The 109,917-nt window shown below is 66.7% G+C and carries 111 protein-coding genes and 1 tRNA gene (2 of these 112 only partly in view); 48 read left to right on the top strand and 64 right to left on the bottom strand.

Going from position 1 to position 109,917, the window contains the following annotated elements; all coding sequences use genetic code 11:
* From RZE77_RS25385 to RZE77_RS25370, 4 genes are all read right to left on the bottom strand, one after another.
* Positions 1-623: the 5' end (the start) of a sigma-54-dependent transcriptional regulator gene (locus RZE77_RS25385; protein WP_319439791.1), read on the bottom strand. It extends 733 nt beyond the left edge of the window; 623 of the gene's 1,356 nt are visible here — the first part of the coding sequence; it begins with the start codon at positions 621-623; its stop codon lies beyond the left edge, outside the window.
* Positions 608-2,068, bottom strand: coding sequence for a sensor histidine kinase (locus tag RZE77_RS25380; protein ID WP_319439790.1), 1,461 nt, complete (start codon positions 2,066-2,068; stop codon positions 608-610). Before RZE77_RS25380 ends, RZE77_RS25385 begins: the two co-directional genes overlap by 16 nt.
* A 23-nt stretch (positions 2,069-2,091) precedes the next feature.
* Positions 2,092-3,642: a class I adenylate-forming enzyme family protein gene (locus RZE77_RS25375; RefSeq protein WP_319442414.1), complete on the bottom strand. Its 1,551-nt coding sequence runs from the start codon at positions 3,640-3,642 to the stop codon at positions 2,092-2,094.
* A gap of 111 nt (positions 3,643-3,753) precedes the next feature.
* A complete protein-coding gene (locus RZE77_RS25370; RefSeq protein ID WP_319439789.1) occupies positions 3,754-4,662 on the bottom strand; it encodes a LysR family transcriptional regulator in 909 nt (302 codons plus the stop codon).
* A 117-nt stretch (positions 4,663-4,779) separates the two neighbouring features.
* Between RZE77_RS25370 and RZE77_RS25365 the strand changes: the two genes are divergently transcribed.
* Positions 4,780-6,339 carry an MFS transporter gene (locus tag RZE77_RS25365; RefSeq protein ID WP_319439788.1) on the top strand — a complete coding sequence of 520 codons (1,560 nt, stop codon included), beginning with the start codon at positions 4,780-4,782 and terminating at the stop codon, positions 6,337-6,339.
* Between the two features lie 21 nt (positions 6,340-6,360).
* Here RZE77_RS25365 and lipA read toward each other — a convergent pair whose 3' ends face one another.
* The 4 genes from lipA to RZE77_RS25345 are packed head-to-tail and all read right to left on the bottom strand — an operon-like array spanning position 6,361 to position 9,271.
* On the bottom strand, positions 6,361-7,344 hold the full coding sequence (gene lipA / locus RZE77_RS25360; protein WP_062364250.1) for a lipoyl synthase: 984 nt from the start codon (positions 7,342-7,344) through the stop codon (positions 6,361-6,363).
* 7 nt (positions 7,345-7,351) lie between these two features.
* Positions 7,352-8,032, bottom strand: a complete 681-nt coding sequence (gene lipB / locus RZE77_RS25355) for a lipoyl(octanoyl) transferase LipB (protein ID WP_319439787.1) — start codon at positions 8,030-8,032, stop codon at positions 7,352-7,354.
* Between the two features lie 19 nt (positions 8,033-8,051).
* On the bottom strand, positions 8,052-8,369 hold the full coding sequence (locus RZE77_RS25350; RefSeq protein ID WP_319439786.1) for a YbeD family protein: 318 nt from the start codon (positions 8,367-8,369) through the stop codon (positions 8,052-8,054).
* Positions 8,366-9,271, bottom strand: a complete 906-nt coding sequence (locus RZE77_RS25345; RefSeq protein WP_319439785.1) for a D-amino acid aminotransferase — start codon at positions 9,269-9,271, stop codon at positions 8,366-8,368. The genes RZE77_RS25350 and RZE77_RS25345 overlap by 4 nt, the downstream gene beginning before the upstream one ends.
* Positions 9,272-9,428: 157 nt before the next feature.
* Here RZE77_RS25345 and RZE77_RS25340 point away from each other — a divergent pair, with 157 nt between their 5' ends.
* The 17 genes from RZE77_RS25340 to RZE77_RS25260 all read left to right on the top strand — a co-directional run bounded on the left by RZE77_RS25340 (position 9,429) and on the right by RZE77_RS25260 (position 24,778).
* Positions 9,429-9,914 carry an ATP synthase subunit I gene (locus RZE77_RS25340; protein ID WP_319439784.1) on the top strand — a complete coding sequence of 162 codons (486 nt, stop codon included), beginning with the start codon at positions 9,429-9,431 and terminating at the stop codon, positions 9,912-9,914.
* A 4-nt stretch (positions 9,915-9,918) separates the two neighbouring features.
* A complete protein-coding gene (gene atpB, locus RZE77_RS25335; protein WP_319439783.1) occupies positions 9,919-10,788 on the top strand; it encodes a F0F1 ATP synthase subunit A in 870 nt (289 codons plus the stop codon).
* A gap of 59 nt (positions 10,789-10,847) precedes the next feature.
* A complete protein-coding gene (gene atpE / locus RZE77_RS25330; protein WP_007830191.1) occupies positions 10,848-11,111 on the top strand; it encodes a F0F1 ATP synthase subunit C in 264 nt (87 codons plus the stop codon).
* Between the two features lie 77 nt (positions 11,112-11,188).
* Complete coding sequence (locus RZE77_RS25325) at positions 11,189-11,659, top strand: F0F1 ATP synthase subunit B (protein ID WP_007830193.1); 471 nt, start codon at positions 11,189-11,191, stop codon at positions 11,657-11,659.
* An 8-nt stretch (positions 11,660-11,667) separates the two neighbouring features.
* A complete protein-coding gene (locus RZE77_RS25320) occupies positions 11,668-12,198 on the top strand; it encodes a F0F1 ATP synthase subunit delta (protein ID WP_319439782.1) in 531 nt (176 codons plus the stop codon).
* A gap of 48 nt (positions 12,199-12,246) precedes the next feature.
* Positions 12,247-13,800, top strand: a complete 1,554-nt coding sequence (gene atpA, locus RZE77_RS25315) for a F0F1 ATP synthase subunit alpha (protein ID WP_015867632.1) — start codon at positions 12,247-12,249, stop codon at positions 13,798-13,800.
* A gap of 21 nt (positions 13,801-13,821) precedes the next feature.
* Complete coding sequence (gene atpG, locus RZE77_RS25310; protein WP_015867631.1) at positions 13,822-14,697, top strand: F0F1 ATP synthase subunit gamma; 876 nt, start codon at positions 13,822-13,824, stop codon at positions 14,695-14,697.
* An 87-nt stretch (positions 14,698-14,784) separates the two neighbouring features.
* On the top strand, positions 14,785-15,174 hold the full coding sequence (locus RZE77_RS25305) for a hypothetical protein (RefSeq protein WP_319439781.1): 390 nt from the start codon (positions 14,785-14,787) through the stop codon (positions 15,172-15,174).
* A 127-nt stretch (positions 15,175-15,301) separates the two neighbouring features.
* Positions 15,302-16,702 (top strand): F0F1 ATP synthase subunit beta, encoded by a 1,401-nt coding sequence (gene atpD, locus RZE77_RS25300; RefSeq protein WP_015867629.1) that lies wholly within the window; start codon positions 15,302-15,304, stop codon positions 16,700-16,702.
* Between the two features lie 130 nt (positions 16,703-16,832).
* Complete coding sequence (locus RZE77_RS25295; RefSeq protein ID WP_093247250.1) at positions 16,833-17,252, top strand: F0F1 ATP synthase subunit epsilon; 420 nt, start codon at positions 16,833-16,835, stop codon at positions 17,250-17,252.
* A 235-nt stretch (positions 17,253-17,487) separates the two neighbouring features.
* Positions 17,488-18,657, top strand: a complete 1,170-nt coding sequence (locus RZE77_RS25290; protein WP_319442413.1) for an ROK family protein — start codon at positions 17,488-17,490, stop codon at positions 18,655-18,657.
* Entirely contained in the window at positions 18,654-20,192 is a 1,539-nt protein-coding gene (locus RZE77_RS25285) for a sugar ABC transporter ATP-binding protein (RefSeq protein WP_319439780.1), read from the top strand. The genes RZE77_RS25290 and RZE77_RS25285 overlap by 4 nt, the downstream gene beginning before the upstream one ends.
* Positions 20,179-21,180: an ABC transporter permease gene (locus RZE77_RS25280; protein WP_015867625.1), complete on the top strand. Its 1,002-nt coding sequence runs from the start codon at positions 20,179-20,181 to the stop codon at positions 21,178-21,180. Before RZE77_RS25285 ends, RZE77_RS25280 begins: the two co-directional genes overlap by 14 nt.
* Positions 21,181-21,228: 48 nt before the next feature.
* On the top strand, positions 21,229-22,191 hold the full coding sequence (locus RZE77_RS25275; RefSeq protein WP_319439779.1) for a substrate-binding domain-containing protein: 963 nt from the start codon (positions 21,229-21,231) through the stop codon (positions 22,189-22,191).
* A 58-nt stretch (positions 22,192-22,249) separates the two neighbouring features.
* On the top strand, positions 22,250-23,413 hold the full coding sequence (locus RZE77_RS25270) for a Gfo/Idh/MocA family protein (protein ID WP_319439778.1): 1,164 nt from the start codon (positions 22,250-22,252) through the stop codon (positions 23,411-23,413).
* Positions 23,414-23,462: 49 nt separating this feature from the next.
* Positions 23,463-24,170, top strand: a complete 708-nt coding sequence (locus RZE77_RS25265) for a phosphatase PAP2 family protein (RefSeq protein ID WP_319439777.1) — start codon at positions 23,463-23,465, stop codon at positions 24,168-24,170.
* A gap of 80 nt (positions 24,171-24,250) precedes the next feature.
* Positions 24,251-24,778, top strand: a complete 528-nt coding sequence (locus RZE77_RS25260) for a DUF3617 domain-containing protein (RefSeq protein ID WP_319439776.1) — start codon at positions 24,251-24,253, stop codon at positions 24,776-24,778.
* Here RZE77_RS25260 and hpxZ read toward each other — a convergent pair whose 3' ends face one another.
* The 8 genes from hpxZ to RZE77_RS25220 all read right to left on the bottom strand — a co-directional run bounded on the left by hpxZ (position 24,779) and on the right by RZE77_RS25220 (position 31,861).
* Complete coding sequence (gene hpxZ, locus RZE77_RS25255) at positions 24,779-25,168, bottom strand: oxalurate catabolism protein HpxZ (RefSeq protein WP_319427958.1); 390 nt, start codon at positions 25,166-25,168, stop codon at positions 24,779-24,781.
* A gap of 8 nt (positions 25,169-25,176) precedes the next feature.
* Complete coding sequence (locus RZE77_RS25250; RefSeq protein ID WP_319439775.1) at positions 25,177-25,953, bottom strand: ABC transporter permease; 777 nt, start codon at positions 25,951-25,953, stop codon at positions 25,177-25,179.
* The gene (locus RZE77_RS25245) at positions 25,950-26,783 is read right to left on the bottom strand and encodes an ABC transporter ATP-binding protein (protein WP_319439774.1); all 834 of its coding nucleotides are present in this window, start codon (positions 26,781-26,783) and stop codon (positions 25,950-25,952) included. Before RZE77_RS25245 ends, RZE77_RS25250 begins: the two co-directional genes overlap by 4 nt.
* A gap of 8 nt (positions 26,784-26,791) precedes the next feature.
* Positions 26,792-27,796 carry an ABC transporter substrate-binding protein gene (locus RZE77_RS25240; protein ID WP_319439773.1) on the bottom strand — a complete coding sequence of 335 codons (1,005 nt, stop codon included), beginning with the start codon at positions 27,794-27,796 and terminating at the stop codon, positions 26,792-26,794.
* Positions 27,797-27,835: 39 nt separating this feature from the next.
* On the bottom strand, positions 27,836-28,342 hold the full coding sequence (locus RZE77_RS25235) for a VOC family protein (RefSeq protein WP_319439772.1): 507 nt from the start codon (positions 28,340-28,342) through the stop codon (positions 27,836-27,838).
* Positions 28,339-29,685: an FAD-dependent oxidoreductase gene (locus RZE77_RS25230; RefSeq protein ID WP_319439771.1), complete on the bottom strand. Its 1,347-nt coding sequence runs from the start codon at positions 29,683-29,685 to the stop codon at positions 28,339-28,341. The genes RZE77_RS25235 and RZE77_RS25230 overlap by 4 nt, the downstream gene beginning before the upstream one ends.
* On the bottom strand, positions 29,682-30,854 hold the full coding sequence (gene atzD / locus RZE77_RS25225) for a cyanuric acid amidohydrolase (RefSeq protein WP_319439770.1): 1,173 nt from the start codon (positions 30,852-30,854) through the stop codon (positions 29,682-29,684). The genes RZE77_RS25230 and atzD overlap by 4 nt, the downstream gene beginning before the upstream one ends.
* 101 nt (positions 30,855-30,955) lie before the next feature.
* Positions 30,956-31,861 (bottom strand): LysR family transcriptional regulator, encoded by a 906-nt coding sequence (locus tag RZE77_RS25220; RefSeq protein WP_192328193.1) that lies wholly within the window; start codon positions 31,859-31,861, stop codon positions 30,956-30,958.
* A gap of 131 nt (positions 31,862-31,992) precedes the next feature.
* Between RZE77_RS25220 and RZE77_RS25215 the strand changes: the two genes are divergently transcribed.
* The 3 genes from RZE77_RS25215 to RZE77_RS25205 are packed head-to-tail and all read left to right on the top strand — an operon-like array spanning position 31,993 to position 37,336.
* Positions 31,993-33,066: a ligase-associated DNA damage response exonuclease gene (locus RZE77_RS25215; RefSeq protein ID WP_319439769.1), complete on the top strand. Its 1,074-nt coding sequence runs from the start codon at positions 31,993-31,995 to the stop codon at positions 33,064-33,066.
* Positions 33,063-34,718, top strand: coding sequence for an ATP-dependent DNA ligase (locus tag RZE77_RS25210; RefSeq protein WP_319439768.1), 1,656 nt, complete (start codon positions 33,063-33,065; stop codon positions 34,716-34,718). Before RZE77_RS25215 ends, RZE77_RS25210 begins: the two co-directional genes overlap by 4 nt.
* A complete protein-coding gene (locus RZE77_RS25205; RefSeq protein ID WP_319439767.1) occupies positions 34,715-37,336 on the top strand; it encodes a ligase-associated DNA damage response DEXH box helicase in 2,622 nt (873 codons plus the stop codon). Before RZE77_RS25210 ends, RZE77_RS25205 begins: the two co-directional genes overlap by 4 nt.
* A 10-nt stretch (positions 37,337-37,346) precedes the next feature.
* Here the strand turns inward: RZE77_RS25205 and trxC are convergent, their stop codons facing one another.
* Positions 37,347-37,799: a thioredoxin TrxC gene (gene trxC / locus RZE77_RS25200; RefSeq protein ID WP_319439766.1), complete on the bottom strand. Its 453-nt coding sequence runs from the start codon at positions 37,797-37,799 to the stop codon at positions 37,347-37,349.
* 76 nt (positions 37,800-37,875) lie between these two features.
* Between trxC and pdeM the strand changes: the two genes are divergently transcribed.
* Positions 37,876-38,559: a ligase-associated DNA damage response endonuclease PdeM gene (pdeM, locus tag RZE77_RS25195; RefSeq protein ID WP_319439765.1), complete on the top strand. Its 684-nt coding sequence runs from the start codon at positions 37,876-37,878 to the stop codon at positions 38,557-38,559.
* Between the two features lie 121 nt (positions 38,560-38,680).
* On the opposite strand, the gene RZE77_RS25190 is transcribed toward pdeM, so the two are convergent.
* From RZE77_RS25190 to RZE77_RS25180, 3 genes are read right to left on the bottom strand one after another with little or no spacing between them, the layout of a single operon-like run.
* Positions 38,681-39,205 (bottom strand): TPM domain-containing protein, encoded by a 525-nt coding sequence (locus RZE77_RS25190; RefSeq protein WP_319439764.1) that lies wholly within the window; start codon positions 39,203-39,205, stop codon positions 38,681-38,683.
* A gap of 2 nt (positions 39,206-39,207) precedes the next feature.
* Positions 39,208-40,140, bottom strand: a complete 933-nt coding sequence (locus RZE77_RS25185; protein WP_319439763.1) for a TPM domain-containing protein — start codon at positions 40,138-40,140, stop codon at positions 39,208-39,210.
* 16 nt (positions 40,141-40,156) lie between these two features.
* A complete protein-coding gene (locus tag RZE77_RS25180; protein WP_124958968.1) occupies positions 40,157-40,750 on the bottom strand; it encodes a LemA family protein in 594 nt (197 codons plus the stop codon).
* A gap of 56 nt (positions 40,751-40,806) precedes the next feature.
* Here RZE77_RS25180 and RZE77_RS25175 point away from each other — a divergent pair, with 56 nt between their 5' ends.
* Positions 40,807-41,562, top strand: a complete 756-nt coding sequence (locus RZE77_RS25175) for a hypothetical protein (protein WP_319439762.1) — start codon at positions 40,807-40,809, stop codon at positions 41,560-41,562.
* On the opposite strand, the gene RZE77_RS25170 is transcribed toward RZE77_RS25175, so the two are convergent.
* From RZE77_RS25170 to RZE77_RS25115, 12 genes are all read right to left on the bottom strand, one after another.
* Positions 41,559-42,377, bottom strand: a complete 819-nt coding sequence (locus RZE77_RS25170; RefSeq protein ID WP_319439761.1) for an ABC transporter permease — start codon at positions 42,375-42,377, stop codon at positions 41,559-41,561. The two genes, RZE77_RS25175 and RZE77_RS25170, sit on opposite strands and share 4 nt — an antisense overlap.
* Entirely contained in the window at positions 42,374-43,279 is a 906-nt protein-coding gene (locus RZE77_RS25165) for an ABC transporter permease (protein WP_319439760.1), read from the bottom strand. The genes RZE77_RS25170 and RZE77_RS25165 overlap by 4 nt, the downstream gene beginning before the upstream one ends.
* Entirely contained in the window at positions 43,276-44,391 is a 1,116-nt protein-coding gene (locus RZE77_RS25160) for an ABC transporter ATP-binding protein (RefSeq protein ID WP_319439759.1), read from the bottom strand. Before RZE77_RS25160 ends, RZE77_RS25165 begins: the two co-directional genes overlap by 4 nt.
* A complete protein-coding gene (locus tag RZE77_RS25155; protein ID WP_319439758.1) occupies positions 44,388-45,434 on the bottom strand; it encodes an ABC transporter substrate-binding protein in 1,047 nt (348 codons plus the stop codon). The genes RZE77_RS25160 and RZE77_RS25155 overlap by 4 nt, the downstream gene beginning before the upstream one ends.
* A gap of 40 nt (positions 45,435-45,474) precedes the next feature.
* Positions 45,475-46,449, bottom strand: coding sequence for an isopenicillin N synthase family dioxygenase (locus RZE77_RS25150; protein WP_319439757.1), 975 nt, complete (start codon positions 46,447-46,449; stop codon positions 45,475-45,477).
* Between the two features lie 6 nt (positions 46,450-46,455).
* Positions 46,456-47,160 carry a cysteine hydrolase family protein gene (locus RZE77_RS25145; RefSeq protein ID WP_319439756.1) on the bottom strand — a complete coding sequence of 235 codons (705 nt, stop codon included), beginning with the start codon at positions 47,158-47,160 and terminating at the stop codon, positions 46,456-46,458.
* A complete protein-coding gene (locus RZE77_RS25140) occupies positions 47,157-48,089 on the bottom strand; it encodes an ABC transporter permease (protein ID WP_319439755.1) in 933 nt (310 codons plus the stop codon). The genes RZE77_RS25145 and RZE77_RS25140 overlap by 4 nt, the downstream gene beginning before the upstream one ends.
* A complete protein-coding gene (locus RZE77_RS25135) occupies positions 48,086-49,237 on the bottom strand; it encodes an ABC transporter permease (protein WP_319439754.1) in 1,152 nt (383 codons plus the stop codon). The genes RZE77_RS25140 and RZE77_RS25135 overlap by 4 nt, the downstream gene beginning before the upstream one ends.
* On the bottom strand, positions 49,230-50,762 hold the full coding sequence (locus RZE77_RS25130; protein ID WP_319439753.1) for an ABC transporter ATP-binding protein: 1,533 nt from the start codon (positions 50,760-50,762) through the stop codon (positions 49,230-49,232). The genes RZE77_RS25135 and RZE77_RS25130 overlap by 8 nt, the downstream gene beginning before the upstream one ends.
* Before the next feature lie 25 nt (positions 50,763-50,787).
* Positions 50,788-51,903 (bottom strand): BMP family ABC transporter substrate-binding protein, encoded by a 1,116-nt coding sequence (locus RZE77_RS25125; protein WP_319439752.1) that lies wholly within the window; start codon positions 51,901-51,903, stop codon positions 50,788-50,790.
* 66 nt (positions 51,904-51,969) lie between these two features.
* Positions 51,970-52,356, bottom strand: coding sequence for a VOC family protein (locus RZE77_RS25120; protein WP_319427933.1), 387 nt, complete (start codon positions 52,354-52,356; stop codon positions 51,970-51,972).
* 334 nt (positions 52,357-52,690) lie between these two features.
* Positions 52,691-53,695 (bottom strand): isopenicillin N synthase family dioxygenase, encoded by a 1,005-nt coding sequence (locus RZE77_RS25115; protein ID WP_319439751.1) that lies wholly within the window; start codon positions 53,693-53,695, stop codon positions 52,691-52,693.
* Between the two features lie 202 nt (positions 53,696-53,897).
* Between RZE77_RS25115 and rutR the strand changes: the two genes are divergently transcribed.
* Positions 53,898-54,656, top strand: a complete 759-nt coding sequence (rutR, locus tag RZE77_RS25110) for an HTH-type transcriptional regulator RutR (protein WP_319439750.1) — start codon at positions 53,898-53,900, stop codon at positions 54,654-54,656.
* Between the two features lie 44 nt (positions 54,657-54,700).
* On the opposite strand, the gene rutF is transcribed toward rutR, so the two are convergent.
* The 6 genes from rutF to rutA are packed head-to-tail and all read right to left on the bottom strand — an operon-like array spanning position 54,701 to position 58,983.
* Positions 54,701-55,243 carry an NADH-dependent FMN reductase RutF gene (gene rutF, locus RZE77_RS25105; RefSeq protein ID WP_405546536.1) on the bottom strand — a complete coding sequence of 181 codons (543 nt, stop codon included), beginning with the start codon at positions 55,241-55,243 and terminating at the stop codon, positions 54,701-54,703.
* A gap of 27 nt (positions 55,244-55,270) precedes the next feature.
* Positions 55,271-55,870 (bottom strand): malonic semialdehyde reductase, encoded by a 600-nt coding sequence (locus RZE77_RS25100; RefSeq protein ID WP_319439749.1) that lies wholly within the window; start codon positions 55,868-55,870, stop codon positions 55,271-55,273.
* Positions 55,867-56,667, bottom strand: a complete 801-nt coding sequence (gene rutD, locus RZE77_RS25095) for a pyrimidine utilization protein D (protein WP_319439748.1) — start codon at positions 56,665-56,667, stop codon at positions 55,867-55,869. The genes RZE77_RS25100 and rutD overlap by 4 nt, the downstream gene beginning before the upstream one ends.
* Positions 56,668-56,669: 2 nt before the next feature.
* Positions 56,670-57,062, bottom strand: a complete 393-nt coding sequence (gene rutC, locus RZE77_RS25090) for a pyrimidine utilization protein C (protein ID WP_015867600.1) — start codon at positions 57,060-57,062, stop codon at positions 56,670-56,672.
* A gap of 33 nt (positions 57,063-57,095) precedes the next feature.
* Positions 57,096-57,854, bottom strand: a complete 759-nt coding sequence (gene rutB / locus RZE77_RS25085; RefSeq protein WP_319439747.1) for a pyrimidine utilization protein B — start codon at positions 57,852-57,854, stop codon at positions 57,096-57,098.
* 13 nt (positions 57,855-57,867) lie between these two features.
* Positions 57,868-58,983: a pyrimidine utilization protein A gene (gene rutA, locus RZE77_RS25080; RefSeq protein WP_319439746.1), complete on the bottom strand. Its 1,116-nt coding sequence runs from the start codon at positions 58,981-58,983 to the stop codon at positions 57,868-57,870.
* Between the two features lie 219 nt (positions 58,984-59,202).
* Here rutA and RZE77_RS25075 point away from each other — a divergent pair, with 219 nt between their 5' ends.
* From RZE77_RS25075 to RZE77_RS25065, 3 genes are read left to right on the top strand one after another with little or no spacing between them, the layout of a single operon-like run.
* Positions 59,203-59,655: a YybH family protein gene (locus RZE77_RS25075; protein ID WP_319439745.1), complete on the top strand. Its 453-nt coding sequence runs from the start codon at positions 59,203-59,205 to the stop codon at positions 59,653-59,655.
* Positions 59,656-59,706: 51 nt separating this feature from the next.
* Entirely contained in the window at positions 59,707-60,717 is a 1,011-nt protein-coding gene (locus tag RZE77_RS25070) for a YheT family hydrolase (protein ID WP_319442411.1), read from the top strand.
* A gap of 4 nt (positions 60,718-60,721) precedes the next feature.
* A complete protein-coding gene (locus tag RZE77_RS25065) occupies positions 60,722-61,273 on the top strand; it encodes a DUF2946 family protein (RefSeq protein WP_319439744.1) in 552 nt (183 codons plus the stop codon).
* 67 nt (positions 61,274-61,340) lie between these two features.
* Here RZE77_RS25065 and RZE77_RS25060 read toward each other — a convergent pair whose 3' ends face one another.
* The 4 genes from RZE77_RS25060 to RZE77_RS25045 form a co-directional block, all read right to left on the bottom strand.
* Positions 61,341-61,940, bottom strand: coding sequence for a c-type cytochrome (locus tag RZE77_RS25060; protein ID WP_319439743.1), 600 nt, complete (start codon positions 61,938-61,940; stop codon positions 61,341-61,343).
* 116 nt (positions 61,941-62,056) lie between these two features.
* On the bottom strand, positions 62,057-63,481 hold the full coding sequence (locus tag RZE77_RS25055; RefSeq protein ID WP_319439742.1) for an efflux transporter outer membrane subunit: 1,425 nt from the start codon (positions 63,479-63,481) through the stop codon (positions 62,057-62,059).
* Positions 63,474-66,638 carry an efflux RND transporter permease subunit gene (locus RZE77_RS25050; protein WP_319439741.1) on the bottom strand — a complete coding sequence of 1,055 codons (3,165 nt, stop codon included), beginning with the start codon at positions 66,636-66,638 and terminating at the stop codon, positions 63,474-63,476. Before RZE77_RS25050 ends, RZE77_RS25055 begins: the two co-directional genes overlap by 8 nt.
* 16 nt (positions 66,639-66,654) lie before the next feature.
* The gene (locus RZE77_RS25045; RefSeq protein ID WP_319439740.1) at positions 66,655-67,926 is read right to left on the bottom strand and encodes an efflux RND transporter periplasmic adaptor subunit; all 1,272 of its coding nucleotides are present in this window, start codon (positions 67,924-67,926) and stop codon (positions 66,655-66,657) included.
* A 179-nt stretch (positions 67,927-68,105) separates the two neighbouring features.
* Between RZE77_RS25045 and RZE77_RS25040 the strand changes: the two genes are divergently transcribed.
* The 6 genes from RZE77_RS25040 to RZE77_RS25015 all read left to right on the top strand — a co-directional run bounded on the left by RZE77_RS25040 (position 68,106) and on the right by RZE77_RS25015 (position 77,178).
* A complete protein-coding gene (locus tag RZE77_RS25040) occupies positions 68,106-68,786 on the top strand; it encodes a TetR family transcriptional regulator (protein ID WP_319439739.1) in 681 nt (226 codons plus the stop codon).
* A gap of 43 nt (positions 68,787-68,829) precedes the next feature.
* Positions 68,830-68,904, top strand: a tRNA-Arg gene (locus tag RZE77_RS25035).
* Between the two features lie 1,154 nt (positions 68,905-70,058).
* Complete coding sequence (locus RZE77_RS25030; RefSeq protein ID WP_319439738.1) at positions 70,059-72,785, top strand: DEAD/DEAH box helicase family protein; 2,727 nt, start codon at positions 70,059-70,061, stop codon at positions 72,783-72,785.
* Positions 72,782-73,999 carry an ATP-binding protein gene (locus RZE77_RS25025; protein ID WP_319439737.1) on the top strand — a complete coding sequence of 406 codons (1,218 nt, stop codon included), beginning with the start codon at positions 72,782-72,784 and terminating at the stop codon, positions 73,997-73,999. The genes RZE77_RS25030 and RZE77_RS25025 overlap by 4 nt, the downstream gene beginning before the upstream one ends.
* Positions 73,996-75,009 carry a ParA family protein gene (locus RZE77_RS25020; RefSeq protein ID WP_319439736.1) on the top strand — a complete coding sequence of 338 codons (1,014 nt, stop codon included), beginning with the start codon at positions 73,996-73,998 and terminating at the stop codon, positions 75,007-75,009. Before RZE77_RS25025 ends, RZE77_RS25020 begins: the two co-directional genes overlap by 4 nt.
* Positions 75,010-75,015: 6 nt before the next feature.
* The gene (locus tag RZE77_RS25015; RefSeq protein ID WP_319439735.1) at positions 75,016-77,178 is read left to right on the top strand and encodes a DNA methyltransferase; all 2,163 of its coding nucleotides are present in this window, start codon (positions 75,016-75,018) and stop codon (positions 77,176-77,178) included.
* A gap of 173 nt (positions 77,179-77,351) precedes the next feature.
* Here RZE77_RS25015 and RZE77_RS25010 read toward each other — a convergent pair whose 3' ends face one another.
* The 4 genes from RZE77_RS25010 to RZE77_RS24995 all read right to left on the bottom strand — a co-directional run bounded on the left by RZE77_RS25010 (position 77,352) and on the right by RZE77_RS24995 (position 81,708).
* Positions 77,352-78,929: an argonaute/piwi family protein gene (locus RZE77_RS25010; RefSeq protein ID WP_319439734.1), complete on the bottom strand. Its 1,578-nt coding sequence runs from the start codon at positions 78,927-78,929 to the stop codon at positions 77,352-77,354.
* Positions 78,926-80,758 (bottom strand): hypothetical protein, encoded by a 1,833-nt coding sequence (locus tag RZE77_RS25005; RefSeq protein ID WP_319439733.1) that lies wholly within the window; start codon positions 80,756-80,758, stop codon positions 78,926-78,928. The genes RZE77_RS25010 and RZE77_RS25005 overlap by 4 nt, the downstream gene beginning before the upstream one ends.
* A 120-nt stretch (positions 80,759-80,878) precedes the next feature.
* Positions 80,879-81,265, bottom strand: a complete 387-nt coding sequence (locus tag RZE77_RS25000; protein WP_319442410.1) for an SIS domain-containing protein — start codon at positions 81,263-81,265, stop codon at positions 80,879-80,881.
* Positions 81,266-81,333: 68 nt separating this feature from the next.
* Entirely contained in the window at positions 81,334-81,708 is a 375-nt protein-coding gene (locus RZE77_RS24995; RefSeq protein WP_319439732.1) for a helix-turn-helix domain-containing protein, read from the bottom strand.
* A 411-nt stretch (positions 81,709-82,119) separates the two neighbouring features.
* Here RZE77_RS24995 and RZE77_RS24990 point away from each other — a divergent pair, with 411 nt between their 5' ends.
* On the top strand, positions 82,120-82,722 hold the full coding sequence (locus RZE77_RS24990) for a hypothetical protein (RefSeq protein WP_319439731.1): 603 nt from the start codon (positions 82,120-82,122) through the stop codon (positions 82,720-82,722).
* Positions 82,723-82,736: 14 nt separating this feature from the next.
* On the opposite strand, the gene RZE77_RS24985 is transcribed toward RZE77_RS24990, so the two are convergent.
* Positions 82,737-83,411, bottom strand: coding sequence for a GntR family transcriptional regulator (locus tag RZE77_RS24985; protein ID WP_319439730.1), 675 nt, complete (start codon positions 83,409-83,411; stop codon positions 82,737-82,739).
* Between the two features lie 219 nt (positions 83,412-83,630).
* On the opposite strand from RZE77_RS24985, the gene RZE77_RS24980 reads away from it, so the two are divergent.
* From RZE77_RS24980 to RZE77_RS24960, 5 genes are all read left to right on the top strand, one after another.
* Complete coding sequence (locus tag RZE77_RS24980; RefSeq protein ID WP_319439729.1) at positions 83,631-84,497, top strand: NAD(P)-binding domain-containing protein; 867 nt, start codon at positions 83,631-83,633, stop codon at positions 84,495-84,497.
* A 94-nt stretch (positions 84,498-84,591) separates the two neighbouring features.
* Positions 84,592-85,230 carry a 4-carboxy-4-hydroxy-2-oxoadipate aldolase/oxaloacetate decarboxylase gene (locus RZE77_RS24975; protein WP_319439728.1) on the top strand — a complete coding sequence of 213 codons (639 nt, stop codon included), beginning with the start codon at positions 84,592-84,594 and terminating at the stop codon, positions 85,228-85,230.
* Between the two features lie 27 nt (positions 85,231-85,257).
* The gene (locus tag RZE77_RS24970; RefSeq protein ID WP_319439727.1) at positions 85,258-86,232 is read left to right on the top strand and encodes a Bug family tripartite tricarboxylate transporter substrate binding protein; all 975 of its coding nucleotides are present in this window, start codon (positions 85,258-85,260) and stop codon (positions 86,230-86,232) included.
* A gap of 21 nt (positions 86,233-86,253) precedes the next feature.
* Positions 86,254-87,207 carry a Bug family tripartite tricarboxylate transporter substrate binding protein gene (locus tag RZE77_RS24965; RefSeq protein ID WP_319439726.1) on the top strand — a complete coding sequence of 318 codons (954 nt, stop codon included), beginning with the start codon at positions 86,254-86,256 and terminating at the stop codon, positions 87,205-87,207.
* Positions 87,204-88,163: an amidohydrolase family protein gene (locus RZE77_RS24960; protein ID WP_319439725.1), complete on the top strand. Its 960-nt coding sequence runs from the start codon at positions 87,204-87,206 to the stop codon at positions 88,161-88,163. The genes RZE77_RS24965 and RZE77_RS24960 overlap by 4 nt, the downstream gene beginning before the upstream one ends.
* Here RZE77_RS24960 and RZE77_RS24955 read toward each other — a convergent pair.
* From RZE77_RS24955 to RZE77_RS24940, 4 genes are all read right to left on the bottom strand, one after another.
* Positions 88,130-88,666, bottom strand: coding sequence for a helix-turn-helix domain-containing protein (locus RZE77_RS24955; protein WP_319442409.1), 537 nt, complete (start codon positions 88,664-88,666; stop codon positions 88,130-88,132). The genes RZE77_RS24960 and RZE77_RS24955 overlap by 34 nt on opposite strands.
* A 195-nt stretch (positions 88,667-88,861) precedes the next feature.
* The gene (locus RZE77_RS24950; RefSeq protein WP_319439724.1) at positions 88,862-89,464 is read right to left on the bottom strand and encodes a hypothetical protein; all 603 of its coding nucleotides are present in this window, start codon (positions 89,462-89,464) and stop codon (positions 88,862-88,864) included.
* On the bottom strand, positions 89,461-89,796 hold the full coding sequence (locus RZE77_RS24945; protein WP_319439723.1) for a chorismate mutase family protein: 336 nt from the start codon (positions 89,794-89,796) through the stop codon (positions 89,461-89,463). Before RZE77_RS24945 ends, RZE77_RS24950 begins: the two co-directional genes overlap by 4 nt.
* Positions 89,797-89,802: 6 nt before the next feature.
* Positions 89,803-90,807 carry a Bug family tripartite tricarboxylate transporter substrate binding protein gene (locus RZE77_RS24940; protein ID WP_405547649.1) on the bottom strand — a complete coding sequence of 335 codons (1,005 nt, stop codon included), beginning with the start codon at positions 90,805-90,807 and terminating at the stop codon, positions 89,803-89,805.
* Between the two features lie 317 nt (positions 90,808-91,124).
* Between RZE77_RS24940 and RZE77_RS24935 the strand changes: the two genes are divergently transcribed.
* The gene (locus RZE77_RS24935) at positions 91,125-92,141 is read left to right on the top strand and encodes a Bug family tripartite tricarboxylate transporter substrate binding protein (protein WP_319439721.1); all 1,017 of its coding nucleotides are present in this window, start codon (positions 91,125-91,127) and stop codon (positions 92,139-92,141) included.
* A gap of 8 nt (positions 92,142-92,149) precedes the next feature.
* On the opposite strand, the gene aroQ is transcribed toward RZE77_RS24935, so the two are convergent.
* The 6 genes from aroQ to RZE77_RS24905 are packed head-to-tail and all read right to left on the bottom strand — an operon-like array spanning position 92,150 to position 96,468.
* Positions 92,150-92,587 (bottom strand): type II 3-dehydroquinate dehydratase, encoded by a 438-nt coding sequence (gene aroQ / locus RZE77_RS24930; protein WP_319439720.1) that lies wholly within the window; start codon positions 92,585-92,587, stop codon positions 92,150-92,152.
* Positions 92,588-92,611: 24 nt separating this feature from the next.
* A complete protein-coding gene (aroE, locus tag RZE77_RS24925; RefSeq protein ID WP_319439719.1) occupies positions 92,612-93,433 on the bottom strand; it encodes a shikimate dehydrogenase in 822 nt (273 codons plus the stop codon).
* Between the two features lie 17 nt (positions 93,434-93,450).
* The gene (locus RZE77_RS24920) at positions 93,451-94,674 is read right to left on the bottom strand and encodes a CaiB/BaiF CoA transferase family protein (RefSeq protein WP_319439718.1); all 1,224 of its coding nucleotides are present in this window, start codon (positions 94,672-94,674) and stop codon (positions 93,451-93,453) included.
* On the bottom strand, positions 94,671-95,126 hold the full coding sequence (locus tag RZE77_RS24915) for a MaoC family dehydratase (RefSeq protein ID WP_319439717.1): 456 nt from the start codon (positions 95,124-95,126) through the stop codon (positions 94,671-94,673). Before RZE77_RS24915 ends, RZE77_RS24920 begins: the two co-directional genes overlap by 4 nt.
* A gap of 25 nt (positions 95,127-95,151) precedes the next feature.
* On the bottom strand, positions 95,152-95,538 hold the full coding sequence (locus RZE77_RS24910) for a VOC family protein (RefSeq protein WP_319439716.1): 387 nt from the start codon (positions 95,536-95,538) through the stop codon (positions 95,152-95,154).
* Positions 95,539-96,468: a ketopantoate reductase family protein gene (locus tag RZE77_RS24905; RefSeq protein ID WP_319439715.1), complete on the bottom strand. Its 930-nt coding sequence runs from the start codon at positions 96,466-96,468 to the stop codon at positions 95,539-95,541.
* An 88-nt stretch (positions 96,469-96,556) separates the two neighbouring features.
* Between RZE77_RS24905 and RZE77_RS24900 the strand changes: the two genes are divergently transcribed.
* Positions 96,557-97,519, top strand: a complete 963-nt coding sequence (locus tag RZE77_RS24900; protein ID WP_319439714.1) for a LysR family transcriptional regulator — start codon at positions 96,557-96,559, stop codon at positions 97,517-97,519.
* Positions 97,520-97,531: 12 nt separating this feature from the next.
* Here the strand turns inward: RZE77_RS24900 and RZE77_RS24895 are convergent, their stop codons facing one another.
* A complete protein-coding gene (locus RZE77_RS24895) occupies positions 97,532-98,473 on the bottom strand; it encodes a MurR/RpiR family transcriptional regulator (RefSeq protein ID WP_319439713.1) in 942 nt (313 codons plus the stop codon).
* Between the two features lie 102 nt (positions 98,474-98,575).
* Between RZE77_RS24895 and RZE77_RS24890 the strand changes: the two genes are divergently transcribed.
* Both RZE77_RS24890 and RZE77_RS24885 read left to right on the top strand, forming a co-directional pair.
* Positions 98,576-99,745 (top strand): M20 family metallopeptidase, encoded by a 1,170-nt coding sequence (locus RZE77_RS24890; RefSeq protein ID WP_319439712.1) that lies wholly within the window; start codon positions 98,576-98,578, stop codon positions 99,743-99,745.
* Between the two features lie 25 nt (positions 99,746-99,770).
* The gene (locus tag RZE77_RS24885; RefSeq protein ID WP_319439711.1) at positions 99,771-100,772 is read left to right on the top strand and encodes a Bug family tripartite tricarboxylate transporter substrate binding protein; all 1,002 of its coding nucleotides are present in this window, start codon (positions 99,771-99,773) and stop codon (positions 100,770-100,772) included.
* A gap of 30 nt (positions 100,773-100,802) precedes the next feature.
* Here the strand turns inward: RZE77_RS24885 and RZE77_RS24880 are convergent, their stop codons facing one another.
* Positions 100,803-101,690: a LysR family transcriptional regulator gene (locus tag RZE77_RS24880; RefSeq protein WP_319439710.1), complete on the bottom strand. Its 888-nt coding sequence runs from the start codon at positions 101,688-101,690 to the stop codon at positions 100,803-100,805.
* A gap of 104 nt (positions 101,691-101,794) precedes the next feature.
* Between RZE77_RS24880 and RZE77_RS24875 the strand changes: the two genes are divergently transcribed.
* Together RZE77_RS24875 and RZE77_RS24870 are read left to right on the top strand one after the other, a co-directional pair.
* Positions 101,795-102,427 (top strand): FMN-dependent NADH-azoreductase, encoded by a 633-nt coding sequence (locus RZE77_RS24875; RefSeq protein WP_319439709.1) that lies wholly within the window; start codon positions 101,795-101,797, stop codon positions 102,425-102,427.
* 54 nt (positions 102,428-102,481) lie between these two features.
* Positions 102,482-103,213 carry a glutathione S-transferase gene (locus RZE77_RS24870; protein ID WP_319439708.1) on the top strand — a complete coding sequence of 244 codons (732 nt, stop codon included), beginning with the start codon at positions 102,482-102,484 and terminating at the stop codon, positions 103,211-103,213.
* A gap of 30 nt (positions 103,214-103,243) precedes the next feature.
* Here the strand turns inward: RZE77_RS24870 and RZE77_RS24865 are convergent, their stop codons facing one another.
* From RZE77_RS24865 to RZE77_RS24850, 4 genes are read right to left on the bottom strand one after another with little or no spacing between them, the layout of a single operon-like run.
* On the bottom strand, positions 103,244-104,065 hold the full coding sequence (locus RZE77_RS24865; RefSeq protein WP_319439707.1) for an SDR family NAD(P)-dependent oxidoreductase: 822 nt from the start codon (positions 104,063-104,065) through the stop codon (positions 103,244-103,246).
* Positions 104,062-104,847 (bottom strand): citryl-CoA lyase, encoded by a 786-nt coding sequence (locus tag RZE77_RS24860; protein ID WP_319439706.1) that lies wholly within the window; start codon positions 104,845-104,847, stop codon positions 104,062-104,064. The genes RZE77_RS24865 and RZE77_RS24860 overlap by 4 nt, the downstream gene beginning before the upstream one ends.
* A gap of 16 nt (positions 104,848-104,863) precedes the next feature.
* Positions 104,864-106,378 carry a class I adenylate-forming enzyme family protein gene (locus RZE77_RS24855; RefSeq protein WP_319439705.1) on the bottom strand — a complete coding sequence of 505 codons (1,515 nt, stop codon included), beginning with the start codon at positions 106,376-106,378 and terminating at the stop codon, positions 104,864-104,866.
* Positions 106,379-106,415: 37 nt separating this feature from the next.
* Positions 106,416-107,408, bottom strand: a complete 993-nt coding sequence (locus tag RZE77_RS24850) for a Bug family tripartite tricarboxylate transporter substrate binding protein (RefSeq protein WP_319439704.1) — start codon at positions 107,406-107,408, stop codon at positions 106,416-106,418.
* Positions 107,409-107,507: 99 nt separating this feature from the next.
* Between RZE77_RS24850 and RZE77_RS24845 the strand changes: the two genes are divergently transcribed.
* Positions 107,508-108,347 (top strand): IclR family transcriptional regulator, encoded by an 840-nt coding sequence (locus RZE77_RS24845; protein ID WP_319439703.1) that lies wholly within the window; start codon positions 107,508-107,510, stop codon positions 108,345-108,347.
* Between the two features lie 9 nt (positions 108,348-108,356).
* On the opposite strand, the gene rsmI is transcribed toward RZE77_RS24845, so the two are convergent.
* Positions 108,357-109,313 (bottom strand): 16S rRNA (cytidine(1402)-2'-O)-methyltransferase, encoded by a 957-nt coding sequence (gene rsmI / locus RZE77_RS24840; protein ID WP_319439702.1) that lies wholly within the window; start codon positions 109,311-109,313, stop codon positions 108,357-108,359.
* Between the two features lie 45 nt (positions 109,314-109,358).
* Between rsmI and RZE77_RS24835 the strand changes: the two genes are divergently transcribed.
* Positions 109,359-109,730, top strand: a complete 372-nt coding sequence (locus RZE77_RS24835; protein ID WP_015867579.1) for a YraN family protein — start codon at positions 109,359-109,361, stop codon at positions 109,728-109,730.
* 82 nt (positions 109,731-109,812) lie between these two features.
* A protein-coding gene (locus RZE77_RS24830; RefSeq protein ID WP_319439701.1) for an SIS domain-containing protein crosses the window boundary here: on the top strand, positions 109,813-109,917 show its 5' end (the start). Its footprint extends 540 nt past the window's final position; the window shows 105 of its 645 coding nt (coding positions 1-105); the start codon lies at positions 109,813-109,815; its stop codon lies off the right edge, out of view.

Raw genomic sequence — 109,917 nt, 5'->3', positions numbered from 1 at the left:
TCGCTCTCGAGCAGCTCCTTCGGAATGGCCGAACAGTTGACGGCCACGAAGGGCCGGTCGGCGCGCGCCGAGTGGCGATGCAGCGCACGCGCCACCATCTCCTTGCCGGTGCCCGTTTCGCCGAGCACCAGTACCGGCATCGAATTGGCCGCGGCCAGGCCGATGCGCTTGTGCACTTCGCGCATCGCGTGGCTCGGGCCGATCAGGTCGCTGCCCTCCTCATCCTCGTCCGCCGGCGTGGCGGATGGCGGCGCGGTGGTGCGCTGCTGCAGCGCGCGCTCCAGCACTTCGCGCACCGCCTCGCGGCTGATCGGCTTGGCGAGGTGGTCGAAGGCGCCCAGGCGCATCGCCTCGATGGTGTTGCCCGCGCTCGCGTAGGCGGTCAGCACGATCACCGGCGGCAGGTGCACCAGCCGCGCCTGCATGGCCGCCAGCGTCTGCAGGCCGTCCATGCCGGGCATGCGGTGGTCGAGGAAGACGGCGTCGAAGCGGCCGCGCGCGAGCATGTCCACCGCCGCGGCGCCGCCGGACGCGGCGGCCACGCCGTGGCCGAGGCCCTGCAGCGTCTCCGCCAGCGTGTCGCGAAAGGCGTCGTCGTCGTCGACGATCAGGAGCTGCGCCACGGGAACTCCAGTTCAAAGCGGGTGCCGGGCGAGAGCGGCACATGGCGCAGCTCGCCACCATGCGCCAGCGCCACTTCGCGCGCGAGCGCCAGCCCGAGCCCGGTGCCGTCGGCGCGGCCGGTGGCAAAGGGCTCGAACAGATGGGCTTGCAGCGATTCGGGCACGCCGGGGCCGTCGTCGTCGACGCGGATCGCCAACGTGCGCGCATCGGACTGCAATGCGGAGAGCCTGACACGGCCGGCGCGGGGCGCATGGCGCACGGCGTTGTCGAGCAGGTTGTCGATGGCGCGCGCCAGGTGCACGGGGTCGAAGACGGCCTTCGCGGGGCCTTCGTGCCGCAGCTCGACCTGCACCTCGCCGGCGGCCGCCTTCGCGGCGACGGCGGCCACGCGGTCCGCGAGCCAGAGGTGCAGTTCGACCTCCTGCGGCGCCAGCGTGACCGGCTGCACCAGCGCGAGCAGGCTCTGCACCAGGCCGTCGAGCCGGTCGATCTGGCCGACGATGGCGTGCAGCGCTTCGCCCTGGCGCTCGGGCGCCGCGGCCAGCGCGTTCTCGGCCTTCAGGCGCATCGTCGCGATCGGGTTGCGGATCTCGTGTGCAATGCCGCCCGTCATTCGGCCGAGCGCCGCCAGCCGCTGGTCGCGGCTGCGCTGCTGCGCGGCCGTGCGCAGGTTCGCGCGGGCTTCCTCGAAGCGCAGGCGGTAGCGGTTGAAGCCGTCGACGATGCGGTCGAGCTCGCGCACGCCGGTGCGCGGCAGCTCGGGCATCGCGCCGCCGCTCGCATCGCCCTGTGCCAGGGTGGTTTCAAGCCGCTCCACATGGCGCAGCCCGCGCCGCAGGATGAAGCCGAGCCACAGGCCCGAAGCCAGCACCACCAGCAGCAGCCCGGCCAGCCCGGCACGCAGGCTGCCCTGCGCGGCCAGCGCGCCGGCGTGGGTGCGCGTCATGGTCCAGGCCGCGAGATCCCCGGCCGGCGCGGCGAGCGGGCAGGCCGAGACGATCAGCGCTTCGCGGCTGCCGCGCACCACATCGGTCTGCGGCTGCTGGGTGCGCGCCGCCAGCTGCGAGAGTTCGATGATCAGGGGCCGCTCGGCGGCGGGCACGTCGCGCTTCACGCCGCTGCCTTCATAGGTGGGATAGGCATAGGCCAGCAGCCCGCCGCTGCCTTGCCACACGCCGCCTTCCACATGCGGCGCTTCGACCAGCACCAGCTGCAGCAGCACCTGCAGCAGGTCGACCTGCGGCTGCGCAGGCGCCGGGGTGCCGGCCGACCTGGCATAGCGCGCCGCGATCGCGCGGCACGACTGCTCGGTGGCCGCCTGTCCGGCCGCCATCTGGGCGCCCGCGCTGCTGCGGTACAGCGTGAGCATCACCGCGGCCAGCGCGGCACACACGCTGAACAACAGCACCCAGAAGAAGACGAGCTGGGCGCGGAGGGACTTCATGGGTGCTGTGGCGAACGGTCCCCTTATTCTGCCCGCGGCACCGCCGCCGGATTGTGCTTGGGCAGTTCACGTTTGAGCACCTTGCCGATCGCGCTGCGCGGCAGTTCGTCGATGAAGCTCAGTCGCGCCAGGCGCTGCGTCTTGCCGAGCTGCGCGTTGGCCCATCGCAGCAGCGCGTCGGCGGCGGTGCCGTCGCCCTCGCGGCGCACCACGAAGGCCACCGGCGTCTCGCCCCATTGCTCCGACGGCACGCCGACCACCGCCACGTCGGCCACGGCGGCATGGCCGCGCAGCACGGCTTCGAGATCGCTCGGATAGATGTTGAAGCCGCCGCTGATGATCATGTCCTTCTTGCGGTCGAACAGCGTGAGGAAGCCCTCGGCATCGAAGCGGCCGATGTCGCCGGTGCGGATGAAGCGCTTGCCGGTGGCGTCGAACCACTCGGCCTCGCGCGTCTTCTCGGGCTGGCGGTGGTAGCCGGTCATCATGCCGCCCGAATGACCCACCACCTCGCCGGCCAGTTCGATGTTGGCGCGCGGGATCTCGCGGCCGTCCTCGTCGATCAGGCGGATGTCGCTGCCTTCGGCCGGCTGGCCGACGGTGTGCAGCTTGTCGGGGTGCAGGTGGGCTTCGAGGATGCAGGTGCCGCCGCCTTCGGTCATGCCGTAGAACTCGATCAGCCCGCCGGGCCAGCGCTTGAGCACGTCGGCCTTGAGCGCGGCGTTGAAGGGCGCGCTGGTGCTGAACTTGAAGCGGAAGGACGAGAGGTCGTGCGCGTCGAAGCGCGGATGCGCCATCAGGCGCTGGTACTGCACCGGCACCAGCATCGTGTGCGTCACGCGGCGCTGCTCGGCCAATTGCAGGTAGCCGAGCGCGTCGAACTTGGGCATCAGCACCACGCAGCCGCCGAACGCGATGGTCGGAAAGAACACCACCAGCGTGGTGTTCGAATAGAGCGGCGTCGACAGCAGCGTGACGGTGTCGGGGCCGTAGTCGTATTTGGCGCCGCGCTGCACGTGGGCCCAGCGCATGCCGTGGCCCTGCACGATGCCCTTGGGCTCGCCGGTAGTGCCCGACGAATAGATGATGTTGAAGGGCCAGGAAGGCTGCGTCTCGACGGCGCGCGGCTGCGTGCCCACGGGCGCCAGCCAGCCCTCGAGGCCCTGCCCGGCGGCGGAGCCGTCGAGCGCCACGCGCGGGATGCCGCCTTCCTTCGCGGGGCCGACGACCTCGGCCGCGGAGGCGTCGGTGAAGAGGATGCGCGCGTCGGCGTCCTCGATCATGCGGGCCAGGCTGGCCGGCGTGGAGCCGGGCGCCAGCGGCGCGACCGCGACGCCTGCGCGCAAGGCGCCGAGGAACACCGCCGCATAGTTCACCGAGGACGCCGCGCAGACCGCGATGGCGTCGCCCGGCCCGAGGCCGTCGCGCTGCAGCGCGGCCGCGACGCGGTCCATCAGCGCGTCGAGCGCGCCGTAGTCCAGTGCCTGTTGGGCGTCCGCGAGCGCGGCGTGGTCGGGCGTGTGTTGCGCGTGGAGGCGAACCAGGTCGGCGATGGCGCCGAAGCCGCGCTCCATGGCAGCTTGAATGGCAGGGTGCGTTTGCAAAATTCGATCCTTCGTCTTGGCCAGACGGCAGGATAGCGAAGACCCCGGCCCGGCGGTGAGCCGCACGCGACGGGCGGGAGCCTACGCCGCCGCGCGCAGCGTGCGGCGCGGCCGCCGCGCGGGCTTGTCCCGGCGCGCCCACTCGGCCTGTTCGATCAGGCGGCCGAGCTCGGCCACGGCCGGGCTGCGCTCCCCCGCATCGCCTTCGCCGTAGGCCAGCGTGAAGTCCAGCATCGGCAGCGCGGGTAGGCCATGGCGCTCGTCCAGCGCCGCCATGCCCGGGCGCAGGTTGTCGCGCGTGAAGGTGGCCACCGCGAGGCCGCTCAGCGCGGCCGTGCGCAGGTCCTGCAGGCTGTGCGAGCTGAAGGCGCCGTGCCAGGGAATGCCGGCCTTGTTGAGCGCATCGATGCTGACCTGGCGGCATACGCAGGGCGACGGCGAATAGGCCAGCGGCAGCGAGGCGCCGTCCGCGCGTTCGAAACCCTCGGCCGCGGCCCACACCATCGGCAGGCGCCGCAGCAGCGTGCCCTCGACCTCGCCCGAGACCGACACCACCACCGCCAGGTCGAGCTCGCGCTCGCGCACCATCGTCGCCAGGTCGAGCGTCAGGCCCACGCTCACCTCCAGCCTCACGTTGGGACAGCTGCGCGCGAACTGTTGCAGGAGCTGCGGCAGGCCCTCGCTCATGAAGCTCTCGGGCACGCCGAAGCGCACCGTGCCTTCGATCGGCGAGCAGCGGAAGTGCCGCGCCAGCGCGTCCTGCGCCTGCAGGATGCGCTCGGCATGGCGCAGGAAATCCTCGCCGTCGGCGGTCAGGCTCAGGCGCCGCGTGGTGCGGTGGAACAGCGGGCGCCCGACCAGTTCCTCGAGCCGGCGGATCTGGTGGCTGACCGCCGACTGCGTCAGGTGCAGCTGTTCGGCGGCGCGCGTGAAGCCGTTGGCGCGGTGGACGGCGATGAAGGCCTGCAGCAGGCCGGTGTCGAAGCTCATGGCCGCCTAGATTAATGAAATTGCGTCTTGAATGGAGAGAAATTTAATCATTTGCCTAATGAAATAGGGGTCTTGAGAATGCCTCGGACCCCTTCTTTCCTTTCTCTTCAGGCTCCGATGTCCTCTTCCGCTCCCCGCCATCCCACCCTCGCGCTGGCCGCCATCTGCCTCGCTGCGCTGATGTTCGGCCTGGAGATTTCGAGCGTGCCGATCATCCTGCCGGTGCTGGAGGCGCGGCTGCATGCCGGCTTCCAGGACCTGCAATGGATCATGAACGCCTACACCATCGCCTGCACCACGGTACTGATGGCCACCGGCACGCTGGCCGACCGCTACGGGCGGCGCCGCGTGTTCGCGCTCACCGTGCTGGCCTTCGGCATCGCATCGCTGCTGTGCGGCCTGGCGCCCAGCACGGCGGTGCTGATCGCCGGCCGCTTCTTGCAGGGCATGGCGGGCGGCGCGATGTTCATCTGCTCGATTGCGATCCTGTCGCACCAGTTTCCGGACGGCCGGGCGCGCGGCCGCGCCTTCGCGATCTGGGGCGTGGTGGCCGGCATCGGCCTGGGGTTCGGTCCGGTGGTGGGCGGCGCGATCATTGCACTGGCCAGCTGGCACTGGGTCTTCCTGGTGCATGCGCCGCTATCGCTGCTCGGGCTGGCGCTGATCATGGCCGGCGTGGCGGAGTCGCGCGATCCGCTGGCCAGCCAGCAGAAGCTGGACCTCGCGGGCATCGTCACGCTGACCATCGCGGTGCTCGGGCTCACCTCGCTGATCACGCAGGGCGACAGCCTGGGCTGGACCAGCCCGGCCGCGCTGGGCCTGATGGCCGCCACCGCGGCGGGCCTTGCGGCCTTCGTCGCGGTCGAGCGCTTCCATCCGCACCCGATGTTCGACTTCTCGGTGTTCCGCATCCGCGACTTCTCGGGCGCCATCCTCGGCTGCATCGGCATGAACTGCAGCTACTGGCCGTTCATGATCTACCTGCCGCTGTATTTCTCCGCCGGCCTGGGCTACGGCACGACGGCCACCGGCCTGGCGCTGCTGGTCTACACGGTGCCTTTCCTGGTGATGCCGCCGATCGCGCAGTGGCTGCTGCTGCGCTACCAGGCGCGCTTCGTGATTCCCGCGGGCCTGTTCCTGATCGGTCTGGGTTTCATGGCGATGAAGTGGGGCAGCGGCCTCGCGCACCTGGGCGGCTGGACGGTGCTGCCCGGTGCGCTGGTCGCCGGCATCGGCCTGGGCCTGACCACCACGCCCGCGACCAACATGACCACCGCCTCGGTGCCCGCGCACCGCGCCGGCATGGCCTCGGGCATGGACGTCAGCGCGCGCCTCATCTCGCTGGCCATCAACATCGCGGTGATGGGCCTGGTACTGGTGGCGGGCATCCTGGCCGCGCTGCGGGGCTCGCTGGGGACGGTGCTCGATGCGGCGCGGCTGCGCGCATTGGCCGAGCAGCTCGCGGGCGGGGACGTGGCGGGGGCGCAGCAGGTGCTGGCCCTGCCGGAGGTTTCCGGTGCGGTGCTGCAGGCCGCCGTGACCCATGGCTTCGGATGGGTCATGCTGTATGGCGGGCTCGGTGCCTGGTTGACCGCGGCGCTCAGCTTCGCGGTGTTCGGCGGCCGGCAGGCTTCGTTCGCACGGGACGCGTCACCTGGGGTGGCGGGCGGGCGCTGACGCGCGCCGACCGCTTGTTTGTCAGACGCCCGCGGCGTGCGCCTGCTGGTCCGCGTGGTAGCTCGAACGCACCATCGCGCCCACGGCCGCGTGGCTGAAGCCCATCTTGTAGGCCTCTTCCTCGAACATCTTGAAGGTGTCGGGGTGCACGTAGCGGCGCACCGGCAGGTGCGAGCCCGACGGCGACAGGTACTGGCCGATGGTCAGCATGTCGATGTCGTGCGCGCGCATGTCGCGCATCACCTGCAGGATCTCTTCGTCGGTTTCGCCGAGGCCCACCATGATGCCGCTCTTGGTCGGAACTTGCGGATGCAGCGCCTTGAACTTCTTCAGCAGGTTGAGGCTGAACTGGTAGTCGCTGCCCGGGCGCGCTTCCTTGTAGAGGCGCGGCGCGGTCTCGAGGTTGTGGTTCATCACGTCGGGCGGCGCGGCCTTGAGGATTTCGAGTGCGCGGTCGTCGCGGCCACGGAAGTCGGGCACGAGGATCTCGATCTGCGTCATCGGCGAGAGCTCGCGGATGTTCGTGATGCAGTCGACGAAATGCTGGCTGCCGCCGTCGCGCAGGTCGTCGCGGTCGACGCTGGTGATCACCACGTACTTCAGGCGCAGCTTGGCGATGGTCTTGGCGAGGTTGAGCGGCTCGTCCTTGTCGAGCGGGTCGGGGCGGCCGTGGCCCACGTCGCAGAACGGGCAGCGGCGCGTGCACTTGTCGCCCATGATCATGAAGGTCGCCGTGCCGTTGCCGAAGCATTCGCCGATGTTCGGGCACGAGGCCTCTTCGCAGACCGTGTGCAGGTTGCTCTCGCGCAGGATCTGCTTGATCTCGTAGAAGCGCGTGGTGGGGCTGCCGGCCTTCACGCGGATCCACTCGGGCTTCTTGAGCACCTCGCCCTGCTGCACCACCTTGACGGGAATGCGCGAGAGCTTGGCCGCGGCCTTCTGCTTGGCCAGCGGGTTGTAGGTTTCGGCGCTCTGGGCGTCGCGGACGACTTCTGTGGTGCTCATTGGAGTGTCAAGGCGCCAGGTAGGTGCCGAGCTTCTGGCTCAGGACCCGGGCAGCTTCTTCCCATGTGGTTTGGACCCCGATTGTAGAAAGATCGACCGTTTGCAGCCCCGCATAGCCGCAAGGGTTGATGCGCGAGAAGGGTTCGAGGTCCATCGCGACGTTGAGCGCCACGCCGTGGTAGGTGGCATGGCGGCTCACCTTGATGCCGAGCGCGGCGATCTTGCCGAGGCCGCGAAACGGGTCGCCGGCGGGCAGCGGGCCGGTCAGCGCGGCATGCGAAAAGGGGTCATCGAGCCGCACGTAGATGCCCGGCGCGCCCGCCACGCGGTGGCCCGTCACGCCGAAGTGGGCCAGCGTGCGCAGCACCGATTCCTCGATGCGGTAGACATATTCCTTCACGAAGTAGCCCGCGCGCCGAAGGTCGATCAGCGGATAGGCCACCACCTGGCCCGGGCCGTGGAAGGTGACCTGGCCGCCGCGGTCGGTCTGCACGACCGGGATCGCGCCAGGGTTCAGGATGTGGTCCTGCTTGCCCGCGATGCCCTGCGTGAAGACCGGCGCATGCTCGCAGATCCACAGCGCATCGGGCGTCTCGGGCAGGCGTTCGAGCGTGAACTGCTTCATTGCGCCGTAGGTCGCGGCGTAGTCGGCGGCGCCCAGCCATGTCGCTTCGATGCCCGTGCTCATCGCGTGCCCGGCGCTTTCTTCAGAGAACGACCTTGACCAGCGGATGGCCCGAGAGCGCGCGGTACAGGTCGTCGAGCTGCTCGCGGCTGGTGGCGGTGACGGTGATCGTCACGCCCAGGTAGTTGCCCGCCTTGCTGTCGCGCAGCTCGACCGTGGTGGCGTCGAAGGCCGGATCGAAGCGCTCGGCGATCTGCGTGATGGCATGCACGAAGCCATCGGCCTTGATGCCCATGACCTTGATCGGAAACTGCGAGGGGTACTCGATCAGCGATTCCTTGCGCGGATCGGGAATCGGAGCGCCGGTGTCGGTGATGTCGTTGGTGGTGCTGCTGCTCATGCGGTGGTCGCTCCTTGCTTGTGTGGCTGCTCGGCATTGCGCTGCTTGGCCTCTTGGTAAGCCGCGTACAAGGCTTGGTAGATGGGGCCGGGGCGGCCATTTCCAATCGCCTGGCCATCGAGCGTCACGACCGGCAGCACTTCCTTGCTGGCCGACGAGAGCAGCAGCTCGTCGGCGCCGAACACCTCGCTGCGCGAGATGCGGCGCAGCGCGAACGGGATGCCGCGCTCGGCGCACAGGCGTTCGAGCAGGCCGTAGCGGATGCCGGTCAGCACCAGGTGGTCCTTGGGCGGCCCCACGAGGCCGCCGTCCTTCACGATCCACACGTTGCTCGACGAGGCCTCGCTGAGCCATTCGTCACGGAACATGATGGTCTCGGCCGCGCCGGCCTCGACGCTGATCTGCCGCGCCAGCACCGCGCCCAGCAGGCTGGTGCTCTTGATGTGCGCCTTCTGCCAGCGGAAGTCGGCCGCGCTCACGCAGGCCACGCCCTTGGCGCGCACGGCATCGGCCACCGGCGGCAGCGGATTCACCATCACGAACACGGTCGGGTGCACGCCACGGGTCATGGCATGATCGCGCGGCGCGACACCGCGGGTAATTTGAAAGTACACGGCCTGGGGCGCATCGCCGCCCGCCTCGACGAGCCGCATCACGATGCCGCGCCACTGGGCGAGCGTGAGCGGATTGGCAATCTGCAGTTCGGCCAGCGAGCGATCGAGCCGTGCCATGTGTTCATCGAAGCAGAAGGGCTGGCCACCGTAGACGGGGACGACTTCGTAGACGCCGTCGCCGAAGATGAAGCCGCGGTCGAGCACGCTGATGCGCGCGTCCTTGAGTGCGGTGTACTCGCCGTCGAGATAGCAGAGCGTGGAGGGGAGTGCGGCGGTAAGAGGGTGCATGCTGGAATTATGGTTGTGCGCGGCAGGTCGGGTTCTCGTCAGCCAACGAAGCCTCGATTTGCAAACGCGACAGCTCAGGTGGTCGGACGGGCTGGGTTTTTACTTATAATCAATGGCTTTGTAGAAATTCTGGGTCGTCATCCGGGCTTCATTCGAAATGAAAACAATCGCCCGAAAAGATGAACAAGTCGTGGAAGACCTCGACGCAGAATACAAGCCGTTGACCGCCGATGAGGCGCGTGAACTGCGAGCAAGGCATCCCTCGATCTCCCCCTGGTGGGTCATCGCGGGGCAGTTGGTTGTCGGTCTGCTGGTGGCTTTGGCCGCCTGGGGACTGACGGGGAGGCAAAATCTGGGGTGGTCCGCCGGCTACGGCGCGATTGCGGTGGTCATTCCTGCTGCGGTGTTCGCACGGGGGCTGACCGGCCGGTTTTCTTCCCTGAATCCGGGCACTGCGGTGGTTGGGTTCTTCCTGTGGGAAATGGTCAAGATGGCCTTGTCGATTGCGATGTTGTTCGCAGCGCCAAGGCTGATAACGGCGCTGAGCTGGCCAGCAATGCTGATCGGCCTGGTGGTGACAATGAAGGCGGCCTGGTTGGCGGTGATGTTCTCGCCCCGGCGCCGGCAACATAGAGACGAGTAACTGAATGGCTGCTGAAAACGCTGCGGAACATGGTCAGACCGCGGGTGAATACATCATTCACCACTTGACGCACCTGCAAAGCTCCAAGCCTGGGGGTGTTGCGGACTTTTCGGTTTTCAATTTCGACTCGCTCTTCTTCTCGATAGCACTGGGCATCCTGGGTTGCTGGCTGCTCTGGCTGGCTGCCCGCAAGGCTACTTCGGGTGTTCCCGGCCGTTTTCAAGCAGCCGTCGAGCTGCTGGTGGAAATGGTCGACCAGCAGGCCAAGGGCATCGTCCACAACGCCACCAGCCGCAAGTTCGTTGCCCCGCTGGCGCTCACGATCTTCGTCTGGATCTTCCTGCTGAATGCAATGGACCTGTTCCCGGTCGATTTGTTCCCGGCGATCTGGGCCAAGATCTTCCACATCGCCGGCGAAGATCCGCACCACGCCTACCTGCGCGTCGTGCCCACGGCCGACCTCTCGGTGACAATGGGCATGTCGGTGGCCGTGCTGCTGGTCTGCCTCTACTACAACATCAAGATCAAGGGCCTGGGCGGCTGGGTGCACGAGCTCTTCACTGCGCCGTTCGGCAACCACTGGGCGCTGTACCCGTTCAACTTCGCAATGCAGATGATCGAGTTCGTCGCCAAGACCGTCTCGCACGGCATGCGGCTGTTCGGCAACATGTACGCCGGCGAACTGATCTTCCTGCTGATCGCGCTGATGGGCGGCGCCTGGTCGCTGTCGGCCACCGGCATCGGCCTGGCCATCGGCCACATCGTCGCGGGCACGGCCTGGGCCATCTTCCACATCCTGATCATCACGCTGCAGGCGTTCGTGTTCATGATGCTGGCGCTGGTCTACATCGGCCAGGCCCACGATCACCACTGATCATCCGTTTTCGTTTTTGTTTTTGTTTTCTCTTCAACCAAAGTCCTCTAGGAGTCATCATGGAAGTTATTAGCTTTGTTGCACTGGCCGCCGGCCTGATCATCGGTCTGGGCGCTGTGGGCGCATGTATCGGCATCGGCATCATGGGCAGCAAGTACCTCGAGTCGGCCGCACGTCAGCCTGAACTCATGGGTGAACTTCAAACCAAGATGTTCCTGCTGGCCGGTCTGATCGACGCCGCTTTCATTATCGGCACCGGTATCGCCCTCTGGTTCGCAACGGCCAACCCGTTCCTGGCTCAGATCGCCAACCTGCCGAAGTAAGTCTTTCTCGTAGGACCCGTGTCGTCGTTCCCCTCTGTGGAATGGCTTCGCATTCAATCCCAAAGAGAGGGTGAAAAGTGAGCATTACCGGTACCCTGATCGTTCAGATGATCGTGTTCCTGATCCTGGTCGGGTTCACGATGAAGTTCGTGTGGCCGCCGATCGCGAAGGCGCTGGACGACCGCGCTGCGAAGATCGCCGAAGGCCTCGCTGCCGCCGACAAGGCCAAGTCCGAACTCTCCGCCGCCAACAAGCGCGTGGAAGCCGAACTGGGCCAGGCACGCAACGAGTCCGCACAACGTCTTGCTGACGCCGAACGTCGCGCCCAGGCCATCGTTGAAGAGGCCAAGGCCCGCGCGACCGAGGAAGGCAACAAGATCGTTGCAGCCGCACGCGTCGAAGCCGACCAGCAGGCACTGAAGGCGCGCGAAGCACTGCGCGAACAAGTCGCGGCCCTGGCTGTCAAGGGCGCAGAGCAGATCCTGCGCAAGGAAGTGAATGCAGGCGTTCACGCCGATTTGCTCGCCCGCCTGCAGACCGAACTCTGATAGAAGCCATGGCAGAACTCGCCACCATTGCACGCCCCTACGCCGAGGCGCTCTTCAAGGCCTCGTCGTCCGACGTCGCCGGCACCAGCGCCTGGCTCGAAAAGATGGCCGCCATCGCGGCCAATCCGGAGCTCCAGCAGTTCGCCGACAACCCCAAGGCCACGGCCGAGCAGGTTCTCGGCGTGGTCGCCGGCGCCTTCGGTGCGCCGCTGCCCGCCCATGCCCAGAACTTCCTGGGTGCGCTCCTCGAGAACGGGCGCTTCTCGGTGCTGCCGGAAATTGCGAAGCAGTTCCGGACACTGGCCAACGCGAAGAGCGGTTCGTCCGACGCCGTGGTCTACAGCGCCTTCCCGATCGACGCATCGGCCCTGGCCAATGTGGCGGCCGCGCTCGAAAAGCGCTTCGGCCGCAAGCTGCAGGTCACGGTCCAGCAAGAGCCGGAACTGATCGGCGGCATTCGTGTGGTGGTCGGCGACGAGGTGCTCGACACCTCCGTCAAAGCGCGCCTTGAACAAATGAAAGTTGCGCTGGCGGCCTGACGGTCTTCAGCCCTCTACTTGTAGCCTCAAAGAAAGAAGGAAAGAGTCATGCAACTCAATCCCGCAGAAATTTCCGAACTGATCAAGAGCCGCATCGAGGGCCTCGGGGTCAGCGCCAACATCCGCAACGAGGGCACCGTGGTTTCGGTGACCGACGGCATCGTGCGCGTGCACGGCCTGTCCGACGCGATGCAGGGCGAAATGCTCGAATTCCCGCCCACGGCTGACGGCACGCCGTCGTTCGGCCTGGCGCTGAACCTCGAGCGCGACTCGGTCGGCGCCGTGATCCTGGGCGAGTACGAGCACATCTCCGAAGGCGACACCGTCAAGTGCACGGGCCGCATCCTGGAAGTGCCCGTCGGCCCCGAGCTCATCGGCCGCGTGGTGAACGCACTGGGCCAGCCGATCGACGGCAAGGGTCCCATCAACGCCAAGATGACCGACGTGATCGAGAAGGTCGCACCGGGCGTGATCGCCCGCAAGTCGGTCGACCAGCCGATGCAGACCGGCCTCAAGTCGATCGACTCGATGGTGCCGATCGGCCGCGGCCAGCGCGAGCTGATCATCGGCGACCGCCAGACCGGCAAGACGGCTGTGGCGATCGACGCGATCATCAACCAGAAGGGTCAGAACATGACCTGCGTCTACGTTGCGATCGGCCAGAAGGCTTCGTCGATCAAGAACGTGGTGCGCGCACTCGAACAAGCCGGCGCGATGGACTACACCATCGTGGTGGCCGCATCGGCCTCCGAATCGGCCGCCATGCAGTACGTGTCGGCCTACTCGGGCTGCACCATGGGCGAATACTTCCGCGACCGCGGCGAAGACGCGCTCATCGTCTATGACGACCTCTCCAAGCAAGCCGTGGCCTACCGCCAGGTCTCGCTGCTGCTGCGCCGCCCGCCAGGCCGCGAAGCCTACCCCGGCGACGTGTTCTATCTCCACAGCCGCCTGCTCGAGCGCGCAGCCCGCGTGAACGCCGACTACGTCGAAGCCTTCACCAAGGGTGAAGTCAAGGGCAAGACCGGTTCGCTGACGGCACTGCCGATCATCGAAACGCAGGCCGGCGACGTGTCCGCCTTCGTTCCGACCAACGTGATCTCGATCACCGACGGCCAGATCTTCCTGGAAACCAACCTGTTCAACGCCGGTATCCGTCCCGCCATCAACGCCGGTATCTCGGTGTCGCGCGTGGGTTCGTCGGCGCAGACCAAGGTCATCAAGGGCCTGTCGGGCGGTATCCGTACCGACCTGGCCCAGTACCGCGAGCTGGCTGCGTTCGCGCAGTTCGCCTCCGACCTGGACGAAGCCACCCGCAAGCAGCTCGACCGCGGTGCCCGCGTGACCGAACTGCTCAAGCAGGCCCAGTACAGCCCGCTGCCGATCTCGCTGATGGGCGCCACGCTGTTCGCGGTGAACAAGGGCTTCATGGACGACCTCGAGATCAAGAAGGTGCTGCCGTTCGAACACGGCCTGCACCAGTTCCTGAAGTCCAGCCATGCTGCGCTGCTCGACAAGATCGAAAAGGCCAAGGCGCTCGACAAGGACGCCGAGGCCGAGCTGACCGCCGCCATCACGTCGTTCAAGAAGTCGTTCGCCTGATCGGCCGGACAAGGAGCACTCATGGCAGCTGGTAAGGAAATCCGCGGCAAGATCAAATCGGTGGAAAACACCAAGAAGATCACCAAGGCCATGGAAATGGTCTCGGTTTCCAAGATGCGCAAGGCGCAAGAGCGCATGCGTGCCGCCCGCCCCTACAGCGAAAAGATCCGCAACATCGCGGCCAACCTGGGCAAGGCGAATCCCGAGTACACGCACGCGTTCATGAAGAAGAACGAGGCCAAGGCCATCGGCTTCATCATCGTCACGAGCGACAAGGGCCTGTGCGGCGGCTTGAACACCAACCTGCTGCGCGCCGTCACCGGCAAGCTGCGGGAAGCACAGAGCGCGGGCATCGCGATCGAGTCGGTGGCCATCGGCAGCAAGGGCCTGGGCTTCCTGAACCGCATCGGTGCGCGCGTGGTGGCCCACGTCACCCACCTGGGCGACACGCCGCATCTCGACAAGCTCATCGGCCCGGTCAAGACGCTGCTCGACGCCTATGCGGAAGGCAAGCTCTCGGCCGTGTACCTGTGCTACACGAAGTTCATCAACACGATCAAGCAGGAGCCGCTCGTCGAGCAGCTGCTGCCGCTGGCCGCGGACTCGCTGCAGGTCGAGGCTGGCCAGCATTCGTGGGACTACATCTACGAGCCCGATGCGCAGAGCGTGATCGACGAGCTGCTGGTGCGCTATGTGGAGTCGCTGGTCTACCAGGCCGTGGCCGAGAACATGGCGTCCGAGCACTCCGCCCGGATGGTTGCAATGAAGGCGGCGACGGACAACGCCGGCAATGTGATCAACGAGCTCAAGCTGGTCTACAACAAGACCCGCCAGGCAGGCATCACCAAGGAGCTTTCGGAAATCGTGTCCGGCGCCGCTGCGGCTGCCGGTGTTTGATTGCGGCAATGGACCGGGCCACATTGCCATTCGCGCTTCGCACTGCGAACCGATGACCGAAGGCCTTTTTCTGGGGACTCTGCACAAATGAAGAAACTTCTCGTTCTGGTGGCCATGGCCGCCGCGCTGACTGCCTGCTCCAAGAAGGAAGAGGCGCCTGCTGCACCGCCGGCACCTGCCGCTGCACCGGCGCCCGCTCCCGCGGCGCCTGTCGCTCCGGCTGCACCGGCCGCGCCCGCAGCTGCCGCTCCCACGGCATCGGCCGCGGACCTGCCGCAGGAGTGCAACGACTACCTGGCCAAGGCCCAGGCGTGCGTGTCGGCGCAAAGCGGCGCGGCCGCCGATGCGATGAAGGCAAGCGTCGAGCAGACCAAGACGGCGTGGGCTTCGATGGGCACCGACAAGGCCGCGCTGGGCCAGGCCTGCAAGGCTGCCAGCGATGCCTTTGCCGCACAGGCCGCGGCCATGAAGTGCTGATCGGAAGCAACTGAAGAAACCAAGGGTGCCGGCCCGTCCGGCATTCTTGCAAAAGCGGCCCGCGATGGCACAAGGACGCTTCTGCAAGAACCTGTCGCAACATTATTGAGATCCAGAAGGAAACGCCATGGCTGAAGGAAAAATTGTCCAATGTATCGGCGCCGTGGTCGACGTGGAGTTCCCGCGTGACCAGATGCCCAAGGTCTATGACGCCTTGAAATTCGAAGGCGGCGGGCTGACCCTCGAAGTCCAGCAGCAGCTCGGCGACGGCGTGGTGCGCACCATTGCGCTCGGCTCGTCCGACGGCCTGCGCCGCGGCCTCATCGTCACCAACACCGGCGCGCCCATCACGGTGCCCGTCGGCAAGGCCACGCTCGGCCGCATCATGGACGTGCTCGGCCGTCCGATCGACGAGCGCGGCGACGTGAGCCAGGACCTCACCGCATCGATCCACCGCAAGGCGCCCGCGTACGACGAACTGTCGCCTTCGCAGGACCTGCTGGAAACCGGCATCAAGGTGATCGACCTCGTGTGCCCGTTCGCCAAGGGCGGCAAGGTGGGCCTGTTCGGCGGCGCCGGCGTGGGCAAGACCGTGAACATGATGGAACTCATCAACAACATCGCCAAGGCTCACTCGGGCCTGTCGGTGTTCGCTGGTGTGGGTGAACGTACCCGCGAAGGCAACGACTTCTATCACGAGATGGCCGACTCCGGCGTCGTGAACCTCGAGAAGCTCGAAGACTCGAAGGTCGCCATGGTCTACGGCCAGATGAACGAACCCCCGGGCAACCGCCTGCGCGTGGCCCTGACCGGCCTGACCATCGCCGAGTCGTTCCGCGACGAAGGCCGCGACGTGCTGTTCTTCGTGGACAACATCTACCGCTACACGCTGGCCGGTACCGAAGTGTCGGCTCTGCTGGGCCGCATGCCTTCCGCCGTGGGCTACCAGCCGACGCTGGCCGAGGAAATGGGCCGCCTGCAGGAGCGGATCACGTCGACCAAGGTCGGCTCGATCACCTCGATCCAGGCCGTGTACGTGCCGGCCGACGACTTGACCGACCCGTCGCCCGCCACCACCTTCGCCCACCTGGACTCCACCGTGGTGCTGTCGCGCGACATCGCTTCGCTCGGTATCTACCCCGCCGTGGACCCGCTCGATTCGACCTCGCGCCAGCTCGACCCGAACGTGGTCGGCGAAGAGCACTACAACGTGGCCCGCGCCGTGCAAGGCACGCTGCAGCGCTACAAGGAACTGCGCGACATCATCGCAATTCTGGGCATGGACGAACTGGCACCGGAAGACAAGCTGGCCGTGGCCCGCGCCCGCAAGATCCAGCGCTTCCTGTCGCAGCCGTTCCACGTGGCCGAAGTGTTCACGGGTTCGCCCGGCAAGTACGTGCCGCTGGCCGAAACCATCCGCGGTTTCAAGATGATCGTGAACGGCGAAGCCGACCACCTGCCGGAACAAGCGTTCTACATGGTGGGTGGCATCGACGAAGCGTTCGAAAAGGCCAAGAAGGTCGCGTAAAGCGGCGCATTCGACCGCCTGGCTTCGTTGCCGTGCTCGCCGTACCTATGTACGGCTGTGCGCGGCGCCTCACCAGACGGCCGACTGCTTGCTTTCCGCACCCTTCTTCAAACAGGGCAAAGGACAACAGATGGCAAACACTATTCATGTGGACGTGGTCAGCGCGGAAGAGTCGATCTTCTCGGGCGAGGCCAAGTTCGTCGCGCTGCCCGGTGAAGCCGGCGAGCTCGGCATCTACCCGCGCCACACGCCGCTGATCACGCGCATCCGCCCGGGCGCCGTGCGCATCGAAACGGCCGACGGCGGCGAGGAGTTCGTCTTCGTGGCCGGCGGCATTCTCGAAGTGCAGCCCAACGCCGTGACCGTGCTGTCCGACACCGCGATCCGCGGCAAGGACCTCGACGACGAGAAGGCCAACCAAGCCAAGGCGGCCGCCGAGGAAGCGCTCAAGAACGCCAAGAGCGACATCGACATCGCCATGGCGCAGTCGGAACTGGCCGTGATGGCTGCGCAGATCGCTGCGCTGCGCAAGTACCGCCAGAAGAAATAAGCAGGAGCCGAAAGGCTCTCCACAAAAAAGCCGCCTCCGGGCGGCTTTTTTGCGTCCGCCGTCACCACAAGGCGGCCTCTTTGATCCAAATATGGTCGAAGTTCGGCCTTGTCCGGCTGAAGCTGCGCCCCTAGTATTCGCCTTCGCCCCGGACTGCCATTGCTGCAGCCGGTGGCCAAAAGAATATCTGGAGACAAAGCGCGTGGCACCCTGGAGTGGCATCACTGCGGACGAGATGCGGTTGCTGGAGACCACCTTCTGGTCGGCCGGTGGCTCGCGCCATGCCATGGCCGAACAGCTCGGCTTCTCCAAGAGCAAGGCCAATGCGCTGATCGCCGGCCTGGTCGAGCAGGGCCTGCTGGCCGAAGCAGGCCTGCAGCGCTCCTCGGGCGGGCGCCGCGCCGAGAACCTCCAGCTGCATGCCGGGCTTGGCGTGCTGGTCGGCATCGACATTGGCGCCACCAGCCTCGACGTCGCGGTGCTGCGCCCCGACCTCTCCGTGCTCGCGCAGCACGACGAGCCGGCCGACGTGCGCGAAGGTCCGGCCGTGGTGCTGGCGCGGGTGCGCGTGCTGATGCGCGAACTGCTCGCGCGCTGCGGCCACGGCGCGAAGGACGTGCTGGGCATCGGCATCGGCGTGCCGGGTCCTGTCAACTTCGAGATCGGCCAGCTCGTGAATCCGCCGCTGATGCCGGCCTGGGACAGCTTCTCGATCCGCGACTACCTGCGCGAGGACTACGCGGCGCCCGTCTTCGTCGACAACGACGTGAACCTGATGGCGCTCGGCGAGCTCTGGCGGCTGAAGCGCTCGCTCAACAACTTCCTCGTGATCAAGATCGGCACCGGCATCGGCTGCGGCATCGTCTGCCACGGCGAGGTCTATCGCGGAGCCGCCGGGTCGGCCGGCGACGTGGGCCACATCTGCGTCGACCAGGATGGGCCGCGCTGCCACTGCGGCAACGTCGGCTGCGTCGAGGCGATGGCCGCGGGGCCGGCCATCACGCGCATGGCGGTGCAGGCGGCCGAAGCCGGCGAAAGCGCCATGCTGGCCGAGTGCCTGCGCCTGCACGGCCGCATCGACGCCGTCGACGTGGGCCAGGCGAGCCGCGCCGGCGATACCGCCGCCAACGGCATCATCCAGCGCGCCGGCAACCTCATCGGCCAGATGCTGGCGTCGGTGGTGAACTTCTTCAATCCCTCGCATGTGTTCATCGGCGGCGGCATCACGCGCATCGGGCCGCTCTTCCTGGCGGCCGTGCGGCAGAGCGTGTACCAGCGCTCGCTCGCGCTTTCGACGCGGCACCTCGAAATCCAGTACACGCCGCTGGGCGTGCAGGGCGGCCTGGTGGGTGCCGGGGTGCTCGCGATGCATGAAACACTGAAGGTCCGCGGAGTGGCGCCATGACGGCAGAAGCACAAACCAAGGGAAGCGTGGCGGTCGAATTCGACGGCGTGGTCAAGGCCTTCGGCCCGGTGCAGGTGCTGCACGGCGTGAGCTTCTCGCTGGCGCCCGGACGCGTGTACGGCCTGCTCGGCGAGAACGGCGCGGGCAAGTCCACGCTGATGAAGATCCTGTCGGGCTACGAGCCGCTCACCGGCGGCACGCTGCGCATCAACGGCCAGCCGCAGCAGTTCACGAGCTCGCGCGACGCCGAGGCGCTGGGCATCGTGCTGATCCACCAGGAATTCAACCTTGCCGAAGACCTGAGCGTGGCGCAGAACATCTTCCTGGGCCATGAAAAGAAGAAGGGCTGGCTGCTCGACGATGCCGCGATGGAACGCGACGCTGCTGCAGCCCTTGCCGCTGTGGGCCTGCAGGTCGACCCGCGCACCAAGGTGCGAAGGCTCATCGTCGCGGAGAAGCAGCTCGTCGAGATCGCCAAGGCCATCGCACGCCGCGCGCGCCTGCTGGTCATGGACGAGCCCACGGCAACGCTGACCCCGGGCGAAACCGAACGCCTCTTCAAGCTCATCGCGCAGCTACGCGCCGATGGCGTGACCATCGTCTACATCTCGCACAAGCTCGACGAAGTGGAGCAGGTGACCGACGAGGTGATCGTGATGCGCGACGGCCGCTTCGTGGCGCGTGCGCCCACGCCCGAGGTCACGCGCCAGCAGATGGCCAACCTCATGGTGGGCCGCGAACTTGCCGACCTGTACCCGCCGCGCGACCTGGTGGTGGCCGCCGATGCGCCCGCCATGCGCGTGCGCAGCTTCAGCGTGCCCGGCTGGGCGCAGGACGCGAGCTTCGAGGTGCGCCCCGGAGAGATCCTCGGCTTCGCGGGGCTGGTGGGCGCGGGCCGCACCGAGCTGTTCGAAGGCCTGCTGGGCCTCAGGCCCGCGAGCGGCCAGGTCGAGATGCTCGGCAGGCCGGTGCCCCACCAGAAGGGCTGGCGCAACCCGCGCGACGCCGCAAGGCACGGTCTCACCTACCTGAGCGAGGACCGCAAGGGCAAGGGCCTGCACGTGAACTTCGGCCTGCGCCAGAACCTCACGCTGATGGCGCTCGAACGCTATGCGCAGCCCTGGCTGCAGCCCGACGCCGAACGCAGCGCGCTGGCCGAGGCGGTGAAGGACTACGGCATCCGCACCGGCTCGCTCGACGTGCGCGCCTCGTCGCTCTCGGGCGGCAACCAGCAGAAGCTCGCGCTCGCCAAGGTGCTGCAGCCGAAACCGAAGGTGGTGGTGCTCGACGAGCCCACGCGCGGCGTCGACATCGGTGCCAAGCGCGACATCTACTTTCTGATCCAGCGACTCGCCCGGGAAGGGCTCGCGGTGATCGTCATCTCGTCGGAGCTGATGGAACTCATCGGCCTGTGCCACCGCGTGGCGGTGATGCGCGCGGGCCGTCTCGTCGCCACGCTCAACGCAGACCACTTGACTGAAGAGGAGCTCATCGCTCATGCCACCGGAACAGCAGACACCCATGCCGCAGCCTGAAGCCGCGCAACACCGCAGCGAGGGCAAGCCGCGCTGGACCGAGCACCTGCACGGGCTCGGCCCGGTCATCGGCCTGGTGCTGCTGTGCATCGGCGGTACGCTTCTGAACAGCGACTTCGCGACCGTCGACAACGCGATGAACGTGCTCACGCGCACGGCCTTCATCGGCATCATCGCGGTGGGCATGTGCTTCGTGATCATCTCGGGCGGCATCGACCTGTCGGTGGGCTCGATGGCGGCGCTCATCGCGGGCAGCGTGATCATGTTCATCAACTGGGCCGGTCCGGCCTCGGGCTCGCCATTGATGGCGGTGGTGATGGGCGCGGTGCTCGCGGTGGTGCTGGGCGCGCTGTTCGGCCTGGCGCACGGCCTTTTGATCACCAAGGGGCGCATCGAGCCCTTCATCGTCACGCTGGGCACGCTCGGCATCTTCCGCGCCTATCTCACGTACTTTGCCGATGGCGGCGCGCTCACGCTCGACAACGACCTGTCGGACCTCTATGCGCCGGTGTACTACGCGAGCCTCGCGGGCATTCCGGTGCCGGTGTGGGTGTTCGTGATCGTCGCGATCATCGGCGGCGTCATCTTGAACCGCACGGCCTACGGGCGCTACGTGCAGGCCATCGGTTCCAACGAACAGGTCGCGCGCTATGCGGCGGTGGACGTGGACCGCGTGAAGATCCTCACCTACGTGCTGCTCGGCGTGTGCGTGGGCATTGCCACGCTGCTGTACGTGCCGCGCCTCGGATCGGCCTCGCCGACCACGGGCCTGCTGTGGGAGCTCGAGGCGATTGCCGCGGTGATCGTCGGCGGCACCGCGCTCAAGGGCGGCGCGGGCAGCATCACCGGCACCGTGGTGGGCGCCATCCTGCTCTCGGTCATCAGCAACATCCTGAACCTCACCAGCATCATCAGCGTGTACCTCAACGCCGCGGTGCAGGGCTTCGTGATCATCATCGTCGCGTTCCTCCAGAGAGGGCGCCGCTAGTCCGTTCCCGTTCCGTTCCATTCGATCAACCACAAGGAGACATCCAGCATGACAAGCTTCACACGTCGCATCGCACTCACGGCCGTGGCGGCCGCGGCGCTCGCGAGCCTGCCCGCACTCGCCGCCGAGAAAGTGAACCTCGGCGTTTCGATTCCGGCGGCCACGCACAGCTTCATGGGCGGCATCAACTACTGGGCCAACCAGGCGAAGAAGGACCTGGAGAAGGAACACAAGGACCTGAAGATCACGATCAAGACCGCAGCCAATGCGCCCGAGCAGGCGAACCAGCTGCAAGACTTGTCGACCGTCACCAAGATCAATGCGCTCGTGGTGTTTCCGTTCGAGTCGGCCGCGCTGACGAAGCCGGTGGCGCAGGTCAAGGCCAAGGGCGCCTACGTGACCGTGGTCGACCGCGGCCTCACCGACACCAGCGCGCAGGATGCCTACGTGGCCGGCGACAACACCGCCTTCGGCCGCATTCCGGCCGAGTACATCGCCAAGCAGCTCGGCGGCAAGGGCAACGTGGTTGCACTGCGCGGCATTGCCACCACGCTCGACAACGAGCGCATGGACGCCTTCAACGCGGTGCTCAAGAACCATCCCGACATCAAGCTGCTCGACGCCAAGTACGCCAACTGGAACCGCGACGACGCCTTCAAGGTCACGCAGGACTACCTCACGCGCTTCAAGAACATCGACGCCATCTGGGCCGCCGACGACGACATGGCCGTGGGCGTGCTCAAGGCCATCGAGCAGGCCAAGCGCGACGACATCAAGATCGTCTTCGGCGGTGCGGGCGCCAAGGGCATGGTCAAGACCATCATGGACGGCAAGGACAAGCGCATCGGCGCCGACGTGAGCTACTCGCCCAAGTTCATCTACGACGCGATCAAGCTCACGGCCGAGGCGCGGCTGAAGGGCGAGAAGCTGCCTGCGACCACGATCATTCCTTCGGTGCTGATCACCAAGGAAAACGCCAAGGACTTCTACCACCCGAACTCGCCGTTCTGAGATTGCCTTGCTCCCTCTCCTCTCGGGGAGAGGGGACAGCTACCAGGACTTCTTATCGATGACTGATCAACCTCCCCGCAAGCTGCGCTGCGCCATGGTCGGCGGCGGGCGCGACGCCTTCATCGGCGCCGTGCACCGCAACGCCATGGCGCTCGACGGGCAGATCGAGCTGGTGGCCGGCGCGCTGTCGTCGAGTCCGGAGAAGGCGCGCGCCTCGGGCCGCGACCTGCACCTGGCCGACGGCCGCAACCACGGCGACTGGCAGTCGCTCCTGGCCGACGAGCTGAAGCGCCCGCCGCAAGAGCGCATCGACTTCGTCTCGATCGTCACACCCAACCACGTGCACTTTCCGGTTGCACAGGCCTTCGTGGAAGCCGGCTTCCACGTGGTGTGCGACAAGCCGCTGGTGCACACGCGGGCCCAGGCCGACGCGTTGGTCGCCGCCGTGAAGAAGCAGGGCACGCTGTTCGGCGTGACCTACAACTACACCGGCTACCCGATGGTGCGGCAGGCGCGCGAGATGGTCCACTCGGGCCAGCTCGGCGAACTGCGCAAGGTGGTGGTCGAATACAACCAGGGCTGGCTCGCGAGCCAGCTCGAAGGCGCCGGCAACAAGCAGGCCGGCTGGCGCACCGACCCCGCGCGGAGCGGCGCGGCCGGCGCCATCGGCGACATCGGCTCGCATGCCGAGAACCTGGTCGCGAGCGTCACCGGCCTGGAGATCGAGAGCCTGTGCGCCGACCTGAGCGCGCTGGTGCCGGGCCGCATGCTCGACGATGACGGCAGCCTGCTGCTGCGCTTCAAGGGCGGCGCGCGCGGCGTGCTGATTGCCTCGCAGATCAACACGGGCCTGGAGAACGACCTGCGGCTGCGCGTCTCGGGCACGCTCGGCACGCTCGAATGGCGGCAGGAGCAGCCGAGCCAACTGGTGCACCTGCCGCACGACGGGCCGAAGCAGATCTTCACGCGCGGCTCGCCATGGCTGTGCGAGGCCGCGCAGCGTGCCAGCCGCCTGCCGGCCGGCCATCCCGAAGGCTTCATCGAGGCCTTTGCCAACATCTATGCCGGCGTGGTGGCCGACATCCGTGCGCGGAACGCAGGCCAGCCGGCCGATGCCATCGCGGCCGACTACCCGCGCGTGGAAGACGGCGCGCGCGGCGTGCGCTTCATCGAGCGCACGGTGGCCTCGGCCCAAAGCGAATTAAAGTGGACGCCCTGGTAGGGCCGCGGGCTCGCATGCGCGAGTTCCAGGCGCACCGCATCGGGCGTTCATGACACCTTCTTCTTTCGAGAATCCGCCGCCTTCGAATCCGCAGCCCTGGCTTCGCGCCCTGGGCCGGCGGTGCCGCGCGCTCTGGCCGCTGAAGCTGGTCGGCAACACGGTTGCGACCGCGGGTTTCTTCCCGCTGTATTTCTGGATCATGAAGAACGCCGGCCAGCCCTGGACGCTGCCGCTCACCGCGTTCGACCGGCTGATCGCCTTCTGGCCGGCGCTGCTGCCGATCTATCTTTCGCTGTGGCTCTACATCGCGCTGCCGGTGTTCCTTGCCAAGGACAGGCGGGAGCTCTGGAGCTTTGCGCTGGGCTGCGCCTTCATGACCGGCATCGCACTCGTGGTGTTCTGGTTCGTGCCCACGGCCATCCCGAACTTCAGCATCGACACCAGCCCGGGCACCTCGCTGCATCTGCTGAAAACCGTCGACGCGGCCGGCAACGCATTTCCGTCGCTGCATGTGTCGTTCTCCGTGTTTGCCTGCGTGGTGTTCGCGCGGCAGCTGCGCGAGGTGGCTGCACCCGCATGGGCTCGCGCGCTCAACATCGCATGGGCCGCGGCCATCGTCTATTCGACGATGGCGGTGCGCCAGCACGTGCTGGTCGACGTGCTCGGCGGGCTGGCGCTGGGCATCGGCTTCGGGCTGGCCTCGCGTCCCCGCAAGGCCGTGGCGGCGGCAGCGGCCGTGCAGGCACGGCCGGCGTAGGCCGATTGCGCTATTCCAACCGCGCGCCGCGCGCGGTAGAACCCGGGCATCCTTTTCTTCGAACCGACGCGGAGCCCGCCATGAAGATTCGTCCATCCGCCATTGCCCTCTTCATGCTGGCCTGCAGCACGGCCTTGCCCGCGCTGGCCGTCGACTATCCCGCGCGCAAGCCCGGCCTGTGGGAGATGAAGATGGGGGACGGCGCCGGTGGCGCCAACAGCGCGCCGGCGCAGACCATCCAGCAATGCATCGACGCCGCCACCGACCAGGCGCTGCGCGACATGGGGCAGGGCATGGGCAAGGACACCTGCTCGAAGCAGGAGATGCGCAAGGAAGGCAGCACGCTGGTGATCGATTCCGTGTGCAGGATGGGCACGACCACCGCCACCAGCCACGCGGTGGTCACGGGCGACTTCGGTTCCAGCTACCGGATGGAAAGCAGCTCGACCTACAAGCCGCCGATGATGGGCAAATCCAGCGGGAGCTTCGTCATGGAGGCGAAGTGGGTCGGCCCCTGCAAGGCCGGGCAGAAACCCGGCGACATGATCATGGGGAACGGCATGAAGATGAACGTCGTCGACATGATGAAGGGCCAGCCGAAGAAATAGCTAGCCCATCAGGCTCACATGCGCCGACACCACGCGCCAGCCCTCCGGCAGGCGCGCCCAGGTCTGGCTCTGGCGGCCCGTGCGGTCGCTGCCCGCGCGCCTGAACTCGACGTTCGCGACCGCAAAGTCCTGCCCGAAGGTGGTGATGGCCCTGGCGGTGATCTCGCGCTCGAGGTTGACCGCAGGTCGGCCCTGGCGGAACGCGCGTATCGCGTCGTAGCCGTAGAGGTTCTCGCCGGCGCCGTAGCGCAGCGTGTGCGGCGAATCCCAGAACAGCCTGTCGAGCACCGGCACGTCGTTGGTGACGAGCGCGCGCTCGTACTCGGCGAACGCGGCCTCGACTTCGGCGAGCACGGCGGGCAGGTTGATGTCGGTCATGGAAACGGTCATGGCTTGCATTACTTTCCGCCCCAGTGCACGAAGCGCCGCTCCGCCACCAGGAACACGAGGTTCATCACGTAGCCGAGCAGGCCCGCCGCGAAGATCGAGGCGTACATGTCGGGCATGTCGAAAATGGTTTGCGCATTCATGATGCGCTGGCCGAGGCCATCGGTGGAACCGATGAACATCTCGGCCACGATCACGATCACCAGCGCGATCGACACACCCGAGCGCATGCCGACGAACACCTGCGGCATCGATTCGAGCAGGATCACGTCGGTCAGCACGCGCCAGCGCGGCGCGCCCATCACCTTGGCCGCGAGCTGGCGCTGCTTGCGTGCGCTCATCACGCCGTAGGCCACGTTGAACAGGATGGCCAACGCCGCGCCGAAGGCCGCGACCGCGATCTTGGTGGCCTCGCCGACGCCGAACAGCACCAGGAACAGCGGGAACATGGCCGAGGCCGGCGTCGAGCGGAAGAAGTCGATCGCGAACTCGATCGATTCGTAGATCTTCTCGTTCGAGCCCAGCACGATGCCCAGCGGCACCGCGATCACGAGCGCAAGGCCGAAGGAGGTGACGGTGCGCACGATGGTCTTGAAGAAGTCGCCCCACAGCGTGCCGTGCGCAAGGCCGTTCCAGAAGGCCGCGAGCGCTTCGAGCGGCGAGGGCAGCAGCACCGGGTCGACCGCGCGCGTCGCATGCACGAAGGCCCAGAGGCCGACCAGCGCGGCGATGCCGAACAGCGGGCGCAAGCGGGCGCCGAAGGCGTTGGCGCGATGGGCGAGGCTCATGGCTTGCGCACCTCCCGCTGGAACACATCCAGCGCGCGAGTCTTGGTGGCGATGAAGGCCGGCGTGATCGTGGTGTCGGCGGTGCGCGGCCGCGCCACGTCGAAGGGCAGGTTCTCGGCCACGCGCGTGGGACGCTTGGTCAGCAGCAGCACCTCGTCGGCCAGCAGCACGGCCTCGTCGAGGTCGTGCGAGACCAGCAAGGTGGTGGTCCGGCGTTCGACCAGCACCTTCTGCAGCCGCTCGCGCAGGAACATCACCATCTCGTAGTCGAGCGCGGAGAAAGGCTCGTCGAGGAACAGCACCTCGGGGTCGACCACCAGCGCCCGCATGATCGACACCAGCTGCTGCTGGCCGCCCGACATCTGGTAGGGGTAGCGCTGCAGGTCGAGCTTGACGTCGAAGCTCTCCATCAGCCTGTCCATGCGCGACTGCTGCTCCACCTTCGACAGGTTCAGGTACTGCAGGGGGTAGCGGATGTTGTCGATCGCGCGCAGCCACGGGAACACCGCCTCGCGGTAGTTCTGGAACACGTAGCCGATGCGCGTCTCGCGCGCTTCCTTGCCCTCGAACAGGATCTGCCCGCTGTCGCACGGCAGGATGCCCGCGATCATGTTGATCAGCGTGCTCTTGCCGCAGCCGTTGGGGCCGAACACCGACACGATCTTTCCCTTCGGGATGTCGAGGTCGAAGTTGTCGTAGATGGTCGCGTCCTGGAAGCGCTTGGTCAGCCCGCGGATCGTGATGTGCGTGCCCTTCGGGTACCAGCGGTGCGAGGCGCCGGCGTCCGCGGCTTCGGGCGCGGCGGTACCGATCGGCAGATGGGTGCTCATGGTGCGCATCAGAAGGCCCGCACCAGCGCCTTGCCGTCGATCCGGTCCTTGACCACGCCCAGCTCGGTGCCGATGTCGAGGAACTTCTGGAAGTCGCCCACGTCAGCGGGGCTCATGTCCCCGGCCATCACGATGCGCGGCAGCGGCACGGTGGCGGCCAGCTCGGGCGGCACCTTCATGCCCTGCACCAGGTAGCCGCGCGCGCTGCTGTCGGCCTGCGCCTCCTTCACGCCGCGCGCCCACGCGGCGGCGAAGCGCCTGGCCACGTCGGGCTTGTCGGCCATGAACCTGCCCGACATCACGGCGCCGGCCGCGAAGGCCGAGGCGCTCTTGTTGCCCAGCAGGTAGGTGGAGATCACGCCGGCCTCGATGCGCTTGCCGATCTTCTGCGCGACCATGATGGTGGCCGACGGCTCGAGCGTGTAGCCGCCGTCGAAGTTGCCCGACTGCAGCGCGCCCAGGTGCACGCCGATCTGCTGCTCCTGGATCGTGAAGTCCTTGCCTTCGGCCAGGCCCACTTTCCTGAGCACCGCGCGCGCCGCGCCGATGTTGGCGGGGCCGGGCGCCGAGAACAGCTTGAAGCCGTTCCTGAAATCCTTCAGCGTCCGGGCGGGGCTGTCGGCCTTGACGACGAACTGCTCGATCACGTGCTGCGCGTTCTGCCCGTTGAGCGAGATGTACTTCAGCGTGTTGGGCCGGCGCGATTCCATGTTGGCGCCTTCGAGTGTCACCAGGTTCACCGCTGCGTCGATGCCGTTCGACACCAGCGCCTGCACGGTCAGCGGGTGGCTGGTCATGGGCACCTCCTCGATCTCCAGGTCGGCCTCCTTGAAGTAGCCGCGGTTCACGGCCACGTAGAACGGCAGCGCCGCGCTCGAGGGGAACACGCCGACCTTGATCCTGTCGGCCGCCTGCGCCGGCAGGGCCAAGGCGGCGAGGACGAAGGCCACTGCGCCGGCGAGACGGGCGGTGGCGCGAAGGGGCGCGGCGAAGAAAAGCTCAGGGCGTGGCATCGTGGGGTTCTCCGGAACGGGGTGGCGGGGTCAGGGCGGTCAGGGCGGGGTCAGGACAGGATAGGCAAGCGGATCGAAGAAGGAGCTGCCGGCGCGGTACACGCGCGTGGCCGACATGTCGGGCGGAGCGCCGTCTTCCACCGCGCCTTCGAAGGTGAGCTCGAGCTGCACGCCGCTCGGGTCGTACACAAACAGCTGCCACAGCGTGGTGCCGGGCACGAGGAATTCGCGCCAGTCCAGCCCCGCGGCGCGAAAGCGCGCGACGTACGCGTGGTAGCCCGAGCAGGCCAGCGACACATGGTCGATGGCGCCGCTGCCGTGCGGCACCTGGCCGCCCGGTCCCAGCGCCGGGCCGCCGGCATAGACGTGGATGATGGCCTGGCCGCCCGGCTGTCCGCAGGCCAGCCATGCGCCGGGGTAGCCGAAGTCGGGCCGCGCAATCTCGCGCAGGCCGATCACGCCGGTCCAGAAGGCGCGGGTGCGGCCGAGGTCGGCGGTCTTGATCGCGAGATGAAAAAGCCCGTGGGTGATGGCGGCGCTCGTCATGGCGCAGGCACCGGTTCGCGCTGGCCCAGCGACACGTCGCGGAACAGCGTGGAAAGGTCGCCGAGGAACGCGGGCCCGGTCTTCCAGCGCGTTCCGGCCACCGGGTCGGCGCCGGCCAGCATGGTGTCGGTGGCCGTGATCGACAGCGCCATCGCGAAGCGGATGCGCTCGCGCCGCGCGCCGTCCACCAGCGCCAGCCAGTCGCGCGGCGCCTGGCGGCCGGCGCTGATCTCGCGCTCGAGGATCAGCGCGGCGGCGCAGGCGTCCTCCATGGCCTGGGTCGCGCCCTGGCCCAGCGTGGGCGCCATGCCGTGGGCGCTGTCGCCGAGGTACATCACGTTGGCATCGGCTTCGCCGAACAGCACGTCGGACTCCTGCATGCGGGCCCAGTGGCTGTGCGGCAGGTTCGCGCACATGGCGTCCATCAGCCATTGCACCTGCGCGCTCGGCACACCCTGCACGGGCTGGTAGGTGGCGCGCATCGTGGCCTCGGTCTTCCATTCGTCGCGCAGTGGCGCGCCGGGTTCGACCGGGTAGGTCGCCGCGATGTAGACATGCCCCGGCGGCACGCGGAAGGCCAGCAGCCGGTGCGGGCCGTTGAACCACTGGCCGTAGTCGTCGATCAGGCCGGCGCTGGTGTCGGGCACCAGCGTGCGCAGGATCGCCACGCCCACGTGGCGCGGCTCGGGCAGGCCCGAGAACGCCGCGCGGGTGGCGGAATAGCGGCCGTCCGCGCCGACCAGCAGGTCGATGTCGTCGATGCGGTGCTCGACGCCGCCCTGGACGTAGCGCACGGCGGTGCGTCCGCCGCCGCCCGCGGCCGCGGCGATCGACGCGATCTCGCAGCCATACCGGATCGCCGCGCCCGCGCCTTCGCGCAGCACGCGGTAGAGCTCCGACCAGCGGATGCGGATGCCGGGGTTGTCCGCCACCTGCGACAGCGGCAGGTCGAACAGCACCGTGCCGTCGGTCAGCGCGATCTGCCAGTGCTTCCACGGCAGGCTCGCGGCCTCGACCTCGGCGGCCAGCGCCGCGTCGCACAGGCGCAGCGCCTTGACCGCGTTGGGGCCCACGTTCAGGCCGGTGCCGGCTTCGGAGTGGTCGCCGGGGCCGACGCGCTCCAGGCAATGCAGTTCGATGCCGGGCAGCGTGGCGAGCCGGCGGGCCAGGATGGCGCCGGCCACGCCGGCACCGATGATCACGATCTTCATGCGGATGAGCTCTCGCTGTTGCCGGGAATGGCGTTGTTCGAAGGCGGGGCCGGTGGCGTGCATGGTGGGTGCGGGCACCTGCAGGATGCGTACCAAGTCCGCGCCGGCATCGGTTTGCGGGCGTGCCGTCATGCCGCGTGCGCGATCACCGCGACCAGTCCGCCGCCGTCCGGCCCCTGGTGCTCGGCGCCCCCCGAAACGAAGATGCGCGCGTCCCCCAGCACGCCGGCCACCATGCCGCCGACCGCGCCGCGGATGTGGCGCTGGGCATTGATGTCGGTGTCGTCGAGCATGGTGTGACGCGCGCCGCGCACCTGGCCGCGGCGGTCGGGCTCGCACTTGACGAACACCGCCGCCACCCGCGCCGCATCGGCTGCGCTCAGCTGGGGCGCCGCGTTCATGCCCAGCGGCCGCAGCGCCTCGGCCACCGCGCCGATGTCCAGCGCGTCGCGCATCGGTGCGCAGGCCATGCGCAGCGTGCCCTCCCAGGCCGCGCTGTGGCCGAGCACGATCACCTCGTTGGCCTCGACTTCGACGCCCGACGAAATGCTCGCGCGACGCGAGAAGCGCTCGAAGTCGGCCAGCATCGCGGCCTCCAGCGCCGGGTCGTCGGGCAGTTCGCCCAGCGCGATCGCCACGCCAAAAGCGCCGGCGGCACGCGCTGCCGCCATCGAGCGGCCCGAGTCGGCGGTCAGCACCGTGTGGCCGGCCGCGGCGGCGGCCTGGGCGCGCGCGGCCGTCACGCACGGGCACTTGACCTGCACGAAGGCCACGTCCTCGGCGCGGGCGATGCCGGCGCCGCGCATCGCCTCACGCACCGCGCCGGCCACCGACGCCACCTGCGCCCAGCGGCCGACATGCTGCGCGGGCAGCGGCGCGCTGACGGCCGTGCCGATCGCGAGCGCGCCCGGGCCGGGCCCGGCGGCGGCGTCCGCGGCGGGCCGCCCGCTGCGGGCGAACACCACGTAGTGCGGGCTCAGCACGCCCTCGGTGCCGCCCGACAGGATGCAGGGCAGCTCGCGCAGCAGTTCGGCGGCCGGCCGGCCCAGCCGCGCGGCCAGCAGGCTCATCAGCGTCTGGGTGAAGTAGCCGCGCGTGAAGTCGTTGACGCCGCCATTGCCTTCGGTCTTGCCGATCACGGCCACCACCTGCGCGGGCTCGATCACGCCCTCGTCGAACAGCGCGGCAAGCGCCGAGAGGTCGCCCGGATGCGCCATCGGAAGCCGGTGCACGGCCAGGCGCGGACGCGTGGCGGCCTGCGCCGGCGCGGTGCCTGGGGGGAGGAGGGTGGGAGCGTTCATGGATGCTGCGGTGCAACAGATGAACGCAGTATGGGCAGCCGGGGTGCAAACCTCCAGCGCAATGTTTCGCTCGTACCGAGCGCAAATTGTGTGCAGGCCGATCAGCCCGGCAGCGCCGCCAGCCGGTTGACCAGCGTTTCCATGAACGACAGCGTGGCGATCGGCAGCATGCGGCCGGCGCGCGCCGCCAGCACCAGCTGGCTGTGCGCCAGCGCCCGGTCCGACAGCGGGATCGACACCAGCTCGCCGCGCCGCACCTCGTTGAGCGTGCCGATCTGGAACTGGAAGCTGATCGCGCCCGTCTGCCGCGTGAACTCCTTGAGCGTCTGCACGGTGCTGGCCTCCAGCGCGACCTGCAGCGCGATGCGCGAGCGCGCCATCACGTCGTCGAGCAACCGGCGGCTGCCGAACGACCGGTCACCCAGCGCCACGGTGTACTTCTGGCAATCGGCCAGCCGCAGCGTGGCGCGCCTGGCCAGCGGATGGTCGGGCCGCAGCATCGCGCACAGCGGCTGCGCGATCGCGCTGATCACGCGCAGCGTCTCCGACGGCTGCGGGTCGTGCACCAGGATCAGCTCGACATCGTCGGCCATCAGCGACGCGACCAGGTTGCCCGTCACGCCCGAGACGATCTGGAACTGCACGCCCGGGTGCGTCTGCTGGTAGTGCGCGATGGTGCCGGGGATCAGGTCGGTCGCGACCGATTCGGCGCAGCCGATGCGCACCGTGCCGCGCACCAGCCCGCGCAGCTGCTCGATCTGCGACTCGGCCGAGCGCATGTCGGCCATGCTGCGCCGCACCGCGGTGATCAGCACCTCGCCCGCTGCCGTGAGGCGCACGCCGCGCGGCAGGCGCTCGAACAGCGGCGTGCCGATGTCGGACTCGATCTCGAGGATCTTGCGGTTGAGCGCCGTCGAGGCCACGTGCAGCTTCTCGGCCGCCTTGCGGATCGACCCCGCGCGCGCGACGGCATCGAGGTAGACGAAGTGGCGGGGCGGATGCAGCATGGGCGTGGCAAAGATTGTTCCACAGGGCCATGCGCGGCCGGGCCGGCGAAGCGAGCGTAGGCCGCCGCCCACAGCGCTTTGCGCCCGGCCTTCGGCACGCGGAGCGCCGCGCCGGCCTACGATGTCGGGCCATGACCGAGCCGCTGCCCCACAGTTCCGCCTTGCGCCCTGGCGACCTCGTGGTGGCGCGGCCCGAGGGCCTCTACTGCCCGCCCGGCGACTTCTACATCGACCCCTGGCGGCCGGTGGCGCGCGCCGTCATCACCCACGCGCATTCCGACCACGCGCGCCCCGGCCACGGCCACTACCTTGCGCACACCGACAGCGCCGGCACGCTGCGCACCCGCCTTGGCGACGACATCGCGCTGCAGACGCTGCCGTATGGCGAGGCGATCGAGCACCGCGGCGTGCGCGTCTCGCTGCATCCGGCCGGCCACGTGCTGGGCTCGGCGCAGGTGCGGCTCGAACACGGCGGCCGCGTGTGGGTGGCCTCGGGCGACTACAAGACCGAGCCCGACGGCACCTGCGCGCCCTTCGAGCCCGTGCCCTGCGACACCTTCATCACCGAGTCGACCTTCGGCCTGCCGATCTACCGCTGGCCCACGCAGGCCACGCTGTTCGCCGAGATCGACGCCTGGTGGCGCGCCAATGCCGAGGCCGGCCGCGCATCGGTGCTGTTCTGCTATGCCTTCGGCAAGGCGCAGCGCATCCTGCATGGCGTGGATGCTTCCATCGGGCCGATCGTGGTGCACGGCGCCGTGGAGCCGCTCAATGCGGTGTACCGCGCCGCGGGCGTGGCCTTGCCGCAGACCCTGCGCGTGACCGATGCGGGCGTCGATGCCGCGCTGCTCAAGCGCGCGCTGGTGCTGGCGCCGCCCTCGGCCCAGGGAACGCCATGGATGCGCCGCTTCGGCCACCATGCCGACGCCTTCGCGAGCGGCTGGATGCAGCTGCGCGGCACGCGCCGGCGGCGCGGCGTGGACCGCGGCTTCGTGATGTCGGACCACGCCGACTGGCCCGGCCTGCAGCAGGCCATCGCGGGCACGGGGGCCGAGCGGGTGTTCGTCACGCACGGCAGCGTGGCGGTGATGGTGCGCTGGCTCAGCGAGAACGGGTTGGAGGCGCAGGGCTTCAGGACCGAGTACGGCGATGAGGACGACCAGGAAACTCCCTCGCCTTCCGGCGAAGGAGCACCAACGCCATGAAGGACTTCGCGGCGCTCTACCGCGAGCTCGACGCCAGCACCTCGAGCCTTGCCAAGCAGGCCGCGCTGCAGCGCTACCTGCGCGAGGCCGATCCGGCCGATGCCGCCTGGGCCGTGTACTTCCTGGCCGGCGGCAAGCCGCGCCAGCTGGTGCCCACCAAATTGCTGCGGCTGCTCGCGCAGGAGGCCGCGGGCCTGCCCGAGTGGCTGTTCGACGAAAGCTACGAGGCGGTCGGCGACCTGGCCGAGACCATCGCGCTGCTGCTGCCGCCGCCCACCGAGGCGCACGACCTCGGCCTGGCGCGCTGGGTCGAGGAGCACCTGCTGCCGCTGCGAGAGGCCGGCAAGGCGGCGCCGGACGAACTGCCCGCGCGGCTGCGCGCGCAGTGGCGCCAGCTCGCGGCCGAAGAGCGGCTGGTGTACTTCAAGCTCATCACCGGCGCCTTCCGCGTGGGCGTGTCGAAGCTGCAGGTCATGCAGGCGCTCGCGGGCGTGGGCGACATCGATCCCAAGCGCGTGGCGCAGCGCCTCATGGGCTACACCCACATCGGCGGCCGGCCGCGGGCAGAAGACTACCGCGCGCTGATCGCGCCGGAGTCGGGCGCGGAGCAGGTGCAGAAGACCAGCGGGCAGCCCTACCCGTTCTTTCTTGCGCATGCCTTCAACCTGCCGCTCGAGCAGTTCGATGCCGCGCTCGGCCCGCCGGCCGGCTGGATCGTCGAATGGAAGTGGGACGGCATCCGCGCGCAGCTGGTCAAGCGCGCGGGCGTCGCCTGGCTGTGGTCGCGCGGCGAGGAACTGGTGACCGAGCGCTTTCCCGAGCTGGCCGTGCTGGGCGATGCGCTGCCCGACGGCACGGTGCTCGACGGCGAGATTGCCGTCTGGCGCGACGACCGCGTGCAGCCCTTCGCGGAACTGCAGAAGCGCATCGGCCGCAAGACGCTGGGTGCGAAGCTGCTGCGCGAGATCCCGGTGGTGCTGCTGGCCTACGACATCCTCGAATGGGAAGGGCGCGACCTGCGCGCGCTGCCGCAATCGGAGCGCCGGCTGCTGCTCGACGAACTCGTCACGCGCATGCAGCACCCGTCGCTGCTGCCGAGCCCGATGCTCACCGGCATCGAATGGAGCGACTTCGCACGCCAGCGCGAAGCGGCGCGCAGCCTGGGTGTGGAGGGCATGATGCTCAAGCGCCGCGACGCGCAGTACGGCGTGGGCCGCACCAAGGACGTGGGCGTATGGTGGAAGTGGAAGATCGATCCGCTCAGCATCGACGCCGTGCTCGTCTACGCGCAGCGCGGCCACGGCCGGCGCGCGAGCCTCTACAGCGACTACACCTTCGCCGTCTGGGACGGCCCGCCCGAACAGGAGGACCGCAAGCTCGTGCCCTTTGCCAAGGCCTATTCGGGCCTGACCGACGCCGAGATGGCGCGCGTGGACGCGATCATCCGCAAGACCACCGTCGAGAGCTTCGGCCCGGTGAAGAGCGTCGCGCCCACGCTGGTGTTCGAGCTCGGCTTCGAAGGCATTGCGCGCAGCACGCGCCACAAGAGCGGCATCGCGGTGCGCTTTCCGCGCATGCTGCGCTGGCGCGAGGACAAGCCGGTGGCGGAGGCCGATACCTTGCAGACGCTGGCCGCGCTGCTGCCGTCATGAACAAGGCAGTCAAGGCGGCGCTCGACGCCTGGTTTGCCGCGCGCGGCTGGAAGCCCTTCAGGTTCCAGCGCGAGGTATGGAAGGCCGTGGCCGCGGGGCGCTCCGGGCTGCTGCATGCGACCACGGGCGCGGGCAAGACCTACGCGGTGTGGCTCGGCGCGCTGCAGGCGTTCTCGTCCGCGGCGGGGCCTTCGCGCAGCGCAAAGGCCACGCCGCCGCCGCTCACCGTGCTGTGGATCACGCCCATGCGCGCGCTCGCGGCCGACACGCTGCGGGCGCTGCAGCAGCCGCTCGAAGCGATGGATGCCCAGGGCATCGACGTGCACCGCTGGAGCGCCGGCGCGCGCAGCGGCGACACCTCGTCGGCCGAGCGCAGCGCGCAGAACGAGCGCCTGCCCACGGTGCTCGTCACCACGCCCGAGAGCCTGTCGCTGCTGCTCGCGCGCGCCGATGCGGGCGAAGTGCTGGGCCGCGTGAAGATGGTGGTGGTCGACGAATGGCACGAGCTGCTCGGCAACAAGCGCGGCGTGCAGGTGCAGCTGGCACTTGCGCGGCTCCGGCGCTGGAACCCGTCGCTGTGCGTGTGGGGCATGTCGGCCACGCTCGGCAACCTGCAGGAGGCCATGCGCGCATTGCTTGGTGATCAAGAGGGCGTGCTGGTGCAGGGCGCGGTGCCCAAGAAGCTGGTGGTCGATTCGCTGCTGCCCGGCCGCGCCGAGCGCTTTCCTTGGGGCGGCCACCTGGGCCTCACGATGCTGTCGCAGGTGCTCGACGAGATTGCGGCCAGCAGCACCACGCTGGTGTTCACCAACACGCGCTCGCAATCGGAGATCTGGTACCAGGCGATGCTCGAGGCGCGGCCCGAATGGGCCGGCATCATCGCGCTGCACCACGGCTCGCTCGACCGCGCGGTGCGCGAGTGGGTCGAGCTGGGCCTCAAGAGCGGCGAGCTCAAGGCCGTGGTCTGCACCTCGAGCCTGGACCTGGGCGTCGACTTCCTGCCGGTCGAGCGCGTGCTGCAGATCGGTTCGCCCAAGGGCGTGGCGCGGCTGCTGCAGCGCGCGGGGCGCTCGGGCCATGCGCCGGGCCGGCCCTCGCGCATCACGCTCGTGCCCACGCACAGCATCGAGATGGTCGAAGGCGCCGCAGCGCGCGCGGCCATCGCGGCCGGCCACATCGAGGCGCGCCACACGCCGGTGCAGCCGCTCGACGTGCTGGTGCAGCACCTGGTGACCGTGGCGCTCGGCGGCGGCTTCGTGCCCGACGACCTGTATGCCGAAGTGCGCGGCACCGCCGCCTATGCGGATCTGTCGCGCGAGAGCTGGGCGTGGTGCCTGGCCTTCGTGTCGCAGGGCGGGCCTTCGCTGGCCGCCTATCCCGACTACCGCCGCGCGGTGCCTGATGCGGAGGGCGTCTGGCGCGTGCCGGACGCGCGGCTCGCACGGCGACACCGCATGAACATCGGCACCATCGTGAGCGATGCGAGCATGGCGGTGCAGTACATGGGCGGCGCCAGGATCGGCAGCGTCGAGGAAGGCTTTGTCGCGCGCATGAAGCCCGGTGACTGCTTTCTGTTCGGCGGCCGGCTGCTCGAGCTCGTGCGCATCCACGACATGACGGCCTGGGTGCGGCGCGCCACCGGCAAGCGCGCCGCGGTGCCGCGCTGGAACGGCGGGCGCATGCCGCTGTCGACCACGCTGGCCGATGCGGTGGTGCAGCAGCTCGCGCTGGCCGGCGAGGGGCGCTATCCATCGCCCGAGCTGCAGTGCGTGCGGCCGCTGCTCGAGATCCAGCAGCAATGGTCGGCCCTGCCCACGCCAGAGACCCTGCTGGCCGAAACGCTCGCCACGCGCGAAGGCTCGCACCTGTTCCTCTATCCCTTCGCGGGGCGCCACGTGCACCTGGGGCTTGCGAGCCTGCTGGCCTGGCGCGTGGCGCAGCACGAGGCGCGCACTTTTTCCATTGCGGTGAACGACTACGGCTTCGAGCTGCTGAGCGCCACGCCGGTCGACTGGCCCGCGCTGCTGCCGCAGGTGCTGCGCCTGCCCCAGGGCGAGCATGCGCATGCCACGCTGCTGCACGAGGTGCTGGCCTCGCTCAACGCGGGCGAACTGGCGCAGCGCCGCTTCCGCGAGATTGCGCGTGTCTCGGGGCTGATCTTCCAGGGCTACCCGGGCGAGAAGCGCAGCAGCCGGCAACTGCAGGCCTCGTCGTCGCTGTTCTGGGAGGTGTTCCGCAAGTACGACCCGGCGAACAAGCTGCTGCTTCAGGCCGAGCAGGAACTGCTTGCGCAGGAACTCGAAATCGGCCGACTGGCTGCCAGCCTCGCGCGCATGGCGACCCAGCAGCTGGTGCTGAAGCCGCTCGAACGGCCCACGCCGTTTTCGTTTCCGCTCATGGTCGAGCTGTTCCGCGAGAAGCTGTCGAACGAGAACGTGGCCGACCGCATTGCGCGCATGGTCGAGCAGCTCGAAAAGGCCGCGGGCGGCGTGGTCACGGCCGGCGGCGTGGAGCGCGTGAAGAGCACGCTCGCGTTCGGGCAGGAAGGGCCGGGCAAGCCGCCGTCTGCGCCGCGCCGCGAACGCAGGCGGCCCTCACGTCCGTTGCCGCCGCTCTGAGCCGTTCAGCTCAACCCGCGCCGTGCGCCTTGACCCAGCGCACGATGTCCGCCGCGCCCATGGCGCCGGCCTGGCGCGCCACTTCGCGGCCGCCGCGGAACAGCGCCAGCGTCGGGATGCTGCGGATGTTGAAGCGCGCACCCAGCGCCGGCGCGGCTTCCGTGTCGACCTTGGCCAGCCGCACCTGCGGTTCGAGCTGGGCCGCGGCCTGTTCGTAGCCCGGCGCCATCTGGCGGCAGGGGCCGCACCAGGGCGCCCAGAAGTCCACCAGCACCGGGATTTCATTGCGCGCGATGTGGCGGTCGAAGGTCTTTTCGTCCGGCAGCGCGGTGGAGTGGCCGGTGAACAGCGCGCGGTGGCAGCTGCCGCAGTCGGGCGCACTGCCCAGCTGCGCCGCGCGCACGCGGTTGGTCGTGTGGCAGTGGGGGCAGACGATGTGCAGCGAAGGCGATTCTTCAGTCATGACGAAGAACTGGGGCTCGCGGGGTGAATTGCAAGAAGGCCGCCGGCTCGGCCGTCTTTTGCGACACTCGTGGCCCGTGACCGCTTCGAATCTTCCCGCATCGGCGCTCCCGGTCCAATGGGCCGGCGAACTGTTGCATCTGTTGCCCGAGCACGCCATCTGGTGGCCCGACGGCCGCGTGCTGTTCATTGCCGACCTGCACATCGGCAAGGCCGCGACCTACCGCGCGCTGGGGCAACCGGTGCCGGGCGGCACCACGCAGGAGAACCTGGCGCGGCTCGACGCGCTCGTCGCGGCCCATGCGCCGCGGCGCATCGTGTTCCTTGGCGATTTCCTGCATGCGGCGCAGGCGCGCACGCCGCAGGTGCTGGCGGCGCTGGCCGCCTGGCGCGCGGCGCATGCGCCCATCGGCATGACGCTGGTGCGGGGCAACCACGACAGCCGCGCGGGCGATCCGCCCGCCGCGCTCGGCATCGAGGTGGTCGACGAGCCTTATCTGCTCGGCCCTTTTGCCTGCTGCCACCATCCGCAGGCGCATGCCACGCACTTCGTGCTCGCGGGGCACCTGCATCCCGTGTGCAGGCTGCACGGGCCGGGGCGCGACAGCGTGCGGCTGCCGTGTTTTGCAAGCGATGCGCAGCAGGCCGTGCTGCCGGCCTTCGGCGAGTTCACGGGCGGGTGGCTGATGGAGCGCGCGCCGGGGCGGCGCTTCTATGCGGTGGGCGGAGAAAGCGTGTGGGCGCTGCCGCCATCGGAGTAGGGTATTAGCTCCTTCCCCCTCCGGGGGAAGGTTGGGATGGGGGCGGGCAGAGCGTGCCCCATGCCCACGCCGCTTGCCCCCACCCCGGCCCTCCCCCGGGAGGGGAGGGAGAAAGAGAAACTCAGAGGACGACGGGCTGGTCGGGCAGCTCGTTGGTGTCAGGCTCGTTCTCGCCCAGCGGAAAGTGCGCCACCAGCAACGCCGACATCTCTTCCAGCGCCTGCGTGAGCCCGTCCTCGAAGCGGCCTTCGCGGAAGGCTGCGCCCATGCGCTGTGCCATCGCGGCCCATTCGGCGTCGTCGACGCGCGCATCGATGCCGCGGTCGGCCACGATCTCGATCGCATGCTCGGCCAGCAGCAGGTAGATGAGCACGCCGTTGTTGTGCGCGGTGTCCCACACGCGCAGCTTGCCGAACAGCGTGACGGCACGCTCGCGCGCCGAGGCATTGCGCCGCAGGTAGGACCATGGCAGGCCCGCTTCCACGCAGATGCGGATCTCGCCGCTGTGGCGGCGCTCGCTCGCGGCCACGCGCGCCGCCAAGCGTTCCATGGCCGCATCGGGCAGCACGCGCCGCACGTCGGCCTCGTCCATCCACTGGTGGCGCCAGATGCGGGCCAGCTTCGAGAAAAGCGTTGCCGATGCCATGCCTACCAGTCCCCCGAGGCGCCGCCGCCCCCGAAATCGCCGCCGCCGCCGGAGCTGAAGCCACCGCCGCCTCCGCTGCTGCCGCCACTGCTCCAGCCGCCGCCGCCACCACCGCCCCAGCCGCCGAATCCGCCGCCACCACCGCCGCCGCGCCGTCCCGGGCTCGTCGCGGCCACGGCCGAGAACAGCGACACCATGAGCGCCGCCATGCCCGCCAGCACCGCGATGACGATGCTGGTCGTGATGAGGAAGGCAATCACGCCGATGCCGCCGCCCATGACCACCGAGCCCAGCTTCTTGCCGACGATCGAGCGCACGATCGGCGCCGCGACGAAGACGCCGATGAACAGGAAGATCGCGAGGTTCTCCCAGTCGATGCCGTCGCCGGATTCGGTGTCGCGGCCGCTGGAAGGCGCGGGCAGCGCCTCGCCGTCGACCAGCCCGATGAGCCGGGCCACGGCCGCGTTCAGCCCGCCCGCGAAGTCGTTGTTGCGAAAGCGCGGCTTCATCTCCTCGTCGATGATGCGGATGGCCGCCAGGTCGGGCACCGCACCCTCGAGCGCCTTGGCCACTTCGATGCGCATCTTGCGGTCGTTCTTGGCCACGATCACCAGGATGCCGTCGCCGACCTCCTTGCGCCCGATCTTCCAGGCGTTGCCCACGCGGTTGGCGTAGCTCGCAATGTCTTCGGGCTCGGTGGTGGGCACCATCAGCACCACCATCTGCGAGCCCTTGCGCTGCTCGAATGCGGCCAGCTTGGCCTCGAGATCGGCGCGTTCGGATTCGGCCAGCGTCTGCGTCTGGTCGATCACGCGCGCCGTGAGCGCGGGCACCGGCAGCAGGCCCTGCGCCCATGCCGCTGCCGCCAAGCCGCCCCATGCGGCCGCGGCCAGCAGGACGGTGGCCAGCGTGCGGCGGAAGAGGGCAAGGGCCATCGAGGGGGCGTCTTGCTTACTTCTTGGGCGCCGAGAAATCGACCGTCGGCGGCGTCGAGATCTGCGCTTCGTTCTGCACCGAGAAGTTGGGCTTGGGCTCGTAGCTGAAGATCTTGGCCGTGATGTTGGTCGGGAAGCTGCGTGCCAGCACGTTGTACTCCTGCACCGTCTGGATGTAGCGGTTGCGCGCCACGGTGATGCGGTTCTCGGTGCCTTCGAGCGTCACGCGCAGGTCGCGGAACGCCTGGTTGGCCTTGAGCTCTGGATAGCGCTCGACCGTCACCATCAGCCGCGACAGCGCGCTCGACAGCTCGCCCTGCGCCTGCTGGAACTTGTTGAAGGTCTCGGGGTTGTTGAGCGTCTCGGGCGAGACCTGGATCGAGGTGGCCTTGGCGCGCGCCTCGATCACCTTGGTGAGCGTGTCCTGCTCGAAGCTGGCTTCGCCCTTCACGGTGGCCACGATGTTGGGCACCAGGTCGGAGCGCCGCTGGTACTGGTTGAGCACCTCGCTCCAGGCCGACTTGCTGGCCTCGTCGAGCGACTGGAACTGGTTGTAGCCGCAGCCGCTCAGGGACAGGGCGGCCGCAAGAATCAGGAGCCAGCGTTTCATCATCGTCATTTGCATTACCTCCGCAGAAGGAAGCCGAAGTTAGCATAGAAGGCTCCATGGCCCTCGATCCCCTCCATGCCCTGCGGGGCGCCAACCGCGCAGCACCCGCGTCCACCGCAGCGGCAGGCGCCGGCACGCTGCTGGTGGCCGGCGCGACCGGCGCATTGGGCCAGGAGCTGCTGCGCCGGCTTGCGGGCAGCCACCGCTTCGCCCATGCGCGCGTGCTGGCATGCGAGCCGATCCGCGACGGCCTGCGCGGCGTCGAAACCTACCTGAGCCCCGACCTGCCGATCGCGCAATGGCCGGTGACATCGGCCGACAGCGCCGTCATCGCCTTCGACCCGCCGCGGCTCTACCACGACCGCGAACGCGCGCTCTGGGTGCCGCAGCCTTCGGACCTGCCCGAGCTCGCGCGCTGGCTGCGCGCCTGCGGCGTGCGCACGCTGGCCATCGTGCAGCCGCACGACCAGGGCAAATTGCCCGAGGCGCTCAAGCGCGGGCTCGCGAGCCTCGACGAGCAGGCCGTGGTCGCCAACGGCTTCGACCGCGTGATCCTCGTGCGCTCGGCGCGCAAGCCGCTCAACGCCAAGTTCGCCAACCCCGCCGAAAGGCTCGCGGCCTGGATGCTCTCGATCGTTCGTTTCATGGTGCCGAGCAGCGAGCAGCCGGTGCGCGCGTCGAAGGTGGCCGAGCTGGTCGACCTGGCGCTGCGCATCGCGCCGCCGGGCGTGCACGTGGCGGCGCCCGAGCTGGTGTGGGAGTCGGCGCAGGGCGACATGCAGGCCGTGGCCCGCCGCTGGCTCCAGCCCTAGCCGAAACGCAGCGAGCGCAGCCCCACGGTGCGGTCGACCCAGACGACGGCCACCAGCGTGACCACGATGCTCACCGTCGACACGGCCGCAGCCGTCGGGTCGAAGTCCCAGCGCAGGTAGTCGAACAGCTGCAGCGGCAGTGTCGTCATGCCGATGCCCTTGAGCAGCAGGGACATGTTGAACAGGTCGAACGAGATCACGAATGCGAACAGTGCGCCCGTGATGATGCCGGGCTTGGCGAGCGGCAGCGTCACGCGCACGAAGGCCCGCCACGGCGAAGCGCCGAGGCTGCGCGCGGCCTGCTCCAGCGAGCCGTCCTGGTTGTAGAGCGACGACGCGACGTTGGTGAACACATAGGGCAGCGTGACCAGCACGTGGCCCACCAGCAGCCCGAACATCGTGCGCGTGCCGACGCCGCTCGCGTACAGGAAGAACAGCAGCGCGATCGCCGTGAGGATCTCCGGCAGCATGAGCGGCAGCATCAACAGCATGCGCAGGCCCTCGCGCAGCCGCGTGGCATGGCGCACCACGTAGAGCGCGCCGGCCACGCCGATCACGGTCGAGCACACGGTCGCGATGGCCGCCACCTGCAGCGAGGTGCCGATGGCGCGCATGAAGGCCTCGTTGGCGAACAGCGCGCCGAACCAGCGCAGCGAGATGCCCTGCGGTGGAAAGGTCAGGAACTCGCCGGCGTTGAGCGACATCAGCACGATCACCGCGATCGGCAGCAGCAGGAACACGTAGACCGCGCCGACGTACGCCAGGCCCACGGCATCGGCCACACGCGTGGCCAGGGGTTTGCGCTTCGTTCTCATTGCAGGCCCTTCATGAAGCGACCGGTGAGGCGGGCATAGACCCACACCGCCACCATGCCGCAGGCCGAGAGCACCAGCGCCTGCGCCGCGCCGGCGGGCCATTGGAAGTTGTCGATCAGGTTCTGCACCACCAGCACCGACATCGTCTTGACCTGCGCGCCGCCCAGCATCACCGGCGTCACGTAGGCGCTCAGCGTGAGCACGAACACGAGGACGGTGCCGGCCTGGATGCCGGGCCACGACATCGGAAGAACGAGCCGCCAGAACACCTTGAGCCGGGAGGCACCGAGCGATCGCGCGGCCTGCTCCAGCGTCGGGTCGATGCTCTGGATCACACCCACCAGCGGCAGGATCATGAAGGGCAGGAACACATGCACCAGCGCAATGGTCACGCCCAGGCGATTGTTCATGAGCTGCAGCCCGGTCTCGACCAGCCCGAGATCGATCAGCACGCGGTTGATCACGCCGTTGCCCGACAGCAGGATCAGCCAGCCGAAGCTGCGCACCACCACGCCCACCAGCAGCGGCGACAGCACCAGCACATACAGCAGGCTGCCCCAGCGCGAACGCGTGCGCGCCAGGTGGTAGGCCACGAGGTAGCCCAGCAGCAGGCAGATGGGCACGGTCGTCGCGCCGAGCACGAGCGTGTCGGCCAGCACGCCGAGGATGTAGCCGTCGCCGAGCGCATGGGCGTAGTTGCCGAGCGTGAAGCCCGCGCCATAGGGTGCCCCTACGGCGGTGGGCCGCAGGCTCATGGCGATGATGTTCAGGTAGGGCAGCACCAGGAACACGCCGATCAGCACCAGCGCGGGTGCGATCAGCCAGAACGCGCCGCGTCCCGGGCGCGCCTTGCGCCGGGCGCTGCTGCGCGGCGGCGCTTCGGCCGTCATCACGGCGCTCATGGCGCAGCCGCGATGATCCAGGCGTGGCCCGGGTCGAAGGCAAAGGCCGCCTGGGTGCCGACGTCCAGGCGCCGGCCCGGCGAGGTCTGCACCAGCAGGCCCTGGCCACCGGCGCACTGCACCGTGTGCTCGACCGTGCTGCCGAGGAAGTAGGCCGACTGCACGCGCCCTGCGTAAGGCCCGTCGTTGCGGAAGCGGATCGCCTCGGGGCGGATCGTCACATGCACCGGCTGCCCGGTCGCAAGGGGCTGGTCGTGGCTTGCCGGCACGCTGCCGAGCGCGGTGCTCACGCGGTAGGTGGGATACGGGCCGGGTTCGTCGGTCAGGCCTTCGACGCTGCCTTCGATGAGGTTCGAGCGGCCGATGAAGCGCGCCACTTCCACGCTGCGCGGGCGCATGTAGATCGCCTCGGGAACGTCGAACTGCAGCAGCTTGCCGCCGAGCATCACGGCCACGCGGTCGGACATCACCATGGCTTCCGACTGGTCGTGCGTCACGTAGAGCGTGGTGATGCCCACGCGCTTCTGCAGCTCGCGGATGAACACGCGCATGTCCTCGCGCAGCACCGCGTCGAGGTTCGCAAGCGGCTCGTCGAGCAGCAGCAGGCGCGGCTCGATCACCAGCGCGCGCGCCAGCGCCACGCGCTGCTGCTGGCCGCCCGAGAGCTGGCGCGGATAGCGCTCGGCCAGGGCGGTGAGCTGCACCATCGCCAGCACGTCGTCGATGCGGCGCTTGCACTCGGCCTTGCCGATGCCGCGCATCTCCAGGCCGAATGCCAGGTTGCGCCACACCGTCAGGTGCGGAAACAGCGCGTAGTTCTGGAACACCATGCCGATGTCGCGCTTCTCGGGCGGCAGGTCGGTGATGTCCTCGTCGTTCAGGCGCACGCGGCCTTCGTCCGGAAACTCGAACCCGGCCACGCAGCGCAGCGTGGTCGTCTTGCCGCAGCCGCTCGGGCCCAGCAGCGAGATGAATTCGCCTTCCTCGGTCTGGAGGTCGAGGTGCGCGATGGCCGGCGCGGGCGCGTTGTCGAAGTGCTTGCGCAGGCCGTCGAGCGACACCCGCGTGGTGCGGCGGCCCGTGGCGGCGCGCGCGTGGGCGGCCTCGCTCACTTCATCTCCCGGTTCCAGCGGTCGGTGATGGCCGCGACCTGCGGGTTCACCTTGGCCCAGTCGAACTGGAAGATCGACTTCATGCGGTCCCCGCTCACCGGCACGTCCTTGGCAAGGTCGGACGGCAGCTTCGAGCGGGTGTTGGTCGGCGAGGTGAAGAACTCCCTGGCCATCATTTCCTGCACGTCGGGGCGCAGGATGAAGTCGAGGTACTTGTAGGCCTCTTCCTTGGCCGGCGCATTCTTCAGTACGTTGAACGACTGCTCGAAGGCCAGCACGCCCTCGGTGGGCACCACCATCTCCACGGGCACGCCCTTTTTCTGCAGGGCCACGATCTCGGGGAAGTCGATCACCGCCACCGTCACGTCGCCGCGCGTGAGCATGGTCGACAGCGTGCCGCTCCAGTCGGCCTGCGTGAACGGCAGGAGCTTCTTGATCTCGGTGAAAGCGCGGTCGATCGCGTCCTGCGAGCCGCCGTAGAGCTTGGCCGTCATCAGCAGGAACAGCATCGCGGCCGTGTTGCCGATCTGGTAGAGGCCGATCTTGCCCTTGAACTCGGGGTTGCTCCACAGGTCCGACCACGACTTGGGCGGCGTCTTCACCAGGTCCTTGCGGTAGCCGATGCCGATGGTCGAGACAATGCCGCGCACCCCGTTGTCCTCGGCGTTGCGCAGGGTCGGGTACACGCTTGCGAGGTTGGGCACCTTGGCCGCGGGAATGGGCTCGAAGTAGCCTTCGGCACGCACCAGGCTCGCGATGTTCTCGTTGACCATCAGGATGCTGTAGGGCGGCTTCGCGACGCCGGCTGCGCGCAGGTTGGCCACGAAGTTCTTGCCCAGGCCCACGTCGAGCGTGGTTTCCACGCCGGCCGATTTCATGAACGTGGGCATCAGGTCGGAGCGCCAGAATTTTTCCCAGCGGCCGCCGTAGGTGTTGACGACGAGGTTCTGCGCGGCGAACGACATGCCCGGCGTCGCGAGCGCGGACATGCCGGCTGCGGCGGCCATGGCTTGCAGGCAGTCGCGGCGGGAGAGGGCTTTCATGGTGGCGTCCTGGGAAGAAAGGAAATGAAGAAGAGGCTGGTCAGGCGTTCGCCTGCTTGCGGTAGGCGTAGTTCTTGTCGAGCCTCTCGAGCAGGTACTCGCCATAGGTCACCGGTTCGTAGCGGGGCGGATGCTGCGCGTCGGTGCAGGTCGGCAGGCATTCGATCAGTGCGTCCATGCCGGGGTCGAGAAAGTAGGGCAGCGAATAGCGGTCGCCGCCCGAGCGGTTGATGACGCGGTGCGGCGTCGACACGAAGCGGTCGTTGGTCCAGCGCGCGAGCATGTCGCCGACGTTGAGCACGTAGGTGTCCGGAATCGGCGGCGCCTCGATCCAGTCGCCGCCGCGCGGGCGCACCTGCAGTCCTCCGGAGTCGTCCTGCGCCAGCAGCGTGACGATCCCGTAGTCGGTGTGGGGCGCCGAGCCCATCTGGTCGTCCTCGACCGGCGGCTGCGGGGGATAGTGCAGCGCGCGCAGGAAGGTGGTGGGGTGGTCGAAGTGATGGTCGAGCGCGGTGGCCTCCAGGCCCAGGCTCATTGCGACCAGGCGCACGATGTAGCGGCCGAGCGCGTCGACCTCGCTCACGTACTGCGTCATGGCGGGCTTGAAGCCCGGCAGCCATCCGGGCCACTGGTTCGGCCCCTGCATCGGCAGGCCGGCGAGAAGGCCCGCGTCGTCCGGCGGCAGCTCGTGCATGAGCATCAGCGACTCGCTCATGTTGGGCCGGGTGACCCTGGCCACCGAAGAGGTCACGATGGTCGAGGTGGCCATGCCCATGTAGCCGCGATGGAAGGCGTTGATCGCGAGGGAGCGCTTCTGCTCGAGGGTGGAGGCGTGGAACTCGCGCGAGGCCGCAAAGGCCGCATCGCGCGTGGCGCGCCGCACGGTGTGGCCCGCGATGTAGGCAAAGCCGATGGTGCTCAGCGCTTCGTGGAGCTGCAGGGCCGCCTTCCTGGCAGCGGGGACGCCCGGGTCGAGGTTGCCGCCGAGGTCGACAAGGGGAATGGAGTTCAGCATCGGGTGTCAGCGAGTCGGGTTGACGGAAGAACGGGGCTCGCTGCGCCATCGGCCCAGCAGCTCGCGCGAGTCCATGACCAGCCCCAGGTGCAGCGACACCATCGCAAGCGCCGCGCCTTCCAGGTGCGCATCGGTGCCGCGCACCAGGTCGCGCAGCACGATCACGCGGTAGTTGCGGTTGCTGGCGTCGAAGGCCGTGTTGAGCACGCAGCAGTCCGTGAAGCCGCCGTTGAGCACCACCGTCTCGATGCGCTGGTTGCGCAGCAGGAAGTCGAGGTCGGTCGGGTAGAAGGCCGAGAGGCGCCGCTTGCTGTCCACGCGCATGTCGCCGGGTTCCACGCGCGTGACCCATTCGGTCCACTTGGAGCCTTCGATGGCGTGCGCGTCGGCATTCGGAATCGGGCCCACGTGCAGCGGAAAGGTGCGGCGCCATGCGGACGGAATGCCGTGGACGTCGTCCACGCCGCCGGGCCGCAGCACCGACCGGATGTGCACGATGCGCACGCCCAGCGCGCGCACCGCGTCGTGGAAGCCGTCGATGGGCGCCACCACGTCGCGCGCCCGCGGGGCGGGGCAGGGGCAGTCGGGGCTGTCGTCCAGGTGGCCGCGGTGCATGTCGATGGACACGACCGCGGTGCTGGCCGGGTCCAGGTAGTCGGCGAACTGCGCCGCGTCGAGCTCGCGCTCCTCGTTGTAGACCCAGGCCTTCATCGGCGTTCTTCCCGCACATAGGGTTGGCCCAGCGCACCGGGCTCTTCGTCGGCGCCGCGCCGCGAGAGCGCGACCCACACCATCACCCCGAGCGTCACCGCATAGGGCGTCATCATCACGAAGTACTGCGGCAGCTGCACGCCGGCCGCCGCGAGCTGCGGGATCAGCGCCTCGATGCAGCCGAACAGCAGCGCGCCCACGAGCGCCTTCCACGGCGACCAGCGCGCGAAGATCACCAGCCCCACCGCGATCCAGCCGCGCCCGCCGGTCATGCCCGCGATCCACAGCTTGGTGCTGACCACCGAGATGTATGCGCCCGCCAGGCCCACCAGCGCCGAGCCCGCGAGCACCGCGGCCAGCCGCCACAGGGTGACGCGGATGCCGGCCGCATCGGCCGCCTGCGGGTTCTCGCCCACCGCGCGCAGCCGCAGCCCGGCCGAGGTGCGCGAGAGAAACCACGCCACGGCAAGGAAGATCGGCAGCGTGAGCCAGACCATCGCGTTCTGCTCGAACAGTCGCCCGGCGCCGGGCAGGAGCGACAGCGGCCACAGCGCCATCGCGCCGATGCCTCCGGTGGCATGGTTGGTCCATTCGGCGAGCGAGCCGACCAGCGCCGTGAGGCCCTGGCAGAAGAACACCAGCGCGAGCCCCGCGATCACCTGGTTCACGCGCAGCCAGATCACCATCACCGCGAACAGCAGCGACACCGCGCTGGCCGCGAGCATCGCCAGCACCAGCGACACGGCCGGCTGCCCCATGGCGATCTGCGCGCCGATGCCCGCGAGCGCGCCCACGAGCATCAGGCCTTCGGCGCCGAGCGACAGCACGCCCGCGCGCTCGCTGATGATCAGGCCCAGCGCCGCGAGCGCATAGGGCACCGCGAAATCGGGCGTGCTCGCGAGCCAGTTCAACAAGATGCCGCTGCTCATTGCACCGCCTCCGCACCCACGCGCCGCAGCCGATGGCGAATGAAGAAATCGCTGGACGCGACGCACACCACGATGATGGCCTGGATCAACTGCACCATCGAGAACGGCACCTGGTAGAACACCTGCAGGCTGCGGCCGGTGACGAACAGCGCCGCCACCAGCAGCGCCACCACGGTGGCCGCGAGCGGGTTGTTGCGCGCAAGAAAGGCAATCAGGATGCCCGAGAAGCCGTAGCCCTGGTAGAAGGCCTGCGTGAGCCGCCCTTCCTGCCCGGAGGCCACCGCCAGGCCCGCGAGCCCGGCCATCGCGCCCGACAGCAGCACGGCGCCGTAGATGGTGCGGCGCACCGGCACGCCATTGGCATGCGCCACGCGCGGATTGGCGTCGACGAAACGCAGGTAGAGCCCGGCGCGGCTCACGCCCACCAGCCACCATGCGAAGAGCGCCACCCCGGCCGCGAGCACGATGGCGCTGCTCACGCCGGCGCCCAGTTCGGGCAGCCGCTCGAAGGCGCGGAACTGCGGCGAATAGGGGAAGTTGTCCTTCGGATCCTTCCAGCTGCCATAGACCAGGTGCAGCAGGAAGTTGGCCGCCATGTAGTTGAGCATCAGCGTGGAAATGATCTCGTTCACGCCGAGCCTGATCTTCAGCCACGCCGGCCCCAGCACCCAGAGCAGCCCGCAGCCGATGGCGGCCGCGAACATCAGCGGCAGGCGCAGCGGCTCGGGCCCGATCTGCCACATCGAGATGGCCGTCGCGCCGATGGCGCCCCAGATCATCTGGCCCTCGAGCCCCAGGTTCCAGAAGCGCGCGCGAAACGCCAGCGCGCCGGCCAGGCCCACGAGGATCATGGGTGCGGCCTGGAACAGCACGGCGCGAAAGTTCTGGCCGTCGAAGAAGGTCTGCATCACGAACTCGTTGGCGAGTTCGTCCGCGGGAACACCGGCCGCCACCAGGATGGCGGCGGAAATCGCAAGGCCCGCAAGGAGCGCCGCCGCAAGGATCAGCGCCTGCCGCCGCCATCCCATGTGCTGGCGGATCTCCAGCGCGTAGCGCCGGCGCGCCAGCGGCTGGCGCCGTGCCCGTTGCGCGGCATCCGGATCGGTCTGCGCCGGCTGCGCGATGGCCGCGAGCGTGGCGTCAACCATGGTCCACCATCGCCTGTCCGATGGCCTGCCGGTCGGCGGGCTGCGCGAATTCGCCGGCGATGCGCCCGCGCGTCATCACGCCCACGCGGTCGGCCAGCTGCAGCACCTCGTCGAGGTCCTCGCTGATCAGCAGCACCGCGGCACCGCCGTCGCGCGCGGCGCGCAGGCGCGCATGCACCTCGGCGCTCGCGCGCACGTCGAGCCCGCGGCTCGGGCTGTGCGCGAGCACCAGCGAGGGCGCCTTGCCGAACTCGCGCGCGAGCACCAGCTTCTGCGCATTGCCGCCGGACAGCAGCGCGGCCTTCTGCGCCACCGAGCGCACGCCTTGCACGTCGAAGGCGCGAACCGCTTGCTGCGTGTCGTCCTGGATGCGGCCGCGCCGCAGGTGCCAGGCCGGGCCGTAGCGGCCGGTGTGCACGCGGCCGATGGCGTAGTTCTCGGCGACCGAAAGGCCACCGGCCAGCGCGAGGCCGTAGCGGTCGGCCGGAATCGCGGCAATGCCCATGTTGCGGCGCGCTGGTGCACTCATGGCCTTGAGGTCGCCGTGGCCGTTCAGGTGGATCTCGCCTTCGAGCGGTCCACCGGCATCCGGCAGGCCCATGATGGCGCCGGCCAGCTCGCCCTGTCCGTTGCCGCCGACACCGGCCAGGCCGTAGATTTCGCCCGCATGCAGTTCGAGCTCGACACCATCGAGCACGCGGCGGCCCTCGGGCGATGCCGCCGAGCGCAGGCCGCGCACAGTGAGCCGCACCGGGCCGCGCGGTGACTTCGTCGGCTGAAAACCCTGCGTCGCAATCGATTCGCCCACCGTGAGCTTCACGAGCTCGGCCACCGAGGTGGCGCCCGGCTCCAGCGTGGCCACCGTGCGGCCGCCGCGCATCACCGTCACGCGGTCGGCATAGGTCTTCACGTCGGCCATCTTGTGCGTGACCAGCACCACGGCAGAGCCGCCGCGCGCGAGGCCCTGCACCGTCTGCAAGAGGCGCGCGGCCTCCTGGTCGGTGAGCACCGCGGTGGGCTCGTCGAGAATCAGGATGCGCGCGCCCGCCAGCAGCACCTTGAGGATCTCGACGCGCTGCTGTTCCGCGATCGACAGCGCATCGACGCGCTTCGATGGATCGATCTCGAAGCCCAGCTCCGAGGCCTTGTTGCGGATGTCGCGCGAGATTTCGCGCAGGCGCTCCCCGTGGCTCTGGAACTCGGCCGGCGCCGGCGCGGTGAGCAAGATGTTCTCTGCCACCGTGAACGGCCGCACCAGCTTGAAATGCTGGTGGACCATGCCGATGCGGTGCCTGGCCGCATCGCGCGGTCCGGCAAAGCGCACCACGTTGTCGTCGACCAGCAGCTGGCCCGCCTCCGGCGCATAGAGCCCGGCCGCAATGTTCATCAGCGACGACTTGCCCGCGCCGTTCTCGCCCAGGAGCGCATGCACCTCGCCCCAGCGCGCTTCGAAGTGCGCGTCGGTCAGTGCCGCAAAGCCGTCGAAGGACTTGCGGATGCCGGTGAGCTCGAGCGCGTTGGGCATGGGCGTTGCCTTCTTTTTTTCTTGCTTACTTCTGCGTGACCACGCCCTTGACGAACCAGTCCATCTTCCAGAGGTCGGCATCCGACAGCACCGCGCCCTTGGCCACGCGCTCCTTGCCGTCGCGGTCGGCGAGCGGGCCGGCGTAGACCTGCTTGCCCTTCATGATGGCGTCGCGCTCGGCCGTGATCTGCGCGGCCTTGTCCTTGGGCACCGCGGGGCCGAAGCCCGCGATGTCGGTGCCGCCGTCCTTCATCTCGATGAAGGCGCCGTACTGGCCGGGCTTCCAGTTGCCGGCCATGATCTTCTTGAGCTCGGGCGAAAGGAAGCGGTCCCACACCCACACCGACGAGCACAGCGTGGCCTTGGGCGCGAACTGGCGCAGGTCGCGGTGGTGGCCGGTGCCATACACGCCGCGCTCCTGCGCCACGATCTGCGGCGTGGGCGAATCGACGTGCTGGCCGATCACGTCGGCGCCCTGGTCGATCAGCGCGGCCGCGGCGGCGCGTTCCTTCACCGGGTCGTTCCAGGCGCCGGTGTAGATCACGTTGACCGTGGCGTTGGGGTTCATCTTCTGCGCACCGAGCGCGAAGGCGTTGATGGTCCAGTTCACCACGCCGAAGGGGTTGGCCGCGACGAAGCCGAGCTTGCCGGTCTTCGAGGCCGCGCCCGCGGCCATGCCGCAGAGGTACTGGCTCTCGTAGGTGCGGCCGTAGAAGGATTCGAGGTTGCTGCCGTTGGTGGTGCCCGAGCCGTTGAGAAAAGCCACGCCAGGGTACTTGGCGGCCAGGTCCTTGAAGCTGTCGGAGTATCCGAAGGCGGTGCCGATCACGATGTTGGCGCCGCGCTGGATGAACTTCTCGGCCGCGGGCTTGATGGCCGATGCATCTTCGGGCACGTTCTCGACGAACTGGATCTTCTGGCCGATCTCCTTCTCGATCTTCACGCGCGCCTCGTCAAAGGCCTGCGTCCAGCCGCCGTCGTTCTTCGGGCCGAAGTAGAGCATCGCGATCTTCGGCTTGTCCTTGAGCGTGAAGCCGTCGGCCGCCAGGGCGGGCAGCGTGAACAACGCGCCGCCGGCCGCAAGCGCCGATGCAAGGCCGAAGGCGAAGCCGTGGGTGGGAGTGCGCAGCAGCATCAGCATGGGGCAACCTTTCGTGGTGAGCGTGTCGAAGAACGGGAGGAAGAAGGAGAGGGCGCGCCGCGCGCGTCACATCATGAAGTTGATGCGGAACACATTGCCCTCGGGGTCGAGCAGCACCGACTGGTACCAGTTGTAGTAGGTGACGTAGGGCGGCTTCACCAGCGTGGCGCCGGCCTCGAGTGCAATGGGCACCATGCGGTCCACGTCGTCCTTGCTGTCGACGTCGATGTTCAGCAGAAACTTCACGCCGCGCGTGTCGGAAAATTCGGCCAGGTGCAGCAGCTCATAGGCCTCGAGCGCGTTGAAGCCGAGGCTCGACTTGCCGGTGTCGAGTCCGCGAAAGATCGGCGAGCGGATGGCCTCGATCTCCGGGAAGCCGAACACGCGCTGGTAGAAGCCGCTGAGTGCGACCACGTCTTTTGCGAAGACGTTGACGTAGGAGAGATGGGGCATGTCAGTTTTTCTTGGCGCTGTTGTTCAGGGCGCTGTTGTTCGGGGCGCTGTTGTTCGGGGCGCGTGCACAGGCCACCGGGTACTCCCCTCCGCGAATGTCCCCCGGCCTGCGGCCTCCTCCTTTATTTCGCTGCGGGGAGCACCCGATGCCCTGTGCACGATGGGCGCAGTATTTGTGCCGGCCGATCAACGACCGCTCTGAACAACGCTCCCGTCGATGGGGTGCCTTGCGCAGCGAAATAAAGGGGGAGGTCGCAGGCCGGAGGACATTCGCGGAGCAAGGTACCCCGTCGGCGGGAGCGCGCCCTGAACAACAAGGATGGCGGGATTTCATTTAGACCGCGACCTTGGTCCCACCAAAGGTCGTCTGCTTGACGAACTTGGAGGTCAGGTGGTCGCCCGAAGAAATGGGTGCGTACTTCGGCTGCTCGCCCGGTGCCAGGCAACTCGGCAGGCACTCGACCATCGCGTCGTAGTTGGGCTGGTGAAAGAACACCAGCGACTGGCGGCGGTTGGTGCTGGCCACCTCGAACGGCGGGTTGACCACGCGGTGCAGCGTCGACACCCACTGGTCGTTGGTCCACTGCATCATCAGGTCGGCAATGTTGACCACCAGGCCGCCTTCCACCTGCGGCACGTCGACCCACTGGCCCGCCTTGTTGAACACCTGCAGGCCCTTGTCGTCGGGCAGCACGATCGTGAGGCTGCCGTAGTCGCTGTGCGCGCCTGCGCGCAGCTGGCCCGGCAGAGGCGCTTCGCGCTGCGGCGGGTAGCTCAGCACGCGGAACATGCTGATGTGCCTGTCGATCTTGTCGTCGAAGAAAGGCTCGGGCAGCGCAAGGCCGAGCGCGAAGATGCGCATCAGCGAGCGCGAGAGATCGCTCATGGCCTCGAAGTAGCTCTCATACGCCTCGCGGAAACCGTCGATCGGCGGCCAGCTGTTGGGCTCGAAGTGCGGGCCGGCAGCAGGGCCGCGGTGGTAGTCGTCGTCGGGCACGTTGAAGGGGCCGACGGAAAACGATTCTTTCAAATCGCCGGGCGCGGCCTCTTCCAGGCTGTACGAAAGCCCTTCTTCGCCGACCGCGCTGTAGCCGCGCACCGCGTCCTCGCGTGGACGGTCGACCTTGCGCTTCTCGGCCAGCGGCATGTCGAAGAAGCGGCGCGAAAGCTGCGACACGCGCGCGATCAGCTCGGCCGGAATGCCGTGGTTGGTGATGACCAGAAAGCCGATGCTGCGGCAGGCTTCGTCGACCTTGGCCGCAACCTCCGCCTTGCCTTCGGCCGTGCCGGCGAAGTAGGGCGCGAGATCGATGATGGGTACGGACAGCAGTGTGGTCATGTGTCGGTCCTCGTGCTTGGCATGCCTTTCGCCATGCAACGTCTGTGCCAGTTGGACCAAATGGACAAAACGCGTTGGCCGCGTCAGCATGGTGCGTGTCGGCGGCGCGCGAAGGCCGCGCTGGCGCAACGCGATGCATCGCGGCCTTACAGTGGTGCGCGTTGAAAGAAGAACCAGCAAGCAATCGATGAAGCGAGGGAAGATGCCGAAGACCAAGGCGCTGGCCGCAGCCAGCAGCACGAAGAAGATCCCGGCCAAAAAAAGCCCGGTGAAGATCCCGGTCACCCTTCCGGTGAAGGGCCCGGCGCGCCAGCGCGCGAAGCCCGCCGTGCGCAGCGCATCCGCGGTGAGCCGCAGGCTGCGCCAGATCGAGGACAAGCGCAGCGCCATCCTGGGCGCCGCGCTGGGTTTGTTCTCGCGCTTCGGCTTGCATGGCACGTCCATCGACCAGGTGGCGGCGCGCGCCGATGTGTCCAAGAGCAACCTGCTCTACTACTTTGCGAACAAGGAGGAGCTGTACGTCAACGTGCTGCGCGACCTGCTCGCGCTGTGGCTCGAGCCGCTGCGCGGCTTCAGCGCCGAGCAGGACCCGGGCGAAGCCATCGGCGGCTACATCCGCCGCAAGCTCGTGGTGTCGCGCGACCGGCCCGATGCATCGCGCCTGTTCTGCCTCGAGATGATCCAGGGCGCGCCGCTCCTGCGCGACGAACTCGACCGCGAGCTGCGCACGCTGGTGGAGCGCAAGTCGGAGGTCATCCGTTCATGGATCGCAGCCGGCAAGCTCGCACCGGTCGATCCGCACCACCTGATCTTCACGCTCTGGGCCGTCACGCAGCACTATGCGGATTTCGGCGTGCAGGTGCAGGCGCTGACGGGGCATACGCTGGAGGATCCGGCGTTCTTCGAGCAGACGGTGGAGAACGTGCAGCGGATCGTGCTGCAGGGCATTGCGCCGCGGTAGGGGGATTTACTCCCTCTCCCTCCGGGAGAGGGAAAAAGAAAAAATCAATGCGGCGGCGCCGCGATCTCGTGATACCGCCGATCGAAATAAATCAAGCTCTGCGCCGCCCCCCCAATCGCAATCGCCAGCGCCTCGCAAAACAGCACGTCATGCGTCCCCGCGCTCGTGGCCTGCACCACGCGGCAGTCGAACGAGGCCGCGGCATCTTCGAGCACCGGCGAGCCCGTGGCCTTGCGGCTCCATCGGCCTGCGGCAAAGCGCTCGTCCATCGGCGTCTTGCCACCGAACAGGCCCGAGAGCGCCTGGTGCCCCGCGGCCAGCACGTTCACGCACAGCACGCCGTTGGCCGTGAACGCGGGGTACACCGAGGCCGAGCGGTTCAGGCACACCAGCAGCATCGGCGGCTCGTCGGTCACGCTGCACACGGCCGAGGCTGTGAAGCCGGCGCGGCCCGCGGGGCCATCGGTGGTGATGATGTTGACCGCCGCGCCCAGCCGCGCCATGGCGTTGCGGTAGTCCGCCTTGGGCAGCGCGGGCGGCGCACCGCTCGGCATGACGTGGTTGGAGGCCATTGCGTTGGGCAGCATGAGAAAGAATCTCCGTGAAGACGGGCTTCAGGCGAGGACGCAGGCTTCGTCGAAGGCGAGCCGCGGCAGGCGGCCGAACACCTTGGCCGGATCGCCATGGCCGAGGTTGATCAGGAAGTTGGCGCTCCAGTCGGTGCCCTCGAAGAACGCGGCGTCGACCTTCGCCTTGTCGAAGCCCGACATCGGCCCGGCGTCGAGCCCCACCGCGCGCGCGGCCAGCAGCAGGTAGGCCGCCTGCAGGCTCGCGTTGCGAAAGGCGGTTTCGTGCGCGGCCTCGGGGCTGCCGGTGAACCAGCTGCGCGCATCGGCATGCGGAAACAGCGTGGGCAGCTTGTCGTAGAACTTGCGGTCCCACGCGGCAATCACCGTGACGGGGGCCGTCATGGTCTTGTCGAGGTTGCCCTTGGAAAGCGCGGGCGCGAGGCGCTGCTTGCCTTCGGGCGTGCGAACGAACACGAAGCGCGCGGGCGAGCAGTTGGCCGAGGTCGGGCCCATGCAGGCCAGCGCGTAGACCTGGTGGATCTGCGCGTCGGTCACGGGCTCGTCGGTCCAGCCGTTGTGGCTGCGCGCCTCGGTAAAAAGAAGGGCCAGTGCGGCGTCGTCGAGAGCAGGTTTCATCATGGTCATGCGGGAACGCCGGGTGCACTGACCCGGGCGAGAAAGTCGAGCAGGCTGCGGTTGAAGGCGGCGGCCTCGGTCACGCTGTGCGCGTGGCCGCCGTGGGGCAAGAAGTGGAGCGTCACGTCCTTGAGGCCATCGGCCAGGCGCTGCGAGCAGGTCCAAGGCACCAGCGCATCGTCCATGGCGGCGGCCACCAAGGTGGGCGCGGTGATGGCGCCAAGGCGTGCATCGATGTCGAAGGCGCGCAGCGCACCGATGCGCGCGCGCATGTTCGCTTCTCCGGGGAAATGCGCAAACGCATGGTCGACCTCGTCGGCCACGCGCTGCGCATGTTCCGCGCACCAGGCCGCGGGGTACAGGAAGATCGGCTGCGCTTCCACGTACGCGCGCGGGCCGCAGGCGTCGAGCAGCGCGAGCCGCGCATCGAAGCAGCGCGCCGAATGCGCGTTGGGCTTCGACCACGCATTGACCAGCACCAGGCTGGCCACGCGCGAAGGTTCGTCGAGTGCCAGCTGCAGGCCCACGAGTCCGCCCAGCGCATGGCCCACCAGGTGGCAGCGCGGCGTGGCCGTGGCGTCGAGAATCTGCACCACGTCGCGCGCCATGTCGGCAATGGCGTAGCCCGCATCCAGCGCGGCGGGGCTGCGGCCCGTGCCGCGCTGGTCGTACGCAATCACGCGGTGGCCCGCTTCGACCAGCGCGCCAAGCTGCGGTTGCCAGAAGGCAGCCGAACCGCCCAGGCCCGACGACAGCAGCACCGCCTCGCCATCGGCCGGCCCATGCACTTCGTAGTGCAGCGGCATGCTCAGGCCTTGTTGCCGACGTGGGCGATCGACGCAATCTCGACCAGCGCATCGGGCTTCACCAGGCCGCACTGGATGCAGTAGCGCGCGGGCTTGGTGCCCGGAAAGAACTCGGCGTACACCGCGTTGACCTTGGCGTAGTCGGCCCAGTCCTTGATCATGATCATGTTGAAGGTCACGTCGTCCATGGTGCCGCCGGCCGTTGCGATCACGTTCTGGATCGTCTCGAGCACGTGGCGCGTCTGCGCGGAGGCGTCGCCCACGTGGACCACGTTGTTGTCCTTGTCGAAGGGCAGCGTGCCCGACACGTAGACGATGCCGTCGGCCATGGTGCCGGGCACGAAGGGAGCGATCGGCGTGGTGGTTCCGGCCGGGATGATGGCTTGCTTGGGCATGGGAGTTCCTTGCTGTGGGTTGAACGATGGAAATCAGGCCGTGGCCGGCGCGAAGCTGCGCACGAAGTCGTCGACCGTGGAGACCCAGCCGAAGAAGGTCTCGACGTTGTAGACCGAGGCCTTCTGGATGGCCGCGCCGCCAAGCTCGTGCGTCGCGTCTTCCAGCATCACGGCGAAGTATTCGAGGTGGAAGGCATCGCGCAGGGTCGACTCCACGCACACGTTGGTCGCGATGCCGGTGAACACCAGGTGGCGGATGCCGCGCGCGCGCAGCGTGCTGTCGAGCGTGCTGTTGAAGAAGCCGCTGTAGCGCGTCTTGGGCACCACGATGTCGCCGGGCTGCGGCTTCATCTCGGCAATGAGCTCGTAGTCCCAGCCGCCCTTGGCGAGGAACTTGCCCGCGAGCTCGGGCCTGGCGCGCATGGTCTTGAGCGCGTTCGACTTGTGCCAGTTGGGCGAGCCCGGCCCGCCGGCCTCGACGTAGGCGGCGTCCCAGCCGTTCTGCAAAAACACCACCAGCATGCCGGCCGCGCGCGCCGCCGCAATGGTGCGCGCGATGTTGGCAATGGTGCCCTGCGCGCCGGAAATGTCGAAGCCGGCCGAATCGACATAGCCGCCGATCGATGCATAGGCGTTCTGCATGTCGACCACGATCAGCGCCGAGTCGCTGGCATGCAGCGCAAGCGGTTCGGGCCGCGCGGGCAGCACCTGCGGCGCCGGTGCGCCGGGCGGGCGAGGCGCGCCGACGGGGGTGTTCGATGTGAGGGTGGTGTTGCGTGCGGGAGTGCTCACGTGGCGCTCCTGCTCAGGCCGCAAGGCGTTGTTCGGCTTCGGCCTGCGAGGGCACGGGGCTCTGCACATGCGCGCGGCTCTTCATGAGCGGCTGGATGCGTTCGCCGAAGGCCGCGACGCCCTGCACGAAGTCGTCGAAGGTCAGCAGCACGCCCTCGGTGCCCGGCACCTCGGCCATCTCGTCGAGCAGGCGTGCGACCGTGGCGTAGGAGCCGACCAGCGTGCCCATGTTGATGTTCACGGCCGAGGTCGGGTCGGCCATCTGGCGCACGTTGGTGTCGGCGCCCGACTTGGTGTCGGCCGCGCCCTGCTGGCCCAGCCAGGCGATGGCCTCGTGGTCGGCGCCGGCCTTGTAGTGCTCCCACTTGGCGCGCGCGGCCTCGTCGGTTTCGTCGGCAATCACCATCATCAGCACGTAGGTGGTGACGTGGCGGCCGGTCTTGCGCGTGGCCTCGATGAGCTTCTCGGCCGCGGGCGCAAAGGCCTTGGGCGTGTTCACGCCCTTGCCGAAGCAGAAGTTGTAGTCGGCGTACCTGGCCGAGAAGTCCATGCCCGCATCGCTCTGGCCCGCGCAGATCACCTTCATGTCGGCCTGCGGTTGCGGGCTCAGGCGGCAGTCGTCCATCTGGAAGTGGTCGCCCTTGAAGTCGGACTGGCCCTTGCCCCAGAGCTCGCGCAGCACCTGGATGTATTCCGACAGGTACTGGTAGCGCGTGCCGAAGAACTGGTCGCCGGGCCACATGCCCATTTGCGAATACTCGGGCCGCTGCCAGCCGGTGACGAGGTTCAGGCCGAAGCGGCCACCGGAGATCGAATCGATGGTCGACGCCATGCGCGCGACGATGGCCGGCGGCATCACCAGCGAGGCGGCGGTGGCAAAGAGCTTGATCTTCGTGGTCACCGCCGCGAGCCCGGCCATCAGCGTGAACGACTCGAGGTTGTGGTCCCAGAACTCGGTCTTGCCGCCGAAGCCGCGCAACTTGATCATCGAAAGCACAAAGTCCACGCCGTAGCGTTCGGCCGCCAGCGTGATCTCCTTGTTGAGCTCGAAACTGGGCTTGTACTGCGGCGCGTTCTCCGAGAGCAGCCAGCCGTTGTTGCCGATGGGAATGAAGATGCCGACGTTCATGCAAAAAGCTCCTGTTGCGGGGTCGCCAAGCCCTATGCATGGCCCGTGCCAATTGGAAAAGCCGTTTGGAATCAACGGCTTGAGTGCTTTTGGATGCAATGTTTTGACCATTTGGTCCAAAGTGGAGCGGACGAACCGCCCGCGCTGCGGCAACGCGGTGCGCCGCAAGGCCAAAGCGGTGCAGCCCCCGCGTCATGGATCGCGCGGCAAAATCACGCCATGCCCAAGACCCCACTCCGCGCCGCCGCGGCCATCGGCGGCACTGCCGACGACATCGAAGCCGCCTTCTACGAGGCGCTGCAGCGCGGCGACATCGATGCCCTGATGGCGTGCTGGGCCGACGAGGACGAGGTGTTCTGCGTGCATCCCGGCGGCCCGCGGCTGGTGGGCACCACCGCCATCCGCGCGGCCTTCGAGCAGATGTTCGGCAACGGCGCCATCCACGCCACGCCGGCGCGCGTGCGCAAGATCGAATCATTGGCAAGCGCGGTGCACAACGTACTCGAGCGCATCGAGGTGCTCACCGCCGAAGGCCCCAAGCATGCCTTCGTGCTGGCCACCAACGTCTATCACAAGACCGTCGAAGGGTGGCGCCTGGTGGCGCACCACGCGAGCCCCGGCAGCGCGCGCGAGCCCAGCGACCTGAACGAGCTGCCCCAGACCCTGCACTGAAGCGATGCGATGCCTGCCGACGCCTCACCTTCATCCACCTTGCATGCGGCCATGGGCTACATGGCGCCGCGCTGGCTGCCCGGCGGCAACCTGCAGACCATCTGGCCGGCGCTCTATGCCCGCCGCTTCGAGGGGCCCGCGCCCGCCTACCGCCGAGAGCGCTGGACCGCGCCCGACGGCGACTTCATCGACGTCGACTTCGTCGATGCGGCCTTGCCCGGCCCGCAGCCGCTGCTGGTGCTGTTCCATGGGCTGGAGGGATCGTCGCGCAGCCACTATGCGGAAGCCTTCGCGGCCTTTGCCGCCGCGCAGGGCATGGCCTTTGCCGTGCCGCATTTCCGCGGCTGCAGCGGCGAGCTCAACCTGGCGCCGCGCGCCTACCATTCGGGCGACTACGAAGAGATCGGCTGGATCCTGCAGCGCATGCGCGAGCAGCACGCGCAGCGCGGCGGCGGTCCGGTGCTGGCCGCGGGCGTCTCGCTCGGCGGCAATGCGCTGCTGCGCTGGGCCTGCGAGGCCGGCGGCACGGCCCGCGAGTCGGTCAGCGCGGTGGCCTCGGTGTCCGCGCCGCTCGACTTGGCGGCCGGCGGCGCGGCCATTGGCCGCGGCTTCAACCGGCTGGTCTACACGCGCATGTTCCTCGCGACCATGAAGCCCAAGGCACTGGCCAAGCTGGCGCAGTTTCCCGGCCTGTTCGACCGCGAGCGGCTGCTCGCGGCGCAGGATCTCTACGCCTTCGACGACGTGTTCACCGCACCGCTGCACGGCTTTCGCAACACCGACGACTACTGGGCCCGGGGCTCGTCCAAGCCGCACCTGAGCGCGATCCGCGTGCCCACGCTGGTGGTGAATGCGCTCAACGATCCGTTCATTCCGGCATGGAGCCTGCCCGGCCCCGGCGAGGTCGGCCCGCACGTCACGCTGTGGCAGCCCGCGCATGGCGGCCACGTGGGTTTTCCGCTCGGGCTGCCGCCCGGCCATGTGCGCGACATGCCCGAGCGCGTGGGCGGCTGGCTGGCCGGGTTTGCACCATCCACTGCGCCGCAGGCGCGCGCAAAATAGCTCCATGGACGACATCGTCAAACAGGCGCTCGCCAAGTGGCCCAACGTGCCGCACTGCTACGGCTGGCTCGGCCTGGACGCGCGCGGCAACTGGTACATGCGCGACGACCGCACCCAGGCCGAAGGCGCCTTTCCGCTGGCCAAGGGCTCGATGCTGCGGCACGAGAAGCTGATCGACTTCATCCAGCGCAACTACGACCACGACGACGAGGGCCAGTGGTTCTTCCAGAACGGACCGCAGCGCGTGTACGTCGAACTGGAGGCCGCGCCCTTCGTCTGGCGCATTGCCGACGGCGCAGGCTTTGCCGTCACGGCCCACACCGGGCAGGCGCCGGGCGCCATCTCGGCCTGCCTGCTCGACGAGCACGGCCGCCTCTTCCTGGCGGCGCCCCTCGGGCTCGGGCTGGTCCATACGCAGGACGTGGGCCTTGCCGCCGACGCGGTGGAGCAGGGCTTGTGGACGCCCGAGCCGGTGCACGCGGCCGATCTGCCGCAGCGCTTCGGCCATGTACTGAGCCCTTCGGCGCGCCGGCTCGTCGTGCTATCAAAAGAGTAGCTGCAGCTTGCAGCGGACATGAAAAAGCCGGCTCGAAGCCGGCTTTCTCTTTGGGGCGTGGACCCGTTTACTTGGCTGCAGGCGCCGAAGCCGCGCCATCGGCAGGAGCCGCTGCCGCCGCGGGACGCTCGGGCACCGGGAACTTGGCGCCGCCGGCATTGGCCATGTAGACCACGGCACGGCCGATTTCGAGGTCTTCGAAGTCGCCGCCGCCCTGGGCCGGCATGGCGCCCTTGCCATGCAGCGCATGGTCGAGCAGCGTTTCGTAGCCCTGGCCGATGCGCGGGCCCCAGGCTGCGGCGTCGTTCAGGTGCGGAGCGCCGGGAATGCCGGGCGGCGCGTGGCAGGCTGCGCACTGCGCCTTGAAGACGGCATCGCCGGCTGCGAGCGGACGGTTGGCATCACGGATCTCGATGGCGCCGACCTTCTTGAGCCGTTCGGCCACTTCGCGGTCGCGCGTGTCCTGCGACACGCCGTACAGCGACATGCTGTCGCCCTCGGCCGTGCCCGCGGGCTTGTTGCCCGAAACCACATAGGCCACGAGGCCCACGATGATCAGGATGGGTGCTACGAAGGAGAAAAATACCGCGAGCAGCAGTTGCTTCGGGTTCTTGATCGGGCCGGTGTGGGCTTCTTCTTTGGCCTGGTATTGCGGGTCTGCGCTCATTGGCGTCCTCAATTAACGGGGGCTCGTCGGGGGGCTTTTTCGAATCAACCGGCGATTATAGAGAGGCCCTCCGCCCAAAGGACGGAAGGCCGCTCCGAGTCCGTCGCGCGAAAGCCTCAGCCCTTGCTGCCGGGCGTGGCCCAGCCGCCACCGAGCGTCTTGTAGAGCGTGACCTGGTTCTGCAGCTGCAGCAGGCGCGTGGTGACCGCCGATTGCTGCGCCGTGTACAGCGAGCGCTGCGCATCGAGCAGGTCGAGCGCGCTCGCAATGCCGTTGCGGTAGCGCATGTCCGAGAGCCTGAAGCGCACCGACTCCGCATCGGCCTGCGCGCGCTGCGCTCGCACCTGCTCGCCCAGCGTGGCGCGGCCGGCCAGGGCATCGGCCACTTCGCGGAACGCGGTCTGGATCGACTTCTCGTACTGCGCCACGGCAATCTCGCGCCCGGCCTTGGCCGAGTCGAGCGTGGCCCGGTTGCGGCCCGCATCGAAGATCGGCAGCGTGACCGACGGCGCGAACGACCAGGCCTTGGAGCCGCTGTCGAACAGGCCCGAGAACTCGCTGCTCGCGGTGCCCAGCGTGGTGGTGAGCGACACGCGCGGGAAGAAATTGGCGCGCGCCGCGCCGATGTTGGCGTTGGCCGCAATCAGCTGCTGCTCGGCGGCGCGGATGTCGGGCCGCTCGGCCAGCAGGTCGGAGGGCAGGCCCGCCGGCACGTCGGGCATCGGCTTGACGCTGTCCAGCCCCTTGATGCCGCCCGCGGTGGCGTCGGCCGGCACCGGCGCGCCCAGCAGCAGGGCGAGCGCGTTCTCGTCCTGCATGCGCGTGCGCTGCTGCTGCGCATACGAGGCGCGCGCGGTTTCGGCCAGCGAGTTCGCGGCCTGGAAGTCGAGCTCGGACGACACGCCGTTGTCGAAGCGCATCTTGGTCAGCCGCACCGACTCTTCGCGCGTGACCAGCGTCTGGCGCGTGAGCTCGAGCAGTTCGTCGTCGGCAATCAGCGTGAGCCAGCCGGTGGCCACCGCCGCGATCAGGCTCACCTGCGCGGCCTTGCGCGATTCCTCGGTGGCCAGGTATTGCGCCAGCGCCTGGTCCTTCAGCGCGCGGATGCGGCCGAAGAAGTCGATCTCCCAGGCCGTGACGCCCAGGTTCACGCTGTACTGCGACGACACGCTGCCCACGCTGCTGTCGAAGGCCTGGTAGGGGTTGGGGCTCGAGCGCGACCCGCTGCCGGTGAGGCCCAGCGCCGGAAACAGCGCCGAGCGCTCGATCTGGAACTGCGCGCGCGCCTGCTCGATGTTGAGCACCGACACGCGCAGGTCGCGGTTGTTTTCCAGCGCGGTGCGGATCAGCCCGTTCAGCCGCGGGTCGGTGAAGAAGCTTTCCCACGACACGGCCGCCGCGGCCTGGCCGGCCGGCTGGGCCGGGTCGCCCGGGTAGGTGGTGGGCACCGGCGCCGCCGGGCGTTCGTAGGTCGGAATCAGCGAGCAGCCGGCCAGCAGCATTGCCGCGGCCAAGGCTGTGGGAATCAGTTTCTTAGTCATGTGCTTTTTCCTCCGTGATGCCGGCTGCTTCCGCGTGCCGCTTGTCGGCTTCATGCTGGCGCGCACTGCCCTTGAACAGGCCGCGCACCACCACGAAGAACACCGGCACGAAGATCACGGCCAGCGCCGTACCCGTCACCATGCCGCCGAGCACACCCGTGCCAATGGCGCGCTGGCTGGCCGAGCCGGCGCCCGAGGCGATCACCAGCGGCACCACGCCCAGGCCGAAGGCCAGCGAGGTCATGATGATCGGGCGGAACCGCAGGTGGGCCGCGGCCAGCGCCGATTCGACGATGCCCTTGCCCTGCGCCTGCAGGTCCTTCGCAAACTCGATGATCAGGATCGCGTTCTTCGCCGAGAGGCCGATGATGGTGATCAGCCCCACCTGGAAGTACACGTCGTTCGAGTAGGCGCGCAGCATGGTCGCCAGCAGCACCCCCAGCACGCCCAGCGGCACCACCAGGATCACCGACAGCGGAATCGACCAGCTCTCGTACAGCGCGGCCAGGCACAGGAACACCGCCAGAATCGCAAAGCCGTACAGCACGATGGCCTGCGAGCCCGCGAGCTTTTCTTCGCGCGACTGGCCCGTCCACTCAAAGCCGAAGCCCTGCGGCAGCTGGCTCGCGAGCTTTTCCATCTCGGCCATGGCGGCGCCCGTGCTGTAGCCCGCGGCGGCGTCGCCGCTGATGCGGATGGCCGGGTAGCCGTTGTAGCGCACCGTCTGCGTCGCGCCCTTGACCCACTTGGTGGTCGCAAACGCCGACAGCGGCACCGGCTGGCCCTGCGTGTTGCTGGCGTTCAGGCGCAGCAGGTCGTCGGGCTGCATGCGCGCCGGCGCATCGGCCTGCACCACCACGCGCTGCAGGCGGCCGCGGTTCGGAAAGTCGTTGATGTAGCTCGAACCCAGGCCCGTCGACAGCGTGGCATTGATCGCGTCGAAGGTCACGCCCAGGGCGCTGGCCTTGTCGCGGTCGATGTCGATCTGCAGCTGCGGCGCGTCTTCCAGGCCGTCGGGGCGAACCTGCGACAGGACCTTGCTCTGCCCGGCCATACCCAGCAGTTGGTTGCGCGCGTTGATCAGCGCCTCGTGGCCCGCGCCCGAACGGTCCTGCAGCCGGAAGCTGAAGCCGCTCGCATTGCCCAGTTCAGGAATGGGCGGCGGGCTCAGCGGGTAGATGAACGCGTCGCGAATGCCCGAGAGCGCACCGAAGGCGCGGCCCGCCAGCGCGCTGGCCGAATGGGCCGGGTCCTTTCGCTCTTCCCAGTCCTTCAGCGTCACGAAGGCAAGGCCCGCGTTCTGCCCCTGGCCCGAGAAGCTGAAGCCCATCACGCCCACCATGCTCTGCACCTCGGGCTGCTTCAGGATGAAGCCCTCGACCTGCTGCATGACCGACAGCGCACGCTCCTGCGTGGCACCCGGGGGCAGCTGCACGTTCACGATGATGTTGCCCTGGTCTTCCGCCGGCAGGAACGAGCTTGGCAGGTGCGTGTAGGTGTACACCACCGCGCCGATGATCGCCACGTAGATGATCAGGTAGCGCGCGGCGCGGCGCAGGATGCGCGCGACCAGGCTTTCATAGCCCTTGGCCGTGCGCGTGAAGCCGCGGTTGAACCAGCCGAAGAAGCCGGTCTTCTCGTGGTGGTGGCCGGCTTCCACCGGCTTGAGCAGCGTGGCGCACAGCGCGGGCGTGAGCGACAGCGCCATGAAGGCCGAGAAGGCAATCGACGTCACCATCACCGCCGAGAACTGGCGGTAGATGTTGCCCGTGGAGCCCGCAAAGAACGCCAGCGGCACGAACACCGAGATCAGCACCACGGTCACACCGATGATGGCGCCCGAGATTTGCTTCATGGCCTTGCGCGTGGCTTCGAGCGGCGACAGCCCCTCTTCGCTCATGATGCGCTCGACGTTCTCCACCACCACAATGGCGTCGTCCACCACGATGCCGATCACCAGCACCATGCCGAACATGGTCAGCACGTTGATCGAGAAGCCCAGGCCGAGCAGCGCCGCAAACGTACCCAGCAATGCAATGGGCACCACGATGGTCGGGATGATCGTGTAGCGCCAGTTCTGCAGGAACAGGAACATCACCACGAACACCAGCGCCACGGCTTCCAGCAGCGTCTTGACCACTTCGGTGATCGAGATCTGCACGAAGCGCGAGCTGTCGTACGGAATGTCCCACTTCACGCCCTGCGGGAAGAAGCGCTGCAGTTCCGCCATCTTGGCGCGGATCGCCTTGGCCGACTCCAGCGCGTTGCCGTTGGGCGTGGGCTGCACGCCAATACCCACCGCCGGCACGCCGTTCAGGCGCGCCGAGGTGGCATACGACTGGCCGCCCAGCTCCACCCGCGCCACGTCCTTCAGCCGCACGGTCGAGCCGTCGGTGTTGGCGCGCAGCACGATGTTCTGGAACTGCTCCACGTTGGCCAGCTGGCCGTCCACCACCACCGTGGCCGCAATGGCCTGGCCGGGAATGTTGGGCAGGTCGCCCAGCGTGCCCGAGGACACCTGCGCGTTCTGCGCGCGGATCGCGTTGTTCACATCCGTGGCCGACAGGTTGAAGCCCTGCAGCTTGGCCGGATCGATCCAGATGCGCATCGCGTTTTCGGAGCCGAACAGCTGGGCCTGGCCCACGCCGACCACGCGCTGCAGTTCCGGCACCACGTTGCGCGCGGCATAGTCGCCGAGCGCCACCGGGTCGAACTGCGGGTTGTCCGAAGACAGCATCACGAACATCAGGAAGTTGTTGCGCGACTTGTCCACGCGCACACCCTGCTGCGTTACGGCCGCCGGCAGGCGCGGCGTGGCGCGAGAGAGCCGGTTCTGCACGTCCACCTGCGCGAGGTCGTCGTTGGTGCCGGCCTCGAAGCTGATGGTGATGGTGCCCGTGCCGTCGGCCTGGGCCACCGATTCCATGTAGATCAGGCCCGGCGAGCCGTTCATCTCGCGCTCGATCACGGACAGCACGCTGTCCTCCAGCGTCTGGGCCGAGGCGCCCGGGTAGGCAACGTTGATCACGATGGCCGGCGGAGCCACCGGCGGGTACTGCGAGATCGGCAGCTGGGTAATGGCGACACTGCCCCCCACCAGGATGAACAGCGCAATCACCCAGGCGAAGATCGGTCGGTCGATAAAGAATTTGGCCATGCGGGCGCGCTCCTGATTACTTCTTCTCGGCCGGTGCGGCCGCGGGGGCGGCACCAGGAGCGGGTGCCGCGGGCGCCGGAGCCGCACTCGGGTCCGGCTTCTTCCATGGCACCGCCTTCACGGGCGTGCCGGGCGGCATCATCTGCAGCTTCTGGAAGCCGTCGACCATCACCTGCTCGCCGGCCTTCAGGCCATCGAGCACCACCCACTGGTTGTCCTTGGCGGCGCTGATCTTCACCGTGCGCTGGCTGATCTTGCCGTCGGCGCTCACCACCGACACCGTGTCGCCCTGCTGCGTGCGCGTGACCGCCTGCTGCGGCACCGTGATCGCGTTGGTGGCCTGCGCCTGCTCCAGCCGCACGCGCACGTACAGGCCGGGCAGCAGCTCGCCCTTCGGGTTGGGCACCTCGGCGCGCAGCGTGACCTGGCCGGTGGTCGAATCCACCGTCAGGTCGGAGAACAGCAGCTTGCCGGGCAGCGCGTAGTCGGTGCCGTCTTCCAGCACCACGTTCACGCTGGCCGCCTCTTCGCCGTTGGCGCGCTTGTACTGGCCGGCAGCCAGTGCGCGGCGCAGCTTCAGCACGTCGGACGCCGACTGCGTGAAGTTCACGTACATCGGGTTGATCTGCTGCACCACGGCCAGCTCGGTGGCGTCGCCCTGGCCCACCAGTGCGCCTTCGGTCACCAGCGCGCGGCCGATGCGGCCCGCGATGGGCGAGGTCACGTTGGCATAGCCCAGGTTGATCTTGGCCGTCTGCACCGCGGCGCGGCCCGCGGCCACGTCGGCCTCGGCCGTCTTCTGCGAGGCCACGGCCGTCGCGTATTCCTGCTTGCTCACCGCGTTGGCCTCGACCAGCGGCTTGTAGCGGTCGGCCAATGCCTTGGCCTGCACCGCATTGGCTTCGGCGCGTGCCAGCGTGGCCTGCGCGTTTTGCGCGGCGGCCACCAGCGGTGCCGGGTCGATGCGGAACAGCAGCTGGCCGGCCTTCACGTCGCTGCCTTCGCGGAACTCGCGCTTCAGCAGGATGCCCGAGGCGCGGGCGCGAACCTGCGCCACGCGCGAGGCTTCGAGCCGGCCCGGCAGTTCGGTCACCAGGCCCACGTCGGTAGGCGCGGCAACCACCACCCCCACCTCGGGGGCCGGCGGGGCACCGCCGCCGCCCGCGCCACCCGGGCCGGCTGGCGCATCGCCCTTGGAACAGGCCGCGAGCACCAACACCACAGCAGCGGCCACGATCGCGAGGCGCGGCGAGAACGACGATTGACGCGAAACATGCAGGAGAGGCATGCGAATCCTTTGAAGCAAAGACGGGAGATGGCGCGTTCGCGAAGCGAACACAGAAAGCCAGCATAAACAGCCGGGCCATCGGGGAAGCCCGCTAGTTTACATACATTCATGGATGTATAGTGACAGTGTCGAATGGCCCTACGCCTGGGAAAGGGCTTGGGCTTTACAAATTGGGAGACTTGGTGGCACGTCGTACGAAGGAAGAGGCACTGGCCACGCGGAATCGCTTGCTCGATGCCGCGGAGCTGCTGTTTCAGGCGCAAGGCGTCTCGCAGACCTCGCTGCAGCAGATTGCGCAGCAGGCCGGGGCCACGCGCGGCGCCATTTATTGGCACTTCAAGGACAAGGCCGCCCTCTTCAACGCGATGATGGAGCGCGTCATCCTCCCGCTGGAGGCCGGCCCCCGCGCCGCCGCCGCAGCCGCGGGCCCCGACGACGACCCGCTGGCCGAAATAGAAGAGGGCATGGTGCACGCGCTCACCCTCATGACCACCGACCCCCAGGTGCGCCGCGTGTTCGACGTGGCCACCCACAAGGTCGAATACACGCACGACATGGCCTCGGTGCAGCAGCGCCACCTGGACGCCCGCAACGCCTGCGTGGGCGATTTCGAAAAAGCCCTGCGCCTGGCCGCGCGCCGCGACCACATCAAGCTGCCCGTGCCCGGCCCCGCGGCCGCCCAGGGCCTGCACGCGCTGATCAGCGGACTCATCCAGAACTGGCTGCTCGACCCCACCGCCTTCGACCTGGTGCCCACCGGCCGGCGCACCTTCCGCGTTTACCTGGCCGGCCTGGGCTTTGTGCGGAACTCCCCGGCGGGCATCGGAAACGAAGCAGGTGAAGAAGAAATCGCCGCCTGATGGGCGATAATGCGAGGCTCCGGTTCTGCCGGAGCCCAGATTCCTCGCTGTATTTCAACGGATAGAATTCGGCCCTCCGAAGGCTGAGATCCAGGTTCGATTCCTGGCGGCGGGACCAGATACCGAGACCATGGCGTCTCACCAAGACTCACAAACCCGCACGCTTGCTAGCGTGGCGGGTTTTTCTTTGTCTCAAGCTGTCGCGGAACGCACCATCACCTCCTAGAGAAATATCATCATTTCAACTTGTGCGCTCTATCCGCGGGGACGAAGGTCATCCGACCGAACGGGCTGTGCTGCAGCGGTCGCCCTTGGCGTTCGTGCGCCCGGTCGAACTGCGGGCCGCGGGGTGGGGAGAAACGGATTTGGACTCGGGCGAATGGAGAATTCCGCGTTCACAAATGAAGATGAAGGTCGAGCATCTCATGCCGCTCTCACGGCAGGTCGTAAGAATCCTAAGAGAATTGCAGCCCTTTTACTGGGCGCGGTCGGTATGTGTTCCCCGGCATTCGCACCAGAGAGCGCTGCATGGCGAGAACACTGTCAACGAGGCGCTGCCGGGCAATGGGTTACGCCAGAGAAGTGATGACCGTTCACGGCTTTCGAGCGACGGCCCGGAAGATCATGGACGAAGTGTTGGGCGAGAGCCCCACTTGGGTCGACTATTTGGGCGAACCAGCCCAGGGTACGGTAGTCATTCCGTTGAAGGCAGGTGATGATATCCCTCACTCGGCTAAGCATGAAATTGCTGCCCACGACCCAAGCGGTTGAGAGTCTGCAGGGATCGGGGTGCTCGGCAGCCTTCCGGGTCGTTGATCCATGTTTGGCGATCGGCGCTGGCTAAAAGTGCCCGCCGCAATACCCCGATGGACAGTCGCGCGGCGAGCGCGGTGTTGCGCGCTGTGTCACGCAAGCGGTAAAAGACGGGTGGATGCCTTAGAAGCGGTTGGTTTGGGTGGATTGGTGGAAAACATGGCGCCGCCTTGTTGAGCGATGCCGAGATGAATGCGTCCTAGAGCCGCTCAGACTAACCCGAGTGAACGCGCCATGGTGGACCTCACACTTGGGTGCCCAAAAGCCTCGCACCGAAAGGACTTTTCCACATCGATGTTTGCTAGGAGAGGATGCCGGGAACAGAGGCAGTTGTATTCGAAGGAACATCCGTTGCTGGCCCAACGTTCCGCATGCTGAGCCTCGGTATGCCCGTTCAGTGCCGGCCAACAGTCGCCAAGATGGCTGCGCCGATAATTCACGCTTCATGAGAGAAAAGTAATGGCATTGCACACAGAATTTCCGCAGTCGCCGTATGAGGTTCTTGAGCCGTCGGTGAGATGGTTTCCCGCGGCCGAGGAGATGCGGGATCTAGCTTACGAGAAGCTTTTGCCACCTTTGGTGGCGAAGGTTCGAGAAGAAGTGGCTGCATGGCGTGCGACAGGCTACCGTGGCGCATCTGAAACTTCAAAGGCATTGCTCACGTGGTGGTTTGACACGCACCACTTCATTGAGCAAGCGGGCGGAACCCAGAGCGAGTTCCGCTACTATTTCGCGCAGCGGGAGGCCGTGGAATCAGTAATTTGGCTCTACGATGCGCGTGGAGCACGGGATAAGTTCGACCTGCTTCGGTTCGATGCGTCCGGTGCAGTGTCTAGCAACATGTTCGACGAAGAGTGGCCTCGCTTCGTCGTAAAGATGGCGACGGGTGCGGGTAAGACGAAGGTCTTGTCGTTGTTGATGGCGTGGAGCTACTTCCACAAACTCTACGAACCGAACTCCACTCTTTCGCGCAATTTTCTGTTGATAGCGCCGAACATCATTGTGCTCGACAGGCTGCGAGCCGACTTCGACGGCCTACGGATCTTCTTCAACGACCCTGTGCTACCTGATAACGGGTTCGCTGGCAGGAACTGGCGCGACGACTTCCAGCTTGCGTTGCACATCCAAGACGACGTGCGAGTGGTGCGCCCCACGGGCAACCTATTCCTGACCAACATCCACCGTGTATACCTTAGTGAGGTACCCGAACCCTCGCTCGAAGACGACGACCTCAGGGGCTACTTCCTTTCCCCCTTTGGCGACAAGCCCACAGGGAAGACGACGGATAGCAAAACGGACTTGGGCGAGTTGATCCGCGAGATCGAGGAGTTGGCCGTTTTCAACGATGAGGCACACCATATCCACGATCCTCGCTTGGCATGGTTCAAGTGCATTCAGGACATCCATCATCGCTTGCTCCAAAAGGACCTTCGTTTGGCGATTCAAGTGGACGTTTCCGCAACCCCTCGACATAACAATGGGGCGATCTTTGTACAGACGATCAGCGACTACCCGCTAGTGGAAGCCATTGCACAGAATGTCGTAAAGCACCCCGTACTCCCCGACGCGGCGAGTCGAGCTAAGCTCACCGAGCGCAAGAGCCCAATCATCAGCGAAAAGTACGCCGACTACCTGCAACTAGGCGTCGAGGAATGGCGCAAGAGCTATGCCGAGCACGAAAAGTTGGGCAAAAAGGCTGTGCTCTTCGTTATGGTTGACGACACTAAGAATTGCGACGAGGTGGGTGCCTATCTAGGCAAGATTTGCCCAGAGTTGCAGGGAGCAGTGCTCGTCATCCACACCAAAGCCAGCGGCGAGATCTCGGAGTCCACAAGCAGCAAGGCCAGAGGCGAGCTCGAACTCTTGCGCAAGCAATCTAACGAGATCGACACTTGGAAGTCGCCCTACAAGGCCATAGTGTCGGTACTGATGCTCAAAGAGGGCTGGGACGTTCGCAACGTGAGCGTGATCGTTGGCCTCCGTGCCTACTCGGCGATGAGCAATATCCTGCCAGAGCAGACGCTTGGTCGAGGTCTGCGTCGTATGTACTTCGGCAGCGATCAGCGCGAGACCGTGTCCGTGGTAGGTACGCCGGCCTTCATGGAGTTCGTCGAATCAATTCAAAGCGAGGGCGTCAATTTCGAGCGCGTGCCGATGGGTGGGCGAGGCGGAAAAGAGCGCCAAGACTCACTGGTGGTTGAGGTGGAAAAGGATGCAACTACTAAAAACATCGATGAGTTGGATATTGCTCTCCCCAGATTGAGCCGTCGCTTTAACCGTGAGTTCAAAGATCTATCAGAGCTGGACCCGTCCAATCTCGGAAACGTTCGGCTGCCGATCAAACCGTTTACTCCCGAGGAGACTCGTGAGATCGTCTTCAAGATGATGTTGGGCGCTGAGATTGACCACACCATTCAGCTCGACACAAACGGGGTTGTTGACTTCCGCTCAGTGATTGCATTCTTCGCTCGACAGCTCTTGAAGGAACTCCGTCTGGTAGGGGGCTACGAGCAGCTTTATCCCAAATTGAAGGCGTTCATCCAAGGCCACCTGTTCGAACGATCCGTCGATTTGGAAGACCCTGTGGTTCTCCGGAATCTGTCAGAGCCCGAGGTTAGTAAGGTTGTCTGTGACAGCTTCCGTGCGGCGATAAATGAGCTGACGATCCGCGAGACGGGGACATCCAGGATCGAAGGCTACATCAGGCTGCGAGAGACGAGGCCCTTCCGTACACAGCCGCGCGGATTCCTGATACCCAAGCGGTCGGTTTTTAATCGAATCGTAGGCGAAGGGGCTGCTGATGGTTTGGAACTGGCCTTCGCCTCGTTCCTCGATGCAGCGGATGATGTCCAGTCGTTTGGCAAGAACTACATGGCCGTCGGCTTCAAGATCGATTACGTAAAAGAGAACGGCGAGCTTTCTACATACACACCTGACTTCATCGTCCGAACCAAGGATGGGGCAGTTTGGATCGTGGAGACAAAAGGACGAGAAGAACTGGACGTGCCGCAGAAGATGCGGCGACTGCGTCAGTGGTGCCAAGACGCCACCGAGGCCAGCAAAGAGGAGCGCGGCCCCAGCTACGGCCTCGTGTACGTTGACCAAAAGAGTTTCGAGCAACACAAGCCGACATCGTTCTCAAGCTTGGTGAGTGCCTTTCGTGACTATCAGGAGAACTTCGCGTGAAGCCACTGACGGACGATGAGTTGGTCGCGCTTATCCAGGACATTGAAAGCGACCGTGTTGAACGCAAAGAGACTTGGCGGGGTAGCGCTCCGGAAAAGGGGCGCGAAGCCGTCTGTGCGTTTGCCAATGATTTGCCCCATCATGGGTTACCCGGTGTGCTCTTTGTCGGTATTAAAGACGATGGAACGCCTGCCGGACCGGAATTTGAAGTTACGGACCAACTCCTTCAAACCCTGGCCGACATAAAGACCGACGGCAAAATCACACCGCCGCCTACGATGACTGTCGCGAAGCGCGCCGTCTTGGGGCGGGACGTGGCAGTAGTTACGGTATGGCCTGCGGATGCGCCACCAGTACGCTTGGATGGTCGACTTTGGATCCGAACTGGACCGCGTCGTGGTCAAGCTACGGCGCAGGATGAGCGCGTGCTAAACGAAAAACGCCGCTACCAGGACCGAAGCTTCGATACTCATCCTATTCACAGCTCGACGCTCGACGACCTCAGTCGTGCGTATTTCGAGACCGAGTATTTGCCGCAGGCCGTCGCCCGGGATGTGCTGGAGGCGAACGGTCGCTCTCTCGAAGAGCGTTTGGCTTCGCTCGGGATGATCGCTTCTGTCGATGACACGACGCCCACAGTGGTTGGGATGCTTACGTTGGGAAAGAGCCCCCGTACCTGGGTGCAATCTGCTTACGTGCAGTTCCTTCGCATTCGTGGCACGCAGTGGGGTGATCCAGTCTTAGATGAGCAAGAGCTCGACGGCAGCCTAGACACCATGCTGCGGCGGCTCGATGACAAGCTGAGAGCCACTCTTTCCGTCTCTGTGGACTTCACATCGGGGGCGACTACGGAGATTCGTTCCTCCGCCTATCCCCTGTCAGCCCTCCAACAACTCGTACGAAATGCTGTGATGCACCGAACTTACGAGGGGACCAATGCCCCCGTTCGAGTCTACTGGTTTGACGACAGAATTGAGATCAGCAATCCAGGCGGACCTTATGGCGCAGTTACGGTGGAGAACTTTGGTCGACCCGGGATAAGCGACTATCGCAACCCGGTACTTGCGGGTGTTCTTAAGACCCTGGGCTTCGTGCAGCGGTTCGGGTTTGGCATAGCCGAGTCGCGACGTGCATTGCAAGCGAATGGCAATCCACCTCTCGAATTTCAAGTTGAGCCTACTGTGGTGCTTGCTACTATTAGGAAAGCCACATGAGAGCACCCGTCCTCACGTTCTTTAACAACAAGGGCGGGGTAGGAAAGACCTCGTTGGTCTTTCACTTAGCCTGGATGTTCTCTGAGATGGGCCATAGGGTCGTCGCTATCGACCTCGATCCGCAGGCAAATCTGACTTCCGCTTTTCTTGCGGAGGACACCTTGGAAGAACTTTGGGACCCTCAGAAGCCCCCCAAAGGGGGAACAACCATCTTCCGATGCATTCAACCGCTGACCAAGGTGGGTGACATTCAGGCGCCGATCACGCGGAAGATCAACTCCCGCCTCTTCGTGGTGCCGGGCGATCTGGCCTTGGCCGGCTTTGAAGATGAGCTCTCGTCCGCTTGGCCTGCTGCCATGGGGTCGAATAACCTCTACCGCCCTTTCCGTTTGCTCACTTCTTTCTGGCAGGTCGCTCAGATGGCGGCGTCGCAGCATCAGGCTAATCTTATCTTGGCCGATGTAGGCCCCAACCTTGGCGCCATTAATCGTTCGGCCCTGATAGGAAGTGACCACGTCGTTATTCCTCTGGCGGCAGACCTATTCTCGTTGCAAGGGCTTCGCAATTTGGGACCGACGTTAGCTAACTGGAGGGCCGATTGGCGCAAACGTGTGGAGAATTGGAATCAACCCGATTTCGCGCTCCCCGAGGGCCTGATGTCTCCGCGGGGCTACATCCTTATGCAGCACATGGAACGCCTATCGCGCCCGGTCAAGGCCTATAAAAAGTGGGTAGACCGAATTCCCGATACATACCGCGAAAGTGTTCTTGGACAAGTGCCGGGGAGCCTGGGCAAGGCAAACGACGGCAACTGCCTTGCCCGACTGAAGCACTACCGAAGCCTGGTACCTATGGCGCAGGAGGTGCGCAAGCCAATCTTCCATCTCAGCTCCGCCGACGGCGCAATTGGCAGCCATTCACAAGCTGTGCGAGATGCATGGAGTGACTTCAAGGCACTAGCCGTGGCGATCGCTGAACGCATCCAATTGAATAACGATAACGATCTCTGAACCAATATGGCCCGGCAAGACAAGAAGACCTATGACCTCAGCGAAGCCGAGCAGCGCGATCTGTTCACTCTGATCCAACAGGGCAAGCCTCTTCCGGAGAGGTACCGCTTTATCTTATTCGAGGATAAGCGCGAAGTGGAGCTGGTGTGGAACGGCAAGACGCGAGACGTGTGCACGACAGTGTTGCCCTTTCAGACGTTGGAACACATTGACGAGCCGCGCATCGAAACGAAGATGCAGAGCGAGCTCTTCGACAATCGCGGGCGACAAATGAAGGGGTGGTCGAATAAGCTGATTTGGGGGGACAACAAGCTAATCCTGTCATCTTTGAAGGCAGGCCCGCTGCGTCAGCAGATCGAGGACGCCGGGGGGTTGAAGCTGGTCTATATTGATCCACCGTTTGACGTCGGGGCGGACTTTTCGATGGACATTGAAATCGGTGGAGAGACTTTTCATAAGGAGCCTAACCTCCTTGAGCAGATCGCGTATCGAGATACCTGGGGACGTGGTGCAGATAGCTTTATCTCGATGATCTATGAGCGCTTGATCCTCATACGAGATCTGATGGCGCTTGATGCAACCATCTACGTCCATTGCGACTACCGAGTGAACAGTTTTATCCGGTGTGCGATGGATGAAATATTTGGGCGGGATAGGTACCAAAACGAGATCATCTGGACGTATAACGGCGGCGCAATCCCGGTTTCGGACTTCCCGCGCAAACACGACACTATCTTGAAGTACTCACGAGGTGAGACGCATACGTTCAATACAGAGTACAGACCGTATAACGAGCTGACTGCCAAGCGCATGCTAAGTGTTCACAAAGGGGTCATGGTCGACATTGATCGCGGCACACCTGTTACGGACTGGTGGACTGACATCAAAGTACCAACGGGACCGGCGAACAAGGAAAAGGTTGGCTACCCGACCCAAAAGCCGGAGGCTCTTTTGGAGCGAATTATCAAGGTCTCCTCCAATCCCGGCGATCTTGTGGCGGACTTTTTTATCGGCTCGGGCACAACGGCGGCAGTCGCCGAGAAACTTGGAAGAAAGTGGATTGCGACGGACCTCGGTAAGTTCGGAATTCACACTACTCGCAAGCGATTGATCGGTGCTCAGCGTCAGCTCAATGCGGAAGGTAAGGACTTTCGTGCATTCGAGGTCTTAAACTTGGGTAGATACGAGCGGCAGGCTTACCTGAGCATCGGCGGTCGCCTGACTAGTGAGCAGCGAACTCAGGCCCTGGCACAAAAGGAGCGCGAGTTCCGTGACCTAATCCTTAGGGCCTACAAGGCAACGCCGCTCGGCGCGGAGGGGGCGACACAGGATGGTTTCTTTCACGGCGTTTGCAATGGCCGTTTGGTAGTTATCGGGCCGATCAACCTCCCCGTTGGGCGTCTATTCGTCGAGGAGGTCATTACCGAGTGCCGCAAGCGCGGTGCTTCACGCGTCGACATACTGGCATTTGAGTTCGAGATGGGTCTATTCCCTGCGGTCCTGGAAGAGGCGCGCAGCAAGGGTATCGAACTCATCCCTAAGTACATCCCCGCCGAAGTTTTTGACAGGCGAGCTGTGGACAAGGGGCAGGTGGTCTTCCACGACATCAGCTTCGTTGAGGCGACGCCCCGCTACGTCAGGAAAAGCAAACTTGCTGTGAGCATTGAGCTGACCGACTTCTCCGTGTATTACACGCAGGGTGCAGCAGAAGCCGCGATTGCCGCATTGAGGGATGGCAAGAGTGGCGTAATTTGCGAGCAGGGGCAACTCTACAAGATCACCAAAGATAAGGCCGGTGTAGTCAAGCGCGAACGACTCACAAAGCACTGGACCGACTGGGTGGACTACTGGGCAGTGGACTTCGACTACTTGCAACGCAAGGAGATCATTAAGGTCCCCGTCGGCACCGGTGTAGGCGATGTTGCGACCTTGGAGGGCTTCGAGCCCCCTCAGGGCGAACTAAAGTTGCCCGAATTTGAGGAGCGATGGACAGGCGGCTACATCTTTGAGAACGAGTGGCAGAGCTTCCGCAGTCGACTAAACCGTGATCTCGAACTCACTTCAGCCGTCCATACCTATGAGCGCGCAGGTCGTTACACAGTAGCAGTCAAAGTCATCGACATTTTTGGCAACGACACTATGACTCTGGTTCCTGTGAGCGTCGGCTAACAGTAGCGCAAAAACTGCAGAAGGCTGAGCCATCTCAAAACAGTGGCTCGGGCGATCAATGGAAGCATTGGCCGCGAATAGGGTAGGAACACCTCTCAGCGCCTGATGGGTCGATGCGTTGGGAAAGGTTCCTACTTTGACGCAAACTCTTGGTTCGTCGACAAACTCGCTCGTCAAGCATAGTACTTAAAGTTGTGCTTCCACTTATCTGGCGGAAGCCCAGGATTGGCAAGCAGGATTTCGCCCACTCGGTCAGAGTACTTAACGGTAATGGGTTGCCCCTCGCCCAGCTGACAGGAGTTGTAGTTCAGCTTAGTGAGGCCGAGAATATCTTTGGCGACTTGCACCAAATCGCCGTCGCCGTGCTGGATCGTGATTGCCAACGGAACGGGAATCTCAAACCCGTCGTAGGTTGCAATTCTGGGCTTGAAGCCGTTGGTGAACAGCAACCCGTGGCGTGCAGAGCGCTGCCAAAAGACGCCGCGCTGAACTGGATGCTGGCCGCGCTTTGTAGTGCTGGGATGCTCGTCGTACCTGTAGAGACGCAGGCCACCCCGATCCTGACGAACGCGGATGGCGACCAAATTCACACCCGGCGGGCATGCCCGTCGGAAGCCTTCGTATTCCTCGGGGTCAATCCCGGAGCGCACGTGCAGGAAAATCTCCTTCAGTGGACGCCCGTCTTCTTGCTTATAGGTCTCAATGGTTCCACGCAGCAATGCTTCAGCCTTGTCCGGTGGCAGGTGGAATTCGCCGCGCTCTTTGGAGTACCACGGGCCGAATTCGCCGACAAAGACGACACCATCGCCGCTGTCGAGGAACATCTGGGCGGCGCAGCACGCATTCCGGCCGTCCTCGGTGAGCTTGTAGGCGAGACCGACGTAACAGACCCCTTCACGAGCCCATGGCGTCTTCCATGGCTTGGCACCGCATTTGTAGAAGACCGCCGTGCCAAAGTTCCAGAGCCGGTCGGATAGTGGGTTAGTGCCTTTTTCGCCGTTGCGCACCTGTGGCGTGATGCGTAACGTCGATTCTCTGATGATCTGAACCGGTAGTTCATGAGCCATCATCCGGGCCTTCAGCTGTCGCCGGAAGTCCGGTGACAGGCCGCGCGCTTTCTCGAACTCGTCCATGTCGCCAAGCGCGGCGGTGACAGATGGGTCCTCATCGTCAAACATCCGCGTTTGCCCGTCATTGCGGTCATCAATGGCCCGTTTGAGGAATTTCAGCTCGACCTTGCTACGGGCAGCGTCGCTTCGCTTGGCGAAAGCAACCGACGAGTTGGGGCGGCAGTTCTCGTGGATTTCATCCGGGACAACACAGATGGCCAGGGCTGGCCGAGCATCTAGCTTTGACAGGCGCTCCATTGACCCCATGTAGAGGCTTGCGACCGCAAAGGCCCGCTCAAACTTGTCAGCCTTCCGCGAAGCTTCCGAAAGCAGGTCAGCATCTACCGAATAGTTTCGAACTGGGTCTGGCCACTTTGCTCCGAATGCGACATCGAAACCTGGAAACGGAGGCCAGGCTCGATGGCGACCTGGGTCGATACTCGCCGCCGGTGCGTTCAGCGCCGCGCACCATTCCTTCCACAGTTCAATGCCCCGCACCGTGCCGATAACGATGTTGTTCGGCAGCTGTGAACGCGGCTCAGCCGGGCCAAAGAGCGCCAAACCATCATGCGGATCTTCAGCTGTTTGGTCGTGCCCAAACTGAAGCAACGGCTCGCCGAGGAAGTGAAATGTGTCTGTCATGAGTCCGATGGTTCTCCGATAGCAATGGGTGCCTCGTCATCCTCGTCGTCCTCGCGTGTACGACACTCTGCAATCTCCTCGCCGATGTCGGACATACCAGAGAGAGCCAGAACATCCAGGCCAACCGGGCATTCCCAGCTCATCGGTTTGGTTTGCATGACCACCGCCCGTGCGCCTTCGCCGACGTCTATACGATCCCCAGAGGTTTGGAGAGCTTGAACAACGCCGAGTAGACGCGCAAGCCATTCCTTGTTCCACCAACTCTTGCTGACGATCTTCCGGCGACGACCAATCTCCTTCCCTTCGAACATTGCACCTTCAGCAGTCGTGACTCGGATGTAGACGTTGAGGACAACACTCCAGGTTCCATCGAAGTCACGCTGAGGGCGAAACCGTGGTGCGAGTTGATAAAGAAACGAAGAGGCGCGGTCGCCCCAGCCCTTGGTGCGTCCTCCCGTAAGTTGCACCGTCGTTGAGCGTCCATCGACGTGCTGAATCGCTTGATTCCACTCACCTGACTCGCGATGCGGGAAAAAGAAGACCTTTCGGTCGCTGCAGAACTTCAGCCCCTTCTGCGCGCATATGACCTCGAGGCTGCGCCAAGCAAGCTCCTTGGCAAGGTCGAAAGTCTTCTTGCCGTCCCTCTGCGGAATGTCTTCCCAGGAGAATTCAGGGACACGTTCGACCTTCACCGCCGGAATGGCTTGCAGCGGTGGAGGCGTAAACGCGACGAGTCGATATGCGCTCAATTCGACGAACGCCCAGCGCTTACGAAGCTCAAGTATCTCTATGTCCTTCAGCGACTGTCGGAGCTCAAAGACGAGCATCGTCTTCGGCAGTTGAAGCGGGAATACATTCGCAAAAACTGGCTCGGGTTTCGCTGCGGTAACCCGTGTCGGCAAATAGTCCCCGAGGGCAATCTTCCGTCCTCGCGCAAGGTCGAGCGATGGTTCGATGCCTAGTGCACTGAGACGTTTCAGTATTTGATCCAAGCCTACATTCCAAGAGGTCTTAAAGTCCGCTGGCGCTAACTTGGCAATTCTCGATGGTATGCGTGCATCTGGGACGGCGACCGAGCTACAGGGAAGCACGAAATCTTCTTTGATTGCGGCGATAGTGCAGCGCTCAAGAAAAACACTGTCCGACAGGCTTGAAGTGGAGACCACTGGTAGATAGTGGTTCGCGCGAACATCGAGCAGTTTTCGTACAGTCTCATCTGTGTTTTCCCCGGCGAGCGGAGCAGTCCCGTGACACCATGTCCGAAAACCCGCAAGTGATAGGCGGCGGGACAGCCAAGTGGCTACTGCATGATCAGCCGTGACGTGGTCAATGAGGAGGGTATCGCGGCTTTCGGCGATTGACTGACCACCACGTTGCGGAAAGAACGGCGGTGTGAAGATGCTTGGGTGTTGTGCAATCAGATGGCGCTGTGGCCCAACAAGCTGAACTCTTAGTCTCTCGAGGTCAAACAAGTCAAGTGTCCAACCGTACTTCTCGGCGACGAGCTTATGTGCGAGGTCCTTCTCCGATGCCGACAAGGCCTCAGTACAAGCGAAAACGAAGACGTCGGGATCGTGGCCCTTCTCATGGACTCGCTTGCAGTCACTTGCGAGCTTAACGCGCCAGTCTGATCGAACCGTGTAAGCGAAGCCGACTGTCCTTCCTGTCTCGTTACTTCGAATGACGGCATCCCGCCCCTCATCGCCAGTGCCCCCCATTGGGTCGATGTCGGGATAGCCCGCGCCCGCCAAAAAAGCCGAACAGAGCCGCTCAAAATCCCGGTAGTCAGTGACTCGTTCGAGGCAATAGGTGATGGCGTCTGCGGACATCGCTTAAGCATACGACACGCAATGCGCAGCGTAGCATTTACACGCCCGCAAAATGCCTTGCCAAATACGCCGCTCTTTGGCGGGCTTCGTGTAGTTTTTCTGTTGGACGATCGCAAAAATCTAAAACTCAAGAGCGACCTTCGAGAGTTGGCTCCGTAGAGCAGTTGTTCCTTGACGCACGAATCTTGCGCGCAGAATCAACGACTCATCTCTAGTCAGGGTACCCCTGTGCTCATAACCCAACTCCATCCGATAAGCCTGCCCTAGAAGCAGTGACTGCGTCAGATACAGTGTGCTCGCGAGCGAGCAGAAGCCGAAGGTGGTGCCGGCCTGCGCCAGCAGCACCGCGCTGGCACGCCCGGCCAGCGGGCTGAGCTGGCTGTCGGTAATGGCCAGCGGCCGCGCGTCCTGCGCGAGTGCGGAGGACGCCACCACGGCCAGCGTTTCCTGCGCGTAAGGCTCGAACGAGATAGCGACCAGCACTTCCCCAGGGGCCGACGCGCGCAGTTCGCCCCGCTACATGCGGCCGAGGGCGCGCAAAAAATTCTCAACCACTTATGACTGGAAGGAGCAGGTCAGCTCCTGCGTGAGGGTTTGCGCGCAGGCTTTATCGGCTTGTTTAGAACTGCCTGATTCTTCCTTCGCAGCAAACCGCCCTCCGATGTTGGTGCGTTTGTGGCAACGATCCCCTCGAAAAGCACAGGCAATGTCGTGCCCAAGCTGTAGCACAGCGTCGCCAAGGTCATCAAAGAGGGGTTGATGTAGCCCCCTTCGAGCTTGGATACCCGCGACCGCTCGACTTCTGCGTCGTAGGCGAGGGCTACCTGAGTCTTGCCTGCGGCAAGTCGGAGCTTCTTCAGATTTTTTCCTAGCGCCAGGGTCACCGCATTGGGCAGTGTCCCGATCGCTGGTTCTGGGGTAGGAGGCGCTTTTCGACTGGCATTTTTCATTGCCGTCGAGGGTCAAGAAGTGTGCATCTCAGGGAAACGTTTTAAAGGACACATACGGGAACATGTGTTCTATAAGACGCGTCTTTGATACGATCCAGCAAGCAACGGCGAAGACCGGAGCGGAAAAAATCAGATCAGGGATTGGATCGAAATGAAAAACGGGATGTATCTCGTGGGCGCAGCCTTTGTGCTGTCAGCTCGCAATGGAACTGGCCTTTCTGTCACAGGGCCTTCCGCCACGCCAGCGCAGGATGGACCCACACCAGTGGCGCCGAGTCCGCCAGCCACTGAACCTACCGCCATCGCCAATAATTCGCTGACCTGCTGAGGGCCGTTGCCATGAAACGGACTGAAGGCAGGCTCAAGCGGCGCTCTTGCTTCTCTCCAGATACGCCCTTCGACAGGGCTTTCATGGAATGCAAGACCTTGGTGCAACTGGCGGACTGGTATGACCGCCGCATGGCGTCCGGTCGCCGGATGTCAGGTGATGAGTTCTGTTTTCTTGTCGACCATGTCTCGGGCCTCAGGGCCACGGAGAACATGGCGCGCGGCGAACGCGCCGTCGAAAAGCAAGCCGACGAGTTCGCCAGATTCTTCTACGGCCGGGACCATCGCGACTTCGGTGAAATCCGCGCAAGGCAGATCGTGCTCGAAGGGGCCCGGTTCGACGAGGTGCCGCGTCACACGGTGTGGACGCTCGGCTCCAGGCTTTGGTGCCTGCGGGTGCCAAAGGAAAGTACCGCCACCGCATCGAGCCACGCGCTGAAGCTCATGGAGCTTGGCGGAAAACTGATCCGCGGCAGCTTGAGGAATGACGTGCACGCGGAGCCGCTGATCTCCGCATTCGTGCAAGGGGTGGCCTTGGGGCTCTACCGGCTGGCGAAGATCGACATCTCCACCACGTTGGAGGGCGTGGGTTTCTGGCGACGCTGCGAGTTGGCCAGCATCCACCGGGTAGGCGTTGAGCGCGGGCAGCGGATTCGTGCGCAGGGTGATCGAAAGCCGGGTTGGTAGCCTGGCGGCGGCGCTCAGGCCGCCCTGCCCTTGGCGGTGTCGTGCTTGTACTCGCTGCGATGCCTCATGAAGCGGTGATAAGACATGCGCAGGTGCAGTTGCATCACTTGCCTTGCCAACTCGCCATCCTCTGCCTGCACGGCCAGTGTCAGGTCGCGGTGGTGATGAAGACTCTGCTCCAGTTCCTGCGGGGTGTAGATGTAGAACGAGCGCTTGATGATGGGCATGTCGATCATGGTCTCCAGCATCGTGCGCAGCCTGGGGGAGCCCGAAGCATCGAGCAAGGCGTGGTGAAAGTCGCGATTGGCTGACTGCACCTTGGCGATTCCTTCCTTGCCTTCTGCAATGCCCTCGGCCATGGCCTGGTTGCTCGCCTTCAGTTTCTGAACGAGTGCGTCTCCACCGCGCGTCGCCGCCAGAAATGACGCGTAGGGCTCCAGCAACATTCGAAGCTGGAAGGTCTCCTCCACATCCCATTCGCTCCATTCGGCCACTCGGATGCCTTGGCCTGCAGCGTCCGTCGCCAACCCGTCTTCCACGAGCCGGCGCAGCGCAGTGCGAACGGGGGTTCGGCTCATTCCCAGGTCGCGGGCCAGCGGCTCTTCCTTGAGCTGCACTCCGGGGCCGTAGTGACCCCCCACCAGTCTCTGTCTCAGGATCTCGTAAGCCTTGTCTCTGCCGTGCTGCATGGGGGCGCGTGAACTCGATGCATATGGACTTTGGATTGTAGGCCGCCGTCTCCGTCCCCATGGCGTTCCGCGTACAAATCCAGTACACGTAATGTTCTTTGTTTGTACTCAAGGAGTCGACATACGTCGAAGACCGAGAGGAGATTAAGTGGTTTCCCTAGGAGTCGTTGCATTATTTGTACTTGCTTTGTATTCTCAAGGCCTCGAAAGGTCTAGGTCATGAACATTGCAATCATCGGGTTGGGCGAGGTCGGCCGCTGCTACGCGCTTCCCTTGCACGAAGCGGGCTACGCCCTCAGTCTTTGTGAGGCGCACCCGTCGGCTGCTGCCGTGGCGCTGGCCGCATCCACGGGATTGCCGATCCACGAGCGGGCTGGGGATTGGCTGTCCAAGGCGGACCTGGTGCTTTCCTGCGTGACGGGCACCACCTCCCTGCCGGTGCTCGCAGAGGTGCTGCCGCATCTCTCGAAAAAAGCGTTGCTTGCCGACTTCACGACGGCCAGCCCGGAGGTTAAGCGCGAAGGAGCGGCTCGTGCGGCAGAGGCCGGTTTCCGCTACGTCGACACCGCCATCATGGGTGCCATCTCGCTCAATCTGGTGCGCACGCCCTTGCTGGCTTCCGGCAGCGGAGCCGAGCAGCTGAAAGAAGTCCTCGAGCGTGCCGGTGCGCGTGTCCAGGTCATTGCGGGCGGCAAGCCCGGGGATGCCATCTCGTTGAAGATCCTGCGCAGCGTCTTCACAAAGGGCATGGAAGCGCTTTGCGTAGAGCTCTTGATGAGCGCCGAGAAACAGGGCGTGCGCAGCGAGCTCTACGAGCAGCTCAGCGACATCGACCAGACGCCGCTGCGCTCATTCATCGACATGCTGGTGCGCACGCATGTCATTCACGCCAGGCGTCGAGCGCACGAAGTGCACGACGCCCAGGCCGAGCTGGCGGCGCAGGGCCTTCCTTCGGTCGTCATGCCCGGTGTCGAGCAACGCTTCAACGACACGGTGGCCGCGCTGTCCAGGCATCCGCTCGGGGTTGCGGAGCCGACGGTCGATCAAGCCTTGAACTGGCTTCTGACCAGCGCAGGCGGGCACTAGCCACTTCCTTCTTCCGCTTTTCTTTCTCTTCGTTTTTCTTTGGTGACTTGGCAGTCGCCCGGCCTTTCTTCGTCCTTTTTTTACTGGATTCACCATGACCACCTCTGAGCAGATCAAGCAATTGCGCGACCTCGGCGCAGCAACCGTGTACGAGGCGCAAGGCGCCAAGGGCGCCCTGGACAGCGGCATGAAGCCGATCGACCCGACGGTGCGCCTCGCCGGTCCCGCCTTCACCGTCGATGCCCGGCCCGCGGACAACCTGATCCTTCACTACGCGGTGCAAAAGGCCAAACCCGGCGACGTGCTGGTTGTGGACGCGAAGGGCTTCATGGAAGCAGGTCCCTGGGGCGATGTGCTGACGATTCAGGCCATGAAGCTCGGCATCGCGGGGCTCGTCATCAATGGCTGCGTGCGCGACGCGAACCTCATCATTGACCTTGGCTTCCCGGTGTTCTGCCGCGGCCTTTCGATCAAGGGCACGGGCAAGAATCAGCCCGGAAAGGTCGGCGTGCCGATCGCGATCGGCGACGTGCTGATTCAACCCGGCGACATCATCGTTGGCGACCGCGACGGCCTGGTGGTCGTGGCCCAGGGCGACGTCGAAACCGCCATCTCCAGCAGCCTGGCCCGCGAGGCAAAGGAAGAGAAGCAGCGCAAGGCCATCGACGAAGGCGCCACCACGGCCGAACTTCTGAATCTGACAGACACCCTCAAGCGCTTCGGCCTGGTCTGACATCTACAAAATCACGGAGACACAAGCATGCGCAAACTCATCAATTCCCTGGCGCTGTTCGGCGCCGTCGTCCTTGCATCGGCCCCGGTGCATTCGGCCGATGCCTATCCTTCCAAGCCGATCCGAATGGTGGTCGGATTCGCCGCTGGCGGTTCCGCCGACATCAATGCCCGCATCATGGGGCAGCAACTCGGCAAGGAGCTTGGCGGCACGATCGTCGTGGACAACAAGGGCGGTGCGGGCGGCAACCTTGGTGCGGTCGAGGCCAAGCGCGCTGCACCGGACGGCTACACGATGTTCTATGCAACCTCTGCCGTCGTGCTCGCGCCCTCGCTGTACGCCAAGCCAGGCTTCGATCCGTATGCAGACTACACGCCGATCTCGTTGACGGCGACCATTCCGCTTCTGTTGGTTGTGAACCCTGCGGTGCCAGCCACCACGGTCAATGAACTCGTTGCGTTGGCCAAGGCCAAGCCCAACGAGTTGAACTACGGATCGTCCGGTGCCGGTGCGTTGCTGCACCTGGGGGCTGCCTTGTTTGCCAAGGAGGCAGGCATCCAGGCAACGCACGTTGCCTACAAGGGCAGCGCCCCCGCGGTCGCCGACCTCCTCGCAGGAACCACGCAGTTCATGTTCCTGCCGATCAACGAGGCCATGGCTCATGTGAAAGGCGGCGCCTTGCGCGCGCTCGCAATCACGAGCGGGAAGCGATCTTCGCTGGTGCCAGACGTCCCGACGATCCGCGAAGCCACCGGAAAATCGACCATGGACATGGGCGCTTGGCAGGGGCTGATGTTGCCGAAGGGCGCACCGGACGACGTCGTGAGCAAGATTTCCGCGGCGCTCAAGAAGTCGCTTGCCGACAAGGCCTTGCAGGATCGCCTCGCCGCGCAAGGTTCCATCGTGCTGGGCGGCACGGCAAAGGAGTATTCGGACTACATGAAGGTCGAAGGTGATCGCTGGGCGAAAGTCATCAAAGACACCGGCGCGAAGCTTGATTGAGCACCGCACAAGGGAGACACCATGCTGAAAAAACGCAGTTTCATTGCCGGCGCTGTCGCGTCGCTCCTCATGGCGGGTGCCGCCGCACAGGACTTCAAGAACCCCGTCAAGATCGTCATTCCTTTTGCGCCTGGCGGAGCCACCGATGCCCTGGGCCGCCTGCTGGCGCCCAAGCTCAGCAAGGAGCTCTCGCAGACAGTCATCATCGACAACAAGCCGGGTGCCAGCGGCCAGATTGGCACCGCAGCGGTCAAGGCCGCGCCGCCGGACGGCTCTACCTTCTTGCTGGCCCTGGATCATTCGGTGGTGGTGGTTCCGCTGATCACGCCGACGGCGGGCTACGATGCAATGAAGGATTTCGTTCCGGTCGGCCAGGTGGCACGTTTTCAATGGACCTTTGCGGTGCCAATGAGCAGTCCGGCAAAGACGCTGCCCGAGTTCGTCGAGTTCGTGCGCAAGGAACCTCAGAACGGCAACTATGGTGTGCCGCTGATTGGCGGCGTGCCGGACATCATCGGCGCCGCTATCGCTCGCAAGGCCAGCGTGAAGATGGAAGCCATCGCGTTCGGCGGATCGGCGCAGATGATGCCGCAGCTCATAGGCGGCCAGCTGGCTTCCGGCGTGACGGGAGAGCCCGAGGGGGTGACCATGTCGCGCGGCGGCAAGGTTCGCATCCTCGCGATCTCGGGCGGCAAGCGCTCGACGCTCCTGCCCGCGGTGCCGACATTCGAGGAGCTGGGTTTCACCGGCGTGAACGTCAACAGCTTCAACGCGTTCTTCGCACCCAAGGGGCTGCCCCGGCCGTTGGCGGAAAAGTTCAACGCTGCACTGCGAACGGTGTTGAACGATCCTGAGGTACAGGCCAGGATCAAGGACATGTCGTTGGAACTTGCGCCCACGGATCTCGAGCAGTCGGCCAGCGAACTTGCGAAGTCCTACGCATTCTGGCGCGAAGCAGCCACGCAAAGAAAATGATGCTGCGCGGCAGTCTGCCATCGCATTCCTGCGACCTGGAATGCGAAGCTCCGCATTCCACTGGACTGAAGGGGCCGGCGTTCAGCGTGCCGGCGGGCGCATGCGATTGCCACATGCACCTCTTCGACACGAAGGCGCCGTTCGCTCCCGGACCGGTGCTCACGCACGGAGATGCGACCGTTGATCACTACCGGGAGTTGCAACGCCGGCTTCACATCGAACGGTGCGTGCTGGTGCAGCCTTCCAGCTATGGGCGGGACAACCGGGTGCTCTTGAGGGGATTGCGGGCGCTTGGAAACAGTGCGCGCGGAGTGGCCGTGATCGATCCGTCAGCGACCCCAACCGAACTGCAAGTGCTGCATGCTGCCGGCGTGGTCGGCGTGCGCTTCAATCTTGTTCAAGCAGGCGCGACAAGCGAGCAAATGCTCGAAGACGTCGCGCGCCTGATCCATCCCTTTGGCTGGCACGTCCAATTGCATGCGCACCCCGCCGATCTGATGAGCCTGGCAGATCGACTGACCGCGCTGCCGGTGCCCGTCGTCATCGACCATTTCGCGCGCATCAATGTCGAGCCTGCGATGTCCGACCGCGTAAGGAATCTACTTCTGCGCATGCTTGGCAGCGGCAACGTGTGGATGAAGATGTCCGCGCCCTACATTGCTTCGCCCGACTCGAAAGCCTACGAAGATCTCGATGACCTTGTGCGCCACCTTGCGGGTGAGCGCCTTGATCGGTTGGTCTGGGGCACCGATTGGCCGCACGTCACGGAGTCGAGCAAGCCCGATGATGCCGTCCTCATCAATCTGCTCGCACGGTGGCTGTCCGAAGACGAAATTCATGTCGTTCTTGTGGAGAACGCTGCTCGGCTTTATCACTTCACTTCCGATGGGGGCGGCCCTGCAATGCCGCGGTGGCCGGGAAACTACTCCCGCAGCGTGAAGACAATAGACATGTAGCTCACCGGCCTTTCGCGGATTAGTTCCACCCCATGCAGTGCCCTGGCCTCGAACAGCAAGGAATCGCCGGGCTTGAGTTCCATGGTTCGGCTGCCGTACCTGTACTTCACGCGTCCTGAGACGATGTGGATGAACTTGATGCCCGGGTGCTGAAAGGTCGAATAGGGCTGCGCGTCCTCGGACAGCGTGATGAGGTAGGGCTCCACGAACGCGTTGCCCGACAGCAGATGGCCGAGCAGTTCGTAGCGATAGCCGGCCACTGCCCCCACCCGCTCCACGATCACGCCTTTCCCGGCCGGCACAAAGGAGCAGTCCGTCCGTTCCACCTGATCGCCGAAGAAGCGCGACAGCGGCACGTCCAGGCCCACCGCGATGCGGTCGAGAATTTCGATCGACGGGGAAACCAGGCCGCTTTCGATGCGAGACAGCATGGACCGGGAGACGCCCGCTGTACTCGCCAGCGCACCGGCCGAGAGGTCCACGGCCAGGCGCAGCGCGCGAATCTGCAGGCCGACCTTGGCCGAGGTCGGGCTTCGCTTGGGTGAAGACTTCGTGCTTGCCGCTGGCGCAAGGCGCACGACCGGCTTGCGGGCCGTCGGAAACGGAGATGCAGGTTGCCTCTTGCTCATGGTGCGCGCATCCTCCTGAAACGCATCGAGTCCACCGTTCTGCAAACAGCGAAAGCCGGAAGCCGGCAGCTAGCCAGACGCCCCGCTCATCAGCCGAAATATCGCGGTCGCGGGACTGGACGAGCATGCCACGAGGCCGCCGCCCGAGACTCTCTGGCGGCCATAGACGATCCATGCGTCGTCGACACTTCCGATGTGTTCGCTGATGCAGAACCGGTCCGGATGATCATCGGCCAATGACGCGTACGTCAGGCCGGCGTCGTAGCGGCCCTCCAGCAGGCCCAGTTCGACCGCGGCGACCGTCTCCGTCGGAATGATCTCCTGCCACTTCGACAGGTCCGCGTAGCGCAGGGTCGGTTGCATCACGGCGATGGAGCGGGACTGCGGCTTGGCGCGGTTGTGGACGATTGCGAGATCGCGGCTGGGCGAGATGAAGGTGTCGACCACGTACAAGCCGTCGAAGTACCGCGCTACCGTGTCGGCCGTCGACGGATGGACGGCGCACTGAACCAGGAAGTCGGCGCTTCCATCGAGGACGCTGGCAGCGCCTGCAGAAAAGTCGGAGTGCAGGCTGATCGTTGCGCAATCGCGGAGGCCGTGGAACGCAAGGTAGCGCTCCACGACAAACTGATGGTTGCTGCCAGCAGGGCCGAGCGTGGCGAACCTGATCATTGCGATGCCGCGCTTCCGATGATCTGGTCTTCGAGCCTGCAGGTCTCCGCGATGATGAGGTCGTACAGCGCGTTCAGGAACGAAGCGCTCACCCCGTGGCTGGCTGCGAACTCGGCGGCTCGGCGCTGCACCACGCCAATTCGATGCGGCTGCATCATCGGCACGCCATGTTGCTTCTTGTGGTGGCCAATGCGTTCGCAGCACTGGAGACGGGCGTGGATCGTTTGGAGAAGGCGAGCGTCGATGGCGTCCAGATCGCAGCGCAGGGCTTCGAGGACCTCGTCCGCATGAGGCGTCGAGTTAGGCTGAACTGATGTGCTGTTGGTGTTCATGGCACTCTATTCGTGTCGGATGCCTTGGGCGGCGATGATGCGGCTCAACTGGTCGTAGTCTGCCTTGACTCGGCGCGCCAATCCATCGGCATCGACGCCGACACCGTTGTAGCCGAGCTGCGCAAGCTGGCGGCGCACTTCCTCCGAGCGCGCGATGGCGCTGATCAGCGAAGACAGCTTCGCGATGATCTCGGGGTCCATCGAAGCCGGAGCCGCGACGGCGGTCCAGATCTCCAGCTCGAAGCCGGGAAGCCCTGCCTCCGCAAGGCTCGGGTACTCGGGCGCCAATGGGCTCCGCGTTGCAGAGGTCACCCCAATCGGCTTGAGCTTGCCCGCCGCAATCTGCGGCGCGGCGGCGCCCAGTTGCACCATCGAAAGCTGTATCTCGCCCGCGATCATTGCCGCGACGACGCGCTGGTAGGAAGGGTAGGGGACATGCACGGGGGTGATGTTCGCCTTGCTCTTGAGCAGTTCCATCGCAAGGTGTCCGACCGTGCCGACACCGGGAGACCCGTAGCTCCACTTCGTGCCTGCGGCACGGGCCGCCTGCAGAAACTCAAGGATGTTGCCGCCAGGTGCCCCGGCAGGCGCTGCGAGCAGCAGCGGGGCGGTGCAGACCAAATTCACGGGCTTCAGATCCTTGAGAGGATCGTAGTGGGTCGCCGGATTCAGCAACTTGGCGATGGTCATGTTGCCGTTGATCATGACCCCCAGCGTGTGGTTGTCGAGCGCTTGCGCGACGAGCGTCGCAGCGATGTTGCCGCTCGCGCCCGGGCGGTTGTCGACGATCACGGGCTGGCCGAGAGCTCTGGACATCGGCTCGGCAAGCGCACGCGCGACGAGATCGGGCGATGAGCCGGCAGGGAAGCCGACGAGCAGCCGTACGGGCTGGGATGGCCATGCATTTGCGAGCGGCTTGGCGGCGGTTTGCGCTGTTGCTGCAGCCGTTGTGAATGCGAGCGAGGCCGTCATCAGCCAAAGAAAGCGTCTGCATCGGTGGGGCGAGAACATGAGGGCCATTGCGTGCTGCTCCGGGGTGGTGGGGGTGGTGAATCATTCAGTGATAGCCACTCCGTTTCAACGCTTGCATGTCGCGCAAAAAACTTCCGCAGTTCCGAGGCGCTCATGTCGAACTGCTGCGGGGCTGTGCGATTCATCTTCGGGAGCGTGAAGGTTTTCCGACGTGCAACAGCGGTGGCCACCGTCGCTGCGTGCCAAATCCCGGGCCAGCATGTCCGGTTCCGCGACCTGACGCAGAATCCACCGCAGCACACCGGGCAACAAGAATCCCGCCAGTTCCTCCCATCCACCCGACCAGGAGACAACGTATGCGTCACACATCCAAAGCCAATGCACGCGCCACGCGCCGCACCGTCCTGCAGCACGGCCTGGCCGCCGCGGCAGCCATCGCCAGCCCACTGAGCTTTGCGCAGGGCGCATGGCCCACCAAGCCGGTCACGCTGGTCGTGGGCTATCCGCCCGGCGGCCAGACCGACTTTGCCGGCCGCATGGTCACGGCCGGCATGCAGGGCGTGCTGGGCCAGGGCGTAGTGATCGACAACAAGGCCGGCGCCGGCGGCAACATCGGCACCGACAACGTGATCAAGGCGGCGCCCGACGGCTACCGCCTGCTGGTGGGCAACGGCAACATCACGCTCAACCCGCACACCTACCGCAACACGGCCATGGCCGACCCGCTGAAGCTCACGCCCATCGGCCTGCTGCTGCAGTCCTCGCTGGTGCTGGCCGTGCCCAACACCGTGCCGGCGAAGAACCTCAAGGAATTCGTCGAGTGGGTCAAGGTGCAGGACAAGGAAAAGAGCGGCATCGACTACGCCTCGGCCGGCCCCGGCAGCCTGACGCACGCGACCATGGAACTGTTCCGCGAGCGCATCGGCAAGCCCAAGATGAACCACGTGCCCTACAAGGGCAGCGGCCCGGCCATGACCGACCTGATTGCCGGCCGCGTGGTCGCCATGTTCGACGCCGCCTCGGTGATTGCGCCCTTCATCAAGTCAGGCCAACTGCGGCCGCTGATGGTGACCGGTGCCAAGCGCGTGCCGGCCTTCCCTGATGTGCCCACGGCCATGGAGAGCGGGCTCAAGGACTTCGAGGTGATCTCCTTCATCGGCCTGTACGGCCCGCCCGGCCTCAACGCCGACATCGTGAAGAAGACCAACGCCGCGATGAACACCGCGCTGAAGGACGCGGGCATCCAGAAGGGCATCATCGAGCGCGGCGACGAACCCGGCGGCGGCACGCCGGAGCAGCTGGCGCAGATGACGCGCCACTACTTCAAGCTGTGGGGCGACATCGTGAAGGCGAACGACATTCGCGCGGAGTGAGTGCAAGGTTACCGGACCGCGGCCGACACGGCCGCCCGCAGCGCGAGCAGATAACTGTCGACACCAAACCCGCAGATCTGCCCCTTGACGATCTCGGCAAACACCGAGTGATGGCGGAAGGTTTCGCGTGCATGGATGTTCGACATGTGCAACTCGACCACCGGCACCGTCAGGATCGCCAAGGCATCGCGGATGCCATAGCTGTAGTGCGTCCATGCGCCTGCGTTGATCAGCATGGCATCGACGCCGTCGGTGAAGCCCTGGTGGATGCGCTCGCACATCGCGGCCTCGCTGTTGGTCTGGAAACTCTCGACCTTGGCGCCGAGCTCGCGGCCGAGCGCCTGCAGCTGCGCATCGATCTCGGCCAGCGTGACGGTGCCGTATTGCGCCGGATCGCGCTTGCCGAACATGTTGTGGTTGATGCCGTGCAGCATGAGGATCTTCATGGTGTCTCCTTTTCTTCTTCTTCTTCAGGCCAGCGGGATGGTCATGCGCTCGATGAGGGCGCGCGTGTCGGGACGCACGCCGCGCCACCACGCGAAGGCCTCGGCCGCCTGCTCGACCAGCATGCCGACGCCGTCGGCCAGCTGCGGCACGCCTGCGTTGCGGGCCAGGCGCAGGAACGGCGTGAGGCCTTTGCCGTAGACGAGTTCGTAGGCCAGCTTGCTGCCCTTCAACACATCGGCAGGCACCGGCGGCAGTTCGGCCTTCAGGCTGGCGGAGGTCGCGTTGATGACGATGTCGAAGTGCTGCCCGGCAAGGTCACCGTAGCCTGACGCGATCACGCGGCCATGCGAGGCGAAGCTGTCCGCCAGCGCCCTGGCGGTCGCCAGCGTGCGGTTGGCCACGACGAGCTCCGCCGGCTGCTGCGCGAGAAAGGGCAGCAGCGCACCGCGCGCCGCGCCCCCGGCGCCAAGCAACAGCACGCGCGCGCCCTTCATCGCAACGCCGAGGTTGCGCGTGATGTCGTTGACCAGCCCGACCCCGTCGAAGTTGTCCGCATGGATGCGGTCGCCCTCGAACTTCAGCGCGTTGGTGGCACCGGCCAGCTCGGCCCGTTCGAGCTTGTCGGTTGCGAGCTCGAAGGCCTGCAGCTTGAACGGCGCGGTGACGTTCATGCCGCGGCCGCCGGCGTCGCGGAATGCAAGCACGGCGCCGACGAATCCGTCGAGCGGGCCTTCGATGGCGCTGTAGTCGATGTCCTGGCCGGTTGCCTGCGCGAAGCTGCCGTGGATCATGGGCGACTTGGTGTGCCCGATGGGGTTGCCGATGACGGCATAGCGGTCGGTCATGATGTTCGTCTCCTTTATTACTTGCTGTAGAGCACGCCATCGGCCTGCATGGCGGCGATCTGCGCATCGCTGAAGCCCAGGCTGGCGGCGACCTCGGCGTTGTGCTCGCCCAGGTCGGGCGCCACCTGCGTCTGCGTGGTGTCGCAGCCCGAGAAGCGGAATGGCAGGTTGGGCAGGCGGATCTTCCCCAGCGCCGGATGGTCCTGCTCGAGCACCATGCCGCGTGCCTGGATCTGCGGGTCGGCCAGCACCTCGTCAATGCGCTGGACCTTGGCGCAGGGCACGTCGATCGCGTCCAGCATCTCCAGCACCTCGGCCACCGGGCGAGCTTCCACCCAGGCCCGGACGACCGGCAGGATCTCCAGCCGGTTCGCGTTGCGGCCGGCCGAGGTGTGATACCGCGTGGCGTCGCCGAAGCCGGCCGGTCCGCCGGTCTGCGCCACCAGCGCGGCAAAGCGCTTCCAGGCGTCGTCGACCTGCGCCGCAATCACCAGGTCGCCGTCCTGCGCACGGAACACGCCATAGAGCGTGGAGTTGGGCATGTCGTGGCCGGTCTGCACCGGCACTTCCTTGCCGCCCGAAAGGGTGTAGCACTGCACCGCGTACTCGTGCATCGAGACCAGCGTGTCGTACAGCGCCATGTCGATGTGCTGGCCCCGGCCCGACTTCACGCGGCCGAGCAGCGCGGCGTTGATCGCGGCCACCGCGTGGATGCCGGTGTACATGTCGCCGAGCGAGATGCGCAGCAGCGGCGGCGCCTCACCAGGGTTGCCGACCATCTGCATGATGCCGCTCTTGGCCTCGGCGATCAGGCCGAAGCCGGCGCGATGCGCATCGGGGCCTGTGTGGCCGTAGGCCGAGATCGAGCAATAGACGAGACCGGGATTGCGCGTTGCCAGCTCCTCGTAGCCCAGGCCCAGCTTCTTCAGCGCACCCGGCCGGTAGTTCTCGACGAACACGTCGGCGCTGTCCACCAGCTTTTGCATCAGATCGTTGCCGCGCGGGTCCTTGGTGTTGACGCACAGCCCCTTCTTGCCCATGTTCTGCTGCAGGAAGTAGCCGCTGTGGTCGCCAACGAACCAGGCGTGCTGGCGGCCGGCGTCGCCGGTGCCGGGCCGCTCGACCTTGATGACTTCGGCACCGAGCGCCGCCAGGCAGCGGCCGACGTACGGGCCGGCCAGGAAGTGGCTGTAGTCGACGACGCGGATGCCGGCCAGCGGCAGGGCTTGCTGCACGCTCATGACGGCCTCCGCGGCACCATCACGCGGTGCTCGCCCTTCTGCACCACCTCGTCGCGCTGGTTGATCAGCTCCGATGGCAGCACCAGGATGCCCCAGCCCGGACGGCTCTTCGATTCGCGCTTGGTGCCGACGTGGAACTTCACGCGCACCGTGTCGCCCAGCTTGATCGGCCCGACGAAGCTCCATTCCCAGCCCAGCGACATGCCGGGCATGAAGCGCATGTCGCTCTTCGTCTTGAGGCCGTCGGCGACCGACAGGCCGAACAGGCCGTGCGCGACGCGCGTGCCGAATGGCGTGGTGCGCGCATAGGCCTCGTCGGTGTGCACGGGGGTGTGGTCGCCGGTGAGGTCCGCGTAGGCCATCACGCGGGCTTCGGTCACTTCGTAGGGCGGGCTGATGCACTCCTCGCCGACGACGGCGTCGTCCCAGTACTTGTCTTCGATGGTGGTCATGGTGTGTCTCTGTGGCATGGGTTGTTCAGGCGCGGGGATTGATGGCCAGGGCCTGCGCGACCGCGCCGGCACTGGCCTGGATGAATTCGACGGCGAGGCCGTCAGGCAGGCGCAGCCAGTTGCGGCCCTGCGGCATTTCGGTGACGCCAAAGGCCCGCGCCGCAGCAAGCGCGGCCTCGAGGTCTTCGCACATCACGCCGAGGTGGCCGAGGCGGCCCTCGGGGCCTGCGTAGTCAGGCTTGGCCATGAACTGCAGGCCGCCCAGCGTCCAGTACTGGATCGGCTCTTCCACCGTGCCCTGCACTTCGCGCATGGTCATGCCGCACACGTCATGGAAGAACTTGATGTGCCAGTGGATGTCCTTCACCCAGATCGCGACATGCTCGACATAGGCTTTGGGTGGGGCGCTCATTTATTTCGCCTCCATGCGGCGCTCGATGCCCTTGATGGCGGCGACCAGCGTCTGGTTGACCGGCGTCGGCACGTTGTGCTTGTGGCCGTTGCGCACCACCGATCCGTTGATGAAGTCGATCTCGGTGATCGATCCCTTCTCCAGGCTCTGCAGCATCGAGGTCTTGAATTCGTACGGGAGGCCTTCGGCGGCCATCACCCAGGCGTCGCGCGGTTGCTTGATCGACAGGGTCACGCCGCCGGCCTTGGCCACCGCCATGGCCTCGGCGACTGCCGCGATGGCCGTGGCTTCGATTTCCGGCACCGCATAGAGGCTGCCGTAGACCTGCCCCGTGATGGCGCTCAACGCGCCCGTGGAGACGTTGATGAGGAGCTTGTCCCACATCACGCCCATGATGTTGCCGCTGACCTCGCAGGGCAGGTCGGCGCGCTCGAACTCGGCGGCGATCGCTTGGGCGCGTTCGCTGATGGCGCCGTCGAGCTCGCCGATCACCGTGCGCTTGCCTCGCGTGCCGGCAATGATGCGGCCGGGGCCGAGCAGCACGCCGCCGACATAGGTCTTGCCGGCCAGCACGTGCTCGCGGCCCACCACCTCGGACAGGATCTCTTCGTGTCCCATGCCGTTCTGCAGCGACATGACGGCCGTGCCGGGTCCGACGATGCCCTTGGCGCCTTCGATGGCCGAACGCGTATGGAAGGACTTGACCAGCACGATCACCAGATCGGCGGGTTCGAGGCCGCTGCTGTCCAGCGTCGCGCGGACCCTGACGGCGCGCTCCGTGTCGCCGTCCTTCATGCGAAGGCCATCGCGGCTGATGGCGTCGACGTGCGCCTCGAAAGGATCGATCAGCGTGACGTCGGACCCTGCTGCGGCGAGTGTTCCGCCAATGGCGCACCCCAGTGCACCGGCTCCGAGAAAGTAGATCTTCATGCGTGTCTCCGTTGGAATGCCTGAACGATAGGTTTCGACCTTCATGCCGTCCATGACATGGCTGAAATGATCTACATTCCGTTTTGAAATGAACCTCGACGACGACACCGATGACGGCACGGCGCTGCTCAGCGTCAAGCTGCTGCGGCTCTTCGACTTGCTCTACAGCACGAACAGCGTGACGCGCGCCGCCGAGCAACTCGGCCAGAGCCAGCCGACGGTGAGCAACTGGCTCGGGCGCCTGCGCAGGCAGTTGGGGGATGAGCTGTTCGTGCGCACGGCCGCCGGCATGCAGGCCACGCCGCGTGCGGAAGAACTGATCGTGCCGGCGCGCGAAGCGCTGGCTTCGCTGCGCCGTCTGGCCGCGCCCGCGCAGGCCTTCGATCCATCCAGTGCCACGCGCCGTTTTCGCATCTGCATGACGGACGCCAGCCACATCACGCTGCTGCCCCGGTTGCTGGCGCACGTGCGTGCCGTGGCGCCGGGCGTGCGGCTGGAAGCGGCACGCATCGACGAGCAGAGCGCGCAGGCGCTGCAATCCGGGCAGGCGGACCTGGCCATCGGATTGGTGCCCTGGCTGGAGTCAGGCTTCTATCAGCAGGTGCTCTATCCGCAGGATTGGGTGTGCCTGGTCAACGCACGCCACCCGCGCATCGGCGGCAAGGGCTTCAGCCTGCGCGACTACAAGGCGGAGGCGCACGTCGGTATCGTCGGCGGCACGGGTGTTCAGCTGCTGGAGGCGGCCTTGCTGCGGCATCGCGTGGAACGCCGCATCCTGCTGGAACTGCCGGGCTTCCTGGGCTTGGCCGCCATCGTGTCGACGACGGACCTGGTTGCCACGGTGCCGCGCCACATCGGCGAGACGCTGGCTCGCACCGGCGAGCTCAAGGTGTTCGATTGCCCGGTGCCGGTCCCGCCCTTCACCGTCAAGCAGCACTGGCATGCGCGCTACCACCAGGACCCGGCCAACCGCTGGCTTCGGGGATTGTGCGAAGACTTGTTTGCGAAGAGGACAGCCAAGCCGGCGCCGAAGCGCAACCGCGTGCCCTGACTCTCTGCCCGCCTACCCCTTGCCCGCCTTGCGCCGCGCAGGCCCTGAACGCACAGGCGCCTCATCCACGATGAGCTGCGACGCCTCCACGTCCTTCCACAGCTGGTCGCGCCGCGCCAGCACCTGCGGCACGGCCTCGTGCCGCAACTGCGCCACGGCCGACACCAGCGCGTTGCAGACAAAGAACGCCGCGGTGTAGGAGTCGAACGGCGATGCGTTCGACGTGCGCACCTGCACCCGGTGGTGCGCCAGCGCAGCCAGCGGCGCGGTGGCGCTGTCGGTGATGGCCAGCACCTGCGCGCCCGCTTCGCGAAAGCGCTGCGCCACTTTGACCGGCCCGCTGGCGTAGCGGCGGATGCTGAAGGCCAGCAGGGCGTCATCGGGCTGGATCCACAGCAGCTGGTCGGTGGCGGTGACCGCGCCCGCGCCCAGCTCGTGCACGCCGGGGCGGCACATGTTGAGGTGCAGGGCCAGCCAGGCGGCCACGGGCGCGCTGTTGATTTGCGCCAGCACGAAGAGGCGGCCCTTGCCCTTGGCGATGCGCGTGGCCATGGCCTCGAACGCCGCCATGTCCAGGCCGTCGCGCGTGGCGGTGATGTTGTGCTGGTCGTGCAGCAGGGTGTCGTCCACGCACTGCTGCAGGCTGCGCCGGGTGCCGATGGTCACGGGGGCGCGCTGCCCGGCGGTCTGCAGCAGCGCGGTCATTTCCGCGCGCGCTTCGCGCTGCGCCTCGGCATAGCTCGCGTAGCCCAGCTTGGCGAACAGCCGCACCACGGTGGAGGCGCTGGTGCCGTTGTGCGCGGCCAGGGCGGTGGCGGATTCGAGCAATGCGTGCGGATAGTCGCGCCCCAGAGCCTCGGCCAGGGCGCGTTCGCTGGCCGTGAGCTCGCCGCCCTGGCGGGCCAGGCGCTCGGTGAGCAGGCCGGCCGATTTTTCTTGCAATGATGATTTCATTGATGCCTCTTTTATGAAAAAAGTATTGCAAACACCGGCAACGCGTGCAACACTGCGGCCCAAATTTCACCCCGGCGCCGCGGGGTTCATCGAAGGACGAAGATGCAGGATACCCTTGAAGAGAGCCGCTCGCAGCTGCGAACGCGCATCCTGGACTGGCTGGCTGGCCAGGCGCAGGCCATGCAAGATCTGTTGCAGAAAGTGGTCGACATCGACAGCGGCAGCCGCAACGAAGCGGGCGTGACCGCCGTGGCCACGGCGCTGCGCGAGCGGCTGGAGGCAGCCGGCGTGGCGGTGCAGTTCGAGCCCGTGCCGGGCTACGGCGTACTGCTGCATGCCCAGGTGCCAGGGCCCGCCGAGGGCGCGCCCATCCTGCTCATGGGGCACATGGACACCGTGTACCCGGCGGGCACCGCGGCGCGCCGGCCCTTCCGCGTGGAAGACGGGCGCGCCTACGGCCCCGGCGTGGCCGACATGAAGTCGGGCCTGGTGATGAACGTGTTCGTGGCCGAGGCCTTCGCGCGCTGCGGCGGGCTGAAGGCGCCGCTGCAGCTGTTCTTCTCGTGCGACGAAGAGATCGGCTCGGCCGCCACGCGCGACCGCATCATGGCCAAGGCGCGTGGCGCGCGGGCGGTGCTCAACGCCGAACCGGGCCGCGTCAGTGGCAATCTCGTGACCAGCCGCAAGGGCTCGATGGTGGTGGAGTTCGAGGTCGAGGGCGTTGCCGCGCATGCGGGCATCAACCACGCGGCCGGTGCCAGCGCGATCGAGGCGCTGGCCCGCAAGACGCTCGCGCTGCATGCGCTGACCGACCCGGCCACGGGCGTCACCGCCAACGTGGGCGTGGTGCATGGCGGCATCGTGCCCAACATGGTGGCGCCGCATGCCAAGGCCGAGCTGGACATGCGCTTCACCTCGGACACCGATCCGGACGAACTGCTCGCCAAGGTGCGCGCCATCGTCGAGGAAGAGTCCGTGCCGCGCACCAAGGGCCGTGTGACCGGATCGCGCCGCACCATGCCCATGAAGCCCACGCCCGACGAGCTGCTGGCGCTCTACCAGCGCGGCGCCAAGGCTCTGGGCTTCGAGGTGCAGGGAGAGTTCACCGGCGGCGCGGCCGACAGCGGCCTGACCGCCTCGGTGGGCGCGCCCACGCTGTGCGGCACCGGCCCCGTGGGCGGGCACGCGCACACAGAGCGCGAGTACTGCGAGCTCGCCACCTTCGTGCCGCGCGCCCAGGCCGTGGCGCTGGCCATCCTGGACCACCCCTGATTTTTTGCCTTCGAGAGCAGATTCCATGCACCCCACACAACCCACTCGCCGCCACATCCTCAACGCCGGCCTGGGGCTCGGCCTTGCGGGCCTGGCTCCGCTGGCGGCGCACGCCGCCGACGACAAGTACCCCTCGCGCCCCATCACGCTCGTGGTGCCGTTTCCTCCGGGCGGATCGGTGGACATCATGGCGCGCCAGTATTCGGAGCCGCTGTCGAGCGTGCTGGGCGTGCCCATCGTGGTGGAGAACCGCGCCGGCGCGGGCGGCTCGGTGGCGTCGCAGATGGTGGCGCGCGCCAAGCCCGACGGCTACACGCTGGTGGTGTCTTCGCAGAGCAGCCACCTGGCCAACCCGCTCACGCAGCCCAAGGTGGGCTACGACCCCATCAAGGATTTCGAGAACATCGCCATCCTGGGCCGCCAGCCCAATGCGCTGGTGGTGCATTCGAGCCTGCCCATCAAGAGCTTCAAGGAGTTCATCGACTACGCGAAGAAGAACCCCGGCAAGCTCAACTACGGCAGCGGCGGCGTGGGCAGCATGGGCCAGCTCAACGTGGAGATGCTCAAGGCGGCCACGGGCGTGTTCACCACGCACATCCCCTACCGCGGCGGCACGCCGCTGATCACGGCGGTGCTGGCCAACGAGGTGCAGTTCATTCTCGACAACCTGGTGATCATGCTGCCGCACGTGCAGGCCGGCAGGGTGCGCGCGTTGGCCGTGGCGGCCGACCAGCGCCTGGCGCAATTGCCCGACGTGCCCACCATGGCCGAAGTGGGCTACCCGCAGCTCAACCTCAGCTCGTGGACGGGCCTGGCCGCTCCGGGCGGCACGCCGGACGCCATCGTGCAGACGCTGTACAAGGCCGTGCGCCAGGTGGCCACGTCGCCGGCCATGCAGGCCAGCCTCAAGGAGCGCGGCGTGATCGCGCCCGAGGAAATGACGCCCGCCGCCTTCGAGAGGATGATGTCCGAGCGCCTCGTGAAGTTTGGCGAGGTGGTGCGCAAGGCGGGGATCACGGCCGAGTAGCCAGCGAGCCCGCGGGCCGGGGGCGCGGCGCTACGCGTCGAGCGCTCCCGCGTGCGCCCCGCGCCACCTGAAGCAGGCCTCGCGAACTTCGTCGACCAGCGCCGCCAGCGGCTCGGGCGCGCTGCTCCCTTCGGCGCGCTGGATCACGAAGCGCGCAGGCGGCAGCGGCGGCAGAAAGCTGCCCGGCGGAATGGAGCGCAGGATGGGCGGCATGCCCGAAGGCGTCAGCACGGTGATGGCCAGGCCGGCGGCCGCGGCGGCCACCAGTGCGCTCGAGCCCTGCGCGGTCAGCACGATCTGCCAGTGGGTCGTGCCGTGTCCGGCCAGCGAGGCAAGCGCGGTTTCGCGGAACGGGCAGGGCTCCGACAGGAACGCGAGCGGCACGGGCGCCTCGGGGTCGAGCAGCGCCTTTGCCGAAAAGGCCCAGACCAGCGGCTCCATCCAGAGCGTTTCGGTGTCGCTGCCGGCGTCGCAGACCGTGCCGACCATCAGGTCGAGCGAGTGTTGCCGCACCTGTTTGGCCAGCGCCGTGCTGATGCCGCAGCTGATTTCCACATGCACGTCGGGCCTGCGCTGGCGAAAGCCCGCGAGCGCGGCGAACAGCCATTCGCTGGGAAAGCCCTCCGAGCATCCGAGGCGCAGCGTGGCCGGCGCATGGCGCGGCGCCGCAAGCCGCGAGACCGCCTGCTGCTGCAGCTTGAGGATGCTCCTCGCATAGCTCAGCAGCACGCTGCCCTGGGCCGTGAGCTGCAGCGAGCGGGTGGTGCGGTCGAAGACGCGGCAGCCCAGCTGCTCTTCGAGCCGCCGGATCTGCGCACTCACGGCCGATTGCGTCAGGTGCATGGCGTCGGCCGCGCGGGTCACGCTGCCGTGGTCGGCCACCGAGACGAAGGCGCGCAGCTGTTGGGAGTCGAGCATGGTTTCAGTGAAATTCGTTCTGAATGGCTGCAAATTATGTTGCTTGTGTGCAGGGTCCGTGCTGCCTAGCCTTGGCCCTTCGAACCACTCACCCCCCGCACGCCATGAAAGAACTGCTTTACATCGAGACCTCGCCCAGGAAGACGCGCTCCGCCAGCATCGAAGTGGCCGGCGCCTTCATCAATGAAGTGACGCGCATCCACCCGGCCTGCCATGTCACCACGCTGAACCCCTGGACCATGCAGCTGCCCGAGCTGTCGCAGGACATGCTCGACGCCAAGTACGCCGGCATCAACGGCATGCCGCTGAGCGACGCCCAGCAAACGGCCTGGGACGAGGTGCGGCGCATCGCCGCGCCCTTCCACGCCGCGGACCACATCGTGCTGGCGATGCCGCTGTGGAACTTTGGCATTCCCTACAAGCTGAAGCACCTGATCGACGTGGTGTCGCACAAGGACGTGCTGTTCCGCTTCGACGCCTCGGGCCTGTCGGGCATGCTGCAGACCCGGCGCGCGACGGTGGTGTGCGCAAGGGGCCTGGACTACCCCCTGGGCAAGGACGGCTCGGCGCATGCGCTCGACTTCCAGCTGCCCTACGTCGAGACCTGGCTGCGCTTCATCGGCGTGCGCGAGGTGCGCTCCGTGGTGGTCGAAAAGACGCTGATGGGGCCGGAGGTCGATGCCGGCGCAAGGGCCGAGGCCAGGCGCCGCGCGGTGGAGCTTGCCGAGGGGCTCTGAGGGCCCAAGGGCGCGGCGGTTGCAGGGGCATGCGGAGCCTGACACCATGGCTCCATGACCACTTATCAACTCCACTACTGGCCCACCATCCAGGGCCGCGGGGAATTCGTGCGGCTCGCGCTCGAGGCGGCCGGCGCGGACTATGTCGACGTGGCGCGGCTGCCCGAGTCGAAGGGCGGCGGCGAGTCCGCACTGGGCGACCGGCTCGACGATGCCGACATCGTCCGCCCTTCGTTCGCGCCGCCGTTCCTGATCGACGGCGACATCGTCGTGGGACAGACCGCGGCCATCCTGCTGTACCTCGGGCCGCGGCTGGGCCTGGCGGGCGTCGGCGAATCCGACGGCCTCTGGACGCACCAGCTGCAGCTCACCATCGCCGACGTGGTGGCCGAGGCGCACGACACGCACCACCCGATCTCCACCGGCGCCTACTACGAAGACCAGCGCGACGCGGCCGTGCAGCGCGCGCGGGCCTTCCGCGAAGAGCGGATTCCCAAGTTCCTGAACTGGTTCGAGCGCGTGCTGCAGCGCAACCCCGCGGGGTCATCGCACCTCGTGGGCGATGTGCTGACATATGCCGACCTGTCGCTGTTCCAGCTGGTCGAAGGCCTGCGCTACGCGTTCCCGAAGGCCGCAGCCCGGGCGCTGGCCGCCACACCCGCGGTCGAGAAGCTGCACGACAACGTCCGGCGCCGCCAGCGTGTGCACGACTACCTGCAAAGCCCGCGCCGCATCGCGTTCAACGAGGACGGGATCTTCAGGCGGTATGCGGAGCTGGATGGCTGAAGCCTGCGCATCGGCAGGCATGCCATGGGGCTACACGAACTTGCCGGTGATGCCGCCATCCACCAGCAGCTCGGTGCCGGTCACATAGGCTGCCGCATCCGACGCCAGGAACGCGCAGGCATGGGCCACGTCCCAGGCCGTGCCCATGCGGCCCACGGGCACCTGCCGCGCGCGGGCTGCCTTGGCCTCGTCCAGGCTGGTGTCCGAGAACATCTTCGCCACCGTGGTGGTGATGCGCGGCGTGTCGATCAGCCCCGGCACGACGGTGTTGGCACGCACGCCCTGGGCTGCATATTGCTGCGCCACCATGCGCGTGAACTGCGTGACCGCGGCCTTGGTCACGCCGTAGGCCAGGTGCGGATAGCCCAGGTAGCGCATGCCCGCGATCGACGAGATGGCGACGATGGCGCCGCGCCCGCGCTCGACCATGCCGGGCAGCACCTGCCGTGTGGCCAGGAGCAGGCTGCGCACGTTCACTGCGTGGATGCGGTCGAAGTCCTCGGCGCTGGTTTCCATGGGTCCGCCGGTCTTGCCGATGCCCACGTTGTGGTGCAGCACGTCGACTGTGCCGAAGCGCTCGCGTGCTTCGCCAAAGAGCCGAACCACGTCGGCTTCGTCCGCCGCATCGCCGACGAAGGTCTCGGCCGTGCCGCCTTCGGCACGGATCAGCGCGGTGGTTTCCTCGGCGGAGGCGGCGTCGCGGTCTGCCACGCACACGTGCGCGCCGAGCCGGGCGTAGGTGACGCTCGACGCCCGCCCGATGCTCCAGCCCGGTCCCGCCGAGCCCGCGCCCAGCACGAAGACGACCCGACCCGACAGGTCCAGTGGCAGCGCAGGAGGAGTGAAGCTCATGCGTCATCCTTCCCGCTTGCGCCGACGAACGGAATCGCGTGCTCGACGGTGTCCCAGATGAAGCGACCCGAAGGACTCTGCTGCTCCTCGACGATGTGTGCCACCAGCCCCGCGGCGCGCGAGATCACGGCAAAGCCGCGCATCACGCCGGTGGGCACGCCGATCTCGCCGAGCAGCGCGGCCACCGCGCCGGTCGCGTTGATGGTGATGGGGCGCCCGGCCACGGCGTCCACCGCGGCGGACAGGCGCTCCAGCGCCCGCACCTTGTGGCCGGCCAGCTCGGGCTCGGCGCGCGCCATGTCGAGCAGCTTGTAGGCACGCGGATCCACCGGCTTGTGCAGGTGGTGGCCGAAGCCGGGCACCGGGCTCTTGAGACCCTTGTAGTGGCGCGCGATCTCCATCGCCTCGGCATCCGGGTCGGCGGCGGCGCCGATGCGGTCGAGCAGTCCGGCGCAGTTCTCCATCGTGCCTACGAACGAGCTGCCCACGGCCAGCAGCCCGGCCGAGACGGCGCCCTGCAGGTTCTCGGGCGCGCTCATGTAGATCAGGCGCGTGGCAATGGCACTGGGCGTGAGGCCGTGCTCCATCAGCACCACCAGCACCGCGTCGGTGATGCGCAGGTCCACGCCGCGCGGCGTGCGGTTGAGGATCTGCATCAGCATCACCTCGGTGAAGGTCTTCTTGCCGAGCAGGTCTTCGACCAGGTCGGCCTCGCGGTAGTGCAGGCTGGTGAGCGTGTGGGTGCACAGGCGGGTGACGGGTTTGGCGGAGGAGGAAGTCATCGCGTGGTTCTTTCGTTCAGGATGTGGCGGCGGCCGCCATGGCGAGTTCGCGCACGGCGCTCTTGAGCACCTTGCCCACGGGCGAGCGCGGCAGGGCCTCGTGGAAATGGATGTGCTTGGGCGTCTGCACCGGGCCCAGGCGTTCGCGCACGAAGGCAATCAGCTCGGCCTCTGTGGCGTGGCGGCCGGGGCGCAGCTGCACGGCGGCCTGCACTGCCTCGCCCCACTTGTCGTCGGGAATGCCGAACACGGCGCACTCGTGCACGGCGGGGTGCTGGCCCAGCGCGTTCTCCACGTCCACCGGGTACACGTTGAAGCCGCCCGTGATGACCATGTCCTTCAGGCGGTCCTTCAGGTAGAGGTAGCCGCGCTCGTCGACAAGGCCCCGGTCGCCGGTGTGCAGCCAGCCATCCACCAAGGTCTCGGCGGTCTTCTCGGGCAGGCGCCAGTAGCCGGTCATCAGCAGGTCGCCGCGCGCCACCACTTCGCCGACCTCGCCGGCGGGCAACAGCCGGCCGTCCGGCGCCATGATGGCCACGTCGCTGAACCAGGCGGTGCGGCCCACGGCGGCCCAGTTGCGCTCGTCCTCGAAGTCTTCGGCGCGCATCACGGTGAGGATCTGGGGCGCCTCGGTCTGGCCGTAGGTGGTGCCCAGTACCGGGCCGAAGAATTCGCGCACCTCGCGGATCTTTTCGGAAGGCATCGGCGCGCCGCCGTAGATCAGCCGGCGCAGGCGCGGGAAGTCGGCGCGCGATGCGCCCGGCAGCGCCATCAGCATGTAGACCAGCGTGGGCGGCATGAAGCACGTCGTGCCGCCGCGCTCGCGGAAGGCCGTGCGCACGGCCTCGGCGCCGGCCGCGGGCAGCACCACGTGGCAGCCGCCCTGCGCCAGTATGGGCAGCACATAGGTCGAGGTGCCGTGCGTGATCGGCGCCGCCACCACGTAGCGCTCGTGCTCGTCGAAGCCCCATGCGTGGATCTGGTTGGCGATGTTGGCGAGCCATGCGCGGTATGGCTGCATCACGCCCTTGGGCGCGCCGGTGGTGCCGCCGGTGAACTTGATCGCCTGCGTGGCGTCCAGCGGCAGCGCGAATGATGGGCGCGGTGCGCCCGCGTGCCGGGCCGCCAGCGCCGCGATGGTGGCTTCGTGCTGCGGCGCCGTGCCGGTGTGGATGCGTGCGCCGGGCGCACCGTCGAGCAGCCCGGCGCACGCGCCGTCGAGCACGAGGATCGAGGGTTCGGTGGCATCGACGATGCGGCGGATCTCGGGCCGCGTGCTCTGCGGATTCAGCGGCACCCAGACCTTGCCGCAGGCCAGCACCGCGAGCAGCGCGGCAATGTGCTCCGCGCTGTTCTTCGCGCAGATGGCCACGCGGCTTTGCGGCGCGGGGTCGAGCGCGACCAGCGCGGCCGCCAGCGCTGCCACCTGGGCGGCCAGCGCCTGGTAGCGGATGGCGCCCTCGGGCGCGTCGATGGCAATGTTGTCGGGCCAGCGCGCCGCGGCGCGCCAGAAGAAGTCGATGGGAAACATGGGTGGGTGTGCTCCTGTGCGGGCTTTCTTGTCGTCGTCAGTCGGCCTTGGCGCCGGACGCCTTCACCACGTCGTGCCAGCGCTTGATCTCGGCCGCGGCAAAGCTGCGCATCTGCTCGGGCGTGCCGGGTTCGGGCGACGCGGCCAGGTCCTGCAGGCGCTGGCGCACCTCGGGCGCGGCCAGCACCTTGCCGAGTGCGGCGTTCAGGCGGTCGATGACGGGGCGCGGCGTGCCGGCGGGGGCCGCCAGGCCGAACCACGACTGCACGTCGAAGCCCGGATAGCCCGACTCGGCCAGTGTGGGCACGTCGGGCAGCAGCGGCGAACGCCGGGCGCTGGTGATCGCGATGGCGCGCAGGCGCCCGCCCTGCACGTGCGGCAGGGCCGACGGCGTGTTGTCGAACATCGACTGCACCTGGCCGCCCAGCAGGTCGGTGATTGCGGGCGCGCTGCCGCGGTAGGGCACGTGCAGCATGTTGAGCCCGGTCTGCATCTTGAACATCTCGCCCGACAGGTGGATGGACGAGCCGCTGCCGGACGACGCGAAGGTGATGCCCTCCTTCGACTCCTTGGCGAAGCGCACGTAGTCGGCCACGTTCTTCACGGGCAGCGACGGGTTCACCACGAGGATGTTGGGAATCTTCGCGATCAGGCCGATGGGCTCGAAGTCCTTGACGGGGTCGTAGCCCAGCTTGCCGTAGAGCGAGGCGTTGATGGTGTTCGCGATGGTGTAGACGTAGAGCGTGTAGCCGTCGGCGGGCGCGCGGGCCACGTACTCGGCGCCCACGTTGCTGTTGGCGCCGGTGCGGTTGTCCACCAGCAGGGGCTGGCCGAGCTGCTCGCCCAGCTTGATGGCGACGAGGCGCGCGATCACGTCGGTGGCGCCGCCGGCGGCATAGCCGACCACGAGCTTCACGGGCTTGGACGGCCAGGGGGCGGCGGGCTGCGCCTGCAGCGGCAGCGCGGCGCTGCAGGCGAGGGCGGCGGCGAATGCCAGCCAATGCCGGCGGGGTGCGGAATACGAGCTCACTTCTTGTCTCCAGTTGGTATGCAATGCCTGTCGCGGGCTGCGTCCTGCCGTGCTGCGGCACACTGCGCGATGGCTCCGTCGACCGAGAAATTCTTCCGCATGCCCTCCCGAACCGTGAATAAGAACGTCCGCCAGCCGGACGTTTCGGCGCGCGCCGCGGCCGCACGTACGCCCAGCGCCGAGCCCGGCGATGACCCCGGCAGCCGCACGCTGCGCCGCGGCCTGCAGCTGCTGGACGCGGTGCTGGCCAGCGGCCGCGAAGGCCTGCGCGTGGTGGATCTGTGCCGCGCGGCGGGGCTGGAGCGCGCCACGGTGCACCGCCTGCTGGCCACGCTGGTGGAGAGCGGCTATGCCGCGCAGCGCGGGCGCTTTCGCTATGTGGCGGGGCCGCGGCTCGCGGCCATGGCGCAACCGGCCGGCATGCCCAACATCGCGGTGCGCCTGCGTCCGGTGCTGGAGCGCGTGAGCGCAGCCTGCGGCGATGCGGCTTTCGCGATCGTGCGCGAAGGCCCCGCGTCGCACTGCATCGCGCGCCATGTGGGCACGCACCCGGTGCAGATCCTGGTGATCCAGGTGGGCACGCGCCAGCCGCTCGGCGTGGGTGCGGCAGGCCTGGCGCTGCTGTCGGCGCTGCCCGATGACGAGGTCAATGCCGCCGTCGCAGCCAATGCGCGTGTGCTGGGCCGCTACGGCGGCATGACGCCCGAGCGCATGGCGCTGCTGGTGCGCGCCACGCGCGAGCGCGGCTGGTCGGTCATCGGCAACCATGCCACCGACGGCGTGCTGGCCGTGGGCATGGCGGTGCGCAGCAGCGAAGGCGAGCCCGTGGCCGCGATCAGCGTGGCGTCGACGCTGGATCGCATGCCGCGCGAGCGCCAGCAGCTGATCGCGCGCTGGATGCGCGAGGCGCTGGCCGCGCTGCTGCCGGGTGGGCTGTGAGCCTGGCGGCTACGCGCCGCTCTTGTCTTCCTGGTTGCCGTCGTCGTTGCGAATGCGCAGCGCCGCGTCATACAGCGCATTGCGCGGTGCGCCGCTGATCTCGGCCGCAAGCCGCACCGCGGTCTTCAGGGGCAGCTCGGCCAGCAGCAGGCGCAGCACGCGTTCGCCTTCGGCACCATCGTCGGCGGCCGCGGCCACCGGGTGCAGCACCAGCGCGAATTCGCCGCGCGTGCGGTCGCGGCCGGCTGCGAACCAGCCCGGCAGCTCGGCGGCGGCGATGGTCGCAATCTCCTCGAACTGCTTGGTCAGCTCGCGGCCGACGGTGATGCGGCGCTCGCCCAGCGTCGCAAGCGCGCGCGCCACGGCCTCGATGCGGTGCGGCGCTTCCAGCAGCACCACCGCGCGCCGCTCCTGCGCCAGGGCCTGCACGGCCGCGTCGCGCTCGCCGGCCTTGGTCGGCAGGAAGCCCGCGAACACGAAGGCGCTGCTCTCGTCGCCTGCCGCCACGAGGCCGGCGGCGCCGACCAGCGTGGTGACGCTGCTCGCGCCCGGCAGCGGCAGCACGCGCTGCCCGGCGCCGCGCACGGCCGCGACCAGCCGCGCGCCCGGGTCGCTCACGCCGGGCGTGCCGGCGTCGCTCACGTAGGCGATGCGCTCGCCCTGCGCGAGCCGGGCGACCACGGCCTGCGCGGCCTCGGCCTCGTTGTGCTGGTGCACGGCCAGCAACTGGGCATTCGGCCGGTCGATGCCGTAGGCGCGCAGCAGGCTCTGCGTGTGGCGCGTGTCCTCGCAGGCGACGGCATCGACCAGCTGCAGCACGTGCAGCGCGCGCAGCGTGATGTCGGCCAGGTTGCCGATGGGCGTGGCCACCACGTACAGCGTACCCTGCGGATAATGCTGTGCACCCGAGGCATCGCGCGCGGCCGAAAGGGCGGCGCCGAAGGAAGCGGGTGCTAGTGAAGCCAAGGGGTTTCTCCGTAGGAACAAAAAAGAAGCGGGCAGGGAGCCAGCATGAAGACCATCACGACCAAGCATCGCGGCGATGCGGCGGAAGACGCCGCGCTCGACCACCTTCAATGCGCCGGCCTGGCGCTGGTAGCGCGCAATTATCGAACGCCCGGGCGCGGCGGCGGCGAGATCGACCTGATCATGCGCGATCCGCGCGACGCCACGCTGGTGTTCGTGGAGGTGCGCCAGCGCAGCAGCGGCACCCACGGCGGCGCCGGCGGCAGCATCACGGGGCTCAAGCAGCGGCGCATCGTGTTCGCGGCGCGCCATTACCTGAACGGGCTGCGCACGCTGCCGCCGTGCCGTTTCGACGTGGTGCTGGTCGAGGAGCGCATCACCTGGCTGCAGGGCGCGTTCGACGCGGGCGGGAACTGAAAGCGCGCCGCGGGCTCCACCCACAATCCACCCATCCATCGCAAACGTCTTGTTTCACCGCCCCCCGGTATCATCGCGCCCCATGCTCGAGCAACGGATTCAGCAACACTTCATCGACAGCGCCGACCTCAAGTACCAGGCCGGCCCCATCCTCAGCAAACCCATTTCGCAGGCCATGCAGGCGATC

The sequence above is a fragment of the Variovorax sp. SPNA7 genome (assembly GCF_033807855.1).
In the GTDB taxonomy this organism is placed as follows: domain Bacteria; phylum Pseudomonadota; class Gammaproteobacteria; order Burkholderiales; family Burkholderiaceae_C; genus Variovorax; species Variovorax beijingensis.
Note: the sequence above shows the minus strand (reverse complement) of the source record. Positions and strands in the feature narration are given on the sequence as shown.

Coding starts and splice junctions, on each gene's coding strand:
- RZE77_RS24855 (WP_319439705.1), bottom strand. CDS start 106,378: ATGTTTCCCATCGACTTCTTCTGGCGCGCCGCGGCGCGCTGGCCCGAC.
- RZE77_RS25100 (WP_319439749.1), bottom strand. CDS start 55,870: ATGACCATGATGAAACCTGCTCTCGACGACGCCGCACTGGCCCTTCTT.
- rutR (WP_319439750.1), top strand. CDS start 53,898: ATGCCGAAGACCAAGGCGCTGGCCGCAGCCAGCAGCACGAAGAAGATC.
- RZE77_RS25375 (WP_319442414.1), bottom strand. CDS start 3,642: ATGGAGCGCGGCTTCGGCGCCATCGCCGACCTGGTTCGCCTCCACGCG.
- RZE77_RS25265 (WP_319439777.1), top strand. CDS start 23,463: ATGACACCTTCTTCTTTCGAGAATCCGCCGCCTTCGAATCCGCAGCCC.
- RZE77_RS25275 (WP_319439779.1), top strand. CDS start 21,229: ATGACAAGCTTCACACGTCGCATCGCACTCACGGCCGTGGCGGCCGCG.
- RZE77_RS25055 (WP_319439742.1), bottom strand. CDS start 63,481: ATGACTAAGAAACTGATTCCCACAGCCTTGGCCGCGGCAATGCTGCTG.
- RZE77_RS24965 (WP_319439726.1), top strand. CDS start 86,254: ATGCTGAAAAAACGCAGTTTCATTGCCGGCGCTGTCGCGTCGCTCCTC.
- RZE77_RS25020 (WP_319439736.1), top strand. CDS start 73,996: ATGAGAGCACCCGTCCTCACGTTCTTTAACAACAAGGGCGGGGTAGGA.
- RZE77_RS24845 (WP_319439703.1), top strand. CDS start 107,508: ATGCCCTCCCGAACCGTGAATAAGAACGTCCGCCAGCCGGACGTTTCG.
- RZE77_RS24990 (WP_319439731.1), top strand. CDS start 82,120: ATGGAATGCAAGACCTTGGTGCAACTGGCGGACTGGTATGACCGCCGC.
- rutA (WP_319439746.1), bottom strand. CDS start 58,983: ATGAACGTCGGCATCTTCATTCCCATCGGCAACAACGGCTGGCTGCTC.
- RZE77_RS24900 (WP_319439714.1), top strand. CDS start 96,557: ATGAACCTCGACGACGACACCGATGACGGCACGGCGCTGCTCAGCGTC.
- RZE77_RS25295 (WP_093247250.1), top strand. CDS start 16,833: ATGGCAAACACTATTCATGTGGACGTGGTCAGCGCGGAAGAGTCGATC.
- RZE77_RS25045 (WP_319439740.1), bottom strand. CDS start 67,926: ATGCCTCTCCTGCATGTTTCGCGTCAATCGTCGTTCTCGCCGCGCCTC.
- RZE77_RS24910 (WP_319439716.1), bottom strand. CDS start 95,538: ATGAGCGCCCCACCCAAAGCCTATGTCGAGCATGTCGCGATCTGGGTG.
- atpA (WP_015867632.1), top strand. CDS start 12,247: ATGCAACTCAATCCCGCAGAAATTTCCGAACTGATCAAGAGCCGCATC.
- RZE77_RS25345 (WP_319439785.1), bottom strand. CDS start 9,271: ATGCACCCTCTTACCGCCGCACTCCCCTCCACGCTCTGCTATCTCGAC.
- RZE77_RS25120 (WP_319427933.1), bottom strand. CDS start 52,356: ATGCCCCATCTCTCCTACGTCAACGTCTTCGCAAAAGACGTGGTCGCA.
- RZE77_RS24975 (WP_319439728.1), top strand. CDS start 84,592: ATGACCACCTCTGAGCAGATCAAGCAATTGCGCGACCTCGGCGCAGCA.
- RZE77_RS25130 (WP_319439753.1), bottom strand. CDS start 50,762: ATGCCCAACGCGCTCGAGCTCACCGGCATCCGCAAGTCCTTCGACGGC.
- rutF (WP_405546536.1), bottom strand. CDS start 55,243: ATGCTGCCCAACGCAATGGCCTCCAACCACGTCATGCCGAGCGGTGCG.
- RZE77_RS24870 (WP_319439708.1), top strand. CDS start 102,482: ATGACCACTTATCAACTCCACTACTGGCCCACCATCCAGGGCCGCGGG.
- RZE77_RS24935 (WP_319439721.1), top strand. CDS start 91,125: ATGCGTCACACATCCAAAGCCAATGCACGCGCCACGCGCCGCACCGTC.
- RZE77_RS25220 (WP_192328193.1), bottom strand. CDS start 31,861: ATGCTGCATCCGCCCCGCCACTTCGTCTACCTCGATGCCGTCGCGCGC.
- RZE77_RS24905 (WP_319439715.1), bottom strand. CDS start 96,468: ATGAAGATCTACTTTCTCGGAGCCGGTGCACTGGGGTGCGCCATTGGC.
- RZE77_RS25175 (WP_319439762.1), top strand. CDS start 40,807: ATGGCCCTCGATCCCCTCCATGCCCTGCGGGGCGCCAACCGCGCAGCA.
- RZE77_RS25370 (WP_319439789.1), bottom strand. CDS start 4,662: ATGAGCTTCGACACCGGCCTGCTGCAGGCCTTCATCGCCGTCCACCGC.
- RZE77_RS25305 (WP_319439781.1), top strand. CDS start 14,785: ATGAAGAAACTTCTCGTTCTGGTGGCCATGGCCGCCGCGCTGACTGCC.
- RZE77_RS25010 (WP_319439734.1), bottom strand. CDS start 78,929: ATGACAGACACATTTCACTTCCTCGGCGAGCCGTTGCTTCAGTTTGGG.
- RZE77_RS24875 (WP_319439709.1), top strand. CDS start 101,795: ATGAAAGAACTGCTTTACATCGAGACCTCGCCCAGGAAGACGCGCTCC.
- RZE77_RS25190 (WP_319439764.1), bottom strand. CDS start 39,205: ATGGCATCGGCAACGCTTTTCTCGAAGCTGGCCCGCATCTGGCGCCAC.
- RZE77_RS25075 (WP_319439745.1), top strand. CDS start 59,203: ATGCCCAAGACCCCACTCCGCGCCGCCGCGGCCATCGGCGGCACTGCC.
- RZE77_RS25140 (WP_319439755.1), bottom strand. CDS start 48,089: ATGAGCAGCGGCATCTTGTTGAACTGGCTCGCGAGCACGCCCGATTTC.
- RZE77_RS25115 (WP_319439751.1), bottom strand. CDS start 53,695: ATGACCACACTGCTGTCCGTACCCATCATCGATCTCGCGCCCTACTTC.
- RZE77_RS24985 (WP_319439730.1), bottom strand. CDS start 83,411: ATGCAGCACGGCAGAGACAAGGCTTACGAGATCCTGAGACAGAGACTG.
- RZE77_RS25260 (WP_319439776.1), top strand. CDS start 24,251: ATGAAGATTCGTCCATCCGCCATTGCCCTCTTCATGCTGGCCTGCAGC.
- RZE77_RS25290 (WP_319442413.1), top strand. CDS start 17,488: ATGCGGTTGCTGGAGACCACCTTCTGGTCGGCCGGTGGCTCGCGCCAT.
- RZE77_RS25170 (WP_319439761.1), bottom strand. CDS start 42,377: ATGAGAACGAAGCGCAAACCCCTGGCCACGCGTGTGGCCGATGCCGTG.
- RZE77_RS25320 (WP_319439782.1), top strand. CDS start 11,668: ATGGCAGAACTCGCCACCATTGCACGCCCCTACGCCGAGGCGCTCTTC.
- RZE77_RS25215 (WP_319439769.1), top strand. CDS start 31,993: ATGACCGAGCCGCTGCCCCACAGTTCCGCCTTGCGCCCTGGCGACCTC.
- RZE77_RS25380 (WP_319439790.1), bottom strand. CDS start 2,068: ATGAAGTCCCTCCGCGCCCAGCTCGTCTTCTTCTGGGTGCTGTTGTTC.
- RZE77_RS24980 (WP_319439729.1), top strand. CDS start 83,631: ATGAACATTGCAATCATCGGGTTGGGCGAGGTCGGCCGCTGCTACGCG.
- atpB (WP_319439783.1), top strand. CDS start 9,919: ATGGCTGCTGAAAACGCTGCGGAACATGGTCAGACCGCGGGTGAATAC.
- lipB (WP_319439787.1), bottom strand. CDS start 8,032: ATGAGCACGGGCATCGAAGCGACATGGCTGGGCGCCGCCGACTACGCC.
- RZE77_RS25280 (WP_015867625.1), top strand. CDS start 20,179: ATGCCGCAGCCTGAAGCCGCGCAACACCGCAGCGAGGGCAAGCCGCGC.
- hpxZ (WP_319427958.1), bottom strand. CDS start 25,168: ATGACCGTTTCCATGACCGACATCAACCTGCCCGCCGTGCTCGCCGAA.
- trxC (WP_319439766.1), bottom strand. CDS start 37,799: ATGACTGAAGAATCGCCTTCGCTGCACATCGTCTGCCCCCACTGCCAC.
- RZE77_RS24920 (WP_319439718.1), bottom strand. CDS start 94,674: ATGAGCGTGCAGCAAGCCCTGCCGCTGGCCGGCATCCGCGTCGTCGAC.
- RZE77_RS24890 (WP_319439712.1), top strand. CDS start 98,576: ATGCAGGATACCCTTGAAGAGAGCCGCTCGCAGCTGCGAACGCGCATC.
- RZE77_RS24915 (WP_319439717.1), bottom strand. CDS start 95,126: ATGACCACCATCGAAGACAAGTACTGGGACGACGCCGTCGTCGGCGAG.
- RZE77_RS25135 (WP_319439754.1), bottom strand. CDS start 49,237: ATGGTTGACGCCACGCTCGCGGCCATCGCGCAGCCGGCGCAGACCGAT.
- RZE77_RS25235 (WP_319439772.1), bottom strand. CDS start 28,342: ATGACGAGCGCCGCCATCACCCACGGGCTTTTTCATCTCGCGATCAAG.
- RZE77_RS24860 (WP_319439706.1), bottom strand. CDS start 104,847: ATGACTTCCTCCTCCGCCAAACCCGTCACCCGCCTGTGCACCCACACG.
- RZE77_RS25240 (WP_319439773.1), bottom strand. CDS start 27,796: ATGCCACGCCCTGAGCTTTTCTTCGCCGCGCCCCTTCGCGCCACCGCC.
- RZE77_RS25060 (WP_319439743.1), bottom strand. CDS start 61,940: ATGAGCGCAGACCCGCAATACCAGGCCAAAGAAGAAGCCCACACCGGC.
- RZE77_RS25250 (WP_319439775.1), bottom strand. CDS start 25,953: ATGAGCCTCGCCCATCGCGCCAACGCCTTCGGCGCCCGCTTGCGCCCG.
- aroE (WP_319439719.1), bottom strand. CDS start 93,433: ATGACCGACCGCTATGCCGTCATCGGCAACCCCATCGGGCACACCAAG.
- RZE77_RS25030 (WP_319439738.1), top strand. CDS start 70,059: ATGGCATTGCACACAGAATTTCCGCAGTCGCCGTATGAGGTTCTTGAG.
- RZE77_RS25070 (WP_319442411.1), top strand. CDS start 59,707: ATGGGCTACATGGCGCCGCGCTGGCTGCCCGGCGGCAACCTGCAGACC.
- RZE77_RS25205 (WP_319439767.1), top strand. CDS start 34,715: ATGAACAAGGCAGTCAAGGCGGCGCTCGACGCCTGGTTTGCCGCGCGC.
- rutD (WP_319439748.1), bottom strand. CDS start 56,667: ATGCCGCTGCACTACGAAGTGCATGGGCCGGCCGATGGCGAGGCGGTG.
- RZE77_RS25065 (WP_319439744.1), top strand. CDS start 60,722: ATGGACGACATCGTCAAACAGGCGCTCGCCAAGTGGCCCAACGTGCCG.
- RZE77_RS24995 (WP_319439732.1), bottom strand. CDS start 81,708: ATGAAAAATGCCAGTCGAAAAGCGCCTCCTACCCCAGAACCAGCGATC.
- RZE77_RS25150 (WP_319439757.1), bottom strand. CDS start 46,449: ATGCTGAACTCCATTCCCCTTGTCGACCTCGGCGGCAACCTCGACCCG.
- RZE77_RS25015 (WP_319439735.1), top strand. CDS start 75,016: ATGGCCCGGCAAGACAAGAAGACCTATGACCTCAGCGAAGCCGAGCAG.
- RZE77_RS24970 (WP_319439727.1), top strand. CDS start 85,258: ATGCGCAAACTCATCAATTCCCTGGCGCTGTTCGGCGCCGTCGTCCTT.
- RZE77_RS25350 (WP_319439786.1), bottom strand. CDS start 8,369: ATGAGCAGCAGCACCACCAACGACATCACCGACACCGGCGCTCCGATT.
- RZE77_RS25285 (WP_319439780.1), top strand. CDS start 18,654: ATGACGGCAGAAGCACAAACCAAGGGAAGCGTGGCGGTCGAATTCGAC.
- atzD (WP_319439770.1), bottom strand. CDS start 30,854: ATGAACGCTCCCACCCTCCTCCCCCCAGGCACCGCGCCGGCGCAGGCC.
- RZE77_RS24940 (WP_405547649.1), bottom strand. CDS start 90,807: ATGTTCTCGCCCCACCGATGCAGACGCTTTCTTTGGCTGATGACGGCC.
- aroQ (WP_319439720.1), bottom strand. CDS start 92,587: ATGAAGATCCTCATGCTGCACGGCATCAACCACAACATGTTCGGCAAG.
- RZE77_RS25125 (WP_319439752.1), bottom strand. CDS start 51,903: ATGCTGATGCTGCTGCGCACTCCCACCCACGGCTTCGCCTTCGGCCTT.
- RZE77_RS25180 (WP_124958968.1), bottom strand. CDS start 40,750: ATGAAACGCTGGCTCCTGATTCTTGCGGCCGCCCTGTCCCTGAGCGGC.
- RZE77_RS25005 (WP_319439733.1), bottom strand. CDS start 80,758: ATGTCCGCAGACGCCATCACCTATTGCCTCGAACGAGTCACTGACTAC.
- RZE77_RS24885 (WP_319439711.1), top strand. CDS start 99,771: ATGCACCCCACACAACCCACTCGCCGCCACATCCTCAACGCCGGCCTG.
- RZE77_RS25165 (WP_319439760.1), bottom strand. CDS start 43,279: ATGAGCGCCGTGATGACGGCCGAAGCGCCGCCGCGCAGCAGCGCCCGG.
- RZE77_RS25145 (WP_319439756.1), bottom strand. CDS start 47,160: ATGAAGGCCTGGGTCTACAACGAGGAGCGCGAGCTCGACGCGGCGCAG.
- RZE77_RS25185 (WP_319439763.1), bottom strand. CDS start 40,140: ATGGCCCTTGCCCTCTTCCGCCGCACGCTGGCCACCGTCCTGCTGGCC.
- RZE77_RS25050 (WP_319439741.1), bottom strand. CDS start 66,638: ATGGCCAAATTCTTTATCGACCGACCGATCTTCGCCTGGGTGATTGCG.
- RZE77_RS25270 (WP_319439778.1), top strand. CDS start 22,250: ATGACTGATCAACCTCCCCGCAAGCTGCGCTGCGCCATGGTCGGCGGC.
- RZE77_RS25245 (WP_319439774.1), bottom strand. CDS start 26,783: ATGAGCACCCATCTGCCGATCGGTACCGCCGCGCCCGAAGCCGCGGAC.
- atpD (WP_015867629.1), top strand. CDS start 15,302: ATGGCTGAAGGAAAAATTGTCCAATGTATCGGCGCCGTGGTCGACGTG.
- RZE77_RS24895 (WP_319439713.1), bottom strand. CDS start 98,473: ATGAAATCATCATTGCAAGAAAAATCGGCCGGCCTGCTCACCGAGCGC.
- rutC (WP_015867600.1), bottom strand. CDS start 57,062: ATGCCCAAGCAAGCCATCATCCCGGCCGGAACCACCACGCCGATCGCT.
- RZE77_RS24835 (WP_015867579.1), top strand. CDS start 109,359: ATGAAGACCATCACGACCAAGCATCGCGGCGATGCGGCGGAAGACGCC.
- atpG (WP_015867631.1), top strand. CDS start 13,822: ATGGCAGCTGGTAAGGAAATCCGCGGCAAGATCAAATCGGTGGAAAAC.
- RZE77_RS25365 (WP_319439788.1), top strand. CDS start 4,780: ATGTCCTCTTCCGCTCCCCGCCATCCCACCCTCGCGCTGGCCGCCATC.
- RZE77_RS24950 (WP_319439724.1), bottom strand. CDS start 89,464: ATGATCAGGTTCGCCACGCTCGGCCCTGCTGGCAGCAACCATCAGTTT.
- RZE77_RS25340 (WP_319439784.1), top strand. CDS start 9,429: ATGAAAACAATCGCCCGAAAAGATGAACAAGTCGTGGAAGACCTCGAC.
- RZE77_RS25155 (WP_319439758.1), bottom strand. CDS start 45,434: ATGAAAGCCCTCTCCCGCCGCGACTGCCTGCAAGCCATGGCCGCCGCA.
- RZE77_RS24865 (WP_319439707.1), bottom strand. CDS start 104,065: ATGAGCTTCACTCCTCCTGCGCTGCCACTGGACCTGTCGGGTCGGGTC.
- lipA (WP_062364250.1), bottom strand. CDS start 7,344: ATGAGCACCACAGAAGTCGTCCGCGACGCCCAGAGCGCCGAAACCTAC.
- RZE77_RS24960 (WP_319439725.1), top strand. CDS start 87,204: ATGATGCTGCGCGGCAGTCTGCCATCGCATTCCTGCGACCTGGAATGC.
- RZE77_RS24880 (WP_319439710.1), bottom strand. CDS start 101,690: ATGCTCGACTCCCAACAGCTGCGCGCCTTCGTCTCGGTGGCCGACCAC.
- RZE77_RS25230 (WP_319439771.1), bottom strand. CDS start 29,685: ATGACGGCACGCCCGCAAACCGATGCCGGCGCGGACTTGGTACGCATC.
- RZE77_RS25210 (WP_319439768.1), top strand. CDS start 33,063: ATGAAGGACTTCGCGGCGCTCTACCGCGAGCTCGACGCCAGCACCTCG.
- atpE (WP_007830191.1), top strand. CDS start 10,848: ATGGAAGTTATTAGCTTTGTTGCACTGGCCGCCGGCCTGATCATCGGT.
- RZE77_RS24945 (WP_319439723.1), bottom strand. CDS start 89,796: ATGAACACCAACAGCACATCAGTTCAGCCTAACTCGACGCCTCATGCG.